The sequence below is a fragment of the Thiovibrio sp. JS02 genome (genome assembly GCF_053485635.1).
Genome location: NZ_CM130715.1, coordinates 2909652 through 3024994 on the forward strand (window position 1 = coordinate 2909652; position 115343 = coordinate 3024994).

Here is a 115343-nt window from a genome sequence, read left to right on the forward strand (position 1 = left end):
TTGATATCGCGCCAACTAAGGACATAAAAAAGTTCCCGAAAGCGCCAGATATCCTGCCAGTACTGGCGGGCAGGCCTCCGGGCCTCGATGATCAATTCGGATGACTTTGCGCTGTCAGTCGGCATCCGCGCCGTGCCTCCACAAAACAAGCTGCGGCCGCGAGGCCAGCGCCGGCTTGAACCTGCCGTATTCCGCCTCGGAAAGCACCAATGTTCTGATTTTCCGCTCGACATAGCGCTCGGCCTTCCGGGTCAGATCCGCCAGGTTTTCCTGGTTGATATTGCCGACAAGCAGGAGATCGACAAGTCCTGTATCCCTGCCGATGGCGTAATCATCAAGGAGCATGGCGATCCGCACCTCACCCAGTCGCGCGACGATGCTTTCCAGAATATGATCCATGCCCAGGGCCTTCTTCACCATGGATTGCAGCTCGGGAAACAAGGGGTGCTCCTCGTTGGCGCGATAGTTGACCTGGCGCCCGTTTTTGCTGCTGGTGAGCAGGCCGGCGTCGCTCAGTTGCCGCAACTCCTCGCGGACCTGGCTGGGCGCCAGGGTAAGCTCATCGGCAAGCCCGCGCAGGTGGGCCTGCTGGGTTGGGTTGAGAAAAAGGCGCATCAGAATCTGGATGCGGGTCTTGGAGGTGATGAGGCCGGAAAAGAGTGATTTCATACGGGCAATAACGTTCTATTTTTTAGAACATTATTGCTCTGGAAGCAGCCGCCGTCAAGAAAAAAAGAACGCCCCGATCCCCCCAAGGGATGCGGCGGATAATCCCGGTCAGCACCCGGGCGGAAAATCACGCAAGGTTCACGTTTCAAATTTTCTCCTTTTGAGTATAATGCCCTTGCCCCCACGAACGGGGCGGGACCCTGAAGAAATTCCGTTTTCCTTTTCACGCAAGAAACAGCAAAAGACATCCATGCGCGCGCAAAGCATATCCATAAAAACCATCAAAGACGGCCAACCTGTCCAGGGCACCTTTCTGGTCAAAGAGATGAACCGGGGGGAGACCAAGGCGGGCAAGCCCTATCTGAGCCTGGTGCTGATGGATGCCACCGGCGAGATTTCCGGCCGGGTCTGGGACAACGCCGACGAACTCATGGCCGAGGCCCCGGCGGGGGCGGTGGTGGCCGTGAGCGGCCAGGCCCAGGCCTACCGCAATATTCTCCAGCTCAGGCTCGACAACATCAGCCGGGTGCCGGAAAGCGAGGTGGATCTTTCCCGTTTCGTGCCGAGCACGCAGGGCGATGTCAGGCTCATGGCCAAGGAACTCCTCAAACTTGCCGGCAGCGTGGAAAATCCCTTCCTCAAGGAATTGCTGCTCACCATCTTCGGCGACCGCAAGCTCATGGCCGCCTTCAAAAAAGCGCCGGCAGCCAAGATGATGCACCACGCCTGCCTGGGCGGCTTGCTTGAGCATACCCTGGCCGTTGCCCGCCTGGCTGCCCAGATCTGCCCCCTCTATACCAATCTGGACCGCTCCCTGCTCATTGCCGGCGCCCTGCTCCACGACATCGGCAAGCTCAGGGAGTTTGATTTTTCCACTTTCCCCTTTGACTACAGCGACCGCGGCCGCCTGGTGGGCCATATGGTCCTGGGGGTTGAGATGATCCAGGAGAAGATCGCCGAAATCCGCGGCTTTCCCGAAGCGCTTGCCGTGCAGCTCAAGCATCTCGTCCTGAGCCACCATGGCCGTCACGAATTCGGGGCACCTGCCCTGCCCATGATGACCGAGGCCTTTGTCCTGAACTTTCTGGATGATCTCGACGCGAAGGTGAACTACATGGGCCGCCTGGCGGAACGGCTTGCCGGCGATCAGTACCAGTGGACCGACTACCAGCGCAACCTGGAACGCTTTCTCTTTGTGAAAGGACACGGAGGAGCGGATGCAGGCCCTTCCGGACCGGCGCAGGACGCCGGCAAGGATCCCCGTCAGCGGAATCTCTTCGATTTTGGCGAATAAGGCCGGACAACTCCCCAAGGGGCAGTACCCACTGCCTGCGGCCGGACCCGCCATGGGCCGACATTCCCCGCCCTATCCAGACAGCTCCTCATCGGGCGGCGCGCCTTCGAGCAGGGGCAGCAGGACGGTAAAGATGGCGCCCTGCCCGGGCTCGCTTTCCACCCGGATCTCGCCGCCATGGCCGGAAACGATGCCGTGGGCGACGGAAAGCCCCAGGCCGGCTCCCTGCCCCACCTCCCTGGTGGTGAAAAAGGGATCAAAGATCCGCTCCTGAATCTCCCTGGCCATGCCGCGGCCGGTATCACGCACCGCGAGCTTGAGATAGCCACCCGGCGCAACCTTGCTGCCCGCCTGTCCCGGCGCGATTTCCGTTTTTTCCACAAGGACATCGATGCGGCCCTGGCCATCCATGGCCTGCACCGCGTTCCGGCAGAGGTTCACCAGCACTTGCTGGATCTGGCCGCCATTTGCCAGCACCAGAGCATGCTCCACCCCGATTCTCTCCCTGATCTCCACCGCCGGCGACACCGAGTTTTTAAATATCTGCAAGGCCTCCCTGATAAAGGGAATGACGTCCACGGGCAACCGCCTCTGCTCCATGTGCCGGCTGAAGGAGAGAAGCTGCAGCACCAGCTCCTTGGCCCTGGCCGCCGCTTTGACAATTTCATCGATATCCGGCTGCAGCGCCGTCCCTTGCGGCAATTCATGCCGCAGCAACTCGGCATACCCAAGGATCACGGCGAGAATATTGTTGAACTCGTGGGCGACCCCGCCGGCCATGGTGGCAATGGCCTCCATCTTCTGGGCCTCGCGCAGTTCTTTGGCAAGCTTCTCTTTTTCCTCCTGGGCTCGCTGCCGGCTCACGATCTCCTGGTCCAGCCTCTCCACCGTGGCCGCCAGTTCCCGGATGCGCTGCGCCTCCCGCTCCCTTGCCGCCGCCAGACTTTCCGCCATGGTATTGAAGGCGACCGCCAGCCGGCCGACCTCGTCGGCGGCCTGCACCGGAACCCGGGAGGCGAAAGCCCCCTGGGCAATATCGCTGGCGGCAGTCTGCAGGGCAGCCAGCGGCCTGGCGATGGACCGGGAGATGAGGACACCGATGAGCAGGGAGGCCAGGGCGGTGACCAGCGCGATCCCGACAATGGCGGCGATGGCGTTGTCGATGGAAGCGTGCAGCGCTCCTTTCCTGTCCTGCAATACCGCTTCTTCCTGGGCCAGAGCATTTGCGACAACGGCCAGATAACGCTTCTCCTTCTCCTCGAACTCCTCTTTAAGCGCTATGGACTCCTCGTCGCCGCCCCCGCCCCTGATCAGGGCGACAAGCAGATTGCTCGCCGCAACCAACTCCTGACCGGCCCCTTCGATCCCGGCGACCAGCTCCCGCTTTTCCGGATAATACCGGGAAATCAGCATACCCAGCCGCCGCAGGGCCTCTTCATAGGCCGCAATCCCCTCCGCGGTCAGCCGGATCTCCTCCTGGGCCGCCTCTTCGGCCACCTCCCGCGTACCCCCGCCGACGTGGGACTTGATGAAGCTGTACTCCATGGTCGAGGAAACAATCCGCAACCCGGCGTGCTTCATCTCTTCAAGCGCTTCAATGAGCGGGATCTCCTGATCAACGGTTCTGGCATAATGCTCCCTGAGAAAGGAGGAGACATACACGCCAATGGCGCCGGCGGTTATGGAGACCGTGGTGATCAGCATAAAGCCGGCGATGATTTTCTGGCCGATTTTCATGAAGGATTGTGGCCGCCCAGCCCTCAAGGCAAAGATTGTTATTCCGCATATTCGGGCCGCGGCGCCGGGAAAAAGCGTTTTCTTTCCCATCGCCCGTCGCGCGATTCCATTTAAAGTGTAGCCAAAATCTCCAGGCTACAAAAGCCAAGAGCGCGGGCAGGACAAAAAACCGCAGCCCAATTTATCATCCCGCCGCAAGGGAGGTTCACCAGAGGGGAATATTCATCCCGCGGACATCCAGCCACGAAAAGCTCAGGGGGAGAGCTGATGGAGCTTCATCTTCTCCCAGAGATTCTTGCGGCTGATACCAAGGAGATCCGCCGCCTCGGTCTTCTTGCCCCCGGTTTTCCGAAGCGCCCGCAGGATACAGGCGCGCTCCGCCTGGGAAACCGCCTCGGCAAGCGACAGGCATTCCGAAGATCCGCCGGCGGCCTCGCCGCTGATATCCGGAGGCAGATTCCAGGACTCCACCACATCGGAGGGGTTGAGCACCAGCAACCGCTCGATGATGTTGCGCAGCTCCCGGATGTTGCCGGGATACCGGTAGGACATGAGCAGGGCCATGGCATCCTCGGAAATACTCAAGGGCCGGCCCCGCTCCTGGCCAAGCTCGTTCAGGAAATGCGCGCACAGCGCCGGGATATCCTCCCTGCGTTCCCGCAGCGGCGGCACGACGATGGGGATCACCTGCAACCGGTAGAAAAGGTCTTCCCGGAAGCTGCCCTTCCTCACCTCCTCGCTCAAGTTTTTCGCGGTGGCGCAGAGAATGCGGACATCGACCCGGATGCTCTTGGCCCCGCCCACCCGCTCGATTTCCCGTTCCTGCAAAACCCGCAGCAGTTTGGCCTGCAGATGGAGAGGCAATTCGCCCACTTCGTCCAGGAGCAGGGTGCCGCCGTCCGCCATTTCAAAACGGCCGATCTTTCTGGCCTCGGCCCCGGTGAAGGCCCCCTTTTCATGGCCAAAAAGCTCGGATTCGATCAGGCCTTCGGGGATGGCCGCGCAGTTGATCCGCACATACGGGCCGTTGGCCCGGCCGCTGCCGTAATGGATGGCCGAGGCCACCAACTCCTTGCCGGTGCCCGACTCGCCGGTGATCAGAACCGTGGCATCCGATTTAGCCACCTGCCCGATCATGGCGAGAAGATCCTGCATCACCCTGCTGCCGCCGACGATGGGCATCCGAAAACGCCGGCAGCAGTCCTCCATGGAGATATAGCGGGCCTTGAGGGTTCTTGCCTTGGCAAGGCGCCTGACCCTGATGATCAGGTCATCCATGTCAAAGGGCTTGAGCAGGTAGTCGGTGGCCCCCTTTTTCAGGCAGGCCACCGCATCCTCGACGCTGCCGTAGGCGGTCATGAAGATGATGTCGGTGTTGGGCGCCTGCTGAAGACGTTCCTCCAGCAGTTCCAGGCCGCTGACATGGGGCATGCGGATGTCTGAAATCACCAGATGGTAGCGGTTGGCCCGCATTTTTTGCAGGGCGATCCTGCCGTCCTCCGCCTCATCGACCTGCCAGCCGTTTTTGGCCAGCCGGTCCGAAAGGGTCACCCGCATTATCTCGTCATCCTCGGCAAGAAGAATCCTCATGGCATCCATATGAAGTTCCGATGTGAGTTGGTTATCAGGCAAGGTCGGCCGGTGGGTGCTTTTGCCTACCGCGGGCAGTGCGGCCTTTCCGGGACAACCCATTCTATTCCGTCCCGTTATTTACCTGCACCGGCAGCTCCACCCGGAAACAGCTGCCTTGCCCTTTCTTGCTGGTCACGGAAATATGTCCATGCAGTCCCTGCACCAGGGCATAGGTCACAGAAAGCCCCAGGCCGGTACCTTCACCCACATCCTTGGTGGTGAAGAAGGGGTCGAAAATCTGGGAAAGATGCTCTTCGCTGATGCCCTGGCCGGTGTCGGCAAAACTCAAGACAACCCGGCCCCCCTCTTCCCGGGTTTTCACGGTGAAACTCCCCCCATCCTTCATGGCCTGAATGGCATTGAGGGAAATGTTGACGATGATCTGCTGCAGGGCCGCCGTGTCCACCGGGTATTGCCGGCTCAGACCCAGATCAAGGTTCAATTCGATTTTTTTCAGGGCATAGCCGAGGAGCACAAACGACTCTCTGATCAACTCGTCGATGGAGGCCTGCCGATACTTGAGGGGTTCGCGCCGGCCGAAGTTGAGAAGCTGCTGGACAATGTTGCCGATGCGCTTGAGCCCTTTTTCGATCAGCTCCAGATAGCGCTGATGCATGCCCAGGTCGTCCGGCGCCTCCCGCATGCTTTTCACGCAGTTCAGCATCCCGCCCAGGGGATTGTTCACCTCATGGGCGACGCCCGCGGCCAGACGGCCAAGGGCGGCCAGCTTCTCCGTCTGGAATACCTGCTGGCGGGTACGATCCAATTCCTCCTGGGAAAAGGCGAGCCGCCGGCAGAGATCCTGGAATTTCCCGGCCAGGCGGCCGATTTCATCGTTGCCCGCGGGCAGCTCGGCCGGAGAAGGCGATTTTTCCGGGAACTGATCCATGGCCCTAGCAAGAAAGGAAAGGCGGCGAACCACCAGACCGTCAATCATCAAATAGATTGTGATCCCCACGAGCAGGATGGTCACAACCCCAATGAAGAGCAGCATCCGGTTGTTTTTGCCGATGTTGGCAAAGGCCCAGTCAATGGGGATGCTTACACTGAGGCCGCCGCGGATGTCCCCGACCTTATAGCCCTGGTGGGCGTGGCACTCCAGACAGGACTCCTCCACCAGCAGGGGCGCGATGTAGCGCAGATAGTGCACATCCCCTTCCCGGGTGATATCGAGCACCTCCGGCACCCCCTGTTCAAACTTGAGCAGGCTGCTGCGCTCCCAGGGGTCGGGGTCGTTGGCCGGATTGATCGCCTTGAGGGTTGTGACCCGGTACCGGCAAAAACCCTCCTCTGCCGCATACTCGGAAAGCTCCCTGGTCACCATGGCCGGATTACGCTTGACGTAGCGGCGACCAGCGGCATCGACCACTTCAGCCTCCGCCAGCCAGGGATTCGGTTCCACCCCGGGCTGGCGGAGGAAGAAAAGCCCATTGTGCTCAGCCACCCACTTCCTGGTCATCAGCACCTGTTTATGGAGCATTCTCGCCTGGCGGGCCGCCTGCTCCAGAACCAGTTCATGCTGAAACTGAGACGTGCGGTAAAAGGTGATGCCGTAGGAGATGACGACCACCAGACCGATGAGGATGATAAACTTGCTTCTGAGATTCATAGCCGCTCCAGGTTGCTCTCGGAAAAGACCCTGCATCGCGCCCGGCCACCCCACCTTGCGCTTCTGTTTTTCCGATGCACGATCCATTCCCGCCAACCCTCCCTGACAACATCCTGTATCTGCGCTGTTTTTTCTTTCCTCTCCAGCCATGGCCCATCATACTGTTACCATACGGTAGCGGTCAAGCCGTTCCGAACGTTACCATGCGGTAGCAGCCTCGGACAAAAAAAGGGCGCCCGCTGGGCGCCCTTGGTTGATGAGAAAATGACCGCGGTCAATCCTCAATCGTGGCCATGTCCTTTCCGCTTGCGATGCCCGCGGTGCAGGCCGTTGTCATGGTGCTCATCCTCATGGACATACACCACCTTTTCCTTCACATGAACAACTTCCGGCTCTTTTTTGTCCGAGGTGGCCACGGCAACGCCTGTGACACCGCCCAAACCGGCGCCGATCATGGCGCCCTCCTTGCCGCCGATGGCGGAACCAATCGCGGCGCCCGCCGCGCCGCCAACCGCGCCGCCGAGCACGGCCTTACCATCAATATCGCCGGCCATTGCCGGAGCGGAAAACGAGGAAATCACGCAAAACGCCAAAATTCCCATTCTCTTCATCATCTTTTTTTCTCTTCACAATAGGATTACAGGAAATCGCCCCGGCACCATGCACAAGACGGCCTTCAATCGCCGGCAACTATACCACCTTGTCAAGGCTCCTGCAATCCTGACGAAGAAGATGATTCGCAACCCATTGTCGCAGCGAAAAAATCTTGCCAGCCCGCCGTCCCAGCCGGCCATTTTTCGCCGGCCTCCGCACATCTTCAGGAACAATGGCCGCTGGAGGGGGATGCATTCAATATACCCAGCGGCCGCCGGTGTATCGGAAAATTTCAGTGACCTTGGTTTCGCCGGTGGCGACGCCGGGATGTTCCCGCATTTCCTGCAGGGTCTTCCCCTCCTTTTCCATCTCCCTCTGCACATAACGGATGATCCCCACATAGGGGGTGGCCTTGGAGCCGGTGCCGCGAACTTCCCGCTCGCAGTCGGGGCCGTAACAGAGATAGCGCCCGCGCAAACGCCCGCTGGCCACCGCCTCCGGTTTCGCAATCAGGCTGTTCCGCCGGGAAACCTGATCGAGCCTGGACATCCAGCTTTTGCTGAACGCCTCGAAGCTGGCCATGATGTCCGGCGGTGGGGATTTTTCTTCGGCGGCGCGGCCCGCTGACGCGCAGAAGAGCGGCGCCAGGAGGAGAAACGCGAAAAAAAGAAGGGGGAGAAGAACCCGCCTTTCCGGAAGCAGATCACAAAAACCTTTCATGCCCGTCTCTCCTTGGCAGAAAACGGAGAGGCCGGGCGGCTCGTGCCGCCCGACCACTTCCTGGCACAGCAATACCTCGGCTCACTGAACGACCTTGAACTCCACCCGCCGGTTCAGCTCGCGGCCGCCTGGCGCCTTGTTGTCCGCCATGGGCTGGGTTTCGCCATGCCCGACGGTGCTGAGGCTGGCGGCATTGACGCCATTTCGCACCAGATAGTCGTAGACGGCGCGGGCCCGGCGTTCGGAAAGCCTCTGGTTGTATGCGTCGGAGCCCAGGTCACAGGTATGTCCCTCGGCCACCACCTTGAGATCGGGACGCCCCTTCAGGATCCCCACGGCCACATCGAGCACCGGCATGAACTCCGGCTTGATCACCGCCTGGTCGAAATCGAAATTAATCCCGCGCAGGATGATGCGCTCCGTGGGAACGGGCTTGGCAACCGGGGCCGGTTTCATCGCCGCGAGCGGAGCTTTTTCCAGGAAGACCTTTTCCAGAAAGCCGGCCAGTTCGGCACCCGAAGCAAGGGAAGAGGCGGTGGTCGCAAAACCGCAGCCGCCGGCCTGGGCGATGGCTTCCATGGTCGCCTTGCCTTTCGGATCATTGCCGATGAGAACGGTATGGATGCAGATCCTTTCGCCATAGGCCTTTTTCAACTCCGCCGCCGCCTGGACCGGATCAGTCGCGCTGGTGCTGAGGCCGTCGCTGAGCACAATCACGGCGATCCGGCCCTTGCTGTCCCGCAGGGCCTCGACGCTGTCGTTCAGCGCCCTGGACATGGGGGTGAGTCCACCCAGGCCAACGGCGGCGGCAGCCGCGGCGAATTCCGAGGAATCATAGGGCTTGACTCCGTAGATCAGCTCGCTGCCCCGCGGGCCGAACACCTGGAGGCCGGCGTCAAGCTTGAGACCGGCAATGGCTGCGTTCATCCGCAAAAGAAGATTTTTGGCGGCGCTGAATTTCTGAACCCCCTCATGGTCGTCAAACATGGAAGAAGAAGCGTCCAGGACAAAGAAGGCGGTGTCCACCTTCTGGACATACCCCTGTCCGAGCTTGGCGGAAAGATCGCCGCCGTCAAAGGGCAGATCCGCGTGTTTCGTTCCACAGGCCGCGAGCAGGCCGATACAGAGCAGACACAACAGTATTTTCCATTTTCCCATGGTTTTCCCCCTGCGTTGTTTGAGGTTCAGATGAAAATCGAACGGCAGGAGGCCGAAAACATCTGTTTTTCGACCTCCTGCCCGTACCCACTGGTTCAGCAGGATAACGGACTTGCGGCAGTGGCGAAAAATCACCACGGCCGACGCTTGACAGGCTTCTTTCCGTAATCCTCCCTTGGCCGCGATCTCAACAAAATCGCCCGGCCATGAAACGGAACGGATATTACATTATCGTCAGTCGGCCATGGAAAAGACAAGCGAAAAAAAATTCCGGCGTCCCGCCTCTTTTCCGCCCTATTTCATGCACCAATCATGGGCATTCTGGAACATCCGCAGCCAGGGCGAAACCGGAAGATCCTGCATCCCGCCGGGCAACCAGTGGCACTGCCAGGGCAGGAAAGCGCGTTCCGGGTGCGGCATCATGGCCAGATGCCTGCCGTCCGGCGAACAGAGTCCGGTGAGGCCGCCGGGCGAGCCATTGGGGTTGAAGGGATAGGCCTCGGTGGCTTGGCCCTCGTCGTCCACATAGACCAGGGTGGCGAGCCGGTCGGCCCAGACCTGCTCATGGATGGCCTGATCCGGAAAATGGATATACCCTTCGCCGTGGTCCACGTGGATGCCGAAGGTGAGACCCTCCATGCCTTGCAGCATCATCGCCTTGCTCGGCAGGACCTTGACCGTGACCCAGCGCGATTCGAAACGGCCGGAACGGTTGTGGATGAAGCGGGGCTGGCGCTCGGCAGGCAGCCCCTGCCAGGGCACCAGGCCCAGCAGGCCGAAGAGCTGGCAGCCGTTGCAAATGCCCAGGGTGAAGGTGTCGGGCCGATCGTAGAAGGCCTGGAACATCTCCTTGAGGCTGTCGTTGAAGAGGATGGTGGCGGCCCAGCCCTTGGCGGACTCGGGCACATCGGCGTAGGAGAAGCCCCCCACCGCGGCCAGGCCCCGGAAGGAGTCCAGATTGAGGCGGCCGGAGAGCAGGTCGGTCATGGCCACGTCCCACGGCTCAAAACCGGCGGCGTAGAAGGCGGAGGTCATCTCGCGGTCGGAGTTCGAGCCTTCGTCGCGCAGGATGGCGACCCTGGGCTTGCCTTTCGCGGCAAGAATCGCCGGCGCGGTGGCCTGGGGGGTAAAGGGGAGCAGATAGCTGGGCCCCTTGCGGTCGTAAATATTCTTCTTCTCCTCGTCGGCGCAGGCCGGATTCACCTGCAGCCGTTCCAACCGGTAGCTGGTTTCCTCCCACCAGGAGCGGAGAACGCGCATATCCTCGTTCAGCGCTTCGCTGCCGTTTACCCGGATACGGATCTGTTTTTCCGGCACGGTCCTGCCCAGCACCGCGCAAGAAATGCCCTGGCCGGCAAACTTCGCCAGCACCGCCTCCTTCTCTCCTGCCGCGCATTCCAGCACCAGGCCCAGCTCCTCGCTGAAGAGCACTTCCAAAGGAGAGGAGGGGCCTACGATCTCAAGATCGAGGCCGCAGTTGCCGGCAAATGCCATCTCCAGCACGGTGGTGACGAGGCCGCCGTCGCTGCGGTCGTGGCCGGCCAGGATCAGGCCGGCGTCGATCAGTTCCTGCACGGCAAGAAAGCCCTTTTTCATCAGGGCCGGGTCTTCCATGTCCGGCGACTGATCGCCGAGCTGTCCCAGGGTTTGGGCCAGGGCCGAGCCGCCCAGGCGGTTTTTTCCTTGCGCCAGGTCGACAAAGATGAGCACGCTGCCGGGTTCCTTGATGTCCGGGGTCACCACCTTGCCGATCTCCGCCATGGCGCCATAGACCGAGATCACCAGCTCCCGCGGCGACTTGACCGTCTCCCTGCCCACCTTGGTGGCCATGGAGAGGCTGTCCTTGCCGCCATCCACGGCAATGCCAACGCCGAGCATGGCCTCGGCCATGGCTTTGGCCGCGTCGTACATGGCCGCTCCCTCGCCGGGCAATTTGGGCGCCCACATCCAGTTGGCCGAACATTTCACCTGCTCAAGGTCGTCCACCCGGGCCCAGACCAGATTGGTGAGGGCCTCGCCCACCGCCATCCGGGCGCCGGCCGCCGGATCGACCAGCATCTTCACGGGCTGCTCGCCGATGGCGCATGCCACCCCGCTTCTGGAAAAATGGCTCTGGCTGAGCACCGCCACGTCGCTCACCGTGAGCTGCAGGGGTCCGCAACACTGCTGGCGGACGATGAGGCCGGTGACGGCCCGATCCACCTTGTTGGTGAGAAAGCGCTTGGAGCCGACGGAAACCAGGCGCAGCACGTTGTGCAGGGCCGCCTTCACCGTGAGGCCGGAGAGCGCCAGGGGCGCGAGCTTTTTGCTCTGCCGGCTGTCGGCGAAGGTCTTGATGGGCACGTTGCCCAAAAGCTCGTTGAGCTCGATATCCACCGGGGTGGAATCGTCCTGATTGTCATGCACCACGAACCTCAGATCGCCGGTCACCTCGCCCAGCACCTCGCAGGCCACCTTTTCCCGCGCGCAGATGGCCTTGAATTTCTCGATATTCTCCTGCCTGATCAGAAAGCCGTTGCGCTCCTGGTACTCGGCCACGTAGATCTCCAGCACGCTCATGGTGGGGTCGCCCACCCGGATGTTGCGGATCTCGATCTTGCCGCCTGATTTTTCCACCAGCTCTTTGAGCACGTTGGCCGGCCCGCCCGCGCCCTGGTCATGGATCACCTCGATGAGGGTCTTGTCGCCCATCTCGTTGCAGGCCCGGATCACCCGGTTCATCTTCTGCTCCATCTCGGCGTCGCCGCGCTGCACCGCGTCGAAATCAAGCTCGCTCACGTTCTCGCCCTGGAGCATGCTGGAGGCCGCCCCGCCGCCAAAGCCGACCCGATAGGCAGGCCCGCCCACCTGGACGATGAGCATGCCTTTTTGGGCCTCCTCCTTCTCGGTGTGCCTGGCGTCGATCTGGCCGACGCCGCCGGTGAACATGATGGGCTTCAGATACCCCCAGCGCTCGCCATCGGGCAGCCGCAGGTCAAAGGAGCGGGTAAACCCCTGGATCAGGGGTTCGCCGAACTTGTTGCCATAGTCGGAGGCGCCGTTGCTCGCCTCGATCTCGATGGTCAGGGCCGAGGCCAGGTTGTCCGGGCACTCGTAGCGGTTCTCCCAGGGCAGCTCGTAGCCCGGGATGTGGAGGCTGGCCACGCAGTAGCCGGCGGTGCCGGCCATGACAAAGCCGCCCTTGCCGGTGCCCTGCACGTCGCGGATCCGGCCGCCGGTGCCGGTTTCCGCCCCGGGGAACGGGGCGACCCCGGTGGGGAAGTTATGGGTCTCGGCGGTGAGCAGCACATGGTAGACCGCCTCCCGGCTGGCAAGGGGCGAAGGTGCGCCAGGCTCCTCAGGGATCAGGGTGGTGATTCTGTGGCCGCTCACGGCGCTGGAGTTGTCTTTAAAGGCGATGACGCTGCCCTTTGGGTGGGCGGAGAGGGTGGACTTGACCAGTTCAAAAAGATTCTCCGGCTGCTCCACCCCGTCGATCACCTGCCGGCCCCGGAAAAAGCCGTGGCGGGAATGCTCGGAATTGGCGTTGTTGAGATCCATGATCTCGACGATGGTGGGGTTGCGGCCATGCTTTTTCACGAAGTAGTCGTAGTAGAAGTTGCGGTCCCACTCGTCCATGGAAATACCGGGGATCTCCAGCAGGCCGTCGGGCCCCTTGCTTTTCAGGTCGATTTCATAGACCGGTTCCGGCTTGACGCCGGTCTCGAAGGAGGTCAAGGGGGCCGGGTATGGGCATTCGGTCATCCGGTCATGGTGGCCGGCGACAAAGGCGGCAAGATCCTGGCCGGCCGGGACCAGATGCCGACGGGAGCGCTCCACCCGGGTTACCTTGGTGAGACCGATGGCCCGGCAGATGGAAACCAGATTCGAGGACCAGGCCGTGGCAAAATTGAGCCGCGGCCCCAGCTCCACCACCCGTGCGCCGGCAAGCAGCGGCTCTTCGCTGACCGTTGCGGCGAGAAAGCCGTCCGCCAACAGCAGCTTCAGGTTGTGCAGCTCCGCCCCGGTGAGGGGGGAGGTGGTTTCTATGTTGAAGCAATATTCAAACTGCGCATCAATCTTGCGGTAGAGCTGACGGACTGGGAAGGTCATGATCTTTTCCTGTGGTAAAAAAGTAATTTCAAAAAGCCGCTCCGGCTTTTTTTCAACATCCTGAGAGTCAAAAACAGGTTTTCTTTTATCATTAAAACGCATTTTTTTCCGCAGGAAATTTGCCGCTCCCGCAAAAGCCTCTGGAACACAGGGGCCGCGCCGCCGAATTTTCTGGAAACGCGAAACGCCAGCCCGCCGGGGAGAAAAGCGGAAAAGCCCGGCAAGCACGGGGCAGGCGGTCGAAAAGCCTGGAAAAATCCCTGGCAATTTTCACAAATCAGGGTAATGTACGTTTTGGTTTTTTGAATCATGGCGCACCGGCAACCTCGTCATTTTGCCCGCGCCCCGTTTGCAACGCTTTCCTGAAACAGGAGTGCAATTCCCCTTTCCGAAGGCCATCCCGCACCTCCGCCTTCGGACCAAAGAGGTTTCCCGATGCATTTCCCCTTCAGCAGAAGATCGTTTCTCAAGGCCTCCCTGCTCGGCTCCCTTGCCCTCTGCGTCTCGAACCCCGCCTGGGCAAGCCTCGCCGAAGAATTCGCCGCCCCTGGCCGCCTCAACCTTTACAACACCCATACCGGCGAAAAACTGCGGCTGACCTTCCGCGACTACTCCGGCCACTATGACGAACAGGCCCTTGAGGCCCTCAACTGGTTCTTCCGCTGCCACTACACCAACCGGCAGTGCGACATGGATGTCGACACCCTGGAATACCTGAATCTGGTCGACCAGCGCCTGGGCCGAGGCAACGAAATCCATATCATTTCCGCCTACCGCTCGCCGGAGTATAATAAATTTCTCCTGAACCAGGGCAGGCGGGTGGCCAAAAAAAGCCTGCACCTTGAAGGACGGGCCCTGGATATCCGCATCCCGAAGATTCCGACCTCCGACATCCGCCAGGCCGCCCTGCGCCTCCAACTGGGCGGGGTCGGCTATTATCCCGGCAGCGACTTTGTCCACATCGACTCCGGCGACTTCCGCACCTGGTAAGCTGCCTTCCCCATGACCGCCCAGCCCCGGCTTTTTCTCGCGCTGCGCTGCGCCGTTCTCCTTTTCGCCCTGACCTTACCCTGGGCGGCAACGGCTGAAGAGCTTCCGGCCGCGGGGGATCTCTGTATCCTCCCCGCCTTGCAGGACGCCCTCGCCCACCATCGAAAACTGGCCGAAACCGGCGGCTGGCCGGCTGTTCCACCCGGCTCCGCCCTGCGGGAAGGAATGAGGGACGAGCGTATCCCCCTGCTCCGGAGCCGGCTTGCCGCCAGCGCCGATCTCGCCCCGGACGCGCCAACGGCGGATGCGCTCTTCGACTCCGTGCTCGCCGAGGCGGTGCGGCGATTCCAGAAGCGGCACGGCCTCCACGACGATGGCGTCGTCGGAGTCAAGACCCTGGCCGCCCTCAACGTTCCGATCAGCGAACGGCTCCGGCAGCTGACCGTCAATCTGCAACGCTGCCAGCCACTGCCGGAGCGGCTCGCCCAGCGCCATCTCCTGGTGAACATCGCCGATTTCACCCTCACCCTTTATGAAAACGGGAACCCCATCCTCGACATGCCGGTGATTGTCGGCAGAACCTACCGGCAAACCCCGGTGTTCAACGGGGTGATCTCCTCCCTGGTCCTCAACCCGGCCTGGGAGGTGCCGCACAGCATCGCCATAAAGGATATTTTGCCGAAAGCGCGGAAAAATCCCGCCTACCTCCCTCAGCACAATTTCCAGATTTTTCAGGGCTGGGACCGCAAGGCGCCGGAGATCGACCCGGCCACCATCGACTGGAGCCGCCTCGGGCCGGGCAATTTCCCTTACCGTCTCCGCCAGCGCCCAGGGCCGGACAACGCCCTCGGCCGGCTGAAATTTCTTTTTCCCAACAAATACGATGTCTATCTGCACGACACCCCGGCCCGGGAGCTGTTCCGCAAGGAAGCACGCACCTTCAGCTCCGGCTGCATCCGGGTCGCCGATCCCCTCGCCCTGGCGGTCGCCCTGCTGCGCGATTCCCCCCTGGCCGGCCCGGAGGCCCTCAACGAGGCGCTCGCCACCGGCAAGACACGGCAGATCAGCCTGCCCCATCCCATTGACGTGCATATCGTCTACATGACCGCCTGGGTGGACCGCGGCGGCATTCTCCAGTTCCGGAGCGACATCTATCATCGGGACATGATGCCGGACAACGAAACGGGCATCCCCGCCGCCGCATTGCCGCGGGCCAACCCCCCTGGCCAACCCGTTCAACCGGACGCCGCCGCGCGCAGCGACAAGTAAACTCGCCTTGGAGGTGGGCCTGCCCCGCGGGCAGACTTGCCTTTCTCCTCGATTCCTGCTACATCTGGCCTGAAAAAGAAACCGCTTTCCCGCACCTCCGACAAGGACCCTGCCCATGCACTGGCTCACCGACCCGCAGGCCTGGCTTGCCCTGGCCACCCTCACCGCCCTGGAGATCGTCCTCGGCATCGACAACATCATCTTCATCACCATCCTCACCGGCCGGCTGCCGGAACAGCAGCGGGGCAGGGGACGATCCCTGGGCCTTGCCCTGGCGATGCTGACCAGAATCGGCCTCCTGCTTTCCCTGGCCTGGGTCATGAATCTTACCGAACCCCTCCTCACTCTCCTTGGCAAGGAGATTTCCGGCCGCGACCTTATCCTGCTGGGCGGCGGTCTCTTTCTTCTGGCCAAGAGCACCCATGAAATCCACACCAGCCTGGAAGGCGTGGAGGAAGTCCAGCAGGCCCGGCCCCTGGCCAGCTTTGCCGGAGTCCTCATCCAGATCGCCCTCATCGATATCATTTTTTCGCTGGATTCGGTGATCACCGCGGTGGGCCTGGCCCGGCACCTGCCGGTCATGATCCTGGCCATTGTCATCTCGGTGGGGGTGATGCTGTTTGCCGCCGGGCCAGTGGGCGATTTCGTGGAAAAACATCCGACTCTGAAGATGCTCGCCCTGAGCTTTCTCCTGCTGATCGGCTTCACCCTCATGGGCGAAGGATTCGGCCTGCATATTCCCAAGGGCTACATCTATTTCGCCATGGCCTTTTCCGTGGGCGTGGAAATGCTGAACCTCAAGATGCGGACCAAAGCAGCCCGACCGATCAGGTTGCACGGGCCCTCCTGATGGCCTTGCCATGGCGACGATCTCCTGCAAATCGGTGCGGCTGGCCCATCTTTTCATCGACGACTGGCAGGTCGAGCCTGGCGAATTCTGGTGCGTCCTGGGGAGCAACGGCAGCGGCAAAAGCCTGCTGGCCCGGCTGCTAAGCGCCCTTCAGGAGCCGGAGGCCGCCGAGACCTTCACCATCCCCGCCCCAACCGTCTGGCTTTCCTTTGAGACCCAGCAGGCCCTGTATGAACAGGAGCTTTACGAGGACGACACCAACTTCCTGGATCAGCTCGACTTTGGCCACACCGGTCTGGAGCTGCTCTTGCAGACGGGCGCCGATCGCAAAAGCTGCCGGAACATCGCCGGGCACTTCGGGATTGAAGGGCTGCTTGGCCGGGGCTGTCGGCAGTTTTCCAGCGGCGAAACCCGAAAAATCATGCTGGCCCGGGCGCTTCTTCAAAAACCGCGGTGCCTGATCCTGGATGAACCATACGACGGCCTCGATTCCGCCTCTGCCCGGGAGCTCGACAGACTCATCGGCCAGCTCAGCCGTTCCGACCTGCAGCTCATCGTAATGGTCAACCAGCTGCAGGATGTGCATGGGAAGGCGGATCGCCTCCTGCTCCTCCATGGGGGAAAGGTGCTTTGCAAAGGGCCTGCGGCCACGGTTATCACCCGGCCGGAAATCAGAACGCTTTTTCAATTTGACGAAAAGCAGCTGCCCGCCCTGCCGCCCCCTGTTCGTGAATCTGGGCAATTTCCCGTTCTGGTGGAATTTGCGCACAGCCAAGTCCGCTACGAGGACACCCTGCTTTTCCACGACCTCTCCTGGCAGGTCAAACCGGGTGAGCACTGGTATATTTCCGGCCCCAACGGCGCGGGCAAATCGACCCTGCTCGCCCTGATCAGCGGCGACCATCCGCAGTGCTTTCAAAACGGGGTCACGGTGTTCGGCCACAAACGGGGCTCAGGGGAAAGCGTCTGGGAGATCAAGCGAAACCTGGGCATTGTTTCTTCCGCCCTGCACCGCGACCATCGGGTGGACGGCAGCGCCCTCGGCGTGGTGGCCTCGGGCCTTTACGACAGCATCGGCATTTACCGGCAGGTGGGCAGAGAGGAAAAAGAACTGGCTTTGCGGTGGCTTGCCATCGTCGGCATGGCGCCATTCTCCGGCCAGGCATTTCGGGCCCTGAGCTGGGGCCAGCAGCGCCTGGTGCTCATCGCCAGGGCACTGATCAAACAGCCGCCCCTCATCATCCTCGATGAACCCACCCAGGGGCTGGACGACCTGAACAGGCATCTGGTCCTTGCCTGCATGGAACGCATGGCGAGGCTCAAGGTATCCACCCTGCTCTTTGTCAGCCACCGGGAAGACGAACGGCTGCCACTCTTTCGGCACCACCTGCGCTTTGAGAAAAACCAGGACGGGCCCGCGCTCTTCCGGGCCGTGATCCGCTGAAGGCCGGCAAGCAGGCTCAGACGGGCCGCCTTGCCGCCAGAGATTCACGAACCTTCATGGCAAGCAGGCGCTGCGAGACCGGCTTGTGCAGAAACGAAACATCCTGTTTGCCCAGATCCGCATCCAGGAGAATCTTGTCCGAAGAGCCGGACATGAGAATAACCGGCAGGCCTGGTTTGGCTTCCCGCAGGCTTTGGGCCAGCTCCCAGCCGTTCGTTCCCGGCATGAGAAGATCGGTAAGGAGCAAGGAAAAATCCTCCCGCCCAGCCACCTTCTTCGCCGCTTCGCCGGATTCGGCCAGCAGGACCCGATAGCCCGTTTCTTCGAGAAACTCCTTGAGCAGGTCGCGCATCGGGGCGTCGTCATCCACGACCAGCAGGGTCTCGCGGCCCACGGGCAGAGCACCTCCCGGCGGCGGCGCCTCTTTTTCCTCTTTTCCCGCCAGCAAGGGGAAAAAGACCTTGAACGTCGTCCCTTTGCCCGGCTCGCTGAAAACGAAAATATGGCCATTGTGCTGTTTGACGATGCCGTGCACGGTGGCAAGCCCGAGGCCTGTGCCCTTGCCCAGTTCCTTGGTGGTGAAAAACGGCTCGAACATCCTTTGCCGGGCCTCCGGCGGAATGCCCATGCCGGTATCGCCGACAAGCAGCATGGCATACCGGCCCGGCTTCACCTCTGCCTGCTCCTTGACAAAAGCATCATCCAGGTCCACGCAGCCGGTTTCGATGAGGAGGGTGCCTCCCTCGGGCATGGCGTCCTTGGCATTGACCACCAGATTCATGAGCACCTGCTCCAGCTGCACCGGATCGCCCATCACCCGGCATTCCCTCTCAGCCCTGTGCACCTTCAGCGTGATGGACTTTTCAAGGACACGCTCCATGATGAGGACCACCGTTTCCACCACTTCCTCCAGACGCACCATCCGCATCTCCAGAACCTGTTTGCGGCTGAAGGCCAGAAGCTGCCCGGTGAGGCCGGAGGCGCTGCTGGCCGCGGCGACCATGGCGTCGAGATAGCGCCGGTTGGGATCCTCGGCCCCGAGCTTCTCCTGAAGAATGTTGCCGTAGCCAAGGATTACCCCGAGATGATTGTTGAAGTCATGGGCAATACCGCCGGCCAGCCTGCCCACCGCTTCCATCTTCTGCGACTGCAGCAGCTGCATTTCCAGGTTTTTCCGTTCGCTCACATCCTTGAAAACGACGACGGCGCCAACGATCTTCCCTTTTTCCCTGACCGGGGTGGCGACGTATTCCACCGGAAAGCTGCTGCCGTCCTTACGCCAGAAAACTTCGTCATTTACCCGGCGCACTTCGCCGGTGGCCATGGCCCGCAGGATGGGACATTCCTCCCTGGGATAATGGGCGCCGCTCTTCCTGCTATGGTGAAAAATATCATGCTGATGCCTGCCGACGATCTCGGCGATGGCAAAGCCGGTCAACCGCTCCACGGCGGGATTTGCATACGTGGTGTTCCCATCGAGATCGACATCATAAATGCCGTCGCCTGCCGCCGCGAGAAGCAGGCCGTAACGATGATGCAGGCTGGCCAGAGCGCTTTCCGCCGTGCGCCGCGCCGTAATATCGCGAAAAATCTCCATGACCGCGGCCGGAGTGCCATCCTCCCCGCGCAGGGCCACGTTGGCGGAACAGTGATAGACCTTGAGGAGCCCGTCATCCGCCCTGATCTGAATTTCCGCCTCGTTGTGCTGCCCGTCCATGAAGGTCCGCCGCGCCGGACACTGAAACCCTTCCCCCCGCTGGTGCTCCATGCAGCCGACCACTTCGAAACAGGGCCTGCCGGTGATCGTCTCCCGGCCGCGGCCCCAGGCCGCGTCATTGGCCCAGACAATTTCATAATCCTGATTCACCATGAGGATATGATCCCCCAGGGACTCCAGCATGGCGCTCAATTTGGCCTCGCTGGCGCGCAGGGCCTCTTCCACCCCCTTGCGCTCAGCGATCTCCCCGGACAATTCGGCAATCAATTCCTCCTGGCGGCTGCGATAGCTGTCCAGGGTGCCGAGAAGCCGGCCAAAGACCAAAAAGAGATACAGAAGGGAGACGACCAGCAGAAATGCGGATAACAGGAGCGACTTGAGGACAAAGTTGCGCTTGCCATGCTCGAGGTCGGAGATGTCCTGGAAGGCGATCAGCCCGCCAAGGTTCTTTTTCTCATAATCCTCCAGGAGATGACTCCGGTGGACGATGTAATGCCTGCCCGCCACGGTTGCGCGCGCTTCCGTCCCGGCCGGATCGAATTGTCGGGGCAACGCCTTAAAGATCGCTTCGCCATCATGGACAAGAACATATTTGCCGAAAACCCGCTGCGACTCCTCGTTGAGAGTCGCCTTTCGCCACCTGTCCCCCCTGAGAACAAGAGCGGCGTCCAGGTGGCCGCCCTTGATGACCTCTTCCACCAGCTGACGGGCTTCAATGCCCACCTCAACCGCGCCCAGATACCTTGCCCCGGCAAAAACCGGCTGGATAACCCGGTAAAAAACCCCGTACCGGCCCACCTCAAAACAGGACATCTGCTTTTTCGTTTCATGAACATGCTGGACGTCAGGCCTGATCTCGCGCAAGTCGTCCCCCCAGAAATCCTTCCTGTGCATGCGCAGATAGGAACGACCATCCGGGGTGTGGAAATGCATGACGAAGAGATGGGGGTTTTCCCGCTTCATGGCCTGATAGACGGGCAGGGCAAGCGCAAAGAGCGCGTCGCGGTCGCGGGCGGCAAAGGCGGCGACAATATCATCGCGCACCTCGACAAAACTGCGCAGGCGCACGCCGTAATAATCCAGCAGTTTCTCCTTGATGGAAATGACGCCATGGTCGAACTGATGCCTTTGCAGGAGGACAAGCCGTTCCATCTCGGCATCGTATTGCCGGATGCCGCTGAAGAGATGAAAGGAGGAGAGAAAAACGATGAGGACGGCCACGACGAGGATTGCTTTCTTTTTGACGCCCATGTTCCCAGCAGCCCCTCATCGGCATCGCCGGAAAAACCCGGCGGCCAGCAAAGAATGCGATCACGCGGAGACGGAAATCAAGATCGAGAACGCTTCATGCCTTTCATGATAGGGATCCGCCTTTTAAAACGCAATCCCCTTTTGCCCCTCCCGCCGGCGAAACGCGTCACCCCCCGATCGCGGAAGCATCCCCGCTGGCCGTCCAGGCCTTAACCTGATTGCGGCCATGCTGCTTGGCGTCATAAAGGGCGGCATCCGCCCTGCTGAGCAATTCTTCCAGGGAACCGCTCCGGCCTGCCGCGCAAGCCAGACCGATACTGATTGTTTTACGCAGGATCAGATCCTCCGCCCCCAGAAAAGAGTGCTGCGCCACCGCCATCCGCAACCGTTCGGCAACCTTGACGCCTGTCTGCTGATCCGTGTCAGGCAAAAAAACCACGAACTCCTCACCGCCATACCGGCATGGGATATCCGCCGTTCGCAGGCTGGTCCGGATCACTTCCGCGACCTGCCTGAGAACCCGGTCCCCTGTCAGGTGACCATGCCGGTCATTGACGTCCTTGAAGTGGTCGATATCAAGCATCAGCAGGCAGAGCCCCGGTCCTTTCTCCTTATCCGCCTTCACCAGCAACTCTTTGGCGACGCTATGCAGATAGCGTTTGGTATAGAGGCCGGTCAATTCGTCGGTGATGGCCATGGTGTAGAGGCGGGCGTTGGCAAAAGAAATGGCGATGTGATGGACAACGGCGGGGAAAAGCTTCTTTTCCGCTCCGGCAAAGGGATGTTCTCCCCCCTTGACGATACAGAGCAGGGCGAAACGCATATCCTGAAGGTGGATGGAAATGAGGGCCTTGCTCTCCCCGGCACCCAGCACAGGCTGGTCAAGCGTCTGCTCCTGCCATGCCGCAAGAGCGGTACGGCTCACGTCCGGATGGGGATCTCCCCCGGCCGACAACTCATATTCGGCCCGATGGTGCCGCCTTGCCCCGCCCTCACCCCAAAAAACCTCATAGCGGCCGACCGCGGAATCAACGGGCAGGATGAGCACGACGGTCTTGGCCTTGAAGATCTCCAGAAGCAGGTCGATGACGATGTGCTTGAGCTTTTGGCCATCAATGGTCTCACTCATCCGCTGCACAATGGTATAGAGAGTCGATATCTCGTCGGATTTACTGGCTATTTCTTTGATATACCGGCCGACGGCCCGGCTCATGATATTGAAGGAATCGGAAATTTCGACGATCTCGTCGCTGCCCTTGACCTCCACCCAATAATCAAAGTCGCCTCCCCCAACCTGCTGAAACCCTTGAACCATGGCCTGCAAGGGATTGGTGACAAATTTTGCGATGAGGAAGGACACCAGCAGGGCAATCACCAGAAAGGTGACAAGGCCCGTGACCACGACCTGGACGGCGGTGCGGTTCAGTGACTCATAGGCGGTGGCCAGGGAAGAATCCACCATCAGAATGCCGCAGAGTTCCTGGGCCGGGTCATGGCACCGATGGCACTCGGCCCGGTTTTCGATCTTGAGAACATTGCGCAGAACCGGTTCGCCGGCCTCGTCCACGACCCGGAAAGCAAGAGGCGGCGTCTCGCCGGAGCGCCTGTGGCATTCGACACAGGCGGCGGCCCGGTTCCGGTCATACACCCGTCCCTGCAGGGCGGCATCGCTGCTCAACTTGACCATGCCACCAAGGTCGAGAACCGAAATGCGGGAAATGTTGCCCGCCTCGGCCATGACGCTGATGGTCTTTTTGATGGCCGAGCGGTCATTCTGGAGCATGGAGACGTGCAACCCGGCCTTGATGGTCAGGCCGGCCTGCATCGCTTCTTCCTGCGCCATGGCGACGACCTTGCTCCGCTGAGCGGTCCACATGCCGAACAGAGCAACGGAGAGAGAAAAAGCAAAGACCAAAAATATGCTGCCCAGGATGCGAAAACGCAGGGTGTGAATCTTGTCGCCGTATTTAGCCAGCATGGAGCCTCGTCAACCGGATGAAGGAAAAAGCCGCCCTGGCATTTTGCAGCCACGGAGTCGCGGAAGTGGAGCCCGTGACTTTCACAATTGCGGGCAGTCACTGACCTGCCGGAATTGACGGGCCATCCACGAATCACACGCAGGCTGCGGAAAACATCTTTTCCATGTTGTCTGCCGCCATCAGTGGTTGTACCAAGCCGCGCTTTCCCATGCAACCTCAACCGTGCCGACCGCCCCAACTTTGCCAGGCCAAAATTTCCGACTCCCCCTTTGCCGAGTTCCTCCGCATCGGGTATTATCATCCTGCCATGCGAACCCCCGTCCCAGACCACACAATTCTTTTTCGAGACATCATCGGCCAGGACAAGGCCAAGGAACTGCTGCGCCGGGCCGTGGGCCAGCGGCGGCTCAGCCACGCTTTTCTTTTCAAGGGGCCGAGCGGGGTGGGCAAGAAAACCCTGGCCCGGATTTTTGCCTCCTATATCAACTGTCGACAGCCAAGGCAGGAGGAGCCCTGCGGCGAATGCCCATCCTGTCGGAAATTCAATTCGGGCAACCATCCCGACTTCATGCTGATCGAACCGGAGGGCGCCGCCATCAAGATCAATCAGGTGCGCGAGCTGAAAAAGGCCCTGACCTTCCCTCCCCTTGAGGCGGATCACCGCACGGTCCTGCTTTCCGAGATCCACACCATGCGGAGGGAGGCGGCAAACAGCCTGCTGAAAATCCTGGAAGAACCGCCGGCGGGCACCATCCTCATCCTCACCGGCGACGAGGCAAGCGGCATCCTGCCCACCATCCTCTCCCGCTGCCAGATCATCCCCTTTTTCCCCCTGCCCAGACAGCGGCTGACAGAGCGCCTCATCCGCGAGACGGGGCTTGGCGAGGAAAACGCCGCCACCCTCGCCTCCGTGGCGGAAGGCAGCCTGGGCAGGGCCAGGCTGCTGCTGAAAAAGGAATTGCTCCCCCTGCGACAGCGGATCATCGAGACCATTCTCCAATCGCCCCCGGATACTCCGGCCACCATCCAGGCCATTGTCGGGTTGGCCGAGACTGCGGCCAAACTCAAGGAAGACCTGCCGGAACTCATCGACCTGCTCAAGACCTGGCTCCATGACCTTCTTCTCGCCAGCTCCGGAGCGCGAACACAGGTGAGCAACCGCGACCTCCTGCCGTTCTTTGCCGCGGCCAGTCAACGCTGGAGCCGGCAGGAACTCGCCGACCGACTGCAACTCCTGACCACCGCGCAAAAACAACTCAACCGCAACTGCAATGCCACCGCGGTGTGTGAAGTACTTTTCTTTGCCCTGCTTTAATGGTATGGTTGCATTTTTAATACAAAGAAGGGCAAGGCCGTTTCCTTGCCAAACCGCGCGAACGCTACCCGTGTCGCCCTTTTTGGGCCGTCGATTGAGATAACGCCATGGAAGAAACCCCGGAAACAACCGCGGACCCCGCTGCCGAACACCCTGCCGATACCCCGGCGCAAAACGCCCCGGAAGAGCTTGACCAGCAGACCGCGGCGGACAGCTGCTACACCATCCAGTTCCGGCCCGGCGAGCAGTTCTATTCCGCGGTGTCGCGCATCCCGAACCTGAAATTTCACGAGATCGTCATGGTCCAGACCGATCACGGCCTGGAGCCGGCCGCCATCCATGCCCGGACCCGGCCCTGCCCGGAACGGACCGAGCCGGAACAGCTGGGCACCTTCCTCATCGTTCGGCGCGGGACCAGGGAAGAGGTTGAAAAGTTCGACCGCCTCATCGAGCGCGAGGAGGAAGCCTTCCGCGTCTGCCAGCAGTTCATCGCCAAACACGCCCTGCCCATGAAGCTTATCCGGGTGGAGCGGTTCATGAACGGCAGCAAGATCATCTTCTTTTTCACCGCGGAAACCCGGGTGGATTTCCGGGAACTGGTCAAGGATCTGGTCCAGGAGTTCCGCACCAGGGTGGAGATCCGCCAGGTCGGAGTGCGGCACGAAACCAAGATGATCGGGGGCCTTGGCTGCTGCGGCCGCGAACTCTGCTGCTCCTCCTACATTAAGAATTTCGCCCCGGTCTCCATCAAGATGGCCAAGGAACAGGGATTGCCCCTTAATCCCGCCAAGATCTCCGGCATCTGCAACCGCCTGCTCTGCTGCCTCACCTACGAGTACGACACCTATCACTCCCTCAGAAAAAAAATGCCAAAACCGGGCAAAACCATTACAGTGGGCGAGAAAACCTACAAGGTCATCAAGGTAAATCCCCTTGAGGAAACCATCGAGGCGAACTGCCTGGATGACCAGGAAAAAAATGTCCTTCTCAAAAAGGAGGAATGGCGTCAGGCCAGACCGCTTCCGAGTCCGGGCCAGGGCCCGGCTCAGCCCCAGGTTGGCGAGGCCGGCGGCAAAAAGAAAAAAAGCAGGAATCCCAAACCCCCGGAAGGGGGGGACGAAGAATGAATTATTACATCACCACGCCAATTTTTTATGTGAACGCGCAACCGCACCTGGGCCACGCTTATACCACGGTGGTGGCGGACGCGGTCGCCCGCTTTCAGCGGCTTGCCGGCAAGGAGGTCCGTTTCCAGACCGGCACCGACGAGCATGGCGACAAGATCGTGCATGCCGCCGAGGACGCCAGGGTTTCCGTCAGGGAGTATGTCGATACGATCAGCGCCCTGTTCCGGAAGGCCTGGCCGCCTCTGGCCATTGAGCCGGACAACTTCATCCGCACCACCGACACCGGCCACATCGCCACGGTGCAGGGGATTCTCCAGAAGGTCTACGAGCAGGGCGACATCTACTTTGCCGACTACACCGGCCTCTACTGCAAGGGCTGTGAGCGCTTCCTCACCGAAAAGGAACTCACGGACGGCAAGTGCCCCGACCACCTCACCGAGCCCGAGCGAATCGCCGAGCAGAACTACTTTTTCAGGATGAGCAAATATCAGGAGTGGCTCACCGAGCATATCAAGGAGAACCCCGAATTCATCCAGCCGGAACGCTACCGTAACGAGGTGCTCTCCTTTCTGAGGGAGCCCCTGGAGGATCTCTGCATCTCCCGGCCGACTTCCCGCCTCACCTGGGGCATCCCCCTGCCCTTTGACGACCGCTTTGTCACCTATGTCTGGTTCGATGCCCTGATCAACTACCTCACCGGCCTCGGCTATCCGGACGGCGACGATTTTTCCCGCTACTGGCCGACCGCCGAGCATGTCATCGCCAAGGACATCCTCAAACCCCACGCCATCTACTGGCCCACCATGCTGAAGGCCATGGGTCTCGCGCCCTACCGGCGTCTGCATGTGCATGGCTACTGGAACATGAACGAAACCAAGATGTCCAAGAGTCTGGGCAACGTGGTGCGGCCCGGCGAGCTGGTGGCCGAGTTCGGCGCGGATACGGTGCGCTATTTCCTGCTCCGGGAGATGGCCTTCGGCGTTGACGCGGGCTTTTCCCTGGAAGCCCTCAAGGCCCGCCGTAATTCTGACCTGGCCAACGACCTGGGCAACCTCTTTTCCCGCTCGCTCACCATGGTGAAAAACTTTGCCGGCAACCGTGTGCCCAAGCCAGGCGCGGCCAGCGAACAGGACCGGGAGCTGGCCGAAGCCGCGGTGGCCATGCTGGGCCGCTATTGCGAGCAGATGGAGCACTTCGCCTTCCACCGGGCCTTGAGCGAAATCTGGGAGGTGATCAGCCGGGCCAACAAATACATCGTCAGCAACGCCCCCTGGGAACTGGCCAAGGATCCGGGTCAGGCCGACCGTCTGGCCACGGTCCTCTATTATCTCCTCGAAACGCTGCGGCTCATCGCCCTGACCCTGCGGCCGATCATGCCGGAGACGGCGGCGAAAATGGCGCTGGCCCTGGGCGTGGACGCCACCCCGATCCTGGCCGAGCGCGGCGGGTGGGGGCTGCTGCCGCCGGGCACCGCCATCAGCCAGGGGGCGCAGCTTTTCCCCAGGCTGGAGAAGGAAGAAAAAGCACAGCCACCGCTGGCAAAAAAAGAACTTCGGAAAGAGGACCGAAAAATGGCAAACCAGGAAGCGGCTGTCGGCGAAGAAGGCCTCATCACCTTTGCCGACTTTCAGAAACTGGAACTGCGGGTGGCCGAAATCATCGGCGCGGAAAAAATCGCCAAGTCCGACCGCCTCCTGAAATTGACGGTCAATGCCCCGGAAGAGCGCACCATCGTCGCGGGCATCGCCCAGCATTACCAGCCGGAAGAACTCGTCGGCCGCCAGGTGATCATTGTCGCCAACCTTAAACCCGCCAAGCTGATGGGCGTCACCTCGCACGGCATGGTGCTGGCGGCAAAGGAAGGGGACCGTCTGGTGCTCTCGGCCGTTGCCGGCGCCATCGCCCCGGGCAGTAAGGTTGCATGACCGCGAAAAGGCCCTTGCCCAACACTGCTTTTTACCCGGAACTTGAGGAACAGGCCCGGCGCTACCCCCTGCACAGCGTCCGCCTGGGCGGCAGCGGGCCGTCGCCCATCGGCCTGCTCTTTGTGGCGGACGGCACGCCCGGCCGGGAACTGGAAGCGGCTCTGAGCGCCCTCAATCTTGGCAACCGCCATTTCAGCAGCCAGCCCGCCTCCGCCCGGTCGGAAGGGGAAGGCGCGCTCCCCGACGCCGCCTGGCTGCGAAAACAACTCCGCGTGGAACTGGACCGGGTGACGCGGACCAGGCTTCCCTGTGCCTTGTTGCTCATGCGCCTTACCGGCAAGGGCCGGGCAAAGGAGCTGGTCGCCCGGGCGACCCTGGCTCTTGAGCCCTGCCTGCATCAGGTCGATCTCCTTGCCAGCTGGCAAGACAACGGCCTGGCCCTGATCCTGCCAGGCACCAACGTGGGCAAGGCCAGGAAACGGGCCGAGGAGATCCGGGACCGGCTGCGGTCCTTTTCCGCGAATCCGGCCCGGCAAGATCCTGCGCCGGGCCTGGCCCTGGGGATTGCGGTCTGCCATGCCTATGATACAATTTCCGCGGAAGAGCTCCTCAATCTTGCCGAGGATGCCTTGCGCCGGGCGGCCAACGGCAACACCCCCGCGATCTGTCATGCGGCCGCCGCCGGCCGGCCGGAGGATTCCTGCCAGGTAACGGTGGAAGAACGCGCGCAACTATTCAGTTTCTTGCAAAAGGAAACCTGTCCATGAGCAAAGCTACCAATCACGCTCCGAAAATCATCTGCATCAGCAGCGGCAAGGGCGGCGTCGGCAAAACCTCGTTTTCCGTGAACGTGGCCACCGCCCTTTCCCAGAAAGGTAAAACCGTGCTGCTCATAGACGGCGACCTGGGCCTGGCAAACGTTGATGTGGTTTTAGGCCTCAATGTCCGCCACACCATCCGGGAAACCATTGAAGAGGGACGAGACCTGGCCAGCAGCCTGGTGGAAATTACCCCGGGTTTTCAAGTGCTGCCGGCCAGCTCCGGCGTACCGGAAATGGCCAATCTCTCCTACGAGGAACAGGCTTTTCTCACCAGCAGCCTGGAGGAGATCATCGACCGCTTCGATTATGTGCTGGTGGACACCGCGGCCGGCATCGGCGATTCGGTGCTCTGGTTCAACACCTGGTCCCAGGAGAACATCGTCATTCTCACCCCGGATCCGACCTCGGTCACCGATGCCTATGCCCTCATCAAGGTGCTCAACGCCCGACACGGGAAAAAGCACTTTCACCTGCTGATAAACAGTGTTAAATCGAAGAAGGAAGGCAAGGAGGTCTTCGATAACATGAGCATGGTGCTGGAACGGTTCCTGCGGATCAAGCCGCTGGCCCTGGGCGCCATGCCGCAGGACATCGCGGTTTCCAAGGCGATCCGCCAGCAGAGGCCCTTCCTCCTCGCCGCGCCGGAGAGCCGCGCCAGTCAGGAAATCATGGCGGTGGCCGAACGCATCATGGCCATGTAACCTTCCGGGTCCACGTCCTTTCCGGGCGCGAGAATCCGGTTCATTTTTGAGTACGCAGCACAAGCGAGGTTTCTCATGTTTGTCATCAGTAACTTTTTAGGCGCGCTGGCCACCCTGCTCGACTTTGCCCTGAGCGCCTACATGTGGATCATCATCGGCCGGGCCATCATCTCCTGGGTGAATGCCGACCCCTACAACCCCATTGTCCGTTTTCTTTACGAGGTCACCGAACCGGTGCTTGCCCGGATCCGCCGGGTGGTGCCGATTTTTGGCGGCGGCCTCGATTTTTCGCCGATGATCCTGATCCTCGCCCTGATTTTCCTGCGGAGCTTTCTGGTGCCGACCCTGCATCAGCTGGCGAGAACAGTGGGCTGATTGCATCCTGACTTTTTTCTCAACGCAGACACAAGGAGCCGAGACATGACACTCTCAGCGCAAGACATCCAGTCCCAACAGTTCCATGTCCGTTTTCGCGGTTTTGATGTCGAAGAGGTCGACGATTTCCTGGAAAAAATAGCCGCCTCTTTTCAGGCCTTGAGCGAGGAGAACCGCCGGCTCAAGGAACGGGCCGAATCCCTGGAAAAGGATCTGGCCACCTTCCAGAACCAGCATAAGGCCTTCCAGAATGCCATCGTCACCGCCCAGAGCATCGCCGACGGCATGAAGGAAAAGAGCAGGGTCGAGGCGGAGGAAATCATCGAGGCCGCCCAGGCGGAAGCGCGCAGGCTGCAAGACGAGGCAAACGGCGAAGTGGTAAGCCTGGAACGGGAGGTGGACCGCCTCACTGCCCTGAAATCTCAGATTCAGGAAGAGCTCCGCCAGCAGCTGAATGGTTATCTGGAAATGATCGACGCCGATTCCTTTTCCACGGCGAAACCCGCGGAAACCGCGCGCAGGGCCGCCATCCTGGCGGAAACCGCCAGGGCGGAGGTCTACGAATGCACGCCGGAACCAAACGAGGAGGAACCGGAAGAAGCTGCGCCGATCTTCGACTTTGCCGGGCAGGGACAGGAAGCGGTCGCGGCGGAAGAAGCGGAGGCGGATCTCGCCGACCTTTACGTCAAGGTCGATCTGCCGGAAGATACCCTGGACCTCAATGTTGCCGAAGAGGGCCGCTTTGCGCCAGAGGATATCGAGCTGCCTCCCCTGACCGAACCCGAGGATCTCCTGGCCATGACCGCGGAAGAGGAAGCGCCCGCCATCCCCGAGCTTGAAGGCGACATGATCTTCAGCCTGGAAGACCCCCTGGACGACCAGGAAGGCCCATCCATCTCCTTTGGGGAGGACGAGGAGAAGAAGAAAAAGAAGAATAAAGACGATTTCGATCCCTACGAATCGCCTCTATGAGTTTTCTGAAGGAGCGGGCGGACGGGACGGTGAGCATTGCTTTTTACGTGCAACCCAAAGCCTCGCGCACCCGCATCTCCGGCCTGCACGCTGATGCGCTCAAGCTCAGCATCACCGCGCCGCCGGTTGACGGCAAGGCCAACGAAGCGGTGATCCGCTTCGTGGCCAAGCTTTTCAAGATCCCGAAGTCCGCGGTGAGCATCGAAAGCGGGGAAACCAGCCGCAGCAAAGTCCTTCGCCTGCGCGGCGTTTCCGCGGCAGAGGCACAACGGCTGCTGCAACCGCTGCTGGCAGACTAGTTTGCCGACGGAGAGCCGGATGCGATTGCCCAAATTTCTTCCAGATGGCAATAGGGAATGGCTTTGGTTCGGCGGCCGCCTCCTCGCTCTGACCCTGCTCCTCGCCGGCTCCATGCTCTACTCGGTTCACATGCCCCTCACCTCCGCCCCCGGCCCCCTGCCGCCCCTCGGCCAGCCCGAGCTGGATCTTGCCCGACGGCTCAGGATCCATGTCCACCAGCTCGCCACCCGCATCGGCCAGCGCAATATCTGGACGCCCGGCAGCATGGAGGCGGCGGCCGCCTATATCCACACCACCCTCGTCCGGGCTGGATATGACCCGGCCCGGCAGGAATTTGTCTCCCATCGGAAAAACATCGCGAACATCGAGGTGGAGATCCCCGGGCGGAAGCGACCCGAAGAAATCATCGTGCTCGGCGCCCATTACGATACGGTGCTGAACAGTCCCGGCGCCAACGACAATGCTTCCGGCCTGGCCGCCCTCCTGGAGCTGGCCCGCCTGCTGCACGGCGCAGAGGTTGAGCGCACCGTCCGCCTGGTCGCCTTTGCCAACGAGGAGGCGCCCTTCTACTACAGCGACGAGATGGGCAGCCGCCACTATGCCCGCCGCTGTACAGAGCGGGGCGAACGGATCAAGGCCATGCTTTCCCTTGAAACCATGGGCTGCTACCGCGATGCGCCGAACAGCCAGCACTACCCCTTTCCCTTAAGCCTCTTTTATCCCGACACCGGCAACTTCCTCGCCTTTGTCGGCAACCTCCCCTCCCGACCGCTGGTCCAGCAAAGCATCAGGGCTTTCCGGCAGCATGCCCATCTGCCTTCAGAGGGCATTGCCGCGCCCGGATTCATCACCGGCATCGGCTGGTCGGACCATTGGTCCTTCTGGCAGGAAGGATACGAGGCCATCATGCTCACCGACACCGCCTTTTTCCGCTCCCCCCACTACCACACCGAAGGGGATACCGAGGAAAAACTCGACTACGAGAGGCTGGCCAGGGCGGTGGCGGGACTGGCGAAAACCGTTCCGGCCCTTGCCGGCCGGAACGACCCGTGAAACACGGGGCAACCAGGAGAGGCGTTCCATGCAGAAAACAGTGCTCCTTTTCGGTCTTTTCCTCGTGATGATCGGCCTGGCCTGGCCCTGGCTCATAAAGCTTCCCTTCGGTCGGCTGCCCGGCGACATCGTCATAGCCCGGCCCGGCTTCAAGCTCTACCTCCCCGTCACCACCATGCTCATCATCAGCGCCGGCTTGAGCCTCATCGCCTGGCTGCTGCGTAAATAAGCCTTGCGCCAATTACGGAACCAGGAGGAATGACTCCCTTGAAAATCGGCATCCTTTCCGACACCCACCTCGCCACCGCCACCGAGACCTTTAAAAAAACAGTGGACCTCTGCTTTCACGACGCGGAGATGATTCTCCATGCCGGTGATCTCACCGACCCTGCCATCCTGCAGGCCTTTGCCGGCAAGGAGGTGCATGCCGTTCATGGCAACATGTGCACCATTGCAGCCTGTCGGGCCCTGCCCACGAAAAAGGAGATCCGGGTCGGGGGATTTACCATCGGCCTCATCCACCGGCTTGGCAACACCTACGATTTTGAGGAACGGTTGATTGAGATCTTTCCGCAAGCCGACTGCATTGTCTACGGCCACACCCACAAACCGGTCTGCCATCGGCTGGGCGGCGTTCTCTACATCAATCCCGGCAGCTTCACCGGCACCGGCTATTACGGGGCCGGAGGCACCTTTGCCATTCTCGAGGTGGGCGAAACACTGCAGGCGCGGATTTATCAGCTGCAGACCCAACGCTGAGCCGGGGTCACCCCTTAATGGAGCGGCCCGCACCGGGTCGGACGAATCATGAAAAATCTCTGGACGCCCTGGCGCATGGAGTACATCACGGGAAAGGCCGGCAGAAAAAAAGAGTGCATCTTCTGCGCGGCGAAAAATCAGCCCCATTCTCTCACAGATCTTATCCTGTACCGCGATGCCGACCTCGCGGTGCTCATGAACCGCTTTCCCTATGCCAACGGCCATCTTCTCGTGGCGCCGGCCCGGCACCTCGCCGACCTCTGCGATCTTACCGCCGCGGAGAATGCGGCCATCGCCGCCATGCTGCCGCGCTGCGCCGCCATCCTGCGCAGGCACCTTCAGCCGGACGGCTTCAACATTGGTTTAAACCTGGGGGAGGTGGCCGGAGCCGGGCTGGCCAGCCACCTGCACTGGCACATTGTGCCGCGCTGGCACGGCGATCACAACTACATGACAGTGCTTGCCGAGGTCCGCGCCATTCCGGAGCACATTGAGGCCACCTTTGCCAGGCTGCTGCCGGCCTTTCAGCAAAGCTGAAAACAGGCCGGCTCCTTCCTTCAGTTAGTCACGCAGACAGATAAGGCCCTTGAGATAGGCGCCCTCCGGAAAGGAGAGGAGGACGGGATGGTCGCCACCCTGGGTCAGGGTTCCGACGATTCGGGCATTGATTCCGGCGTCCAGGGCCGCGCCGGCGACGATCTTTTGGAAAAGGCCGGCATCCACGCCGCCCGAACAGGAAAAGGTGAAGAGAAAGCCGCCCGGCTTGAGCAGTTTGAAGGCAAGCAGATTGATATCCTTGTAGCCCCTGGCCGCCTTCTCCACCTGGGCGGTGGTCGGCGCAAACTTGGGCGGATCGAGGATGATGAGATCAAAGGAGCGACCCTGATCGCGAAACTTGCGCAGCATCTTGAAGACATCGCCCTGGCAGTCCTCAAGCCGCGCAAGCTCCAGGCCGTTCATGGCCGCATTGCTCCGCACCCTGGCCAGGGCCTCGGCGGAAATATCAAGGGCGAGAACGGATTTTGCCCCCCCGGCCAGGGCGTTGACGCTGAAGCCGCCCGTAAAGCAGAAGCAGTCAAGCACCTCGCGGCCATGGGCCAGCTGGCGGACGCGCAGACGGTTATCCCGCTGGTCGAGAAAAAAGCCGGTCTTTTGCCCCCCGGCAACGTCGACCTGAAAGGTCAAGCCATTTTCGCCGGCAAAAAGCTGCGGCGGCAACTCCCCGTGCAGGAGGCCCACGGCGAAAGGCAACCCCTCCAGCTGGCGAACTTCGGCATCGGAGCGCTCATAGATGACGGCAGCGCCGGTTTCCGCCACAAGAAGCTCGACAATAAGACCTTTCCAGTATTCGGCCCCGGTGGTCAGGGCCTGCAGGATCAGGGCCTGACCATAGCGGTCGACGACCAGGCCCGGCAGGCCGTCTGATTCGCCATGGATGAGGCGGCAGGAATCGGTCACCGCCTCCAGGCCCAGGGCGGAACGGGCCGCCAGCGCGGCCCGGATCCGCTTCCGGAAAAAATCAGCATCCACGGCCTCGTCGACCGCAAAGGTCCATACCCTCGCCCGGATCTGGGACTGGGGGCTGTAGGCGGCCCGGGCCAGAAAATCACCACCGGCGGCAACAAGCTCCACCGTTTCCCCGGAGCGGGGAGTTCCCTCAATGCGTTGCACCGCCCCGGAAAAAAGCCAGGGGTGCCTGCGGAGAAGCGATTTCTCCCGTCCTTTTTTAAGTATTATCGATGCCATCGACATATCTTACCCACGCAAGAGGGAAAAATCCCTTTCTTTTTCTCCGCGGCCGCAACGGTCCTGCCCCGGCAGGGCCAGGCCTTGAATTCATATGCACCCGATTGTCCATGCCCATCCGGCCAAAACGACACAACGTAGCGTATCCACAGGACAATTTCCACCTTCAGCGCCCCGACTCCCGCGTCATCCGGCTTGACAATTGCGCAAAAACCGCCTATCAATGCAGATTACGCTCTAAATCAATGCATTGGAGAGGGGGCCGGCATCGGCGCCGACTCCGGAATCAGCATCCCCGCGCCAAGGCTTCTTCCCCCTTCGCAAAGCCCGGCAATGATCGATCATATCCGCAGGACAAAGCGGCTGAGCGCAGAAAACTTATGAGCACCCCATCGCCCGCCTCCGTAAAGGTCACCCCCATGATGCAGCAGTACCTTGAAATCAAGGCGCGGCATCAGGACGCGATCCTCTTTTACCGTCTGGGCGATTTCTATGAAATGTTCTTCGACGATGCCGTCACCGCCGCAAGGGTCCTGGGCATCACCCTCACCTCCCGCAACAGCAAGGATGACGAAAACAAGGTTCCCCTCTGCGGGGTGCCCTACCATGCCGTAACATCCTACCTGGCCAAGATGATCAAGGCCGGCTTCAAGGTGGCCATCTGCGAGCAGGTGGAAGATCCCAGGGAGGCCAAGGGGGTGGTGAAACGGGAGGTGGTCCGGGTGGTCACTCCCGGCCTGGTCACCGAAGAACAGCTCCTCGACGACAAGGAGAATCGCTACCTGGCCGCCATCTGCCCGAAGGGCAAGGTCTGGGGACTGAGCCTTCTCGACCTTTCCACCGGCGAATTTCTGGTGAGCGAGCTGGAAAGCCTGGCGTCTCTCCTTGACGAACTGGCCCGCCTGAACCCTTCCGAGATCCTGCTCCCGGAAGAACTTATGGAAGATGCGCCCCTCCGCGGCGAGCTCGCCCTCTTTCTTCCTCACGGGTGCCTGACGAAAAGGCCGGCTTCCGGCTTTTACCCCGAGGCCGCCCGCCAGAATCTTCTCGACCATTTCCGGGTAGCCAACCTGGCCGGCTTCGGCTGCGAGGAGTTGAAAGCCGGGGTGGCAGCGGCCGGCAGCCTCCTCGCCTACCTGCAGGAAACCCAGAAGGCGGATCTGAGCCATATCGAGCGCCTCACCCCCATCGAATTCGACAATGTCCTGCTCATGGACGACTCCTCGCGCCGCAACCTGGAACTGACCCAGACCATCATCGGCGGCAAACGGGAGGGTTCCCTCCTCGACACCCTGGACCTCACCGCAACCCCCATGGGCGCGCGGCTGCTGAAAAAAAGCATCCTCTTCCCGCTCCAGGAGGTCGCTGAAATCCGCAACCGGCTGGACACCGTGGAGCAGCTGCTTCTGGCTCCCCGTCTGCGGGAGGATCTGCGCGAGCTGCTCGCCAGGGTTTACGACCTTGAACGCCTGAACGGCAGAGTGGTCCTTGGCTCCGCCAATGCCCGTGACCTCACGGCCCTCAAGGTTTCCCTGGCCCAGCTGCCGCGGATACAGGAAGCCCTTGCTGGTTGCCCGGGCCTGCTTGCCGGAATCCGCGCCGAGCTGGACGCGCTGGCCGACATCCGCGGCCTGCTTGAGACAAGCATCCGGGAGGACGCCCCGGTCACTCTCCGGGAGGGAAATCTGATCAGGGAAGGGTACCATGAGGAACTCGACGAGCTGGTCAGCATCCTGCGCGACGGCAAGGCCCTGATTTTGGGGCTCGAGGCGCGGGAGCGCGAGCGCACCGGCATCGCCAACCTGAAAATCGGCTTCAACAAGGTATTCGGCTACTATCTGGAGGTGAGCCGCGGTCAGCTCGCCCATGTGCCCGAGGATTTCATCCGCAAGCAGACCCTGGTCAATGCCGAGCGCTTCATCACCCCGGAGCTCAAGGAATTCGAAGACAAGGTCAGCGGCGCCCAGGAAAAGCGCCTGGATCTCGAATACCGGCTCTTTGCCGCCATCCGCGCCCAGGTGGCCGGCCAATCCTCCCGTATCCTGAAAACCGCGGCCCACCTTGCCCAGATCGACTTTTTCTGCTGCCTGGCAGAGGCTGCCCAGAAATACCACTACACGAAACCGCTGATCACCTCGGACGAGGCCATCACCATCAGCGAAGGCCGCCACCCCGTGATCGAACGCGCCCTGCCGCCCGGCCGCTTCGTGCCCAACGATGTCCGCCTCGACCAGACCGGCGAGGAGGTGCTCATCATCACCGGTCCCAACATGGCCGGCAAATCCACGGTGCTGCGCCAGACGGCCCTGATCACCCTCATGGCCCAGATGGGCAGCTTCGTGCCGGCAGCCAGCGCCGAGATCGGCGTGGTGGACCGCATCTTCACCCGGGTCGGCGCCATGGATGACCTGAGGCGAGCCCAGTCCACCTTCATGGTGGAGATGAACGAGACCGCCAATATCCTCAACAACGCCACGGAAAAGAGCCTGGTCATCCTCGACGAGATCGGCCGGGGCACCTCCACCTTCGACGGCCTCTCCATCGCCTGGGCCGTGGCCGAAGAGCTGGTCAACAAGAACGGCAAGGGGGTGAAAACCATCTTTGCCACCCATTATCACGAGCTGACCGAGCTTGCCGCCACCAACCCGCGGGTAAAAAACCACCACATCGCCGTGCGCGAGTGGAACGACACCATCATCTTTCTGCACAAGCTGCTGCCCGGCGGCACCAACCGCAGCTACGGCATCCAGGTTGCCGCCCTGGCCGGGGTTCCGGCCCGCGTCGTTGCAAGAGCCAAAGAATTATTGCATAATATCGAGCAAGGGGAGTTCAACAGACAGGGGGAACCGCGGATCGCCACCTCTCCGAAAAAGAGGAAGGCCGATCACCCCAATCAGCTTTGTCTCTTTGGCGGGGAGTTACACCCTGTCCTGAAGAAATTGCAGGAGACCAACCCGGATGCCCTGTCGCCCCGGGAGGCTCTTGATCTCGTCTACGCGCTGAAAGGCCTGAGCGGGGTTGAGTAGCATGCAGGTGCACATTTTGCCAATCAAGAATTTCCGCATTTTCCTGACCCGGACGGCGGCCCGCAACCATACGGCGCGTCTGCTCCTTTCTTTCCTGATCTGCTTTCTGCTCTTCCCCTGCCCAATTTCGGCCAGGGTCGCGGGACAGCCCTCCCAGGATCAGCTCACGAAGCAGTATGCGCAGGCAAAGGCCTATTACCAGGGTCTGCGAAAAGGCGCCAGAAAAGAGAACCGCGAGAACTGGCTCACCTGCGTGACCGCCTTCCGCAGCATCTACAAGGCAGCGCCCGAACACGAAGTGGGGACGAAAAGCCTTTTCATGCTCGGCAAGGTCTACCACGACATGTTCAGACTCGGCAAAAACCCCTTGGATTTAAGCGAAGCCATCGCCTATTACGAGGACATCCCCACCCTCTTTCCCAAACACCGCCTTGCCGACGACGCCCTCTTTGCCCTGGGGATCATCCATGCCACGGACAAGAATGATCCCGGCAAAGCGGGCAAAATCTATGCAAAGATCATCGCCCTCTACCCGGATGGCGACATGGCGGCCGGCGCCAGCCGGCAGCTACAGGAGCTGAAAACCACGGTGGCAGCCCCTCCCCTGCCCGGCGAGGATGGCGGCGAGCCACCCGCCGTGATCACCATCACCCCGCAGGCGGCAAAAACCGTTACAGACCAGGAACAGCCTGAAGCGGCGTCAGAATCCGCGGCGGCGGGCTCGACCGGCAGGATGGCCACGGTGCTGCCGATCCGCCACTGGTCCAACAGCCGTTACACCCGGGTGGTCGTGGAAACCAGTGAGCCGGTCAAGTTCAAACACCAGCTTCTGCCAAGCAATGGGGATGTCCCCGGCCGCCTGTACATTGATCTGCAGGACAGCCGTCTCTGCGCAGACATAGAGAGGAATATCCCCATCCAGGACGGCCTCCTGCGCCAGGTGCGAAACGCCCAGTATGACCCCACCACGGTACGGGTGGTCCTCGATACCCAGACCACCATTTCCGACTACAAGGTGTTCAACCTCTCCGAACCCTCCCGGGTTGTCATCGACGTGATGGGCGGCGAAGAAAAATCGACGCCCAAAAACACGAAGGATGACGCGCTCTCCCTGGTGCGCCAGCTTGGCCTGGGGGTCAAGCGAATCGTCCTCGACCCCGGCCACGGCGGGAAGGATCCGGGCACCACCAGCCCCAGCGGCATGAAGGAAAAGGACATCGTTCTTGACGTGGCCCTCATGGTGGCGAAACGCCTCAGGGAAAGTCTGGGTTGCGAGGTCATCCTCACCCGCGATCGCGATGTCTTCATCCCCCTTGAGGAGCGGACCGCCATCGCCAATGCCAAGGAGGCGGACCTCTTCCTTTCCATCCATGTCAACGCCGCGCCCAGCAAGGAGGCGCACGGCATCGAAACCTATGTCCTCGATCTGGCCACCAACAAGGACGCCATGCGGGTGGCGGCCCTGGAAAACGCCACCTCGGCCCGCCAGGTCAGCGACCTGCAGTCCATCCTCATGGATCTGATGTACAATTCGAAAATAAACGAATCGCTGAAGCTTGCCGAGATTGTCCAGGACGAGATGATCACCGGACTCAACAAGCAATACCGACCAGTCAACAATCTGGGCGTCAAGAAGGCCCCCTTTGTCGTGCTCATCGGCGCCCAGATGCCCTCCATCCTCACGGAAATCGCCTTTTTGAGCAACCCTGTGGAGGAAAAGCGGCTGAAAAGCGGGAAATACCTTGCCAGCGTCGCGGACCACATCTCCTCGGGGATTGGCCAATACGTGCAGAACATGAATCTGGCCAGCAACTACCGCGATTGATCCGCTGTTCTTCAGAGCCCGCTTGCCCCGGCCGTTGACCACCCTTCACCCATAGATGACAAAGCCGGCCGGCGGCACGGTGATTTGCACCGCCGAGCCGTTTTTCGCCGCCACCGCCACGCTGCTCCCCTTTTGCGCCCCGTTCGTGGAGATGAGACAGCGCAGCGTATTTCCCGGCGGGTTGATGGTGCTGTCCACGGTCACCCAGACCGTGAGCACCCTTTCGGCGTCGGTGTTGATGGCGCAGAGGTATTCCGCCTCGGCAAAGATCCGCGACCAGGCAACGACCCAGCGCAGCGCATCGTTGATGGGCCGCGGATAGTGGAAGTCAGCCTCTTCGCCGCTGGCGGAAACCTGCCGCAGGTATTGCCGGCCCCGGCGCAGGGCGATGTGTTGCCGGGCGTTTCGCACCATGCAGAGTTCCTGCATGAAGCGGTAGATCTCGTGGGATTCGTTAAAGAAATGGCGGCCGCTGCTCTGCAGCGAACCGAACGGGCCGCCGAACATGCACTCGCGCAGAAACACATCGCTGTAGTCGGCATCATCGCCGCTACGGCGATCGGCGCCGTCAAAACCCTGTTCGGTTCCGTAATAAATGCAGGGAATGCCGGCGGTGGTCAGGTTGAGGCCAAGAGCAGCCCGCAAAAACCGGTATCCTTCCGCCTGGCCGCAGAAGCGGAACTTGTGTTTGACCCCCACCTGATCGTGGTCATCGAACAGGGTGATGATATGCCTGCCGAACCACTGGTGGGTGTGCTTGCTGTCAATCAGGCTGTTGTGAAAGAGATCGAAGTATCCTTCCTGCTCGTCGGTGCGCGGATCGCCCGGGCTACGCCGGCCCTTGGCGAGAAACTCAAGCTTGTCCGGGATGTCGTTGATGCCCAGGGCGGCGTCGATGCCGGTGGTGTTGACGATGTTCACCGCGTGCGCCCTGCCGCCGGTGATCTCGCCGATCAGGTAGAAGTTCTCCTTGCCCAGGGATTGGGCAAACTCATGGATGACATTGGTAAATACCCTCACTGCGCCCGGATCCATGTGCTTGACCGTGTCAAGCCGGTAGCCGTCAAGGTCGGCATAGGCGATCCAGAATTTATAGACCGCGGCAAGATCGATGAGCGTTCGCGAAGTACGGAACGCATGGATCCGCCGCAGCACATCCCAGGCCAGGGCTGGATCCTTGAGACCCCGGCCGTGATGGAGATCCTTGAGGGAGCAGAAATCCCCATCAAGAAACTCCGGAAAATCGTCCCAGCCGCGGATTTCACCCTGGCGGCTCCAGGCGCTCTCTTCCTGCAATTCGCGTGGCCAGACCGCGCCGGCCGGCCAGACGTCAGGGTGGGCGGCAAGGTCCACCGGCCCGAAGGGCAGGGTGCCGCCGTCCCCGCTGGCAAGCCGAAAACCCGCCACCGGCCACTGGCGCCCGTCGAAATAGTAATAGGGAACATTGCCCTGATAGGCAAAGACATCGCCGGCGTGATTGAGGATGATGTCGAGAATGACGCGGATACCCACCCCATGCGCCTCGGTGACCAGATTTCGCAACTCTTCCCTGCTGCCGAAGTGGGGGTCGATATCGAGAAAGTTCTGGATGCCGTAGCCGTGATAGTCCTGGCTGCCGGCAACCTGCCGGAATACGGGACTGAGCCAGATGGCGGTGACGCCGAGGCGGGAAAGATAGCCGAGCTTGTCCATGATCCCCGCCAGGGTGCCGCCGCACCAGCTCTTGCCCGCGGTAAACCAGGCGTTGCGCTCGGCCCTGCCGCCATCCCTGACGAGATGGAAGGGAGGGGTGGTCCGGCCCGTTGCCGGACCATGCACCGCCCTGTTCCGCCCATCGGCGAAACCCCCGAATTCACGACCGTCGGAGAACCGGTCGACAAGGAGGAAATAAAGTACCTGATCCTCCCAGGCGGACGGCGACGGGTAATAGTCTCGGTCCGCCGTGAGGGAAGAAAAATCGATCTCCTGCACGCTGCGCGCGAACCCGGCATGGGTGCTTTCATCATTGGCCGCCATGGCACACCTCCTTCCCTTTTTTTGGCAATGCCCCGGAAAAAACAGGGCACCTTCCAGGGCAATCCTGCTCCCCTTTCCTGAACCTCCGCGACTTCCCGGCCTTTCCCCAGGGCAGGCGGAGCGCTTTTTGGGTCTATTTTAGGTTAGGACTCAGTCCCATGATCAGCAAAGGCGGAAGGGAATGTCAAGAACTAAAACCGCGGGCGACTGATCGCGGCAGGTGAGGAATTGCGGCTAGCGCACCCGGTACAGCGGAGAGCCGTTGTCGCCGAATTGTTCCTTGATCCTGGCAAATTCAGCCTCCTGACGCAGGAAAGATGCCACCACCATGGGATCGAACTGTTTGCCGGAATTGCGGATGATCTCCTGCTGGGCCTCCCCATGGCTCAAGCCGAAGCTGTAACTCCTTTTGCTGGTCATGGCGTCGTAGGCGTCCGCCAGGGCGACAATCCTCGCGCAGAGCGGAATTTTAGTGCCGGCCAGGCCGTGGGGATAACCATTGCCATCCCAGCGTTCATGATGCAGCAAGGCAATTTCCTGGGCCAGAAACAGGTATTCCGATTCGGTATGGGAATACACTTCCTGGATAAGGCTGCCGCCGACCTTGACGTGATCCTGCAGGCAGCAGACCTCGGCGTGGGACAGCTTCTCCTCCTTGTGCAGCAATTCCACCGAGATGCCGACCTTGCCGAGATCATGGAGCGGGCTCACCCTGGCGATCTCTTCGGCCACCGACATGGTCAGGCCAAGCTCCGGCACGTTGGTCGCCAGATCCTTGGCAAGAAGCCGGGTGAAATGATAGATCCGATCCAAATGGCTGCCTGTTTCCTTGCTCTGCAGAGCCGCGAGCTTGGTGAGAAAGAAGATCAGCTCTTCGAATTTTTCGATCTTCAGCAACCGCGAACCGGTCGCCATGCGCAGGCACAGTTCCACCGGCCGAACCGGTTTGGTGAGAAAATCATCCGCGCCGAGGGACAGCGCCCGGACCAGGGCCTCTTCATCATCCCGTTGGGTCTGGACCAGGATGTAGATATAGTGGATCTGCCGCTTGCGGATCTCGGAAATCAGGGCAAAACCGTCGAGACGGGGCATCATGAGGTCGGTGATGACCAAGCGAATCTCCGGATCGTCCTGCAGCTTTGCCAGGGCCTCCTGGCCGTCCGCCGCCTCAATCACCGTGTAGCCCGCGTCGGTGAGATGCCGACGCAGGAAAAAACGCTGCATCTGCTCGTCTTCGACGATCAATACCTTTTTGCTCTTATTCCATGCAAAGGTGCAAATAACGTTTTCGCTCATCGCCGCCTCAAGTTTTTTTGCCACGGAAATCCACTAAAAAAGTATAGAACAGCTATTCCGATTAAGGCAACCAGTTCCCTTGCCCACTTTTGTTTTTGCCAGACCATGCGCAAAAAAAAAGGCCCGCTCCGGCGGTTGCCGGCTCGGGCCTTTACAGCGACTTCGCGGCTCTTGCAAAAACCGTAGCCTATTCGAGGGAAAACGCCTTCCGGCCTGCCTTGAGGTCCTTGCCCTCCAGGTAACGCCTGATGGACTCCGCGGCCTCCTTGGCCTGGTAAACGGCCTTGGCCACTGTTTGCGGACCGAGCACCGCGTCGCCGGCGGCAAAAATCCAGGGCTCGGATGCCTGCATGGTCATCTCGTCCACCTCGTATGTTCCCCAGCGGCTCAACTTCAGCTCCTGGCCCGCGCCAGGGGTTGTGGCATCCACATCCTGGCTGATCGCCGGAATGATGGCATCCGCATCGATCATGAAGTTGGAACCCTCCTTGGGCACCGGCCGGCACCGGCCAGAGGCGTCGCACTCGCCCAGCTCCATGCGGATGCACTCGATCCTGGCCAGTCTGCCGTTTTCGCCATGCACCTTCACGGGGGCGGCGAGCATCTCGATGCGGACGCCCTCTTCCTCAAGATGATGGATCTCGGCCTGGGACGCAGGCATTTCCGTCTTGGTGCGCCGGTAGAGGATGAAGACATTGTCCGAGCCGGTGCGCAGCGCGGTGCGGGCACAGTCGATGGCCACGTTGCCGCCGCCGACCACCACCACGTTCTTGCCCAGGTTCATCGCTTCGCCCACGTTGACTTTGCGAAGATAGTCGATCCCGTGCACCACGCCCTTAAGTTCTTCACCCTCGACACCGAGCTTTCTGCTCAGGTGGGCGCCGGGGCCGAGGAAAACCGCGGAAAATCCTTCTTTTTTCAGATCCGCCAGGGTCTTGTCCTTGCCGATGGTAACCCCGTTGACCACGGTGACTCCGCAGTTCTTCAGAGCCTCGAATTCGGCAGTGATGATGTCGCGGGGCAGGCGGTAAGCCGGAATGCCCACCGCCAGCATGCCGCCCAGAACAGGCAGGCTTTCAAAGATTGTGCAGTGGTAGCCCTCATGGGCCAGATAGTAGGCCACCGACATTCCGGCAGGCCCGGAGCCGACGATGGCGACCTTTTGGTCCTTGGGCAGGGCGCAGGGGTGCAGGATGTTTTTCTTGTTGGTCACCATCCAGTCGACGATGAAGCGCTCCAGCATGCCGATGGCCACCGCCTCGCCTTTCTTGCCGCGGATGCAATGCCCTTCGCACTGAAACTCATGGGGGCAGACCCGGGAACAGATCGCGGGCAGTGAATTGGTCTCGCGGTCCTTCCAGTATGCCTCCTCGATCCTGCCCTCCCGGAGCAGTTTGATAAAACCGGGGATGTCGTTATGGATGGGGCAGCCTTCGCGGCATTTGGGCTTTTTGCACTGCAGGCAGCGCTCTGCCTCAAGCATGGCGGTCTTCTCATCAAAACCGGAAACGACCTCCTCGAAATTTTTAATCCGCGTGCCCACCGGCAACTCCTTGGCCTGCTGGCGCGGTATCGCCATTCTTTCCTTGGTGTCCATCTCTCCTCCCTTGCGCAAAAGACAGAATCAATCGGTATAAATACTGATATTTTCGTGTGATAATGACCAGTTAGAATTAACCTTTCACTCTAATCTGTTTTGCTTTCCTTTTCATGCATAAATTCTTTTTTTCAGACCCCCGGACGGGAAAAAGAATTGCCGATACCTTTCCGGGCTGCCGGGAATGAACTTGACAATTCCGGCAGGATAACCCAATCTATTACTGTTCATTCAACATTTTCGCACTCACCCGGATCACGGAAATTACTATGAAGGCAGAATTTATAAATCCTTTTTTGCATGCCACCAAGAATGTTCTGGAAACCATGGCGCAAACGCCGGTAACGGCGCAAAAACCCAAGCTGAAGGAAGGAAAGGCTTCTTACGGCGAGGTAACGGGCATCATCGGCATGACCTCCGCCGACATTACCGGTTCCATGATCGTGAGCTTTTCGGAAAAATGCATCCTCAAGGTCGTGGCCAATATGCTGATGGAAGCGCCCAAGGCCAAGATCGACGATGAGGTGGTCGATGCCGTCGGCGAGCTGACCAACATGATCTGCGGCGGGGCCAAGGCCCAGCTTGCCAAGATCGATCACAAATTCGACCTGGCCACCCCCACCATGGTTGTCGGCAAGGGCGTCGAGATCTCCTACTACTCCGACGCCCCCACCATCGTTATCCCCTTTGAAACGGCGGACGGCACCTTCGTGGTCGAGGCAAATCTGGGCGAAAAGCGCTGAGTCTGGCAGCGCCGGCAAGGCCCGGTTTACCGGGCCTTGCGTCACCACAAAGTGCACAAAAAAAACCGCTCAGAAATGAGCGGTTTTTTTTGTGCACTTTGTGAATCCTTGCCAATCAGGAAGGCTTACGTCTTTCCGCGACCTTGAGACGGCTCAAGGCGCGCTGCAGGGCGGCTTCCGCCCTGGCCCGGTCGATCTTTTCTTTCTGGGCCACGGCCTCGGCCAGACGTTTTTCCGCTCTTTCCCTGGCCCGCATGGCGCGATCCACATCAATCTCAGCGCCACGCTCAGCAGACTCGACCAGAAAGGTCAGCTTGTTATTGGATACTTCACAAAAACCGCCACTCACCATCAGGGTTTCCTCCTGGCCGCCAATCTTGTAGGTCAGGACACCGATCTTAATAGTGCTCAGGAACGGAGCATGATTGGCGAGCACGCCGAATTCACCGCCGTAACCGGGAGCAGTGACAATGTCAACTTCCTTGCTCACCACGGCCCCTTTGGGAGTTACCACTTCCAACTTTAATTTTTCAGCCATTGGTAATCCTCTCATCCCTGCCGATCACTGCGATGAGCGACCGGCAGGTCAGTCACAGTTCCTTAAGCAGCAGCCTTCTCTTTGCTCGCCTTCTCGACAGCCTCTTCGATGCTGCCGACCATGTAAAACGCGGTCTCGGGCAGCTCATCGTGCTTGCCTTCGAGAATCTCCTTGAATCCGCGCACCGTGTCGGCAACCTTTACATACTTGCCGGCCATGCCGGTGAAGGTCTCGGCAACGGTGAAGGGCTGGGAAAGAAAACGCTGGACCTTACGGGCGCGGGTAACCAGCACCTGATCCTCTTCGGAAAGCTCGTCCATGCCAAGGATGGCGATGATGTCCTGCAGGTCTTTGTACTTCTGCAGGGTGGTCTGTACGCCGCGAGCCACCAGATAATGCTCCTCGCCCAGGACGTTGGGGTCGAGAATACGGGAGGTGGAGTCAAGGGGGTCAACAGCCGGGTAGATGCCGAGCTCCGCAATCTGCCGGGAAAGTACAACGGTACCGTCAAGATGGGCAAAGGTGGTGGCCGGCGCCGGGTCGGTCAAGTCGTCGGCAGGTACGTATACGCACTGTACCGCGGTGATGGAACCCTTATTGGTGGAGGTGATGCGTTCCTGCAGGGCACCAAGGTCGGTGGCCAGGGTGGGCTGATACCCTACCGCGGAAGGAATACGGCCGAGAAGCGCGGATACCTCGGCACCGGCCTGGGTGAAACGGAAGATGTTATCCACGAAGAAGAGCACGTCCTGTCCCTCTTCATCACGGAAGTACTCGGCGGCGGAAAGGCCGGTCAGCGCAACACGGGAGCGGGCGCCCGGCGGCTCGGTCATCTGGCCGTATACCAGAGCGGCTTTCGGCAGAACGCCGGATTCCTTCATTTCGTGGTAGAGGTCGTTACCCTCACGGGTACGCTCGCCAACGCCGCAGAATACGGAGATACCGCCGTGGTGCATGGCGATGTTGTTAACCATTTCCATCATGATAACGGTCTTGCCGCAACCGGCGCCGCCGAAGAGTCCCATCTTGCCACCGCGGGGGAAGGGAACCAGCAGGTCGATAACTTTGATGCCGGTTTCGAGAACGTGCACCTCGGTGTCCTGCTCGGTGAAGGCGGGAGCCGGACGATGGATGGCGCGCATCTTGTCGGAAGCGATGGGGCCCATGCCGTCAACCGGGCGGCCAACCACATTCATGATCCGACCAAGGGCCGGAGCGCCGCAGGGAATCTCGATGGGCTTGCCGGTATCGGTGCAATCCTGGCCGCGCACCAGACCATCGGTCTGATCCATCGCAACGCAACGGACAACGTTATCGCCAAGATGCTGGGCGACCTCGATGACCAGATTGCCGGCCTCATCGCTGATACCCTTGTTGGATACCATGAGGGCGTTCATGATCTCGGGCAGATTGCCCGCCTCAAACTCAACGTCAACAACAGGCCCGATGACCTGAACGATTTTACCTACTCTTGCTACACTCATTGGAAAGCCTCCTCAGCTTGTACTTACATTAAAAATCTATGTCAGCTGACGCATTCAGCCTCAATTCCGGTTACTTCAATGCCTCGGCGCCGCCGACGATGTCCATCAGCTCGGCGGTGATGCCAGCCTGACGCGCCTTGTTGTAGATGAGGGTCAGGTTGTGGATCATATCCTTACAGGCGTTGGTCGCGTTGTCCATGGCGGTCATTCGGGCCGCATGCTCGCTGGCGGAAACCTCCAGCATCGCATGGTACACCATGACGTTCATGTACAGCGGCAGGAGCACTTCCATGATCTCTTCGGTGCTCGGCTCATAGATGTATGAGCCGCCGGCGGAAGAGGCGCTGGCCGCCGCGGCCTCGGCCGCCGGTTGAATGGGCAGGAAAACCTGCTCGGCCGGACGCTGCACTGCCACGCTCTGGAACTTGCCGTAGACGATGCGCACTTCATCACTGCCGCCGGCCAAAAAGTTGGCGGCGATATCCTGGGCCACGGCCCGCGCATTGAACATCTGGAAGGTGCCCATGATGTCGGCATAACGCTGCCGAACCTTGCCGGTCTTCCGGAAAAAGTTGGCGCCCTTCTTGCCTACGCAGACCAGGGAAACCTTCTTGCCTTCGGCTTCAAAACGGGCCATCATCCTCTCGGTCATCTTCAGGATATGGGCATTGAAACTGCCGCAGAGTCCGCGATCAGAGGTGACCACCAGGATTTCCACGGTTTTGACCTCGCGCTTCTCCATGAGAGGGAAGGCGCCGGAATCCATGGCAGAAGAGAGATTGCCCATGGCCGCATTGAACTTCTCGGCATAAGCCCGGAAATCTTCCATCTTCTGTTGGGCGCCGCGGAGCTTCGCAGCGGCGACCATGTTCATGGCCTTGGTGATCTGTGAAGTTTTCTTCACGCCACCAATTTTCATTTTTACATCTTTTAGGCTAGGCATGAGACCTTACCCCCCTTATTTGAGGCCTTTGGCAGCCTTGAAAGATTCACCGAAAGCCTGCAGCGCACTCTTGATCTTCTCCTCAAGGGCCGCGTCGATGACTTTCTTCTCTTTCAGATCGTCATAGATGCTCGGCTGATTTTTCTCGATATAGGCATAGAGCTGCTGCTCGTAGTCGGCCAGTGTATCGATGGGCAGCTTGTCCAGGTAGCCACGGGTACCTGCATAAAGGATGCAGATCTGCTTTTCCATGGGCAGGGGCTGGTATTGCGGCTGCTTCAGGATCTCAACCAGACGGGCGCCGCGGGTGAGCTGGGCCTGGGTGGCGGCATCAAGATCGGAGCCAAAGCCGGCGAAGGCGGCGAGCTCGCGATACTGGGCAAGGTCGAGGCGCAGGGTGCCGGCAACCTGTTTCATGGCCTTGACCTGAGCGGCACCACCTACGCGGGATACGGAAAGACCGACGTTGATCGCCGGACGAACACCGGCAAAGAAGAGGTTGGGCTCGAGGTATACCTGACCGTCGGTGATGGAGATAACGTTGGTCGGGATGAAGGCGGAAACGTCACCGGCCTGGGTCTCGATGATGGGCAGGGCGGTCAGGGAACCGGCGCCCAGGGCGTCGTTTACCTTACAGGCGCGCTCCAGCAGACGGGAATGGTTGAAGAAGATGTCGCCGGGGAACGCTTCACGTCCGGGAGGACGGCGGAGCAGCAGGGAAAGCTCGCGGTAGGAGACGGCCTGCTTGGAAAGGTCATCATAGATGATCAGGGCATGCTGGCCGTTGTCCCGGAAGTACTCGCCCATGGCGCAGCCGGCAAAGGCGGCGACGTATTGCATGGGCGCCGGGTCGGAGGCGCAGGCCGCCACAACGGTGGTGTACTCCATGGCGCCGTGCTTGCGGAGCGCTTCAACAACCAAGGCCACGGTGGACTTCTTCTGGCCGATGGCCACGTAGATGCAGTGGACGTCGGTGTGTTTCTGGGCGATGATGGCGTCGATGCAGAGCGCGGTCTTGCCAATCTGGCGGTCGCCGATGACCAGTTCGCGCTGGCCGCGGCCAACCGGAGTCATGGCGTCAACCGCCTTGGCGCCGGTGTAGCAGGGCTCATGCACGGACTTTCTGGCGATAACACCGGGGGCGAGCACCTCTATCTTGGAGAAGTGCTTGGCGTTGATCGGGCCCTGGCCGTCAATGGGGTTGCCCACGCCGTCAACGACGCGGCCTTCCATCTCGGGGCCAACCGGCACCTCGGCGATACGACCGGTGCGTTTTACCTGATCGCCTTCCTTGATGTTTCTTACGTCACCGAGAACGGCGCAACCGACGTTGTCTTCTTCGAGGTTCAGGGCGATGCCGAGAATCCCGTGGGGGAATTCCAAAAGCTCCATCGCCATACACTTCTCGACCCCGTGGACACGAGCAATACCGTCACCTACGGAAATTACGCTACCGGTTTCGCTCAGATCAACCTTACTTTCGTAATCCTTGATCTGCCCCTTGATGATTTGACTGATCTCTTCGGCTTTGATCTGCATTTTATTATTCACTCCCCTTAATGGATTCTTTTAAACCGGCAAGTTGTGACTTGATGCTTCCATCCAGAACCAAATCACCGACCTTGGCGACAATCCCGCCGATAATGGAGGGATCAACCTGGGCCGTGAGTACGACCTGCTTGCCAGTTATTTTTTCTAAAGTTTCCTTGACCTTTGCGCTGAGCTCCGGGGTCAGCTCCATGGCTGAAACCACCGTGCCCTGGCACATATTTTTATCCGCGTCAACCATGGCCCTGAAAACTTCGGCCACGTCCGGCAGAATATCCGCGCGTTTTTTCTGAACCAGAAGCTTGAAGAAGTTACCCATAACCTGGGAAACCCCGGCTGAGGCCAGAATGTGCTCCATCACCTTCTCGCGAACTTCAACGGGGTACATGGGGTTGGTAAGGGCATCGCTCACCTCGGGAGTGCTGACAAAGAGCTCAGCCATGGCGCTCAAGCCCTTGCTGTAATCCTCAAAGGCGCCATCTTCCTTGCCGACCGCGAACAGCGCCTTGGCATACCGTTTGGCTAACACTGCGTTTTTCACTGGATACCTCCCACTTTTGCAAGAGAAGCTTCAACCATTTTACTCTGATCAGCAGGCTGAATGGTTTTCTTGAGCAGCTCTTCGGCCAGCAGCACTGCCTGCTCGGCAACCTCCGCCTTCAGCCGTTTTTTCGCCTCGGCAAGTTCAAAGGAAACAGCCATCTCGGCCTGGCGCTTGATATCACCGGCGGCCCGCTCGGCGTCGGCGATGATCTTGTCCTTCTCAACCTCGCCCTGCTTGACCGCCTCGCTGATGATGGCGCTCACTTCCTCATCGAGCTTGGCCAGCTTCGCCTCAGCCTCTTTGTACATCCGCTCGGCATCCGCCTTCCGGGATTCCAGGGCGTCCAACTGGTCCTTGATCCCTTCGCGCCGGCTGCTCAAACCGCTGGCAATGGGTTTGCGGAGAAAATAGACCAGGATGATCACCAGACCCGCGAAGTTCAGAGCCCGGTAGAGGAGATCCCACAACTTCGCGGGGGGAACCCCGCCGCCGCCGTGCGCCGCTTCGGAGGCAGACGCCACCGCGGCCAATGCCAGCAGAGCCAGGGTCGACAGGGATACCCGGCCCAGCGTTGACCAATTCACTTTTTTCATTTACAGAGCCCTCCCCAAAACTTTACTCGCCATCTCACTGGCAAAACCATCTATTTGCCCTTTCAGCTCGGACCGGGCCGCGGCAAATTGTTTCTCGATTTCGGCAAGCTGCCCCGCCTTTTCGGTATCAACCGTTTTGCGGACCCCGGCCAGCTTGTCGTTGCTTACCGCAAGGGCCGCGGCACGGGCGGCTTCATACTCTTTTTTCGCCTTGCCCCGGGCATCTTTGATCTTCTGTTCGAACTCCTCCAGACGCAACCCGGCATTTTTCTTGAACTTGTCGATGCTCTCGTCAAGACCGGTGATTTTTTTCTGGCGCTCCTCCAAAATCGAGCGGATCGGCTTGTACAGGACGGCATTCAGAATGACAATAAGCAAGAGCATATTGACAATCTGAATCAGCATGGTCAGGTCGATGGTAATCATTCCTAGCTCCCGTTTCTCTTGGTGAATATGTTAAAAAGCCTTAATTTTGCACGCGAAATGAATGAGCGTTCATTAACAAAGGAACGGTTCTAATCGATATTTTTGGGCATGTCAATAATTTTATCCCGCACTCTTTTTCACTTTCTTTCCCTGGGTACAAGTACCGATTGAATTGCGTAACAAATTCATTTTTCGCAAAAATATATTATTAAGCAAATCCTTTAGCATCCTGGGCCGCGACAATCCCGGGCACCGCTTTCAGGGCCTCGGGCAATTTGTCGATCATGGTGCCTCCGGCCTGGGCCATGTCCGGCCGCCCGCCGCCGCTGCCGCCCACCAGAGCCGCGACCTCTTTCACGATCCGACCGGCGGGAAAACGCTTCTCCAGATCCTTGCTGACGATGGCCAGCAGGCTGACCTTGCCCTGGAACTCTCCGCCGAGCACGGCGATGCCGCTGCCCATCTTCTCTCGCACCTTGTCGCCCACCTCGCGCATGGTTTTCGGAGAATCAATGACAATGCCGGCGGCAATTACCTTCACCCCGCAAACATCCTCCGCTCCGGCCAGCATGCTGTCCAGGTCATTGACGGAAAGGTCGGCGGCGAGCCGGCTCACCTCACGCTCCAGCTCCTTCTGCCGGGCCAGGATTTTTTCAAGCCTGGCGCCAAGTTCGTCGGGCGTTGTTTTCAGCTTGGCGGCAAGGGCGGCAAGCTGCGCCTCAAGCTGCTGGAAGCGCTCCATGGCGGCAGGACCGGTCAGCGCTTCGATGCGACGGACGCCGGCGGCAACCCCTCCCTCGGAGATAATCTTAAAAAGGCCGATCTCGCCGCTGGCGCCGACATGGGTGCCGCCGCAAAGCTCCTTGCTGAACTCGCCCACCGAGACGACACGGACGCTGGCCTCATACTTTTCGCCGAAAAGGGCGGTGGCCCCTCCCTTGATCGCCTCTTCCCGGTCAAGAACCGCGGTGGCGACCCTGGCATTGGCGCGGATCTCGTCGTTGACGATCTTTTCCACCTTTGCCAGTTCTTCGCGGCTGAGCGGAGAAAAATGGGTGAAATCGAAGCGCAACCGCTCCGGGCTGACCTGCGAGCCGGACTGCTTGACATGTTCACCCAGCACCCTGCGCAGGGCGGCCTGCAGCAGATGGGTGGCCGTATGGTTGTTGGCGGTACGCTGCCGCTTGCCCTCGGCCACCTTGAGCTCCACCTTTTCCCCCAGGCCGAGACTGCCTTCGACGATCTCGGCCTGATGGAGAATGAGGCCGTCCCCCACTGCCACCGTGTTCTCCACCCTGGCCTTGCCGTGGGGGCCGATGACCATGCCCCGGTCGCCGACCTGGCCGCCGGATTCGGCGTAGAAAGGCGTTTCCGGGCAGACCACCGAAACCTTTTCCCCGGTGCCGGCCTGCTCCATGCTGGCGCCGCCGGCGCTCACCAGACCGACGACATCAGCGGTCAGCTGCCGGGTGTCATAGCCGACAAACTTCACCCTGAGCCCCTTGTCCAGCAGGGCACGGATCCCTTCTCCCATCTCGGCAAGCGAGGTGGCCTTCCACGACTTCTTGGACTGCTCGCGCTGCACCTCCATGGCGGCGTTGAACCCAGTCTCATCGGCCAGCATCCCCTTTTCGATGGCGATATCCTTGACGATGTCCACCGGAAAGCCATAGGTGTCGTAGAGCTTGAAGATAAAATCGCCGGGGACCACGGTCTGCCCGGCTTCCGTCAACCGCTTCATCTCCTGGCTCAACATGGCAAGACCATGGTCCAGGGTTTCCAGAAAACGGATCTCTTCGTTATGGACCACCTTGGCCAGCAGTTCCCGCGCCTCGGCGAGATGCGGATAGGCCCCGCGCATCTCGCCGATGACCGCCTCGACCACAGCGGCCAGAAAGGGCTTTTTCAGGCCCAGGCTGCGACCGAAGCGAATGGCCCGCCGCATGATCCTTCTCAGCACATAGCCGCGACCCTCGTTTGAGGGCAGCACCCCGTCGGCGACCAGAAAGGTGGTGGCCCGACTGTGATCGGCAATGACCCGTAAAGCAGTATTCACGGCGGCGTCCTGGCCATATTTGACCCCGGCGCTTTCGGCGATGGCGGTGATGATGGGGGTAAAGAGATCGGAATCGTAGTTGGTGAACTTACCCTGGGTCACCGCCGCTATGCGCTCAAGCCCCATGCCGGTATCGATGCTCGGTTTGGGCAGCCTGGTCATGGTGCCGTTCTCGTCCCGGTAGAACTGCATGAAGACCAGATTCCAGATTTCCAGGAAACGGTCGCAATCGCAGCCAAGCTTGCAGTCAGGCCTGCCGCAGCCGGCGGCCGCGCCCTGGTCGATGTGGATCTCCGAACAGGGGCCGCAGGGACCGGTGTCGCCCATGGCCCAGAAGTTGTCCTTTTCGCCCATGCGGACGATGCGGCCGCAGGGCAGGTCCTCCACCTTCTCCCAGAGGGCAAAGGCCTCGTCGTCGTCATCAAAAACCGTAACCCAGAGCTTTTCCGGGGAAAGCCCCACGACCCTGGTTAAAAAATGCCAGGCATAATGGATGGCATCCTTCTTGAAATAATCGCCAAAGGAGAAGTTGCCCAGCATCTCGAAAAAGGTATGGTGCCGGGCGGTATAGCCGACGTTTTCCAGGTCGTTGTGCTTGCCGCCGGCGCGGACGCAGCGCTGACAGGTGGCGGCGCGCACATAGTCACGCTTGTCCTCGCCCATGAAGACCCTCTTGAACTGGACCATGCCCGCGTTGGTGAAGAGCAGGGTCGGGTCGTCGTGGGGCACCAGGGGGGAGCTCTCCACCACCGTGTGGCCCTTGTCGGCAAAGTATTCCAAAAATTTCTTGCGTATCTCGTTTCCGGTCATTGCAGCCATCCTTATCCTGTAATCAAAAAAAGCCAGGCGCCTGCCGGGGCTGGCCTGCCTTTGCTCTCTGCCCTCAAAACTGCAAAGCGGGATGCATTGCATCCCGCTCCAATAAATCGTGCCTGGCCTGCGGCCTCTTTTGTTATTCGCCGGAGGCCGGCGCCGGCTCCTTCGGTTTTTCGCCGGGCAGTGGCAGTCCATAGCCGAGCCGCACTTTTCTTTCAAGGTCGTCGCACATTTCCGGATGCTCCTTCAGAAAGACCTTGGAATTTTCGCGGCCCTGGCCGATGCGTTCGCCATTGTAGGAATACCAGGCCCCGGACTTCTCGACGATGTTCTGGTTCACGGCCAGATCGAGAAGATCCCCCACCCGGGATGCGCCTTCGCCGTAAATGATGTCGAACTCGGCTTCCTTGAAGGGAGGGGCCACCTTATTTTTAACCACCTTCACCCTGGTGCGGTTGCCCACTGCGTCCTGGCCGTCCTTGATGGCTGCCATCCGCCGGATATCAAGGCGCAGGGAGCTATAGAACTTCAAAGCGTTGCCGCCCGTGGTGGTTTCCGGGTTGCCGAACATGACGCCGATCTTCATGCGGATCTGGTTGATGAAGATGATCGCGGTGTTGGTGCGTTTCAAAACGCCGGTGAGCTTGCGCATGGCCTGGGACATGAGGCGCGCCTGCAGGCCGACGTGGGAATCGCCCACATTGCCGTCGATCTCCGCCTTGGGGACCAGGGCGGCCACCGAGTCGATGACAATGACATCCACCGCGCCGCTGCGGATGAGGATCTCGGCGATCTCCAGGGCCTGCTCGCCGTAGTCGGGCTGAGAAACGAGCAGATCGTCGACATTGACGCCGAGCCGCTCGGCATAGCCGATGTCGAGGGCGTGCTCGGCATCGATGAAGGCGGCGCTGCCCCCGGCTTTCTGCGCCTCGGCGATGATATGCAGGGCCAGGGTGGTTTTACCCGAGGATTCCGGACCGTAAATTTCGGTGATCCGACCGCGAGGAACCCCGCCGACGCCGGTGGCGATGTCCACGCTCAGGGTGCCGGTGGAGATTACCGGCACCGCTTCCCGCTCGTCGGTGCCCAGCCGCATGATCGAGCCCTTGCCGAACTGCTTCTGGATCTGGAAGATTGCGGTATCGAGGGTTTTGCTTTTTGCTTCGGCGATGGCCATGATCGGGCTCCTCAACATGAAGTAACAGGGCGGCAACTGCCTGCCTCCCCGAAAAAATTATCGGTTGCGTTCAGCGCGTTTTACACTGTCCGCGATTCATTATCAAGGCCTAGGAGACGGCGGCGCAAAAGATCAAGGGCGGTCTGGCAGGACTGGGCCTGGATCTGCCAGCGGTCCCCGGAAAAATTGGCGCGGATGGCCGTGGTTCGTTCCGGAGTGGCCAGGCCGAAATAGACGGTTCCCACCGGCTTTTCCTCGCTGCCGCCGGCTGGGCCGGCAATGCCGGTGACGGCAAGAGCATAATCGGCGGCCGTAACCCGGCGGACGCCCTCCGCCATGGCCGTTGCCGTTTCCGGACTCACGGCGCCATGGCGCATCAGGATTTCCCGATTGACTCCCAAAAACCGTTCTTTCAGGGCATCGCTGTAGGCGATTGCCCCGCCGAGAAAATAGGCCGAGCTACCGGCCACCCTGGTGATGGTGTGGCCGATGAGGCCGCCGGTGCAGGATTCCGCCACGGCCAGGGTCTGACCCCGCTCGGAAAGCAGCGTGCCGACCACCCCTTCCAGGGTGTCGCCATCGTAGCCGTAAACATTGCTGCCGAGAATCGCGGCGATCTGGGCGGCAAATTTCGCAAAAACCGCTTCCGCCTCCTGTGCCCGGTTTCCGGTCACGGTAAGGCTCACATGCACCTCGGGAAAAACAGGATAATAACCGATGCGCACCCGCGGGTCGCGGCCCTCCAGGTGGGCGAGCCGGCGGTTGATTTCGGATTCGGCCATCCCGACCACCCTGTACACCTTCTGCCGCACCTGCCGGGCCTCCTCGCCCTCCCAGACCGCGAGGCGGGTGATCACCGTCTCAAGGAGCAGGCTTTTCATTTCATGGGGCACACCGGGCAGAAAAAAAATGGGCTTGCCGTCATGGACCAGAAAATACCCGGCGGTCCTGGCTTCGGTATGCAGGGCATGGGCTCCGGCCGGCAGCCAGGCCAGCTTTTCCAGGGAAAGCCGCTGATTGCCGACGGCCTGTTTCCCGTGGACCTGAATCTTTTTCATGATCTCGGGATAAAAGGTGGCGGGCCGGTCCAGCGCGGTGGCGACAGCCTCATTGGTCAGATCGTCGGAGGTCGGTCCCAGACCGCCGGTGACAATGACGAATTCCGCCCGCGCCAAGGCGCGCTGCAGTGTGTTGCCGATGACCTCGAGATCGTCGCCGATGGTGCTCATGGCGAGAATCTCGTGGCCGGCGGCAAAAAGGTGGCTGGCGGCAAAGTAACTGGTGGTATTCAGGATGCTGCCGGAGATGAGTTCATCGCCGATCGCTATGATTTCGCCAAGCATGGTGGGTACGACAACTCTCGGGTTATTTTTCGACAATCCTGCCCAGAACCCCGCCGGCAGTGAGTTCAAGCAGGCGAACCGTGACCAGCTGATTCACCAGATTTCCGCTCCCTTCGCAAAAAACCGGTATATAATTGCCGGTAAATCCGCGCAATCGGTTGCCGTGTTTGCGGCCCTCGACAAGAATCTGCCGCTCCGAGCCGAGATGCCGGCGGTAAAACGCTGTTCGTTTTTTATGATCCAATTCCCTGAGAAGTGCAACTCTTTCTTCCTTTTCCGGCCCTGCCACCTGCCCGGCCATGGTTGCCGCCGGCGTCCCCGGACGTTTTGAATAGGGGAAAACATGCAGATAGGCAACGGGCAGGGAATCGATCAGATGGTAAGTGTTCCGGAACGCCGCCTCATCCTCGCCGGGAAAGCCCACCAGCACATCGACGCCGATGGCGACCCCGGGCAGGTGGGCGATGCTGTTTTTCACCACGGCGGCAAAAGTGGCCGCGGAGTAACGCCGGTTCATCTTCTTCAGGATTGCATCATCGCCGCTCTGCAGGGGAATGTGCAGGTAAGGCATGATCGCCTCGGAGGAAGCCATCAGGGCGAGAAGCTCCTCTCCGATCTCGGTGGGTTCGAGCGAGCTGAGCCGGTAACGGCCCGGAAACTTCCTGGCCAGAAGCAGGCTCAGCAGCTCCCGCAGATTGGTCTTCGGGGTGAGATCGTGGCCATAGTGGCCGAGATGGATGCCGGTGAGCACCTGCTCCTTGTAATCCTGGGCCGCGAAAATGGCGGCCTGGGCCAGCACCTTTTCGGGCTCCAGGCTGCGGCTGCGCCCCCTGCTGTAAGGGACGATGCAGTAAGAGCAGAAGCTGTTGCAGCCATCCTGCACCTTGAGGCAGGCCCGGGTCCGATCACCGAAACTGGTGACGGTAAGCGGACAGATCTCCCGCTTGCTGCCGATTTCCCCCATGTGCATCTCAAGGTCGCAATGCTGGTCGGAAAGGGCGATATCCACCAGCCTGTGCTTGTAGCCGTTGCCCACGATGCAGATGGGGCTGTCGGCGATCTCCAGGATATCCTGGGCCGCTATCTGCGCATAACAGCCGGTCACCACCAAGCGCGCTTCGGGGTTTACGCGCAGGGCGCGCCGGATCACCTGCCGGGACTGAGCTCCGGCCCTGGCGGTTACCGCGCAGGTATTGATGATGTAAATGTCCGCCTCATGGGCAAAGGGGACCAGCTCCACCTCGCGCCCGGACAGAGCGGAAAGAAAGGCGGCGGATTCAAACTGATTGACCTTGCAGCCGAGGGTGGTCAAGGCCACCCTGGTTTTTCTCTTTTTTTTCCCTGCCATCACTGCGTTGCCACCCCTCTGACATTCCCTCTTCAGCCCGGCGTTGCCGGCGGCCAGGCCAGCCTGACGGCAACCGCGATACGATCGGGGTTGCCCTGTTGCATTCCATAGCGGGTTCGCCGCCTCTTTGCAAGATCCATTTCCTCAGGCAGGGGCAACAATCTCCCCTGCGCCGACCACTTCGTCCCCTTGGTAAAAAACCGCGAACTGACCCGGGGTAATGGCCCGTTGCGGCTCGGTAAAAAGCACTTGCACCCCGCCGCCGATTCGCCGGGAAACCTCGGCCAGTGCCCCCTGATGCCGATAGCGGATCTTCACCGCATAGGTCTTAGGCAGTTGCGGCGGAGAACCGGCCAGCCAGGAAACTTCCCGCAGGAAGAGCCGGTCGGCCCAGAGATCGGCATCCTTGCCGACAATCACCCGGTTTCGGGCATGGTCAAGAGCGATGACATAATAGGGGGTTTGGTCGGGAATCCCCAGACCCCGCCGCTGGCCGACGGTGTAATATTGAATCCCCCGATGCCGGCCAAGCACCCGGCCCGCGACCGAGACGATCTCGCCCGGCCTTGACGGCGACGAAAGAAAACCGGCCAGAAAATCGCCCACTGGAATATCCTTTAAAAAGCAGACGTCCTGGCTCTCTTCCCCGGGCTGGAAAACAAAGCCGTGCTGGGCCGCCAGATTATACACCTCCGTCTTCTCATGGCCGCCCAGCGGGAAGATGAGCTGGCCCAGCTGCTCCTGACTCAGGCAGGCAAGGAAATAGGATTGATCCTTTTTGGCATCCACCCCTTTCTTGAGGTGAAACCCGGTGGCCGGCCGACCGCAGATGCGGGCGTAATGGCCGGTGGCAAGGAGATCCGCGCCCAGGCCGAGACGTGCATGGGCAAGAAGCCTGCCGAACTTGACGGTCCGATTGCAGACCACGCACGGATTCGGGGTTTTGCCGGCAAAATAGCTGTCGGCAAAGTATGCGAGCACCTCCCGGCGAAAGGTCTCGGCCAGGTCGAGCACGGCAAGGGGAATGCCGAGAAAATCAGCCACCGCCCGCACCCGGGCAATCTGGGCGACAAGGTCCGGCTGGGAGAGCGCCATGAAAACCCCCTGCACCTCGGCACCCTGCTCCATGAGCAGCGCGGCCGTCAGCGAGGAGTCAACCCCGCCGCTCATGGCAACGGCGATCTTCCTGCCGGCCAAATCTTCCCTTGGCAGACACTCCTCTGTCGGCATGGGCGCTCTCACCGGTCCGTGGCCTTGGGCCGGGTGCCGATGATCTTGTTGGTAACCGGCGCCGGCTTCGGCTCCTCGACGGGCTCGGCAGTGGTTCTCGGCTTGGTGGTGAGGCGCACCCGCACACCTTCCTGTGGCTTGCCCGGCAGCGGGGCCGTCACGGTTTTGCTTTTCCCGGGCGTCGCTACCCTGGGCTTGCTGGCGGGAGACTCCGTTACGGTTTTTTCCGGGACCACGGGCGCAGTGGCCGCGCTTTCACCGCTCTCCTCCTTGACCACAGGCTTTGCGGGCGCGGCCGGCACCTGCGGAGCAGCCATCTGCGGCATCACTTCCTGCCGGGATGAAGGAGCTCTCAACAACAGCCAGACAAGGCCCAGGCCAAGTATGATGATAACCGCGACCAGGGGAAGAAGCAGCCTCTTTCCCTGCAATATGTCCCCAGAAAAGGCAAATCCCCTCCCCTCTGAAGGTCTCCCCCCTTCCCGCACGGTCTCATCGCCGACAACCACGGCAGGCTCCCGTACGGTTGCCTCCCCGCCTCCGCTTGCGGCAGGGGCAGGGGCTGCCGCCATATCCCCGCCCTTGGCAGCCGCCTTCAGGGCGGCAAAAAACTCCTCTGCGCTCTGGAAGCGATCTTCCGGCTTTTTCGCCAGGGCCTTCAGCACGCAACGGTCCAGGGGGATGGGCAGCTTCAGGTTGAGCCTGGAGGGCTCAAGGGGATCAACGTTGATCACCCGGTGCATGATGGTGGTCATGCTCTCGCCGGGAAAGGGCTTTTCGCCGGTGAGAAGCTGATAGAAGATGACTCCCGCGGAAAAGAGATCCGAACGCTTGTCCACCGTATCGCCCATGCACTGCTCCGGCGACATGCAGGAGGGAGTGCCGAGCACCTCGCCGAACTGGGTGAGGTTGGAGTTTTCCAGATGGGCGATGCCGAAATCCGTAACCTTGATCCGGCCGGTGGGCAGGACAATGATGTTGGCGGGCTTGATATCGCGGTGTACCACTCCCTGCCGGTGGGAGTAGCCCAAGGCGTCGAGGAGCTGCGCCATGGTTTGCAGGGCGGCCCGCACCGTGAACCGCTCGCCGGCGGCGAAAATTTCCTTCAGGGTCCGCCCTTCCACATACTCCATGGCAATAAACGCCGTGCCTTCGTCTTCCCCGTATTCAAAAACAGTGACAATATTGGCATGGTTCAGGCGCCCGGCGGCCTGCGCCTCCCTCTTGAAACGGGCCAGCAGGGCCTGGGCCGTCTCCGGATCAAGGCGGTCCTTGCGGATCGTCTTCAAGGCCACGATGCGCTCGATGTGCGGGTCAAAACCCTTGTAGACCACGCCCATGGCTCCGCGGCCCAGAACCTCGTGGATCATATACTTGCCGAGCTTCTGCGGATCAGTCATGCCAGGCTCCCCCTCCCGGAAAACCGTTTGATAATTCTGCCGGGAAAATACTATCATGAATACGTGCGGCGGGCAATGCGGGACCTTGCCGAAAACCGCCGATTCTTCGGAGGCCGGAAGGCCATTCGCGAAAACGGAGTGACCCCCTTGGAAAAGAAAAAAATGCTTCCCTGTGACTTTGTCATGTTCGGCGCCCATGGCGATCTCGCCCACCGCAAACTGATCCCCTCCCTCTACCAGCTCGACAAGGCCGGGCTGCTCGACCCGGCCATGCAGATCATCGGCGTGGCCCGCCGGGAGATGGACCAGGCGGCCTATCTCGCCACGGCCAGGGAAAATCTGACCACCTTCATGAAGGAACCGATTGCCGAAGAGATCTGGCAGGGCTTCGCCAGCCGGCTGCGTTATATCAAAATAGACCTGACCAGCCACGAGCAGTACCGCAGCCTCTCCTCCCTGGTGGACCCGCGGCAGCGGGTGCTGGTCAACTACTTTGCCGCGCCGCCTTCGGTGTACGGCGACATCTGCGCAGGCCTGGCCCGCGCCGGGCTGGTCACGGAAAAGACCAGGGTGGTGCTGGAAAAGCCCATCGGCAGCGATCTCGCCTCCTCCCGCGCCATCAACGATGCGGTGGCCAGACATTTCGACGAAGAACAGATCTTCAGGATCGATCATTATCTCGGCAAGGAGACGGTCCTGAACCTCCTGGCCCTGCGTTTTGCCAACTCCATCTTCACCACCAACTGGGATCACAACACCATCGACCATGTGCAGATCACCGTGGCTGAAGAGGTGGGTATCGAGGGCCGCTGGGGCTACTTCGACAAGTCTGGCCAGCTGCGCGACATGGTCCAGAACCATCTCCTGCAGATCCTCAGCCTGGTGGCCATGGAGCCGCCGGTTACCCTGGGCAGCGAAAACATCCGCAACGAAAAGCTCAAGGTCCTGAAAGCCCTGCGCCCCATCACCCGGGACAACGTGGAGGAAAAAACGGTGCGCGGCCAGTATACGGCCGGCTTTCTCGCCGGCCAGCAGGTGCCTGGCTACCATGAAGAGGAGGGCGGCGATCCGGAAAGCAGCACGGAAACCTTTGTCGCCCTCAGGGTGGACATCGACAACTGGCGCTGGGCCGAGGTTCCCTTCTATCTGCGCACCGGCAAGCGCATGGCCAGAAAGCTCACCGAGGTGGTGATCTACTTCAAGCGGCTGCCCCACAACATCTTCCACGAAAGCTACAAAAAACTGCCGCGCAACAAGCTGATCATAAGGCTGCAGCCTGACGAGGGCGTGGAAATCGAGATGCTGAACAAGGTGCCTGGCCTGGCCAAGGGCATCAAGCTGCAGCGCACCATGCTCGACTTGAGTTTCTCGGAGGCCTTCAAGGCCGAGCACATCGCCGACGCCTACGAGCGGTTGCTTCTTGAGGCCCTCTACGGCAACCAGTCCCTCTTCATCCGCCGGGACGAAGTGGAACAGGCCTGGACCTGGATCGACTCCATCCAGGACGCCTGGCGAGCCGGCAATGAGCCGCCCAAGCCCTACGCGGCGGGCTCCTGGGGACCGGTTGCCGCGGTCTCCCTCATGGCCAGGGATGGCCGGGAATGGGATGAATAGGGAGAACCGACAACGATGAATCGCACAGTGCACGAAGTGACGGCGCGCATCATCAGCCGCAGCGCCAAACACCGCGACAGATACCTGGAAAACATGGAGGCCGCAAAGAGCAGCGGTCCCTTCCGGCACCGGCTTGCCTGCAGCAACCTGGCCCATGGCCTGGCGGTCTGTGCCGGCGCCGAATGCAGCGCCCTGCGCGCGCCGGACACCCCCAATATCGCCATCATCACCGCCTACAACGACATGCTTTCCGCCCATCACACCTACGAGCACTATCCGCGGCTCATCAAGGAGGCAGTGGCGGCGGCCGGCGGCAGCGCCCAGGTGGCGGCCGGGGTGCCGGCCATGTGCGACGGGATAACGCAGGGCGAGGCGGGCATGGACTTGAGCCTGATCAGCCGGGACGTCATCGCCATGGCCACGGTGATCGGCCTTTCCCACAACGTCTTTGACGGCGCCCTGCTTCTGGGCATCTGCGACAAGATCCTGCCGGGAATGCTGATGGGCGCTTTGCAGTTCGGCCACCTGCCCGTCCTCTTCATTCCGGGCGGCCCCATGCGCACCGGCCTCGGCAACAGGGAAAAAGCCAAAGCGCGGGAACTCTTCGCCCAGGGCATGCTCAGCCGCGAGGAGCTGCTGGCGGTGGAATGCAAGGCCTACAGCGGCGACGGCACCTGCACCTTTTACGGCACCGCCAACAGCAATCAGCTCATCGCCGAGCTGTTGGGTCTGCACCTGCCAGGCGCCTCCTTCATCAACCCCGATGATCCCCTGCGCCGGGAATTGACCGTGGCCGCGGCAACCCGCGTCACCAAGCTCAGCCATCTCGGCGCGGATTATACCCCCATCGGCCAGGTGGTCAGCGAAAAGGCAGTGGTCAACGCCATGGTCGGCCTGCTCGCCACCGGCGGTTCCACCAACCAGACCCTGCATCTGGTCGCCATCGCCCGGGCCGCAGGCATCCGCATCAACTGGGACGACTTTTCCAATCTTTCCGACGCGGTGCCGCTCCTGGTGCGCGTCTACCCGAACGGCCCCGGCGACATCAACGATTTCCAGCAGGCTGGCGGCATGGCGGTACTGATCCGCGAGCTGCTGGCCGCAGGCCTTGTCCACGAAGAGGTGCAAACCGTGGCCGGCCCGGGCCTTGCCCGCTACACCACGGCCCCGCAACTGCGCAACGGGGTCCTGCGCTGGGAGGACGGCCCGGCCCGCTCCCTGGCCCCGGAAGTGATCGCCTCCCAGGCTGCGCCCTTTGCCGAAACCGGCGGCCTCAAGGTCTTAAGCGGCAACCTCGGCCGCGCGGTCATCAAGGTTTCCGCCCTGCCCGCGGGCGCGAAAACCCGCATCACCGCCCCGGCCCTGGTCTTTCACACCCAGGCCGAGCTGGAAGGGGCCTTTCGTGAAAACCGGCTCGACCGCGATTTCATCGCGGTAATCCGCTTCCAGGGTCCGCAGGCCAACGGCATGCCCGAGCTGCACAAACTGGTGACCCCCCTCACTGTTCTCATGGAACGAGGCTTTACGGTGGGCATGGTCACGGATGGCCGTCTTTCCGGGGCCTCCGGCCGGGTGCCCGCCGCGATCCATGTCACGCCCGAGGCGCTTTGCGGCGGCCTGCTCGCCAAGGTGCGGGATGGGGATCTGATTCGCATCGATGCGGCAGAGGGCAGCCTTGAGTTGCTGGCGAGCAAGGAGGAGCTCAAGGAACGGGAGTATGCGGAGGCAACCCATCTGAAAGAGCAGCGCTACGGGGTGGGCCGGCAGGTCTTCGCTCCCCTGCGCCGGGATCTGCTGGGGGCCGAAGAGGGAGCAAGTTCGCTTTTCACCTATGTTTACGAAAAATGCAATGTCAACATTCCCCGGGACGACGACTGATCCCGCTTTTTTTGCCAAGGACCTGCCAATGACGCATCGCACATGGAAAACAGCGCCGGCCGAGATCTTTCACCTTGGGCCGGTCATCCCGGTCATGGTCATCGAAAAGGAAACAGAGGCGGTGCCCCTGGCCCGGGCCCTGGTGGCCGGCGGCATCCGGGTGCTTGAGATCACCCTGCGCACCGAAGCGGCTCTCGCCGCCATCCGGGCGATCAGCCGCGAAGTGAAAGACGCCCTGGTCGGCGCCGGCACCGTCACCGATCCCGCGGAGCTTGCCGCGGTCAGCAATGCCGGCGCCCGCTTTGCCATCAGCCCGGGGCTGACCCCGGCGCTGCTTGAGGCGGCCAACCGCGGCCCCATCCCGCTGATCCCCGGCATCGCCACGGTTTCCGAGCTGATGACGGGCTTAGGCTACGGCTACACGCATTTCAAGTTCTTCCCGGCCGAGGCGGCGGGCGGCATCAAGATGCTCAAGGCCATTGCCGGCCCTTTTCCCAAGGTGGTCTTCTGCCCCACCGGCGGCATCTCGCCGAAAAATTACCGCGACTACCTGGCGCTCGGCAATGTCGCCTGCATCGGCGGCTCCTGGCTGGCGCCGGCCGAGACGATGGCGCAAGGCGACTGGCAGCGGATCACCGCCCTGGCGAAAGCCGCGGTTGACCGCGCCTGCAAAGCGGAACCGGCTTCAGTGCCGCGTTAATTTTCCCGGGGAGCGTTGGCGGCCCGTTCCTTTTTGCGAAACCGGCGGTTTCGTGTATAGTGCCCTTTCCTTGCCCTGTACAATCTCATCAATGGACCGACCATGAAACTACCAGAGCTGTTGGCGCCGGCCGGCAATTTCGAAAAAATGCGGGCCGCCATCCACTACGGCGCGGATGCCGTTTATCTCGGCGGCAGGAAATTCAGCCTCCGCGCGCACGCCACCAATTTCGGCGAGGAGGAAATCGCCGTGGCCAGCGCCTATGCCCATGCGCACGGGGTCAAGGTCTATGTCACCCTGAACATCTTTGCCCACAACGACGATCTGGCCGAGCTGCCCGCCTATCTGCAAAGCCTTAAGACGGCAAAGGTCGACGGCCTGATCATTTCCGACCCCGGCATCCTGGCCGTGGCCCGGCAGGAAGTCCCCGGGCTTGCCATCCATCTGAGCACCCAGGCCAATGTCACCAACCGGGAAAGCGTCCGCTTCTGGGAAAGCCAGGGCGTAACCCGCCTCAACCTGGCCAGGGAACTTTCCCTCGCCGAAATTTCGGAAATCCGGCAGGCGGCCGCGGCGGAGCTGGAAGTCTTTGTGCACGGGGCGCTCTGCATCTCCTACTCGGGCCGCTGCCTGCTCAGCCTCTACCTCACCGGCCGTGACGCCAACCAGGGCGACTGCGCCCATCCCTGCCGGTACAGTTACCGGCTGGAGGAGGAAAAAAGACCGGGCCAATTTTTCCCGGTGGAGGAAGATGGCCGCGGCACCTACATATTCAACGCCAAGGATCTCTGCCTGTTGAACCGCCTGCCGGAGCTGATCCGGGCCGGGGCCGACAGCCTGAAAATCGAAGGCCGGATGAAAAGCGTCTACTATGTGGGGGCCGTTGTCCGCCTCTACCGGGCAGCCCTCGATTACTGGGGCCGTCACGGCCTGCCCGCGGGCTCAGGGTCTCTGCCGCCGGAATTCGGGGAGGAGCTGCGAAAAATCGGCTCCCGCGGCCATACGGAAAATTTTTTCCGCGAGCCGCCCAAGGCTGCGGAAATGCTCTATGCCGGCCCGAAACTGATCTACGATTACGCGCCGGTGGGCATTGTTCGCGAAAAGGGTGCGCAGCCGCTGCTCGAATGCCGCAACCGCTTCAGGGTGGGGGACTTGCTGGAATACCTGGGACGCGGCCTAACCAACAGCAGCCACCGCGTCGTCGCCATCATCGGCGAAGATGGTGTTTCCCTTGAAAAGGCAAATCCCAACAGCCTGCTCTTTCTCGTCCTTGAGCCGCCGCCGGCCGGCTGTGAAATCAACGGCCTTTTTCGGAAAAAAATAGACTCCTGAGTCAGGAATAATTACTATGGCTTAATCCATGCCTTCGCAGCCCGTTGAAAAACGGACGGGAACTGATTGACTTTTTTCTGAAACGCAGGGGCTTTCCCTCCATGCAGCACATCATCGGCATTGCAATGATCCTGGCCGGCGCGCTGATAATGCTCTTCAGCATTTTCGAAACCAGGAATCTGCTGGTCCTTACCCCCTTTCTCCCGAGACAGGGCAAGGAAGGAATCCTTCGTTCCCTGCGGCTGCACCGCTGCCTGATGATCTTTTTCCTCCTGGCCTATCTTGCCGTGGCCACCGCCTTTTTCTATAACATCAACCAGTTTGGCGAACTCTTTGTCGGCATCGTCTTTCTTTTCGGGGCAATCTTCGTCCTGACCGGCATCCGCATTCAGATCAGGATGCTGCTCGAAACAAAAAACAGCCTGCACGGCCTGCTGCCCATCTGCTCCTCCTGCAAAAAAATCAGGAATCCCGATGCCGATCCCCATGACCCCGCCTCCTGGACCAGCGTGGAAAAATTCATTTCCGCAAAAACCTCTGCCGACTTTACCCACAGCGTCTGCCCGGACTGCCTGAAAAAGCTCTATCCGGAATTGTACAAATAAAAACCCATAAACCTCCGCGCCGTTGCCTCGCACCCTTCTTCCGCGCCGGGCAAGACGCGCATTTCACCCGGGAAGGAGAAATAAAGTGACAAAAAAGACCGTCCTGCTCACCGGAGGCAATAAAGGCATCGGCCTGGCCCTGGCCAGAAAATTCGTCAAGGCCGGCGGCTGCCGGCTTGTGGTCGTGGCCAGAAATTTCAAGAACTTCACCCTGGGCATGATCCAGGATGTGGAAAGCATCGCCTTTGATCTCACCGAGATTGCCGCGATCCCGGCACTGATCGACCGCATCGGGACGGTGGATATCCTGATCAACAATGCCGGGGTCATGCACGCCCTGCCCTACAACGATTATCCGGAGGAAAAACGGGAGCAGATCATGCGGCTCAACCTGGAAGCGCCGCTGGCCCTGATTCGGGAGGTGGCGCCGGGCATGATCGCCCGGGGCCATGGACGCATCGTCAACAACGCCTCCATCGCCGGACAGATCGGCCACCCCGATGTCTGGTACGGCATCAGCAAGGCAGGACTCATCAACCTGACCAAGAGCTTTGCCAAGATCCTCGGCCCCCATGGGATCATGGTCAACGCCGTGGCTGCGGGGCCTGTGGAAACGGAAATGCTCGCCGTCATTCCCGAGGCGCGGAAAAAGGCGATTCTGGAGGCGGTCCACACCGGCCGCTTCGCCAAGCCGGAGGAGATCGCCGAGGCCATGTTCTGGCTGGCCACGGATTGTCCGGAATACATCAACGGGACCTGTATCGACATCAACAACGGCGCCTTTCCCCGCTAGGAGAAAAATCATGCCCGTTTTCCTGCGCCTCCTGCCGATCATCATCAGCATGCTGCTGCTTTCGGCCCACTTTCATCGGGCCGGCCACCCCATCCTCGCCGCCGGCGCCATCCTCGCTCTTTTTCTGCTCCTCCTCCGCCGGCCGAGAACGGTCTGGCTTCTCCAGTGTCTTCTGGTCGCGGGTGCAGCCGAATGGCTGCGCACCGCGGCCCAGTTCATCAGCGACCGGCAAACCCATGGCCTGCCGTGGCTGCGCCTGGCCATCATCCTCGGCCTGGTGGCCCTCTTCACCCTGGCCGCGGGCCTGGTCTTCCGCACGGAAGCCCTTGGCGAGCATTACCGGATCGGCCGCCGGGAACGGAAGCGAAAATAAAAAAAGCCTGCCCGGGGCACCCCGGGGCAGGCTTATCACTTCAGCCGTACGCACGATACGGCATTTTCTCAACCTCAGCTCTTGCCGCCAATGGAGCAGGCGGCGCCGCCTTTGTCTCCGCCCTCGGCAGCCGCGGCCGAACCCAGGATATACTGGCGGGAAACCTTGATTTTCACATTGTCGGCAATCTCCAGGGTGGCAACCCTGTCGGTGAGGCCGGTGACCTTGCCATGGATGCCGCCGCTGGTCACAACCTCGTCACCCTTTTTCAGGTTGGCGATAAAGTCCTGATGCTCCTTGGCCTTTTTCTGTTGGGGCCGGATGAGGAGAAAATAGAAAACGACAAAAATCAGAATAAGCGGCAAAAAGCCCATCAGGCCACCCTGGCCCGCTGCTCCTGCCGCGCCGTCTGCTGCAAAGGCTACATCAACCATACGTTCCTCCAGTTTTTTTCAGATGAGCACTCACTGCCCTGTGCACCGGAAAAATCGCGAAAACACCTTCGCTCCGCGCTTCTCCCGGCGGATAACCATGCTACGTTTCGTCGTTACGCTTGGCATAAAACTCTTTACGGAACCGGCCGAATCTCTCTTCTTCGATGGCCTGGCGCATCTGCGCCATGAGATCCACATAGTAATGCAGGTTGTGGATGGTGTTCAGGTGGGAGGAAAGAATCTCCCGCGCCATGAAGAGGTGCCTGAGATATGCCCGGGAATAGTGTCGGCAGGTATAACAGGTACACGCCTCATCAATGGGCCGCTGATCTTCCTGGTAACGTGCGTTTTTTATAACAAGCCTGCCGCTTGATGTAAAGAGCATTCCGTTTCTCGCGTTGCGGGTGGGCATGACGCAATCGAACATGTCGATGCCGCGGGCAACCGCTTCCACCAGATTCTCCGGGGTGCCCACCCCCATGAGGTAGCGGGGATAATCAGCCGGCATGATGGCGGCCGTCTGCTCGGCGATATCCATCATCAGCTCGGCAGGCTCGCCAACGCTCAACCCGCCCAGGGCATAACCGTCAAAGCCGATCTCCACCAGCTCCGCAACCGCCTTTGCCCGCAGGGCCGGATACATGCCGCCCTGGATGATGCCGAAGAGGAGCTGCCCCTTTGCCTGCTGGGCTGCCCGCGACCGCCTGGCCCAGCGGCCGGTGAGGGCCGTCGCCTCGGCCGCCTCTTTTTCCGTGGCCGGGTATGGAATGCAGGTGTCCAGACACATCATGATGTCGGAGCCGAGGGCCTCCTGAACAGCCACCGCCTCTTCCGGGCTTAAAAAGAGGTTGCTGCCGTCCAGATGCGATCTGAAACGGGCCCCCTCCTCGGTGATCCTGGTGAGTTCCTTGAGGCTGAAGATCTGAAAGCCTCCGCTGTCGGTGAGAATGGGCCCCTGCCAGTTCATGAAGTTATGCAGCCCGCCGAAACGGCGGATCAATTCATGACCGGGCCGGATATATAGATGGTAGGTGTTGCCGAGGATGATCTGCGCGCCAAGCTCCTTGAGATTTTCCGGGGTTACCCCCTTGACCGTGGCCTGGGTGCCCACCGGCATGAAGACGGGCGTCTGCACGATGCCGTGCAGGGTGCGGAATTCGCCGCGGCGGGCAGCGCAGTCGCTTGCCTTTTTATGCAGGGTATAGGGGGATGTGTTCACGATTGTTTCCAGAGGCTGAAAAGTTCATCAATTCCTTTTTGCGCCAGGGCCGCCATTGCCGAGAACTGCTCGGGACCGAAGGGGTTGCCCTCGGCCGTGCACTGGGCCTCGACCCAGCGACCGTCCCCGGTCATGACGAAATTGGCATCCACTTCGGCCCGGGAGTCTTCCGCGTAGTCAAGATCAAGCAGAACCACGCCATCGACAATGCCGACGCTCACCGCCGCCACCGGCAGAATTGCCGGCACCGCGGCCAGGATACCTTCGCGGTGCAAACGCAGGACCGCATCCCGCAAGGCAAGGGCCGCGCCGGTGATGGCGGCGGTGCGGGTGCCGCCGTCGGCCTTGAGCACGTCGCAGTCCACCCGCAGGGTTACTTCGCCAAGCGTGCCAAGATCCAGCATGGTCCGGAGAGAACGCCCGATCAGGCGCTGGATTTCATAGGTACGGCCGGATCTGCCTTTCGCCGCTTCCCGCGGCATGCGGTTGTTGGTCGAACAAGGCAGCATGCCGTATTCCGCGGTGATCCACCCCTGGCCGCTCCCCTTTAAAAAGGGCGGCGGCGTATTTTCAAAGGTCACCGCACAGGACACCTGGGTGCCGCCCATGGTGATGAGCACCGAGGCATAGGCATGGGGCTGAAACCCCTTTTCCATGCTTACCTGCCGCAACCCGTCCCAAGCCCGTTGTCCGTTTCGCATGCAACATCCTTATTTCCGCACTGGGGCCGCGGCGATTGTAAAAAACACGATTGCAACGACCAGTGCTCCGTAGCTCTTTGAGCCGTCGCCTCGGGCCGCTGCATTTCAAAGGCTTTTGCGAGGCCGTCAATTTTTCCGGGGCATCAGAGCGCCATAACATACCAGGAGCCGGCCCTTTTGGGAAGGGCACCCAGCGATTTCCCCCGGGAAATCAAGCCAAGCCCAACCCTCCTTCCTTTTTCTGCCGCACTTTTTCATTGACACGGTTTTTCGCTTTCATATAGCATCGATTCTATAGGAGGCATTATGAAAAAATCACTTTTTTTCGCCGGGTTATTCCTGTTTCTTCTTGCCGGTTTCGCCCTGGCCCAGACCGGAGTCAAAAAAAGAAGGCCTCTCCCCTACGAGTATGGTCGCGTCGAGCTGAACAATTTTTCCCAGCCGGCGGGCCGCGCCCCTGTTGTCTTTGACCATTGGCTGCATCGCGCCAAATTTACCTGCCGCTTGTGCCATGTGGATATCGGCTTTGCCATGAAAGCCGGCACCACGGGCATCAAGGCGGTAGACAACATGCAGGGCTACTACTGTGGCTCCTGCCATAACGGCAAAAGCGCCTTTGCTGCCTGCACCACCGATCCCGCCCAGCAGGATCCCGCCAGGTGCGACCGTTGCCATTCCCTGGGAAAGAAGGTGGTGAAACAGTATGATTTCCGCACCTTCACGGAAGGTTTCCCCAAGGGCCGCTTCGGCAACGGCGTTGACTGGGAACTGGCGGAAGAACAGGGAAAGATCACGCCCGTCGATTTTCTGGCCGGGGTTTCCATCCACCGCGATTCCCTGGCCGTGCAAAAGGATTTTGATCTTTCCGCCAAGGTGGAGGGAATGCCGGACATCATCTTTTCCCATAAAAAGCACACGGTGTGGAACGGCTGCGAGGTCTGCCACCCGGAGATCTTTATCGGCGTCAAAAAGGGCAAGACCCAATACTCCATGGCAGAGATCTACGAAGGCAAATACTGCGGCATCTGCCACGTCAACGTGGCCTTCCCGCTCCTTGACTGCCAGCGCTGCCACGTAAAACCGGTGCAGTAGACGCCATGTACGCACTCACTTCGCGGCGACTATCTTCATTTTTACTTGGCCTGCACCTTGCTTGCGCCGTTGCGTTTACCGGCAATGTCGGCCTCTCCCTTGCCGCCGATGACTGGAAGACGGAATTCAACGCCATCTGCGGCCAAACGCAAAATGCGCTCGGCTTTTCCGTCGATGAACTCGACAGCCTCATTGGCCGCTGCGATGCGCTGAAGCCCCGTATCGAAGGGCTGGCCGACTCCCAGGCCTCGGAACGGAAGGTATTTCTGCAACGGCTGAAAATGTGCAGAGAATTCTACGCCTTTGCCCTGAGTTCAAAGGCGGCAAAGGATCCCTGATGGCCAAAAAAGCTCTTTTTCTCCTCTGGTTTCTCTGCATCCCTGGGTTTCTCCAGGCGGCCGGCAATATTCCCGAACCGCAGAACCTGGGGCTCGTCATCCTCAACAACTACTCCCAGCGGGCCGGTCTTGCCTCGGTGGTCTTTGACCATTGGCTGCACCGATCTCTGTTCACCTGCCGCCTCTGCCATATGGATGTCGGCTTTGCCATGGAGGCCGGAGAGACCAGGGTCAGGGCCGACCTCAACATCCAGGGCTTCTATTGTGGCGCCTGCCATGACGGCAAAAAAAGCATTGAAGGGAACACCATTTTCGCCGCCTGCGCGGAACAGTTCAGCGAGGAAGAAGGCAAGCGCTGCGCACGCTGCCACTCCCTCGGCAAACTTGAGGCGCGCAAGATTACCTTTAACACCTATAGCGAGAGGCTGCCGCGCACCGCCGGCCACTCCATCGACTGGGAAAAGGCGGAAGAAGATGGCACCATCAAGCCGGTCGATTTCCTGGAAGGCCTCTCCGTGAAACGCGACGCCCTGAAGGTCCAGGAGGATTTTTCCATCGAATCCCAGGCCTCCTGGGCGTCTGATGTCATCTTTTCCCATAAGAAGCATGCCAGCTGGAACGGCTGCGCCCTCTGCCATCCCGGCATCTATGCCAGCACCAAGGCGGGGACGGTCAAATACTCCATGTTCCAGATCTATGAAGGCGAATCGTGCGGGGTGTGCCATGGCAAGGTGGCGTTCTCCCTCTTTCTCTGCGAAAAATGCCACACAAAGCCGGTGCGCTGAGGCGTTGCCGCGGGCATCCCTCTCCTCTTGCCGGCCGGCACAACACGCGTTGCCAGACTCTCTTTCCCCTCCACGCCGCCCGGCCCGAAGGAGCATTCTGGCCGCGGCCGAAAAACCCCTTGTCCTTTTCCGGCCGGGACGATTAAAAATCCCTGGCGGTTCTTCCCGTCAATTCCATAACAAAAGGAGCAATGGAGAATGCCTTACCCAAAAGCCGCTTTCACAATTTTTGCCCTCGCCTGTCTTTTTCTGACCACGGCATGCTCTTCCTCGCCGCAAGGGCCTGATATCGACGAGGGGAACTGGGAAATCAGCACGAAATTGGAAATGGCCGACATGCCCTTTGCCATTCCGCCGGTTACCTATACCATGTGCCTGGGCAAGAAAGACCTGATCCCCCAACAGGAGGTCCAGACCCAGGAGAACAACTGCGCGGTGACAAGCCAAACCGTCCAGGGCGACAGCGTCAGCTGGACGGTTGTCTGCGATACCCCGGAGGGAAAATCGACCAGCACGGGAACGATCACTTACAAAGGGGACAGTTTTGACGGAACCATGAAGGTTGAGGCCGGCGGCATGCCCACCATGACCCAGAGCATGAACGGCCGCCGCCTGGGGCCTTGCGGCAGGCAGGTTGACTGAGGGCGGAAGAAAGGCGGAACGGCAAGGGCATCGCCTCAGAGATCGAGAAAAGTGCTGTCCTGATTGAGAAGGCGGCAGCCCTTCTCTTCGATGACCGCCATATTCTCCAGGCGGATGCCGCCCCAATCCGGGATATAAACCCCCGGCTCCACGGTCACCACCATGCCGGCGGCCAGCGGTTTCCGGTTCCGGTAGTTGAGGGAGGGCCCCTCATGTACGTTGAGGCCGACTCCATGGCCAAGGCCGTGGCCGAAACGCTCACCAAGGCCTGCCCGCTCGATGACGCTCCGGGCGATCTTGTCCACCGCCTGGCCGGTGATGCCGGCCCGCAGGCTGCGCAACCCCGCCAGTTGGGCCTTGCGCACCAGGCGGAACAGCGCGACCGTTTTGGCATCCGGTGTGCCCAGGACCACGGTCCGGGTCATGTCGGAACAGTAGCCGTCCAAAATCAGCCCCATGTCGATGACGATGGTTTCCCCTTCCCGCAGCGCCCGTTGCCCGGGAACGGCATGGGGGAGAGCGGCATTGGGCCCCGAAGCCACGATGGTATCAAAGCTGGGACCGCTGGCGCCGAGAAGGCGCATGGCGGTTTCGATCTTGCCGGCCACCTCCTTTTCGGTCTGACCAGGCCGGAGGGTCTTGTACACTTCCTGAAAAACCTTTTCGTTGAGGCGCACCGCGCTCTCGATTTTGGCCAGTTCCCCGGCATCCTTGACCAGGCGCAGCTCCTCGACAAGACCGGTGAGCGGCACCAGCTCCACCTGTATCTTTTCCGCCAGGGAACCAAGGGTCTGTGAGGAGGAGTGGAGAAAATAATGGCTCTCAAAGGCGAGCCGCCTGACTTTGCAGCGCCTGAGGAGGGATCGGAGCAAGGGAAAGAGGCCGCGGGGGTAAAGCTTGACCACGAAGCCTTCGGCTTCGCGCTCGGCCTGCAGAAAAAACCGGGAGTCGGTGAGAAGAAAGGGATCCCCCCCGCAGGGGATCAGCAGGACCCCGGAGCTTTCATTGATCGAATGATCCGTGGCGGTGTAACCGCTCAGATAACGGCGGTTCTCCGGCTGGGTTATAAGAACGGCGTCCAGCTTGCGACGCTTGAGGCCATGGCGGATCCGGGCAAGGGCTTCACGCACGGGAATCGCCTATCAATGCATGAAGTGGACGAAGATCTTCACGCCAAAACGGTACAGCTTTCCGTGCAATTCCTGGATCGCCTTGCTGAAATCCGCCTGCCCGAAGTCGACCTGATAGCGAAAGGGTTTGTCCAGCACCGAGAGAAAGCCGAGGCAGGGCTTGTTGTAACGCGCCTCCGAGCCGGCCCGGTACCAATCATGAAAACGTTTTTCAATCTCAGGCAGATCCTTGGGATCTGCCTCTTCCACGTCAAGCCAGATTTCCGCTTCCACAGTGCATTCTCCTTCGCGCAGAACCGGGAAAAGCCCCTCCTCCGGGAGAGACGTTTCCGCAATCTGTCCGCCGCCGAACTCAGCGGGTCAGATGTTGTTCGACAAGGGCCTTGAGCTGCTGCAAGGCCCGACCATACTGCTCGTCAAGCTGGGACTGGATCCGGCCCCACTCTTCCTGAAACTTGGGATGCTGCGCCGGCTGCAGCTTCATGGCAACCCCGGTCTGCTTGGCCAGATTCTTTTCCATCATCTCCATCTGCTGGGCAAACTGCGCCTCCAGCTGCTGCTTGAGCTGCTCCCCGTGCTGGCGGTAGCCGTCGAGAATCTTCTTCATTTCGGAAAAAACCTGGAGCAACTGCCCGTCACCCCGCCCCAGTTCGACCAAGCCGTGCATGGCCTTTTCCGCGGTTCCCTGCTTTTCCGCCTCCCTGGCCAGGAAAATATTGCGCAGCAACGACTCCACCGCCCCCTTCTGCACATGCGGCAAGTCTCCGGGTGCCATGGAACCGAGTCTTTCCGTAAGGCTTTGCACCTCGTCGCGCATAAAGGCGGCTGCCAAGCGCATTCCCTCCTTGCCCTTTTCTTCGGCGGCAAAATCGGCGTCTCCCGCCTGAGCGGCCATCTGCGCCGCCCTCTCCATAACCATCTCCATGGTGCTCTTGATTTCCGCCATGGGAAACAACCTCCTCTCTATCGCAGCATGCCGCGGTCCGCGGCCTGAGCTGATCCTGGGGAAAATTCTCAATTTCGCCGAACAATACACCAATGATCCCGCCTTTTCTAGCAAAGAGTCGCTGGCGGGAAAAAGCTCCGGACATGGCCGCGCCCCTTAGCGCGGAAAAGCCTCCATGATTCCGCCGTCAACGGGCAGGGTGGCCCCGGTGGTGGGCGTTTGCTCGCTGGCGAAAAAAACCACCGCATTGCCGACATGATCGGCATGCACCGTGGTCTTCAACAAATTCCGTTGCCGGTAATACTCTTTCAACCCATCCGGATCAAGGTTGCGGGAGCGCATGCGGTCCGGCCCCACCACATCCCAGAGCCCCGAGGAAACCCCGGCGTCGGAAAAAATCGCATCGGCATTGATCATATTCACCCGCACGCCAAGTTCGGCAAGCTCCAGGGCGGCAATCTTGCCAAGCTGATGCGCGCCGGCCTTGGATGCGCTGTAGGCGCCAAAGGAGGCGCCGGGCGCAAAAACATTTTTCGAACTGTTGATGACAATGCTGCCTCCGGTTTCCTGCCTGCGGAAGACCGGAATCGCCGCCTTGATCACCTGGAACACCCCCAGGCAATTCACCTCCAGGACCTGTCGGAAAGTGCTGTCGGAGAGGTCTTCGAGCTTGGCCACATGGGCGATGCCGGCATTGGGCACCAGGATATCCAGGCCACCGGCGAGGGAAATCAGGGTTTCCATTCCCGTAGCCACCGAGGCCTCGTCGGTCACGTTCATGACCAGCGGGGAAACCATGCGCTTGCCGAAGGAATCCGCCAGCTTCTCGCACACAACCTGGAGCCTCTCCTGATCGATATCGGTCATGAAAACCCTTGCCCCAGCGGCAAGAAGCTGGCGACCGATCCCCATGGCAATTGCGCCTCCCCCGCCGGTGACCAGGGCGATCCGGCCCTCAAGGGGTTTGGGCTTGGCCTTGCCGAGCTTGGCCTGCTCCAGAGACCAGTATTCCATATCGAAGATAAAATCCCGGGACAGCTCGTGATAGGGGCCAAGAGCGGCGCCCCGCAGCTTCGCGGCGATGGTGTGCTCGGCAATATCCGCGGCGATTGCCGCCTCCTTGGGGGTGAACCCCGCCGCGACAATGCCCAGACCCGGGATGAGAATCACCCGTGGCCTGTTGTCGAGCTTGCTGCGACGCACCCCCTTTGCCGCCACCTGCTCGGAAAAATAGCGGTCATACTCCTCCTGATACCCGGCAAGCCCCTTGCCGACGGCAGCCTTGATCCCGTCCTCCGCCAGACCAGCCACCTCAAGCCAGAGGGGATAATTCTTGGTCCGGATCACATGATCCGGAGTGAGGACGCCGGTGGTGAATATTTCCTTGGCCTTGGCGCCGGCCAGGGCGGCGAGGATATTTCCATTCGTGCGGAGATGCAGATGAAAGGTCCGCCTGCGGCCAGTTTCCTCCACATAGCTTAAGGCTCCGCGCAGAAGAGGCAGCGCAAGGGCGGCTGACGGTGCCTTACCGGGACGCACGGGCTTCCCCTTTTGTTCCGCCTGCCTCTTGGCGAGATAGGCCTCGGCGCGGCTGACGCAGTCGATCATCCGCCCATAGGCGGTTCTGGCGTCTTCGCCAAAGGTGAAGATGCCGTGATTGCGCAAAATGATGCAGTCCACTCCTGGGTTTGCCTCATAGAGGTCTGCCATGGCCTTGGCCAGGGGAAATCCCGGCATGATGAAGGGCAGAACGGCGATATTTTCCCCCATGGCCGCCTGAAGATGCAGCTCGGCATCCGTCAGGTTGGTCAGGGTGACGATGGCGTCGGCATGGGTATGATCGATGAACTTCGGCGGCAGAAAGGCATGCACCAGGGTTTCGATGGAGGGGTTGGGAGAGGAGGCATCCAGCAGATGGGTGCGGAACTGATTCACCATCTCCTCGTCGTCGAGGGAGGAAAGAACGCGGAGCTTGCGCAGGTAGGCAAGGTCAAGGGCGGGAAACCCCTGGGGCTCGATGCTGCCCAGATCCCAGCCGCTGCCCTTGACATAGAGAACCTCCTGCTCCTCCCCGAGCAGATTTTTCACCACGCTCTTCACCGAGGTATTGCCGCCCCCATGCAGGACCAGCTCATCCTCCGCGCCGATGAGCCGGGAGGTATAGACCCTGAGCGCCAGTTCCGCCGGCCAGCCGCCAAAAGCCTTTCCCGCGGCATTTGCTTCCTGCTCGTTATAACGGTTCTTCATGCAATCGGTTCTCCACAAGAAAGGCGGCAGGATTCCGGCGCCTTATTTTTTGCGCTTGTCACCCCAACAGACACAGATACCCCCCATACCCCAGAAGCAGTCCCAATCCGTGCCAGCGCCTGATCCCGTGCCAATGGGCGCAGATGGGCCACAACACCGCGGAGAAGATTATCATCACCGGCAAATCCCTTGCCAGCAAACTTGAGGGAAGGGCAAAAGGAGTGAGCGCCGCCGTGGCGCCCATGACCATGAGCAGGTTGAAGAGATTGCTGCCCACCACGTTGCCCACGAGAATCTCGGTTTCCCGCTGCCGCACCGCCGCAATGCTTGAGGCAAGTTCCGGCAGCGAGGTGCCCACGGCTGCCAGCGTCAGCCCGATTACCAACTCGGAAACCTTGAAGTAGAGGGCAATGTCCACGGCCCCGTCGATGAAGAGGTCGGAGCCGATGACCAAAAAAATCAGGCCCAGGAGGATGAGGGCCACTATCCGCCCCAGGGAAACGGACCCGTCCCCGATCGTACCATTTTCCCGTTTATTTCTGGCCTCCCGTCGATAGGAGAGAACGGTATAGAGCAGCAGGACGGTCATGAAAACCAACCCTTCCAGACGAGTAAAATGACCGCTCCAGCTGAAGGCGGCCACGGCAAAGCTGGCCGCCAGCAGGAGATAGAGATCCTTCGCCAGCAGGGAGAACCGCACTTGCAGAGGGAGAAGCAGCGCGGAAATACCCAGGATCAACCCCACATTGGCAATGTTGCTGCCCACCACGTTGCCGATCATGATATCGGGATGCTGCCGCAGGGTGGCGGCCAGACTGACGAACATCTCCGGCATGGACGTGCCGAAGGCCACCACGGTCAACCCGATGAGCAGCGAGCTCATCCCCAATCGCCGAGCCAACCGTTTCGCCCCGGCAACCAGCAACTCGCCGCCGCAGACCAGGAGGGCCAGCCCCCCGGCCAGGGACAAGAAAGCAAACCAGATGGATGAAAAATTCTGAGTCATTTTTACAATCTACACAAAAATCCTGGATCCTGCCTGTCCATTTTCAAAACGCCGCCTTCCCTCGGCGATGCCCACGGCGCGCGGAATACTGGCGATCCTGCCGGCGGGTGGGTGGCAGGCGGTTCAGGAAGATCGTGAAAATTTTCAGGAAATCCGGATCGCTCTTTTCATTCTGCCCTAGGATTTTTCCAGGCCGAAATGCTCGGTGCGCCGCATATAGGCCTCGTAGGCCAAATTTTTAAGGGGACGGCGGATACGCCGCAGGGGCAGGAGGGGCGGCACAATGGGCAATGATTTTTCTATGGGTGCCGGAGGATGCACCCGCATCCTTTCCTCCAGATCCCCGACAGAGCTTAAACCGAGGCCTCCGTCAAGGGAGTTGCCGCCGACAGAGGCCGGGGCATCCAGCGACCGTAAAAAGGTCATGATATTTCCCAGATCATGCTTGCGGTAAAAAAGCTTGATCTCCTCCTCGATGGTTTCCCGCTCTTCCTGCAAGTCGCCGAATTTTTCCCGATAGACGGTCACATGACGCACCAGGGTTTCGTAACTGTTCAGGATGAGATTTTTAAACCTGGCCCGCATGGTGAAACCGGCGGCCCTTACCCCGGCAAAGACACGCTTGCGGATGGTGGGAGACTCAAGAAGATAGGGATCATAGAAGATTTTTTCCGTAAGCCCGGCCAGCTTAAGAAAATCCCGGATCAGATCTTCGTCGCGCAGGAGGATATAAATCCGTACCAGATCGAGACAAATCTGCTGCTCCACGGTAAATGACTGCTCCCGGATCTGCCGGTCCAGTTCTTCCTTGTTTTCCTCAATGACCTTCCGGAAACCGAAATAGCGATCCGCCAATTCCTTTTTGACCTCATAGGCAAGAACCTTTGCTATATCAGTTTCCACAGAGAAACCCCAATAGATGGAAATTTAAGGAAATTTTCGCGAATCCCCGGTTTGCCCGTCCTCAATTCCCCACCGCGAAGCCGGCAATGGTTTAATTATTTAATAAAATTTTAAGGCAAAACGCGCTAAAAACTTGACTTTTCAACATTTTTTCCTTGACACAAGCCGGAAATGGATTAGAGATACAATCAAGCCTGTATTATAACCTAGTCAAGGATGGTTCCGCACCTTCCTTTTGCAGAGGAGTTTTTGATCGGTATGGCTGTATATCAAACCGAAGATACAGTCCAAATCATCAAAGAAACCGCTGATATCGCGGAAGTCATCGGTGAACACGTCAACCTCCGGCGGGCAGGCACCAACTTGAAGGGCCTGTGCCCGTTTCACTCGGAAAAAACCCCCTCCTTCACCGTCAATCCCGACCGGAAAACCTATCATTGCTTCGGCTGCGGCGAGGGCGGCGACGTCATCACCTTCATGATGAATTTTCACCGTTTCAGCTTTGCCGAAGCACTGAAAGAGTTGGCCCGCAAGTACAACATCGCCTTGCCGGAAAAGCCCCTCAATCCTCAGGAACTGGACAAAGCCCGCAAACGCGAAGCACTGCATGCGGCCAACGAAAAGGCTGCCGAGATCTTCCACCGGCATCTCCTCTCCGAGCCGGGGGCGCAGATAGCCCGTGACTATTTGCAAAAAAGAGGTATTCCCAGGGAGATCACCGAGGAGTTCCGCCTTGGCTTCGCCCCGGACAGCTGGAATTTTTTGGGCAACGCCCTGGCCAAGGAAAAAATCCCCCCTGACACCGCAAAGGACGCCGGGCTTCTGGTCCCCAAGGAAAAAGGCGGCTTCTACGACCGCTTCCGCAATCGAGTGATGTTTCCCATTTATGGGCCCACCGGCCGACCCATCGGTTTTGGCGGCAGAATTCTGGATGATGGCCAGCCCAAATACATGAACTCACCCGAGTCCGTGATTTTTGACAAAGGCAGAACGCTTTTCGGAATGTATCAGAACCGGGAGCATATCCGTCAGGCCAGGATCTGTATCGTGGTGGAAGGCAACTTCGACCTGCTTTCCCTGGTGGTGCACGGCGTCCGTAATGTTGTCGCTCCCCTGGGCACGGCCCTGACCCAGGCCCATGTCCGCGCCCTGAAAGGTTACAGCGATGAGGCCATCCTCCTTTTTGACGGCGACCAGGCCGGGGTCAAGGCCGCCATGCGCGCGGTGCCGCTCTTCTTGACCGAGCAGGTGACCGCCAAAATCGCCATCCTGCCTCAAACCCACGATCCGGACACCTATATCAGAAAATTCGGCAAGGATGGCCTTTTGAGCCTTCTCGCCTCCGCCATGCCCCTGCCTGAATTCCTGTTCGACAAGCTTGTTGATGAACATGGCCTGACCGTGGCCGGCAAGGCAAAAATCGTCGCCGAATTGCGGGAGGTTATCAAGTCCATTGGCGATCAGCAGCTGCAGCGCACCCTTTTTGTCTCTCATTTCAGCAAAAAACTTGGCCTCACCACCCAGCAACTGCTGGACGGGGTCGTCTCCGCGCCGCCCCCCCCCAGTCAGCCAAAAGCGTTTTCGCCTCAGGGGGCCGCCAGGACTGAGGCCTTACCCATGAAACAACGTCAGCTGCTGGAGTTCATCACTGTGTATCCGGAGTATCTCCTCGCCTTTCTGGCAGCGGGAATTGAAGAGATTGTGGTCACCGAGTTCGGCCTCAATATTCTTGCCCTGCTTAAAAAACTGCCGGATCTCCAGGGCGGCCCGGAACAGCTGCTCGACCTGGCCTCCGGTCCCGAGCGGGCTTTTATTTCCAAGCTGCTCATTGCCACGCCCTCGCATTCTGATGACATGAAAGAGAATATGGCCAGGGAAATGCTCAACTGGCTTAAACAGAGCAGTCTCAAAGCAAAAAAAGAACGCCTTATCAAACAAATCAATGAGGCCCATCAGACACACAATGAACAGCTCTGGATGGAGCTGATGACCCAAAAAAAACAAATGGATGAAGCGATGCATTCGTGACGTCCTGTCAGTGAATCGGGAGTTTTGTTAAGTTAAACGTTGGGGACGCATTAACTTAAAAACCGAAGGAGCTCGGTGGGGATGAAAAAGGCTATGGTGAGACAGGGAAAGGGTGGCAAAAAACTGAAGTTGAGCGCCAAGGAAATGGCAAAAGCCCTGGTGGAGGAGGACGCCCTCCTCGAAGCCGAAGGAGGAGAAGAACAAACCAGCTGGGCAGGCGCGCAGCCCAATGATGACCTGGCGGATTTCTTTGATCTGGACCTCAACAGTGACGACGAACAGGAAGAAGGCGTGGCGCCGGCCATTGAGGACGATGGCGGCGCCGGCGAAGGACTGATCTCAAAGGGTCGTGACCTCTCCGGAAGTCAGCTGGATCCGGTAAAGGTTTACCTGCAGGAGATGGGATCCGTGGCTCTGCTTTCCTCCGACAAGGAAACCGAGATCGCCAAAAATATTGAGGAAGGGGAAAAACTCATCCAGGACACCCTGCTCGTTACCCCCCAGGCCATCGATTACCTCCGGGAGGTTTCGGACAAGATTCTCACCGGCAAACGGACCATTGCCGACGTTCTCCGCGGCCTGGACGAAGCCAATGCCCAGGCCACCGAAGAACGGAAAGAACGCTTTCTCTGGCAGGTTGGCGAAGCGCACCGCTTAAACGAGGAAATCTCGGCCTTCCGCCTCGACCTCTTCGCCCCGTCAACAACAAAAACAGAGGCCCAGAAGATCAAGATCCGCATCAAACGAAACAGCAAGGCCATTGCCAAGCTTTTTGAAGAGGATCGCTTCAGCGCCAAACATCTGTCCGCCATAATCAGGCGGCTGCGCAAGCTCGCCGCAAAACTGGAACCGCCCGCCCAGATCAAGAACGACCCGGGCAAGTATCCGCTCTTCATGCAGGGGTGCATCAGGGCGCATGGCATTGATCACGAATCGCTTGTCGCCCTGCTCAACGAAATAAACTCCGGCGAAAAGGTCAGCCGCGAGTCGAAAAATGCCTTGGTGCAGGCCAACCTCCGCCTTGTGGTCAGCGTGGCGAAGAAATACGCCAACCGCGGCCTGCAGTTGCTCGACCTGATCCAGGAAGGCAATATCGGCCTGATGAAGGCCGTGGAAAAATTCGAATACCGCCGGGGCTACAAATTCAGCACCTATGCAACCTGGTGGATCAGGCAGGCAATCACCCGGGCCATTGCCGACCAGGGTCGCACCATCCGCATTCCTGTGCATATGATCGATACCATCAATCGCCTCCTCAAGGGTGCGAAAGATTTTCTGCGGGAAACCGGCCGCGAGCCGACCCCGGAAGAGATGTCGGAACGGCTCGACATCGACCTGGCCAAGGTGAAAAATATTCTCAAGATCGCCAAGGAGCCGCTCTCTCTCGATACCCCCATCGGCAGCAGCGAAGACAGCTATCTGGCCGACTTCATCGAAGATGTCGATTCCATCTCCCCGGACGAGGCAACCATCATGGAAAGCCTGCGGGAGAGCCTGCGCAACGTGCTCAGCACCCTTTCCCCCCGGGAAGAACTTGTTTTACGCATGCGTTTCGGCATCGACACCTCCGTTGATCTGACCCTGGAGGAGGTTGGCGAAAACTTTTCCGTGACCAGGGAGCGGATCCGGCAGATCGAAGCCAAGGCGCTGAAAAAACTGAAACATCCAACGCGGCGCAACCTGCTTTTCGCCTTTTACAACGACTGAGTCACCATCCACGGACAATAAAAAAAGGCCTCTCCGAAAGGGAGGCCTTTTTTTATTCAGCGCCTACTGTGAATAAGGAGATCGGCCCCCGAACAGAGGAAAATAATTGACAGGCAGGCCATGAACCTATACCCTTGTGCCAAAATTCCTGCTTGCCAAACAGCCACATAGTTACCGTTTTTTTGCGCGCCCCTATGGACACACGACACTTATGGCTCACCCTTGCCCTTACCCCGGGCCTGGGTCCTGCCACCATCAAAAAGCTTCTCCACAGATTCGGCACGGTTTCCCAGGTTTTTTCGGCGGGATACGAGGCGCTTACTGCCTGTTCCTTTCTCCGCAAGGAGAGCGTCCCCTATCTGTCCGGCCAAAAAAACGCTCTGGCCGCGGGGGTGGCAAAAGAGCTTTTTCTGGCCGAAAAGACCGGCATCACCATTCTCGGCTGGGATGACCCCCTGTTTCCCCCCCTGCTCAAAGAGATTCCCGACCCGCCAGTGGTTCTCTATGTCAAGGGCAGCCCTCAGGCCCTGGGCAGCCGGGGGGTTGCCATTGTCGGAGCCCGAGCCGCCTCGTCTTATGGTCTGCAGGTTGCGGAAAAGCTCGCGTCCGATCTGGTTAAAAACGGACTTGCCATCACCAGCGGTCTTGCCCTGGGGATAGACGGCGCCGCCCATCGAGGCGCACTTGCCGCCGGCGGGATCACCATTGCGGTCATGGGTTGCGGCCTGGATGTCGTCTACCCTGTCCAGAACAAAAAACTGCACGACCAGATCGCGGAAACAGGAGCCGTGATCAGCGAATACCCATTTGCCACCATGCCGGAAAATTTCCGTTTCCCGGCCCGGAACAGGATCATCAGCGGACTCTCCCTGGGCGTGGTTGTCGTGGAGGCGGCCCGCCGCTCCGGAACCCTGATCACGGCCCACCAGGCCCTCGAACAGGGGCGGGAAGTTTTCACCGTTCCCGGTCGCATCGACTCGCCGAAAAGCGAAGGCTGCCACCGCCTGGCCCAGGAAGGAGCGAAGCTCATCCACTCCGCCGGCGATATTCTCGATGAATTGTCGATGCCGCTCCCTCAACTCCGGCCGCCAAGAAATACGAAGCCGGCGGAGAGCCTGACCCCGGAAGAGGCGACAATCTTTGCCGCCCTGGAAGTCTACCCGAAAACCATCGAGCAGATAATCAGCGCCGCGCGACTTCCGGCGCAGAGGGTGGACGCCATCCTGCTGACCCTTGAATTACGCGGGCTGGCAGCCTCTTTGCCGGGAAAACAGTACCAAAGGCTTGCGTAACCATCTTCGTCCAGTGTATAAGGGGCCTAACCAAATGGGCGCAGATGCGCCATTTTACAAATACAGCGAAGGCACCCCCGAAACATGGCAAAATCACTCATTATTGTTGAGTCTCCGGCCAAGGCGCGGACCCTGCAGAAATATCTCGGCAAAGCCTTTACCGTCAAGGCCTCGGTGGGCCATATCCGCGATCTGCCCGTAAAGACCCTGGGTGTTGACATTGAGGATGACTTTGCGCCCAAGTATGTCACCATCCGGGGCAAGGGCAAGATCATCAGCGACCTGAAAAACGCCGCGCAAAAGGCCGATGAGATATATCTGGCTCCGGACCCTGACCGCGAAGGGGAAGCCATCGCCCACCATATCGCGGAAATTTTAAAACCTGCCCAGAAGCCGATTCACCGCGTCCTTTTCCACGAACTGACCAAAAAGGCCATTCTTGCCGCCATCGAACAGGCAACCGAGGTGAACCAGAACCGCTTCGAAGCGCAGCAGGCACGGCGCATCCTGGACCGGCTGGTGGGTTACCAGATTTCCCCCCTCCTCTGGGACAAAGTCCGCCGGGGCTTAAGCGCCGGCCGCGTCCAGTCGGTGGCCGTCCGCATGGTCTGTGAGCGCGAGCAGGCCATCGAAGCCTTTGTGAGCGAGGAGTACTGGAGCATCCATGCCGCCCTTGCCGGCAAGGTGCCCCCTCCTTTTGCCGCGCAACTTGAAAAGGCCTACGGCAAAAAAATCGACAACAAAAAAAATAAGATCGCAACCGCGGCGGAAGCGCAGAAGATTGTCGAGGCTCTGGGAAATGCCTCTTTTCAGGTTGCGGACATTGAAAAGAAAAAGAAAAAAAGAAACCCGAGCCCCCCGTTCATCACCAGTACCATGCAGATGGACGCCAACCGCAAGCTGCGCTTTTCCGCCAAGAAAACCATGACCCTGGCCCAGCGGCTTTACGAGGGCATCGAACTTGGCGCTGAAGGCCCCACAGGTCTGATCACCTACATGCGAACCGACTCGACCCGGATCAATAACGAGGCATTGGCAGAGGTTCGGGATTATATCAAGAACGCCTTCGGGGCGGAATTTCTTCCCGATTCGCCCACCATCTTCAAAACCAGCAAGTCCGCCCAGGACGCGCATGAGGCCATCCGCCCCACCGACGTGAGCAAGACGCCCGAGTCCCTGGCGCCGTATCTGGAAAAAGACATGCTGGCCCTTTACAGCCTGGTCTGGAAACGTTTTGTCGCCTGCCAGATGGCGTCGGCAGAGTATGACCAGACCACCATCACCCTGGAAACCGCCGATTTCACCTTCAAAACCGTCGGCTCCATCATGCGCTTTCAGGGATTCATGACTCTCTACGAAGAATCGGTGGATGAAAGCAGCGCCCCGGAACCGGCCGCCGAAAATGCCACCCTGCCGGATCTGAAAAAGGGCGACACCGTTCAAGCCACCGCCATTGATCCCAAACAGCACTTCACCCAGCCGCCCCCGCGATATACGGAGGCCACCCTGGTAAAGGCCCTGGAGGAAAACGGCGTGGGCCGTCCCAGCACCTACGCATCCATCCTCTCCACCATCCAGGAAAAAGAATATGTGCTGCTTGAGCAGCGGAAATTCATGCCCACCGACCTCGGCAAACTGGTCAACGAACTGCTGGTCGCCCATTTCCCCGATGTCCTGGATATCGAATTCACCGCCTCCATGGAAGAAAAGCTGGATGAAGTCGAAGCCGGCAAAAGCCAATGGCTCGCGATTCTCAGGGATTTCTACGGCCCCTTCAGCAAGACCCTGGACAAGGCCAAGGAGGAAATGAAATCGGTCAAGAAAACCGCCATCCCCACGGATCTCTCCTGCCTCCTCTGCGAGGGAAAAATGGTGATAAAATGGGGGAGAAACGGCGAATTCCTTGCCTGCGAAAACTATCCCCAGTGCAAACATACTCAGGATTTCACCAAGAGCGAAAACGGCAAAATCGTGCCGGTTGCCAAGGAGCAACCCGAAGAGTCGAGCGAGGTTTGCGAAAAATGCGGTAAACCCATGGTCTTTAAGCATGGCCGCTTCGGAAAATTCCTTGCCTGCTCCGGTTACCCGAAATGCAAAAACATCCGGGCCACCGGAACCGGGGTCAAATGCCCGGAAGAGGGCTGCGATGGGGAGATCATCCAAAAGATCTCGAAGCGCGGCAAGGTATTTTACAGCTGCTCCCGCTACCCCAAGTGCACCTTTGCCCTCTGGGATCGACCGGTCAACGAGCAGTGCCCGGAATGCGGCTCTCCTTATCTTTTAGAGCGGGAAACGAAAAAAGAGGGCCCGCACCTGAAGTGCCCGAACAAAGCATGCGGGTACAGCAAAAAATTGCACGAAGAAGAGTAGGCTAGAGCTTGCCCAGGAACGCATAGGAGGCATACCCGACCAGCTCGTAAAGCATGAGATAGGTATCCTCCAGCCCGTCGGAGGAAGGCACAAAGCTCTCCCAGGTGATGGGACTCATGTCCCGGGAGACGGACAACAGAGCCGGCTCAAGGCCTTGCTTGCGAAAAAAGGCGGCGGCCCGCCGCATGTGGTTCGCGGAGGTGATGAGGATAATCTTCTTCAGGCCATGCTGGGCAACGTATTCCTTGACATTCTTTGCCTCGGCAAGGGTGTTGCTCGGCCGGCCGTGCACCACGATTTTCTCGTCCTCCACGCCCTGCTTGTGGAGGAAATCGACCAACAGTTTCGTTTCATGCACCCCGCGCACCGTTACATCGCTGAGAAGCAGGATCGGCGCCAATCCTTTTTTGACAACCGCCCCCCCCATGAGGATCCGGTCGGCGCTCTCGCCAAAGTGATGATAACAGGAAAGCTGATCGAGCATCATCCGGTCCGCGCTGTTGGCATGCCGCACGTACCACTTATAATCGACAATCCCGCCCAGAACCACCGCAGCCTCGTACTGTTTCCCGTAATCAACGGTATCCGGAACCCACCAGCGGTCCATGACCATTTTGGAGGTGACCGGCACACTGACGATGTAGAGATAAACAAGGAGGACAAGCATCCCGAAGCGGGTGCGCTGACGTTTCAGAAAAAAAACCAGCAGGAGAAAAAAAGCAGGGAATAATGGGTTCAGGAGAAATTGTGCTGCAGCTTGTGGGGTAGAGGGCATATTCACACCTTATAAAAAAACACCTGGCCAAAAACAGCTCTACCATACACCATGCGCCGGCCATCTGTATACCGGCAAAATTGTTCTCCATGGCCCAGGAAAAAAAATTTAAGTTGCCCGCCGAGAATGCCGATAGGTACAATAAGGCGAATATTGCGCCTCCCAAACATCCGGCGCAACGGAGGACCACCATGATATCCGGCATACACTCAGCGCTTTCCGGCCTTCTTGCCATCCAGAAAAAAGTCGACTCAAGCGCCAACAACGTGGCCAACGTGAACACGGACGGCTACAAAAAAACCCGCGTCACGCTGCACGAACAGGACCCGCAGGGCGTCAAGGCAGAAGTGCAGCAGATAACCACCCCTGGCCCCATGGTATACGAGCAAACTCCGGAAGGAGAAACCCTGGTTGAAAAATCAAATGTTGAATTGAGCGAGGAACTGCCCAGCATGATGCTCAGTCGACGCCTTTTCCAGGCAAATTTGAAAACCGTGCAAATCGAAGATGAGATGCTTGGCAGTTTGCTTGATATAAAAAGCTGAACTCTCTGATCCGCCCAGCACCCAAAGCCCCTTGCCAACGGGCTTGACTTTCGCGGCTCCCTCCCCGCCTTCACTTCTCCAGATCAGCGTAGGCAACTCTGCCGCCAAGAATGGTCAAAACCGCCTTTCCCTGCAGCTCCCAGCCGAGAAAGGGGGAATTGCAGCTCTTGGAACACACCGTGTCCGCGCTATAAACAAACTTTTTCGCCGGATCGATAACCGTTACATCCGCAACACCGCCGACGGAAAGCGTTCCCCCGGCCACGCCCAAAATTCTGGCGGGATTTGCAGACAGCAGCGCAACCATCCTCCCCGCATCCAGGATCTTGTCCCGGACCAATTGCAAGGTGAGCGGCACCGCCGTTTCCAGGCCGATAATCCCATTGGCCGCCAGATCAAACTCCACGTCCTTATCCAGCGCGCTGTGCGGAGCATGATCCGTGGCAATGGCGTCCAGGGTGCCATCGCGCAGCCCCTCCCGAATGGCGTCAACATCGGTCGGCGTGCGCAGGGGGGGATTCATTTTTGCCCTGGTGTTGTAATTGTCCACCGCCGCCTCGGTCAGGGTGAAATAGTGCGGCGCGGTTTCCGCGGTTACGGCCACCCCCTGCCCCTTGGCCCTTCTGATCAGATCCACGGATTCCCTGGTGCTGACGTGCGCGATATGGATCGAGCGCCTGGTATACGCGGCCAGGGCCAGATCACGATAGACCATGATCTCCTCGGCAACGTGGGGGATGCCCCGCAAACCGAGGCGGGTGGCCAGCGGCCCGTCATTCATGGCGCCGTTTGCGCTGAGCGACATCTCTTCGGCATGGGAAATCACCAGCAGATCATGGTTGCCGGCGTACTCAAGAGCCCGACGCATAAGCTGACTGTTAGCCACCGGCAACCCATCATCGGTGACCGCAACCACCCCGGCCTGTTTCATTTCTCCATACTCGGCAAGGGCTTCGCCCTTGCTGCCGCTGCTGATGGCTCCCACCGGGTAAACACGGGCAAACCCCTTTGCCGCGGCCTTTGTCAGGATGAGAGAGGTAACAGCCTCATTATCGTTGACCGGCTTGGTATTCGGCATGCAGGCCACGGCGGTAAAGCCGCCGGCCGCGGCTGCCCGGGTGCCGGTTTCAATGGTTTCCTTGTGCTCCTGTCCGGGTTCCCGCAGATGCACATGCATGTCGATCAAACCGGGAACCACCCATTTGCCGGCCAAGTCATAGATAACGGCATCCGCCGGCCCGCTCAGGGTATCGGGAGCGGCGATCTCCTGGATTTTGCCATCCACCAGCAAAACATCACGGATCGCATCAAGGCCGTTGACAGGATCAATCACCCTCCCGTTTTTCAATACAAGCGGGGCAGACATGTTAATCGCCTCCCATTATCAGATAAATCAAGGCCATCCGCACAGCCACCCCGTTGGTAACCTGATCGAGAATGACGGAGCGACTGCCATCCGCAACCTTCGGATCCAATTCCACCCCACGATTGATGGGGCCGGGATGCATGATGATGGCATCGGGTTTGGCCGCACCAAGAACCTTTTGGGAGATCCCGAAAAAATTCGCGTATTCCCGCAAGGACGGGAAAAGGGGATCCTGCTGGCGTTCCTTTTGGATCCTGAGCGCCATTACGACATCAGCTCCGTCCACGGCCCCACAGACCGTCTTGCACACCGTGGCTCCCATCTCCTCCACTCCTGGGGGAATAAGGGTTGCCGGACCGCCGACCGCGACGGTGGCCCCCATCTTTGAAAAACCGATGATATTGGAGTGCGCCACCCGACTATGGGCAATATCCCCGATTATGGCGATTTTGATGCCGTTGATGGTGCCTTTCGCCTCTTTGACCGTCATCAGATCGAGCAACCCCTGGCTCGGATGCTCATGGGTGCCGTCACCGGCATTGATGACAGAAGCATCGATATGATCTGCCAGCAGACGCGGCGAACCGGAACGGGAATGACGGATGACAATGCAGTCCGGGTTCATGGCATCCAGATTTCGCGCCGTGTCGATGAGGGTTTCGCCCTTCACGGTGCTGCTGCCGGAACTGGAGATATTGAAGGTGTCCGCGCTCATCCGCTTTGCCGCCACCTCAAAGGAAAGACGCGTTCGTGTGCTTGGCTCGAAAAAAAGATTGATGACGGTCTTGCCACGCAGCGTCGGCACTTTTTTAATGGCGCGCGCGGAAATCTCCTTGAACGACTCCGCGGTCTGCAGGATGAGGCCTATATCCTCGGCGGACAGATCTGCCAGACCAAGGATATGTTTGTGAGTGAATTGATGCTCGGAGTGCATAAGGGTCGTCCGTAAAGTAGCAGCACCTTGGCCGGAGTTTGACGTTACACGGGGGCCTTATGGCCGTTTCTGTCAGAATAAAAAAAGGGGGGGAAAAAGGTCCAGCACTTTTTAATGAATCAATTTCCCGAGCCGGCTCCAGCGCACCGCCAAATTATCACGATCCCACGACCAGTAAAGAATAAAGGCCTTGCCCTTGATGGCATTGAGATCAACAAATCCCCAGAAACGGCTGTCGTGGCTGTTGTCCCTATTATCCCCCATCACGAAGACAGAACCAGGCGGCACAAGCACCGGAGGCATGTTATCCCTGACCGAGGGCAGGATATCAGGCTCCAGGGTCACGGCATGGGGCTCCACGAATGGGGCCCCGTTCACGTAAAGCTGCTTCTTGACGATCTCAATCCTATCACCGGCAACACCGACAACTCTTTTGATAAAATCCTGAGACGGGTTAAGGGGATATTTAAAAACGATCACATCGTGCGGCTTCGGACTCCCCGCCGCAAACCACAGATCCCCGTTCAGCGGGTTTCTCACTCCGTAACAGAATTTATTCACCAGGATATGATCGCCCACCAGCAGGGTCGGGATCATGGAACCCGAGGGGATTTTAAATGCCTGGACAACAAAGGTTCTGATAAAAAGAGCGAGCAGTAAGGCGATAAAAATTGCTTCGGCATATTCACGATAAACAGACTTTTGTTTTTGCTCACCAGATTTTTCCGTCAACACTTGTGCTCCTCGCTGAACTTGCAGAACCGCAGGAAATATACGGAGAAAGAGACCTCATCCATCGACAAACGGGATGGTGGCCACAAAATACGCGAATAACAAAATAAATACAAGAGGTGGAATGTGACCGGACTGAACTATGGTAGTTCCAGAGCTTCGGACACGGGTCGCCTCTTTTCAAAAAACCGCCAGCTGCCTAATGCAGAACCACGGGGAAATATAAAGTGTATTCTTTTCATAATATTACAGACAACATATGGTGGCAACGACTTGTCCATACTACAACATTTTGGTATTTATAAATTTTCTTGCAGCAAAATACCTGTTTCCACCTGAGCCAATCTCTTAATTTTTTTGCAAAAGATCGCGGACTAACGGGCATTTTTTCTTGACACCATGTTTTTTTTGTGTCTCTAATGCTATAAAATAGTTAGAAAATTATCATTGCATTGCGCATTCAGAAATTTTTCGCGCATCATACACGTGGCTGTTTCGCTCATAATAGCGATTGTTTATTTCATTACATGATAATCGCCTAATCAGAACCACAGGACAGGTATGGGTAAGTCCAAAAAGAAAAATTTCTCATTGCCGTCTTTAAATTTGCCTTTTCTCAACAAACAAAAATTATCTCTCGGCTTGGATATTGGCTCACACGCCGTAAAAATTTGCGAATTGGCCGAAGCAGGAGGCAACTACAAGCTCCTTGCCCTTGGCAGTGCCAGAATCCCCGCCGAATCCCTTGAGGACGGCGCCCTGCAGGATCCGGAAGCCGTTGGCAAGGTCATCAGTTCCCTCGTCACCAACCTGAAAATCAAGAACAAAAAGGTTGCCATATCCATTTCCGGATATTCCGTCATTGTAAAGAAAATCAACCTGGCGGTAATGACGGAAGAAGAACTGGAAAAGCACATCCATTCCGAAGCGGAACAATATATCCCCTTTGATATTGACGACGTATACCTGGATTTTCAGGATTTAAAGACCAACACCGAAGGCGACGACCGGACGGATGTTATGCTGGTGGCGGCCAAAAAGGAAGTTGTGGATGGCTACCTCAACATGCTGCGGAATGCCGGCCTGCAACCGGTGGTTGTCGATGTGGATGCCTTCGCCCTGGAAAACGCCTTTGAGGCAAATTTCGGCCTTGAAGAGAATGTCGCCCTTGTCGACATTGGCGCTTCCAAAATGAACATCAACATCATTTCCCAGGGGACCTCGATCCTGGCCAGGGACGTCGTCCTTGGCAGCAGACAGCTGACCGAACAAATACAAAACCACTTCGGCCTGAGCTTTGAAGAAGCAGAAGCGTTGAAAATCGGCGAAAGCATTGACCCGGAAAAGCAGGAAGAAATCGAGGGGTTGTTCGTCAACACCTGTACGCAATGGGTAACCGAAGTCAAACGCGCCATTGATTTTTTTTACTCGAACCATCCTGATGAAAAAATTTCCAAAATCGTTCTCAGTGGCGGCGGCGCAAGGATCAAGGGTCTGAACGATTTCTTTGCCAAAGAGACGGATATTCCCGTGGAAATCTTCAATCCTTTCAAGAAAGCACATTTTGACGCAAAAACCATTGATCCAGCCTATCTGGAACGCATTGCCCCGGAAATGACCCTTGCCGCCGGGCTGGCAACACGACCGGTGGAGGTATAACGCCATGATCCGTATCAACCTCCTTCCCGTCAGGCAGCTGAAAAAACGCCAGCGCGTCAAAGCGGAACTTGGCGTTTTCACCTCTTCCCTGCTGGCCATCCTGGCTCTTTTGGCCGTATTCGGCTTTTCCTTGGCCGGCACGATTACCACAATGAAGGACGAGATAGCCTCCCTCGAAAACAAGAAAAAATCATACGAACCGAAACTGAAGGAGATTGCCAAGCTGCAAAAGGATAAGCAGCTTCTTCAGGCAAAACTTGACGCCATAAAAGAATTGCAGTCCAACGCCCAGATCACGGTGCGTGTGCTCGATGAAGTGGCATCCAGAACGCCAACAAACCGGATGTGGCTCACCTCGCTGCAGCAGTCTGCCGGCAAGTTGCAGCTGCAAGGCGTCGCCCTTGACAACGAAACCATTGCCCAATACATGCAACAGCTTGAGGCCTCGCAATATTTTAAAAACACCGACCTCACGAGTTCATCGCAAACAGTTGTTGCCGGGCAGAAACTAAAGTCTTTCTCACTCACAGTGAATGTCATCGTACCGAATACTTAAACACGCACGGTTGGAGAAAAGATGGCGCTTGACATAAAAAAACTCAAAGCTGGCTTTGAAAATTTCCTGGACAGCAAGGTCAGCCGGCTTGAGGGCAAACAAAAGTTGCTTATCTGTGCCGCGGCATGGCTCATCCCATGCGTGGCCTTCTTCTTTCTTGTTTATTCGCCCAAGAACGATGAGATCAAGCAGCTGGAGAAGAAGAAGGCCGGCATTGAGCAGGAAATAGCAAAGGTTGAAGCGGTGGCCAAGCAGCTGGCCAAACACAGAGCGGAAATGCAGGAGGTCGAACTGCAGTTCAAGGCCGCCTCCCTTCTCCTGCCGGAACAGAAAGAAATCCCCTCCCTTCTGACAAATATTTCCGGACTGGGGACTGCATCCGGCCTTGATTTTCTTTCCTTCAAGCCCGCCGGGGAAAGCCCAAAACAATTTTACGCCGAGATTCCGGTCAACATTGCGGTAAACGGGTCATACCACAGCGTGGGCGTTTTTCTGGACAAGATAAGCAAACTTCCCCGCATCGTCACCGTCAACGATGTCAAGATGGGCTCCCCGAAGCAGACCGGCACTGAAATGGTATTAAATACCACATTCAAGCTTGTGACATATCGCTTTATCGAGCCTGTCGCCGAGGATCCGAAAGCAGCCGCAAAAGGCAAAGCCAAAAAGCGGTGACCATCTGCCGTTTATTCGATGAGAACATTCGACTATGAAAAGACCGGCTAATAAAAGTTCATCTTTCTCCATCGGCTTGGCGGCGTATGTGTTGCTCTTCGCCGCGCCGCTGCAGGCACAGCCCGCTCCTCCCGCCCCTGCCGCGGCAGACACCCCTCCCGCGGTCCAGGGAAGTGCAACGGCTAATGCCGCGAACGCCGAGCCATTCGTCTATCTGCGGGAGGGCCGGCCCGACCCCTTTTTCCCCTTCCTCACCCAGGAGATTATGAAGGCCGAGGCAAAGGCCATGGAAGAGCTTACCGGCATGCAAAAATTTGAACCCGGGCAACTCACCCTGGTCGCCATAGTCTTCGCAGGCCGCGAACCTCTGGCAATGGTGCAGGATTCGGCAGGCATCGGGTACGTTCTCCGCAGAGGAACAAAAATCGGGAGAACTGGCGAAGTTGTTGATATTGTGAGCAATAAAGTCCTCATTGAGCAGGTCAAAAGTCTGGACAATGAACAGAAAAAACTCGTGGTTGAAATGACATTAAAAACAGAGGGAGAAAAATAATGTCGCTCCTGAAATGCCTGAAATATATATCTGCCGGGCTGATAACGATTTTTTGCGCCTTGGCTGGGGCTGCCGTCCACGCCCAGGCTCCCGCCCCCGAGGCGGGCACGAACCCGAACTACATCATCTCCACCATCAGCATCGAACAAACCGCTGATGAGTTCCAGCTCATCATCGAAGGCTCCGCGCCCCCGACCTATACGATGTATGAACTTTTTGATCCTCTCCGGGTTGTGCTGGATGTTGCCGATGCATCAATAAGCCACGCCGCCGCGCTTCCGTCCAGCTTTCCGCAGGGACCCGTGCAAAACATCAAGACCATGGCCCTGGCGGATCAGGTACCCGCCATTGCCCGCCTCGAAATCTACCTGGGCGACGACAGGGCCTATACCGTTGAACGGCAGGACAACAACATCGTGGTGAGCTTTGCGAAATCCATGACCGCGCCACGGCAGGTCACGCAGAGCGAACTTTCGGACGCGCAGCCGGAAGTCCCAAAGGAAGCCCCGCTGAAAGCGGAAACGACCGCGCCTGAGACGACAAGTCCGGCCGCGACCGTCCTGCACGACCTTATTGTCGACACCGAAAATCCTTCTGAAACCCGTGTTTATCTGAAAACCGACGGCTTGATCAATGATTTCCAGAAAGCCCATCTCAACAAGGGCAGTGGCCGGCCGGACAGAATGTATATCGATATCCCGGGGATTTCGTTGCCGGGCAAAATGCTGCAGATCAATGTCGGAACCTCGCTTGCAAAGGTTCGGGCCGCCCAGAGAAAGAATGCCGTCCGCGTAGTTTTTGATTCCGGTCTCTCTGAGTTATTTACCTATGAGATAGAAAACACCGCCGAAGGGTTGCTGGTAAAAATACAGGAGACATCGGCGGCCACCCCGATCATTGCCGGGCTGGTCAAAGAAAAGGAAACCCTGGTCGCCGACAATGGCCCGCAGGCGCAAAGTCCGACCCAGGCTGCCGCAGCGCCGAATACCGCAGAACTGATCACCCCAAAAATTTCCAGCGCCCAGGCACGGAAAAAACCGGCGACGCCGAAACCCACTGCGCCCGCAGCGGAAGCAAGCACCAAAAAATCCGCGGCCAAGTCCTCTGTGGATACCTTTGGTTTTGCCGGCTATGAAAAACAGAAAATTACCGTGGATTTCTTCAAAATCGATCTCCACAATGTTTTCCGCCTGTTCGGCGAAATCAGCGGCCAGAACATTGTGGTCGACGAAGCGGTAAAGGGGTCGCTTACCCTGGCACTCAATGAAGTTCCCTGGGATTTCGCCCTTGATATCATTTTGAATCTGAAGGACCTCCAGAAGGAAGAACGTTTCAACACCATCGTTATCTCCCCCAAATCCAAACAGTTCGAGTGGCCGAAAACCGCAACGGATGCCATCGCCGTGAAGGCTGACGGCTCCATGGAAAAAGTGGAGAGCATCAGCGTAAAACAGCGCCTCGAAACGCCCAAGGAAGTTGTTGAAGCGAAAAAGCTCCTCAGGCAGGCCGCTGTTGCTGAAAAAAACGGCCAGCATGAAAAGGCTTTGTCGCTTTACGAGGCGGCTTTCACCAACTGGCCGGAAAACGCCCAGCTTGCAAACCGGATCGCCTCTCTCTGTCTTGTTCAGTTGGGAATGAACGCCAAGGCTGCGTATTACGCCAAAGCGACCCTGAATCTTGAACCGGACAATGCCGGCGCTGCCCTCCAGGCGGCAATCGCCTTGGCCAACATGAAAAAGGTGGATTCAGCCAAAGAGTACTTTGACCTTGCCATCAGCGGGCCTGCCCCCTCCAGTGAAGCCTTGATCAGCTACGCTTCCTTTGCCGAGGAGTATCAGAGCTACAACGGCGCCCTGGCCCTGCTGGCGAAACACGAGGAAATCTATGGGGATACCCTGGACAGTCTGGTGACCAAAGCCAGAATTTTCGACAAAGCAGGAAACACCGCCAAGGCCATTGAGGCATATAACGCTGTTCTCCTCTCCGGTTATGAGGTGCCGGAAGATCTGAAACGCTATATTCAGGGAAGGATTGCCGCGGCGAATTAAAAGGCCAAGGCACTGTCGCTTTTTAAGCGAAATTTTTTCACCTTAAAAAAAGAAGACTTTCACCATGGAAAACAAAAAACAAAGTGTCCTTCATCTGCTTGCCTGTGCAGTGATGCTCCTCATCTTTTCCGCTTGCGCGCCTGTTACCGCGCAAGACAAGGGAGCACCAGCGGCCGTTGTCCAAGAAACAGCAAATGTGGCGCCTGTTGTTGCGGTTCAGGAGGAAAAAATTCTTGAGGAAGGGCAGCTTCCGGTCCGTTTCCAGCGGCCCGCCTATCTTCTTAACGAGACCTCTTCACAGGGGCTTGGTCTGGAAACCGATGAAGACATTGTCATCCCGGTTGGCGCTGACATCTCCTCCACGACCGGGCCGGTTTCGCTTCGGGATATCCTGAAAAGGCTCGCTGCTCTCAAGAATATGAATATCAGCTGGGCAAGCGATGTTGACCAGTTTGCCCTCGTTGACGTTGATATCCGCGCCGAGGATGACTTCTTCAGGTCCATCGACAATATCCTGCGGCAGATGGATTATTTTCACGAAGTACAGGGCAACACCATTGTGGTGAAATACCGGGAAACCCGAAAATTTCATGTAGCCATGCCCTTCATGAAATCGACGTACAACACCGGGGTCGGCGGCGATGTCCTTGGCGCCGGCGGTATCGGTGGCGAAGGGGCGGGAAACCTGCAGGGCAATATCCAGCTGACCAGTACGGAAAATGAGTTTGATATCTGGGACAACATCAGAGTCAACCTTGACCAGATCCTGGGGATCTGGGAAGAGACCGTTACCACGCCCGGCGCTGCGGCCGCGGCAGGCACTCCGCCGGCGCAGACAACCACGACCAAACGCAACGTGCAGGCCGGCAAAGGTTATTACACCATTGATAAGCCCATCGGCCTGATTACGGTCACCGCCCCCAGGCCCCTGGTCGAAAAGATCGCCGTCTATTTCGACAACCTGAAAAAAGAACTCTACCGACAGGTAGCAATCGAAGCAAAAATCGTCGAGGTCCTCATCGACAACAGCGAGAAAAAAGGCATCAACTGGGAATCCCTGCTTGACACCTCGCTGAATATCGAGATGTTCGGGCCAAGCGGCATTGTCTATACGCCGGGCACCTCGGAACGCGTCGTCAGCGGGGTGACCGCCCCGGGCAGCCCGTTCAATGTCCTGATCAGCGCCCTGGAAAAGGAAGGTCCGACCAACATTCTTGCCAATCCGAAAATCAGCGTCATGAACGGCCAGCCGGCGTTGATCAGCATCGGCGAAAACGTCCGTTTCATCGAAAAGGTTGAAACCACGGTGAGCGAGGGCACGGTTTCCACCAGCGTCACCACGAACAGCGTCATGTCCGGCCTTGGCATGTCCGTGGTCGCCACCATCATGGAAAATGACGAGATTATCCTGAGCATGACCCCTGTAACCTCGAATCTCACCACCATGGGCGAAAGAAGCTTCTCCGGTCTCACCGTGCAGCTGCCCACGGTCAATGTGCGGGAAATGAACACCCTGGTCCGGGTAAAAAGCGGCGACATGCTGATGATCGGCGGCCTCATCGACAATCTCGAAACCAACGACATCACCAAGGTGCCTATTCTCGGCGACATTCCGGGCCTGAAACGGCTCTTCTCCTATGAAAGCAAAACAACGAAGAAGAAGGAACTCGTCATCCTTCTCCAGCCGAAGATTTTGGAATAATTTTCTCCCGCCTTCGGAATAAAAAAAGCCCGGCATCAGCCGGGCTTTTTTTATTCCGATAACGCTGTACCTTACTGGGCTTCGCCTTGGGCCTTCTGCTTTCTGGAATTTTCATACAGGCCAAGAAAGTTGATCGGCTCCATGAGAAACGGGACAAAACCGCCATCCACCGAGGTCTGGCTGATGATCTGCCGGGTAAAGGGAAAAAGCAGGGCAGCGCATTCCACGGAAAGCACTGCGGGCAAATGCTCCTCAGGGATGTTTTTCAGCAGAAACACGCCCGCGTGCTCAACCTCGATGATAAAGAGGGTTTTTTCGGTCTGGCTGTTCGTCACCTTGGCGGTTATGGCCAGAGCAACCTCGTAATGATCCGCCGTCTCAAGCTTGCGATGCTTCAAGCCCAGGTTCACGTCCACCTTGGGCTCGCCCTTTTCCAGAAACACATCCGGGGCATTGGGGTTTTCAAAGGATAAATCCTTCACATACATCTTCTGCAGGCGAAATACGGGCGGCTGCGGGGTCTGGGCAGTCTCGTTATTCTGTTCCGACATGGGTTCGTCCTTTTTTAAGATTATCTTTCAGCCATCGTGGCAAACAGCGCACCTTCGCTGACTCCATTACACCTCTCTTTATAATGAAATACCCTGAAACGTAAAGAGCCTTTTGGTTAGTTTCTGATTAAAACTCCTGTTCCGCCAGAACCTTTCTCAGAAACTGACCGGTATGGGAGTTCTTTTCCCGCGCCACGGCCTCGGGTGTCCCTTGCGCGACAATGGTCCCTCCCTGATCCCCCCCCTCCGGGCCGAGATCAATGAGGTGATCCGCCGTTTTGATCACATCGAGGTTGTGTTCGATGACCACCACGCTGTTGCCGCCTTCCACCAGGCGATTGAGCACATGGAGAAGATGCTGGATATCGGCGGGATGGAGCCCGGTGGTGGGTTCATCGAGAATGTAGAGGGTTCGGCCGGTGCTCCTCCTGGCAAGCTCCTTGGCAAGTTTTATCCGCTGCGCCTCGCCGCCGGAAAGGGTCACCGAAGACTGGCCGAGGGAAATATAGGGCAGACCCACCTCGGCAAGGGTCTGCAGCTTGCCCTTGATCTGGGGCACCTTGTCGAAAAAGGCCAGAGCCTCCTCGACATTCATGGCCAGCACCTCGGCAATGCTTTTCCCCCGGTAGACGATATCGAGGGTTTCCTCGTTGTAGCGCCTGCCATGGCAGCTCTCGCAGGTGACGTAGATGTCGGCCAGAAAATGCATGGCGATTTTGATCACCCCCTCCCCTTCGCAGGCCTCGCAGCGGCCGCCCTTCAGGTTGAAACTGAAGCGACCCGGCGTGTAGCCGCGGGCCCTCGCTTCCGGCAACCTGGCAAACAGCTCGCGCACCGGGGTCAACACCCCCGTATAGGTGGCGGGATTCGAGCGGGGCGTGCGGCCGATGGGGCTCTGGTCAATATCGATCACCTTGTCGATCTGCTCCAGGCCCTCAAAACTGCAGACGCCGACATGTTCCGGCCCGTGCTGCAGAAAACTCTTCGCCCCCTTGTACAGGGTTTCGATGACCAGGGAACTCTTGCCGGAGCCGGAAACCCCGGTGACACAGGTCATAACCCCCAGGGGAATCCGCACCTCAAGATTGCGGAGGTTGTTGGAACGCGCCTGCCTGATGGTGATCCATGCCTTCTTGCCCGCCGCTTTTCTTCGTTTCTTCGGCACGGGAATAAACAGCCGACCGGAAAGATACCCGCCGGTCACGGATTTCTCTTCCTTAAGCAGGCCTGCGACATCGCCGTTGTATACGACCTCGCCGCCATGCACCCCGGCGCCCGGCCCGATATCGAGCACATGGTCGGCGGCGCGGATCGTGTCCTCATCGTGCTCGACGACCAGCACGGTGTTCCCCAGATCGCGCAACCGGATCAGGGTGTTGATGAGCCGCTCGTTGTCCCGCTGGTGCAGACCGATGCTCGGCTCATCAAGAATATACAAAACCCCGGCCAGCCGGGATCCGATCTGGGAGGCAAGGCGAATTCGCTGCGCCTCGCCGCCGGAAAGGGTCGCGGCCCTGCGCTCCAGAGAAATGTACCCCAACCCCACGTCATGGAGAAAGGTGAGGCGGTCGAGAATCTCCTTGATGATCCGCTCGGCAACGAACAGTTCCTGCGGGGTAAAGGAGAGGGCCGGCAGGTTCTCGAGAAGATGGGCAATGCTCTGCCGCGTCAACTCGTGGATGTTCCAGGGACCGATCCTTACCGCCAGGGCCTCGGGCTTCAGCCTTGCCCCCCGGCAAACCGGGCAGGCCTGCTCATTCATATACTGCTCCAACTCTTCCTGCACCGCGCCGGAGCCTGTTTCCAGATACCGCCGCGCCAGCTGGGGAAGAATGCCCTCAAAGGGCTTGCGGTGCGTGTGCAGGCGATGGAAGCGCACATAGTTGAAAACCACCTCCTGGTTGCCGGTGCCGTGCAGGACAACCTCCCTGGCCTTTGCGGACAGGTCGGCGAAGGGGGTATCAAGATCAAAGCCGTACTGCCTGGCCAGGCCTTCCAGCAACTCCTTGGTATAGGTGGAGGGCGAAGCAGTGTCCCAGGGGGCGATGGCGCCCTTGCGCAGGCTCAATCTCGGGTTGGGCACGACCAGATCAGGGTCGAAAAACTGCTTCACCCCCAGGCCACCGCATTCCGGGCAGGCCCCCTTTGGATTGTTGAAGGAGAAGAGCTGGGTGGTCAGCTCCGGCAGGCTCCTGCCGCAACGGACGCAGGCCGCCCGCTCGCTGTAGAGGATCTCTTTCCCGCTCTCCTGCAGCCGGACAAGCAGGAATCCCTCCGAAACCCGCACCGCCGTGCTCACCGATTCCGAGAGCCTTCTGGCCAGGGTTGGCTTGAGGACCAGCCGGTCGATCACCGCCTCGATGGTATGGCGCTTGTTTTTTTCCAGCGTGATCTCCTCCTCAAGACCCACAATCACCCCATCGATCCGCGCCCGCACATACCCATCCCTGCGAAGCCTGTTGAGGACCGCGACGTGCTCGCCCTTTTTCCCCTCCACCAGCGGAGCAAGGAGGATCAGCTTCGTGCCCTCGGCCATGGCGAGCAGGCTCGCCACCATGTCTTGGATGGACTGGGGCCTGATTTCCTCCCCGCACTCCGGGCAATGCGCCCTTCCGACCCGGGCGAAAAGCAGGCGCAGATGGTCATAGATCTCGGTGATGGTTCCCACGGTGGAACGCGGATTTCGGCTGGTGGTGCGCTGTTCGATGGAAACAGCCGGGGAAAGCCCTTCCAGGGAATCGACGTCCGGCTTTTCCATCTGCCCCAAAAACTGGCGGGCATAGGTGGACAGGGATTCCACATAGCGGCGCTGCCCTTCGGCATAGAGCGTGTCAAAGGCAAGGGATGATTTGCCGGAACCGCTCAGTCCCGTCAGGACAACGAGGCGGTTGCGCGGCAGATCGACATTGATGTTCTTGAGATTGTGCATCCGCGCCCCCCGGATGCTGATATATTTCGGCTCCATGAAATACCTGCCTTTAAAAGCTTATCGCAACGGCGCAAAGGTACAGTTTGTTAACGGATTACAATCCATTGATCACACGATGGATTCCATTTTTGATCAAAACTTCACCAAAATTTATGACAAGCCCGAGTTTCAATCTGCTCACCCTCAGGTAAGTGAGTAATTGAGCCTCAAAAACCGGATGATACTGGTTTGTCGCCTTGCTCTCTACGATTACCAGATCGCCGACAAGCAAATCAATACGCAAGGAACTGCCGAGCGTATTGCCCTTATAATTTACCGGAAGCATTACCTGTCGTTGCACGGCAACTCCCCGCGAACTCAACTCATGCACAAGCGCCTCTTCATAGATGCTTTCGAGCAGCGCCGGGGCCTCCCAAAGTACGATGCGCCTCCAAGGCAGACTCAACAATAACCCTGCTCAATTCGTTTTCTTTATTCATATCGTTGCGCCTTTGCGTTATTTTTTCCTCATTCGCACGGCAAAAAAGCCGTCCAGCCCCTGCTCCGGCGTGGTGCGGAAAAAGCCCGCCTCATCGACCAGGCTCCGGGCGGGGGCTGGAAGATACCCCTGGGCATTGGAGAGTGAAAAATCAGGGTGGTTCCGCAAAAAGCGTGAAATGACCTCCTCGTTTTCAATGGGATCAATGCTGCAGGTGGCATAGACCAGCACCCCTCCCTCGGCAAGCAGGCTCGCGGCAACGGCCAGCAACGCAAGCTGTTTCGCCTGGTTGCCCTTCAAGGCGTCAAGAGACCTCTGCCAGCGGATATCCGGCTGCCGGCGGATTACCCCCAGCCCGGAACAAGGCGCGTCAATGAGGATGGCCTGAAAACGATCCTGACGCACGTCGGCAAACTCCTGCAGGGTGCCGGCAAAAACCTCAACCGGGCCAACCCCGAGGCGCGCCAGGTTTTCCCGCAGCAAGGCGCAGCGTCTTTCGCCTGGTTCCACCGCGACAAGGTTGCTTCCCAGGGGCAGGAGTTGCGCCAGGAGCAGGGTTTTCCCCCCCAGGCCCGCGCAACCGTCAAGATAGGCGCCCTTGCCAAAGGGGCCAAGCAGATGGCAGGCAAGCTGAGGAGCTTCGTCCTGCACCTGGAACAATCCTTCCGTATATCCCGGCAGCTCGTCCACCCTCCCATGAAAATCGCCGAGCAGAACAGCCCCTGGGGCATATCTGCCGCGGGTGGCGTCGATGCGGCGTTTCTCCAGAAGTTCGAGATAGCTTGCCACCGCAATCCGTGCCGTATTCACGCGCAGGGCGAGCAGAGGTTCCCGGTTGTTCGCCGCGCAAATTTTTGCCGCGCGCTCATCGCCGTAGAACTTTTGCCACCGGCGGACAAGCCAGTCCGGATGGCTTTGCCGCGCGGCTGCTTCATCTGCTTGCGGCAAGGTCTCCTTTTGGCGCACGACGGAACGCAAAAGTCCGTTCACAAAGCCGGTCAGCCATTTGGGCTGCTTCAGCCGCCGGAGGGCCTGAACCGTTTCATTGATGGCGGCGGATTCTGGCACCCGGTCCATGAAGAGCAGTTGATAGAGGCCGATGCGCAGGGCGGCCAGGGTGAGAGGTTTCATTTTCTTGAGGGGATGGGAGGAAAATCGGGCAATGATTCCGTCCAGATACCCCTGCCAGCGGATCACCCCATAGACCATGGCCATGACGAAATGGCGGTCGCGCGGATCGCCCGGGACGGCCCTGGCGCACACCCCTTCCAGCACCAGATCCAGGGGCTCCTGCGAGTCCTGCCAGGCGAGGAGAACATCCATGGCGATGGCGCGGGTATTGGTCATAACATTCAGCTTTCAGCCTTCAGTTGTCTGCCTTCAGTTTTTTAATGAAACCCGAACGCATCTTTTTTATTTCAATAAGCTTCCCGAAAAACAGCTCGACATCATACTTTTTCATTAACCCCAAGGGCTGAGCAGGCAAGAGATGGGCCTTTTCCAGGACAGCCAACGCACGGAAATTGTTCATCCATGCTCCAGCAAAACGGTTAACGCTGAACTGCGGCTGAATGCCATGGGCTGCCAGCCAATCCTATCACCGAAGCAAAACGCCCGGTCACCTTTTCCCTGCGATACGAGAAATAGTCCGGGTCGCATTTCGTGCAGATGCCGGCGATCTCGATGTTTTCCGTCCTCAGCCCGGCAGCCGTGAGCTGGGCGCGGCTGATGGCCCAGAAGTCGAAATGGCGTGGCCGCGCCTGATGGGCATGGAAAGCCATGGGCAGTTCCGCCCGCGAATTGGCGAACTCGGCACAGCAGGGGCCGAGGGAAGGACTGATGGCGGCAACAAGGGCCTCCGGGCGTGAGCCGTAAGTCTGTTGCATCACGGTTACCGTGGCTGCGACAATGTTCTGGACGCTGCCCCGCCAACCGGCATGGATATTGGCAATGGCCCGCTGCTCCGGGTCGTAAAGCATGATGGCCTGGCAGTCGGCCTGCTGGATCGCCAGCCCCACCCCGGGCAGATTCGTGACCAACGCGTCAAAGCCGTCAAATTCCGTATCCGCTTCCGGCGGACATGCAACGACTTTCACGCTTTTCCCATGCACCTGCCTTGCGGAGACAAGACGGCGCAGACCAAGGTGTTCCTTGATCCGCCTCCGGTTTTCCCGCACAAGTGCTTCGTTATCGCCCACATGCAACCCGACATTGAGCGAATGATAAGGGTTCGTGCTCACCCCTCCCGTTCTGCCAAAAACAGCATGGCGAAGCGCAAGGTTGCCGAGATTGGCAAATGTTCGTATCCGGAGATCTGCAGTCATGCCTATGACGGATGGGGATCCAAGGAGGTGCGCCCTGCCGGGCGCGCTAAAAAAAAGAGGGAAGAGCCTGCGCCCTTCCCTCTCTGGTTGCTGCTGTACAACTGGTTCTAAGAACGATTTCTTAGAACGCGGCCTCAAAGGTCAGGTATACCTGATCCATGGACTCGATGGGGGTGTAGAACTGCGCATAGAGGGGATCGTTTGCCAGATCCTCGACCTTGTGCGGCGCACCCAGCCAGAAGCCGCTGCCGGTGTAGTCATACTCGTAGTGCTGGTAGCCGAGACGCATCCAGGCCTTGCCGAACTTGGAGATGGCCTCGCCGCCGGGGATGTCGTAGATGCCGTACACCTCCCAAACATCGCCGCGGGTGGCGAGCTTGGACTGGTACAGGTCGTCATGACCCGGGCTCATGGCGATCCAGTACTCGGAACCCCAGTTGTACTCCAGGCCGAGCTTCAGGCCGTAGTCGTCCAGGTCGTAGCGCACACCGGCATGGAAATGGTAGCCGTCGCGGTTGGTCGGATCTTCCCACCACTCGCCGAGCAGGCTGGTGCCAAGTTCGTCCATACCCTGGGCATTGGTCTTGCTCCAGGCCGCGCCGACAAAGTAGTTCAGCTTGTCGTACTTGTCCATGTAGACGCCGGAGGTGTGGTAGATGTCACCCAGGTTTGCCCGGTTCAGGAGCAGGTCCTGGGAGGGATCCAAGGGGTCATAGAGATCGTTGTTGACTTCCCATGCCGCATACTCCAGCGGGTTGGCGAAGTTTACGTTGTCCGGCACGTTGAAGACGTTGAAGGCGCCGAAGGACTGCAGGTAGAAGAAGCGGTTGCCCTTCTTGTAAATATCCCAGCTCACGCCGGCGAAATCCACGTCATTGAGGGTCCGGTTGCTGTCGCTGTCCGGACCGGACTCAAAGCCGCGGCCGTAGCAGACGCGAACCCGGCCCGGCATGTCTTCCTGGCCGAAAAGGTCGTTGTAGGCGTAGCCCACGGAGATACCGTCAAAGGGCCAGTCCATGACCGCGGTGGGGGTGGCCATGCGCTCGTCGCTGCCCAGCTTCAGGTTGGCGGGCGGGCCGTCGGTGGTGGGCCTGCGGCCGATGGAGAACCAGACCGGAGAGTCGGCGATGTTGTTCCAGTTCACAAAGGCGCGATCCACCCGGAGGATGGAGTCGCTGGGGTTTCTGGTGGTGGCGCCGTCAAAGGCGGTCATGTAGCCGCCCAGGGCAAAGGGTCCGCCGCCCATGCCGTTGTTGTAGGAGTAGTCAACCGGGTTGTTCTGCATGCCCCAGGCCTTGTACATGGCCACCCGGCCCTTGAACTCGACGTTCTCCAGGGCCTTGACCCGCATGTCCATGCGGAAGCGGTTGGTCCAGATGGTGTCGTTGTCATAATCCTGCGCAGCGGTGGGGTCATAGGCTCCCGACATCGAGCTAAAAATTGCCGCGCGGGCTGCGGGAGAAAGGTTTTTCATAAAACCGACCAGCGATTGTGCACTTCCGAAATAGCTCGTTACGTCACCAACAGTCGTTCCTGCTGGCATTGCGCCAAGCATGGTCCCAACTTCGGAATGATAAAAAATTGCAGCAAGGTCATTAGCATATTGGGCAGCTTCAGCGGCAGTGCTGCCATTGGCCTGAAATGCAGCATCGGCAGCAGCAATAAAATTCGCCACCGGTGTCACTTGCAATGCCCCCGCAAAAACTGTCAAGTCGGTTGCGGTTGTCATAGCAAAGGCTCCAAGCAAGGCATCAACATTGCTTGAAGACCCAGCCAACAACACATCGTTTACACCACGGGCAACATTCAACGCCTCGTAATGGGCCGGGGTGTCGGCGGTGACATAGTCCATCCGGGCGCGGAAGTCGCCGGAAAACTGGATCCGGGAGGACAGGTCCCAGGCCTCGGAGCGGTCTTCAAGAGCCTCCACCCGCTCGCTCAGATCGCCGGCCGGCGCTGCGGCCGGAGCTGTCTTCATGTTCGCCATCTGAGCCTTCAGCTGCTCGAGCTGCTTGGTCAGCGCATCGATCTGGCTCTGCATATCAGAGGTGCTCCCCGCACCTGCAGATGCCATGGCCGGCAGGGCAAGCAAGCCGGCCAGTGCCAACGTAGAAATTTTTTTCACCATCCCACTTTCTCCTTAAGAAAATATTGGTAAACCGGGCTGCGCAGGGCAGCCCCACTTACGATGCGGCATGCAACGTCAACATGCCGCCAAATAACAAGCAACCCCCCGGAACAGGGGAATTGCAAGATCAAGAACAATGTTATGCAATGACCAGCGTTCCGCCGACAGTGGCCGCCCAGCCTTGGCTCATGAGGCGCCAAGCCAGCAACATTGCGGAATTATAAGTTGGTACCGCAGTTTGCGCCCATTGTCAAAGCAAAAATGCGCCAAACCTGAATACTCCCTCATTTTTTGCCACCATTTCCAGGCTCCCGCATCAAGCCCAAACCTGCCGACAGGGAACTTAAAAAAACATTGCCAGCACGGCCCCCTTTATATTAAAGGATGAGTGATTTTAAAAATTGCCAAAACCAACGCAAACGCGCAAAATTTGCCCATGCCCGGGTCAACCCCTTTCGCCTGAAACGGGCGCGCTTACGGCCAGGGAAAAGGGCACCACCCTTGCCCTCTTCGCGCCTTTGCGCTGTATCGTTTCCTTCCCTTTGAACAAGGACACCCCATGTACTTTCAGGATATCATCCTCGACTTGAGCAGATTCTGGACCGAACAGGGCTGCGCCCTCCAACAGCCCTATGACATGGAGGTCGGCGCCGGCACCTTCCATCCCGCCACCCTCCTGCGCGCCCTTGGGCCCGAACCATGGAAAACCGCCTATGTCCAGCCCTCCCGTCGCCCCACCGACGGCCGCTACGGCGAAAACCCCAACCGCCTCCAGCATTACTACCAGTACCAGGTCATCATCAAGCCTTCTCCCCCCAATATCCAGGATCTCTACATCGAAAGCCTCAAACGCTTCGGCCTGGACATGCTTGAGCATGACATCCGCTTTGTCGAGGATGACTGGGAGTCTCCCACCCTGGGCGCCTCGGGCCTGGGCTGGGAAGTGTGGCTGGACGGCATGGAGATCACCCAGTTCACCTATTTTCAGCACGCCGGCAGCCTGGAGCTGCACCCCATCACCGTGGAGGTGACCTACGGTCTTGAGCGCATCGCCATGTACCTGCAGGGGGTGGACAGCGTTTATGACATCGCCTGGAACAGCGAAGTGACCTATGGGGATATCTTTCACCAGGCAGAGGTGGAGTTTTCCACCTTCAACTTCGAACATGCCAATGTTGAAGCGCTGCTGGGCTTTTTTGACACCTTTGAGCAGGAGGCGCACCGGCTGCTTGATCTGGGCCTGATCCTGCCGGCCTACGATTACTGCCTCAAGTGCTCGCACAGCTTCAACCTGCTCGATGCCAGAAAAGCGATCAGCGTGGCCGAGCGCACCCGCTACATCGGCAGAATCAGGAACATCGCCCGGAAGGTTGCGGAAAAATACGTGGCCCAGCGGGAGGCAATGGGGTATCCGCTTTTGCAAACGAAGGGGTAGCCCAGGCGCGGAGAACCAGCCAACAAACTGAAGCATGGCGCGCTGGAATGTTCTTTACGCGATTCCAGCGCGTACTTTCCTGCATAAAAAAAGGGTTGGGAGCAGCGCACACTCCCAACCCTTTTTTTTATTTGTGCAACCGATGCTTCTTCGCGCGGTTATGCCTTCTTCCTGCGCAACTTCCGGCCGGCAAGTCCGACGAGGCCGGTGCCGAAAAGGAGCATGGTGGCCGGCTCGGGAACTTCGTTATCCGGCGGCTGATAGGTGGTGCCGATGCCGTCCAGGAAGGCGTAGCCGCCATGTCCGCCCCAGCCGCAGTCGGAAACGATCAGCTCGACCAGGACCACGTCGCCCACTGAGAGCGAACCAAGAGACAGGTTCTCTGTACCATGTTTGTAGTAGAGATCGCTTCCCCACCCGGATCCGCCGCCGTCATCGCCGGCCCACACCCAGGAAGGATCACCGTAATGGGCCAGGGCATCCGCCCAGAAGGATGCCACGTCAACCCCATTCACCTTCACATTGATGCTGAAATAGGGCTGCGCGCCGGCGGGATGGGTGTTGTCCGGCTCGATGAGCATGGCGCCCCAGTTGACATAGAGTGTGCTTCCCGCATCAATATCGGCCTGGGTAATGGCATCCTGCTGCCAGAGCTTGGTTGCATGGGAGCCGCCCCAGATGTCGTTGATGCGGGCCATGTAGGTGCCGTTGTAGGGGTCCACGTCAAGAACCTGCCCATACATGGTGCCGGAACTGTTCATGACCGTGGCAAGACCGTTGTCAGCCGCCCCCCAATTGATCGTGGTGGTGTCATCCCAGGCCCGATAGCCATACTCCAGGTTCCAGCCCGTGAAGTCACCGGTCTCAAAGCCGCCGTTGTTAAAGAGCGCCGAGGCCGGTTGGCTCATCATCAACAACGAAGCTGCCGCCAATACACCAATTCCTGTTTTTTTCATGGATTCTCCTCCTTGTGGTAATCCCTCATGCGTATGCAAACACAGATACCCACCCAACACCATTCCCTTGGGAAGAGAAGCAAGATGCACGCCAGACATCCCGGGAAATAAATTTGTCGTTATTCCGAACAGTTCCCCAAACCCGCCACCGAGGAGAAGCATCCGGATTTCCGGAATTCAAGACTGACGTGCGGGAAGCCGCAAAAAACAGCGCAAAACAATTTTTTGACGAGGAAGGGGAAGATCGGCCAAGGCCAAGAAAATTTTCTTGCCTAATAAGGAAAGGACATAGTACTTAAAAAACTCCATACCTGGGGAGTTGCGGAAAAAGATGGCGGAAGTGCATGGGAATCGAACCCACCCACCAGGCTGTTAACCCGGTGCACCGGATTTGAAGTCCGGGAGAGCCACCAGCGCCCTTTCCACTTCCGTCCGTCCAGCTAAGATATAGTTTTGTCGCTTTGGAAACAAGATTTTTCTGTTTTTTTCAAGAAGTGTATGGGAATAGCCGGAAAAATAATGTAAATATGGCTCGACTTCCGGCAAACATGGGGTTTGCCCTTTCTTCAGGTCGATGTTCGGAACCACAACAAGGAGTCTGTCAACAATGGAATGCGAGCGCTTACAAAGGCTTGTCAAATCCTGGTATGCCCAGGTCCAGGAGGAGTCCATGGCGCCCGCCCGCATGGTCTCTTTTATGAATACGCATATTGCCGAGTGCGCCATATGCTTGGCAGATCCGATGGTTCGACAGGAGATCGAAAAAATCACGGCCATTGTCCTGCCGCCTTCCAAAATCCGCAAGACCTCTTCCAGCGAGGAAGAGGAGCTGGAATATGAAGAGGAAGGCGAAGCCGCCAGCGACGATGAAGTCCAGGACGAGGAAGGGGACGAGGATGAGGACGGCGACGACGAGTCCGAGGAAATCGAGGACGAAGAGATTGAGGAAGATGACCTCGACGACGAGGATATCTGATTATTGATCTGCCAGAGAATAGAAAAGAAAAAGCGCTCCCTGGGGAGCGCTTTTTTTTATTGGCAATGGGATGCAGACAACCTCGGCCATCGGCCACAGCGGCAAACGCCGACTGTCCGGCAATCCAACGCGCCGCGATAACCAGATCCTCAACCAGTTCCCTTTCGGCAAAGATATTTTTGATATGCTCATTGATTGTTGACTTTACCTTGCCGAAAAGTTGCGCCATGTGATCCTGGGTCAGCCAGACAGTTTCATTCTCCAGGCGAACATCAAGTTTGATATTTCCATCTGAATCCTGACAGACAAGGAGTTCTGAGTCGTTCATCGTTTCAGGGCCTCGCGGAAGGTGCGGTCCACCTCGACGCTGTCCAGGGTCTCAAGACGGTTGTGGTTCGGGTGATGGGAGCCAACCTTGCGGCCTGTATATCTATAGTTTCGCAGGTATTCATGATGGCGATTTTCAGAAATCCTATTCAATCCGAGAGGTTCAACCCTTCAAGTTCGACCCGTTATACTCCATTGACTTCTTGCTGATGATTTTTCAGCTGCGCCGCCGGAAATATCAATTCCGAGGATAAATCATTTAATTGCCAGTCTGGGCTCAGGTGACACAATTTACAGCAACCAAATCATCCCTTGAAAACCTTCTCTCGATGATAACCGAGATAATGCCGGTGCGGCCACATATCCGCCTTTTGCGGCAGAATCAAGCGCCGGTCTTCGTTTAGAATCCGCAATGCCGTGTCGGGCAAACTCTTTTTTGCGATGAGGATGGAGAAATCGTCATCCACCGAGACCAGGCCTCGGTCGAACATCCAATGAACGGTGGCAGACAGCGCCAGGCCGTTTCTCACGGAATCAGGCCCGTTTTCCGCAACCGGCTGGATGTGGGCTGCTTGGACCTCAGCTCGGCCGCCTCCGTTGATGATCTTAAGCCCGGTCATGGCGCAGGTATCTTGATAAGCATCTTTAACAACCTTCGCAAATGCCGCCTCCCGAAACGGTCTGGCAACCAGGCTTTCGACAATGGAACGCTGATAGGGCACGATTTCCTCGCTCACTTCGCATGCCGCACCTGGCTGCGCCTGCGGCTGGTATCGTGTCTCGCCCAGGATCTTGGTGAAGCCTGCCTGCAGGATGAGATTATATTCATGGTCCGGGATTGCCCGGACCGCCCGGCCGAAGGCCCCTTTATTCGTTTTCCCGTCTTCCTTTTTAAGGATGCTTTCGTAATAATGACTCCCTTCCTTGAAGGGTACGGGATGATCGAATTCAAGGTAATCGGAAACATAGGCGTAATAATGATCCGGGCGGCCAGGGTCATTTTCGATCCTGGACAACCGGGCGGTGCCGAAATATGCCTGCCTGCCGCCGCTGCTCGATAAGTCGCCGGAAGACCGACGCGGTTCATAATAAATGATCCAGTCACCGACCGCCTGCTCCAACTGCCGAAGATAGGTGCGCGGGAAATGATACCGTTCTTCCGGCAGGTCGTCGTAGGTGGGATCGACCTTGGTGGTGAGGATCGCCTTGGTCATGGCAGATCCTTTTCCACCGACAGCCCGATCCGGAATACCTTCCCGCCCTCGTCAGCAAAGACCGAAAACCCCTCGGCCAGGCCGCCGGGGCCGGCAAAGAGATCGATCACCGGTATTCTTTCATGACGATTGTATTTCATAATTCATCCGGCACTATTGGTTGTCTCTCCAAGCGCTCTTCATCCCACATTTCCCGATAAAACCGGACATATTCAGTAGCTGCATGCGGGGCAATGGCCCAGTAGTGACGGCTAAGCGTTTTGAACAGGGTCAGTGCCGTCTCATCGAAAGCAACCTCAAGCAGTTGATCCAGCACACGTTCCATGCGCCGGCTATCATCGATCTTCCTGCTGACGCTCTCTCGCACTTCCGGCTGACACGCGGCAAGGGTCTGTGCAACTGCTACATGTCTCAGCGCCTGAACCTGCCCGGCCAATTGAAAAATGTCCTCGAATTCATTTACCATCACGCCTTCGGCCCATTGGCTTTTGGGGCCTTTCCCTATTCTCTTGATGCTTTTATCCCTGGCCCTCATTTCCGTAAGCAGGTTTTTCACCTTACTCCGTTTCTTTTCGACCGTCAGGCCGGAGGGCAGCATTTCAAAAAGTAATTCTTCCAGCTTGTCTTCGAGATTCTTCAACTATCCTGCGCCACAAACCGTTTCCCTTTTTCCGTAAGCCTGTATTTCTGCAGGCGGCTGTTGGGTTTTTCAGGAATAGTGTATTCAATGAGTAGCTTGTTCAGTAATTCTTTTACCGCCCGGTTTACCGCTCCAGAAACCTTGCCATGGCCAAGTGCTTTTGCAATTTCCGCACGTTGCAGAGGCTGTGTTTCCAAAGCTTTTAATACAGATTGAGCGATTTTTGACTCTAGCCCCGACTCTGGCCCTGACTCTAGCCCCGACTCTGGCCCTGGCAAGGAGGATGGTTTGACTTCGCCACGGCTGAAAATGATCCGGTACCAGTCTGCATCCGCCTCGATACGCGGCGGTGGGCAAGGGTAGGCTTCACACATCTGGCGGATGCGCAGCAGGCCTGAGCCGACCTTCTCCACCAGATTCATGCGGTGCATCATGCCGAAGAGCAAGGGGTTGCGGGGTATGCTCCTGGTCCCCAAAGTTTCCAGGGTAAGACCGCCGACCAAGCCGCCGGGGTTGACGATTTCCACCCGGTCCTGAAAAATGTGGACCTGCAAGTCTCCGGGCCTGCGGTAATCCCGGTGGCCCATGGCGTTGAGCAGGGCCTCCCGGAGGGCGCCTTCCGGCAGTTCCAGACGTTCCTTACGTTCAAAGCCGATTTCATAGGCGGTATTGAGATGGGCCAGCAGGTAATTGACCGCCGCCTGGTAATTGCTTAAGAAATCGGCGTTATAGACCTTCTGGTCAAGGATGCGGGTGGTTGTCTTCCCCTGAAACAGGCAGCAGTTGACGGCGGAACCCGGCACCACCAGGGAGGATGTTGAGCAGAGGAGCAGAGAGCCAGCACAGGTCATCCGTCGCTGTTTGAGCAGGCCCAGATTTTCAAGCAGCCGCTCAGGATCAAGCGTCGGCGTAATGCCGCAGACCCGGACCATTTCTTCATATGCGGCCTGGTTCAGGTCCGTTGGCCAGTTAAAGCGGTCATTTGTTTTCTCGTCAAAATAGACCAGACCCTCACGATAGAAAAACTCTCGAATTTCATCCCGGTTCATCTGTTGGCAGGTAGCACCTTCACGCAGATAAAATCTGCCTGCGGTGCTGTGTGGTTTGAAACGGCTGGCAGGAACAGAGATGATGAGAACGCCGGCCACCTCTTCACACTCCACCATCAGGGGAGGTTCAAGGTTGCGGGCGATGGACTGCACTTCTGAGCGCAGATTGTTATTGGGCAGTACAGGATGAATTTTGCCGTCGTTATCCACACCGATCAGGATGCGCCCGCCCAAAGAATTGGCAAACGCGCAGATTTCCCGGCCCAGATGGGCTGTCCCGGAACGCTTGAATTCCAGCAACTGTCCCTCGCCGGTGGCAATCAGGGCCTGCAGCTCTTCCAGATTCATCCTTCATCTTTCCTTTTGGTCGCCGAGGTACTTTCCGCCATCCACTGGTCGATGATATCGCGCCGGAACCGCCAGTGCTTGCCCACCTTCTGGCCGGGAACCTCGCCCTTCTGGGCCAGCTTATACAAAGAAGACTTGGAGATTTTCAGATAGACAGCCAGCTCCTCGATGGTGAGTACATTGTCCTGATCTACAGTCATCATACGATCCGCATTAGATTGATTAATAATATCCGTTCTTAGCAGTTAATAGACGAACCGGTCAAGGTACTTTCCCAGGTTCCGGCGAGGGATATGCCGTGGCGCGAGGGATGGCAGAACAAGAAATACGGAAGAAATCATGGCCGGCCGTAAACGCCCTGCGCCACATAGCTGATCCGGCCCTGTTGCCTGAGCCTGCTGGCAATGGCGTAAATTCTGGCGCGCGGAAAGCCGGTCGCCTCTTCCAGCATGGCCACGGTGGCGCCGTTGGGGTGCTGCCCGACAATCTCCTCGATCAAGGCGGTGGCGGGGCGGTCCTTTGTTGCCGCAGCGGTTCGTCGGGCAGCCGGGGCCTTTTTCCCCCGCGGTGGCGGCTCAGGCTTTTCGCCCCTGGCGGTGGCGGCAAAATCCGGTTTTATATCCATATCGATGCCGAAGAGTCCCGAGAGGTCGGCATCGTCGATCACCCTGGAGCTTTTTTTATCCGCCCTGGCCAGCAGGTCGCCCGTTTTTTCCTGAACGGCCCTGGCCACAAGCTCTTCGGTATCAGCCTGCCGCAGGGTGAAGAACAGGAGCGGATCTTCATCAAGCCTGGCGCCGACACCATAGAGGGCGGCCGCCACATGCTTGCACATGGAGGCCCAGTCCGGGCACGTGCATTCGAAGCTGATCTCCCTGGGCGTCGGAAACAACCCCTTGCCTTCGGCCAGGAAGATGTCGCCCAGCTCTTTGGGAAATTTGCCGGCCAGAAGATCCGGCAGGGAACGCAGTTCGCCCTGGCACTGTTTTCTGATCTGGCCCCAGTTGGCCTTTTTCACCGGCGCAATGCGGATAACCACCTCATAGGGTTTGGCGCTGGTGCCCTGGACCAGGGCCGCCACCCGGCCGCCTTCGATCCTGAGGTCGAGAACGGCGCCGTGGCGCACATAGCTCTTGCCCCGGCCGATGCGGTTGCTGTAATCGGCATAGCGCTCAAGGTTTCTGTTCCAGGATTTGCCCCACCAGGTGCGGGCCAGAGTATTGCCTCCGATGACGACCGGCGCGATGCCCGGCATTTTTTTCCTGAGCTGCGCAAGTTTTTTCGCCGCCCTGGCCTTTTTCTCGGCCACAGTCTCGTATTCCGGAAATCCCCAGTAACTCATGCCCATTGATCCTTATATTTTCAGCGTAACACCCCCCCCGGGGTATACGTGCCTCAACAGTAGAAGTAACATCTTTATTTCAACATGCTTTTTCCTGTTTCCTGTTTGTCATGGCTGGAATCCAGCACTGAGGCACTAAACAGTTCGAACAGTTCCTCGTTGCTCATCTCGGTGAGCCAGTTTTCACCGGAGGCGGCAACCACTTCATCTGAAAGTTTCGCCTTCGCGGCCAGCATCCGGTCGATCTTTTCCTCAATGGTGCCCCTGGTCAGAAATTTATGAACCATGACATTTTTCTGCTGGCCGATGCGGAAGGCCCGGTCGGTGGCCTGGTTCTCCACCGCCGGATTCCACCAGCGGTCGAAATGGATGACATGGCTGGCCGCCGTCAGATTCAATCCGACGCCGCCCGCCTTGAGGGACAATACAAAAAATGGCACATACTCGCGACCTTGAAACGTCTCGACCAGCTCTTTCCGTTTGCCGACCGGCACGCTGCCATGCAGAACCAGGCCCTCGCGGTTGAAAATAGATGCCAGAAACCGGGCAAGCGGGCCGGTCATTTCCTTGAATTGGGTGAAAACCAGCACCCGCTCCCGCTTTTCATGGATGGTTTCGCAGATTTCCCGCAGCCGCTGGAATTTGCCGCTCTCCTTTTCGTCGAAATCGGCCAGCCCCAGATACTGCGACGGGTGATTGCAGAGTTGCTTGAACTTGATGAGCGCCGACAGGATGAGCCCCTTGCGCTGTATGCCTTCCGTGTGCTCCAGGGCCGCCCGGAGGCCGGAAACAACCTCGCCGTAGAGGACGGTCTGCTTCTTGCTCATGGCGGCCCAGGTTTTGGCCTCCACCTTGTCGGGGAGGTCGGAGATGATCGATTTGTCTGTTTTCAAACGCCTGAGGATGAACGGCCTGACC

At 59.0% G+C, this 115343-nt stretch carries 102 protein-coding genes and 1 tRNA gene (2 of these 103 cut by a window edge); 44 read left to right on the plus strand and 59 right to left on the minus strand.

What is annotated here, in order from left to right:
* A protein-coding gene (locus ACUUL3_RS13370) for an ABC transporter permease (protein ID WP_448552105.1) crosses the window boundary here: on the minus strand, positions 1-125 show its 5' end (the start). 718 nt of this gene lie to the left of the window's left edge; 125 of the gene's 843 nt are visible here — the first part of the coding sequence; it begins with the start codon at positions 123-125; its stop codon lies beyond the left edge, outside the window.
* Positions 115-669: a winged helix-turn-helix domain-containing protein gene (locus ACUUL3_RS13375; protein WP_448552107.1), complete on the minus strand. Its 555-nt coding sequence runs from the start codon at positions 667-669 to the stop codon at positions 115-117. The genes ACUUL3_RS13370 and ACUUL3_RS13375 overlap by 11 nt, the downstream gene beginning before the upstream one ends.
* Before the next feature lie 250 nt (positions 670-919).
* On the opposite strand from ACUUL3_RS13375, the gene ACUUL3_RS13380 reads away from it, so the two are divergent.
* Positions 920-1963, plus strand: coding sequence for a 3'-5' exoribonuclease YhaM family protein (locus ACUUL3_RS13380; RefSeq protein WP_448552109.1), 1044 nt, complete (start codon positions 920-922; stop codon positions 1961-1963).
* 72 nt (positions 1964-2035) lie between these two features.
* Here the strand turns inward: ACUUL3_RS13380 and ACUUL3_RS13385 are convergent, their stop codons facing one another.
* From ACUUL3_RS13385 to ACUUL3_RS13420, 8 genes are all read right to left on the minus strand, one after another.
* Complete coding sequence (locus ACUUL3_RS13385) at positions 2036-3700, minus strand: sensor histidine kinase (protein ID WP_448552111.1); 1665 nt, start codon at positions 3698-3700, stop codon at positions 2036-2038.
* A 252-nt stretch (positions 3701-3952) separates the two neighbouring features.
* Positions 3953-5290: a sigma-54-dependent transcriptional regulator gene (locus tag ACUUL3_RS13390; RefSeq protein ID WP_448552113.1), complete on the minus strand. Its 1338-nt coding sequence runs from the start codon at positions 5288-5290 to the stop codon at positions 3953-3955.
* A 103-nt stretch (positions 5291-5393) separates the two neighbouring features.
* Positions 5394-6941 carry an ATP-binding protein gene (locus ACUUL3_RS13395; RefSeq protein WP_448552115.1) on the minus strand — a complete coding sequence of 516 codons (1548 nt, stop codon included), beginning with the start codon at positions 6939-6941 and terminating at the stop codon, positions 5394-5396.
* Positions 6942-7222: 281 nt separating this feature from the next.
* The gene (locus ACUUL3_RS13400; protein ID WP_448552117.1) at positions 7223-7555 is read right to left on the minus strand and encodes a hypothetical protein; all 333 of its coding nucleotides are present in this window, start codon (positions 7553-7555) and stop codon (positions 7223-7225) included.
* A gap of 235 nt (positions 7556-7790) precedes the next feature.
* Positions 7791-8255, minus strand: coding sequence for a hypothetical protein (locus ACUUL3_RS13405; protein WP_448552119.1), 465 nt, complete (start codon positions 8253-8255; stop codon positions 7791-7793).
* 81 nt (positions 8256-8336) lie between these two features.
* On the minus strand, positions 8337-9413 hold the full coding sequence (locus tag ACUUL3_RS13410) for an OmpA family protein (protein WP_448552121.1): 1077 nt from the start codon (positions 9411-9413) through the stop codon (positions 8337-8339).
* A 294-nt stretch (positions 9414-9707) separates the two neighbouring features.
* Complete coding sequence (purL, locus tag ACUUL3_RS13415; RefSeq protein WP_448552123.1) at positions 9708-13505, minus strand: phosphoribosylformylglycinamidine synthase; 3798 nt, start codon at positions 13503-13505, stop codon at positions 9708-9710.
* Complete coding sequence (locus ACUUL3_RS13420) at positions 13502-13816, minus strand: hypothetical protein (RefSeq protein WP_448552126.1); 315 nt, start codon at positions 13814-13816, stop codon at positions 13502-13504. The genes purL and ACUUL3_RS13420 overlap by 4 nt, the downstream gene beginning before the upstream one ends.
* Positions 13817-13940: 124 nt before the next feature.
* Here ACUUL3_RS13420 and ACUUL3_RS13425 point away from each other — a divergent pair, with 124 nt between their 5' ends.
* From ACUUL3_RS13425 to ACUUL3_RS13440, 4 genes are all read left to right on the plus strand, one after another.
* Entirely contained in the window at positions 13941-14495 is a 555-nt protein-coding gene (locus tag ACUUL3_RS13425) for a YcbK family protein (RefSeq protein ID WP_448552128.1), read from the plus strand.
* Positions 14496-14507: 12 nt separating this feature from the next.
* Positions 14508-15764 carry a L,D-transpeptidase family protein gene (locus ACUUL3_RS13430; RefSeq protein ID WP_448552130.1) on the plus strand — a complete coding sequence of 419 codons (1257 nt, stop codon included), beginning with the start codon at positions 14508-14510 and terminating at the stop codon, positions 15762-15764.
* A gap of 115 nt (positions 15765-15879) precedes the next feature.
* The gene (locus tag ACUUL3_RS13435) at positions 15880-16614 is read left to right on the plus strand and encodes a TerC family protein (protein WP_448552132.1); all 735 of its coding nucleotides are present in this window, start codon (positions 15880-15882) and stop codon (positions 16612-16614) included.
* Positions 16615-16624: 10 nt separating this feature from the next.
* Positions 16625-18058, plus strand: a complete 1434-nt coding sequence (locus ACUUL3_RS13440) for an ATP-binding cassette domain-containing protein (RefSeq protein ID WP_448552134.1) — start codon at positions 16625-16627, stop codon at positions 18056-18058.
* 16 nt (positions 18059-18074) lie between these two features.
* On the opposite strand, the gene ACUUL3_RS13445 is transcribed toward ACUUL3_RS13440, so the two are convergent.
* The gene (locus tag ACUUL3_RS13445; protein WP_448552136.1) at positions 18075-21026 is read right to left on the minus strand and encodes a PAS domain S-box protein; all 2952 of its coding nucleotides are present in this window, start codon (positions 21024-21026) and stop codon (positions 18075-18077) included.
* Between the two features lie 166 nt (positions 21027-21192).
* On the minus strand, positions 21193-23004 hold the full coding sequence (locus ACUUL3_RS13450; protein ID WP_448552138.1) for a diguanylate cyclase: 1812 nt from the start codon (positions 23002-23004) through the stop codon (positions 21193-21195).
* A gap of 308 nt (positions 23005-23312) precedes the next feature.
* On the opposite strand from ACUUL3_RS13450, the gene holB reads away from it, so the two are divergent.
* From holB to ACUUL3_RS13510, 12 genes are all read left to right on the plus strand, one after another.
* Complete coding sequence (gene holB / locus ACUUL3_RS13455) at positions 23313-24320, plus strand: DNA polymerase III subunit delta' (protein ID WP_448552140.1); 1008 nt, start codon at positions 23313-23315, stop codon at positions 24318-24320.
* Positions 24321-24427: 107 nt separating this feature from the next.
* Positions 24428-25447, plus strand: a complete 1020-nt coding sequence (locus ACUUL3_RS13460; RefSeq protein WP_448552142.1) for a PSP1 domain-containing protein — start codon at positions 24428-24430, stop codon at positions 25445-25447.
* The gene (metG, locus tag ACUUL3_RS13465; RefSeq protein WP_448552144.1) at positions 25444-27372 is read left to right on the plus strand and encodes a methionine--tRNA ligase; all 1929 of its coding nucleotides are present in this window, start codon (positions 25444-25446) and stop codon (positions 27370-27372) included. Before ACUUL3_RS13460 ends, metG begins: the two co-directional genes overlap by 4 nt.
* The gene (locus tag ACUUL3_RS13470; protein ID WP_448552146.1) at positions 27369-28139 is read left to right on the plus strand and encodes a diguanylate cyclase domain-containing protein; all 771 of its coding nucleotides are present in this window, start codon (positions 27369-27371) and stop codon (positions 28137-28139) included. The genes metG and ACUUL3_RS13470 overlap by 4 nt, the downstream gene beginning before the upstream one ends.
* Positions 28136-28894 carry a MinD/ParA family protein gene (locus ACUUL3_RS13475; RefSeq protein ID WP_448552148.1) on the plus strand — a complete coding sequence of 253 codons (759 nt, stop codon included), beginning with the start codon at positions 28136-28138 and terminating at the stop codon, positions 28892-28894. Before ACUUL3_RS13470 ends, ACUUL3_RS13475 begins: the two co-directional genes overlap by 4 nt.
* Positions 28895-28969: 75 nt before the next feature.
* On the plus strand, positions 28970-29269 hold the full coding sequence (locus ACUUL3_RS13480) for a YggT family protein (protein WP_448552150.1): 300 nt from the start codon (positions 28970-28972) through the stop codon (positions 29267-29269).
* Positions 29270-29314: 45 nt separating this feature from the next.
* The gene (locus tag ACUUL3_RS13485; RefSeq protein ID WP_448552152.1) at positions 29315-30241 is read left to right on the plus strand and encodes a DivIVA domain-containing protein; all 927 of its coding nucleotides are present in this window, start codon (positions 29315-29317) and stop codon (positions 30239-30241) included.
* The gene (locus ACUUL3_RS13490) at positions 30238-30540 is read left to right on the plus strand and encodes a DUF167 domain-containing protein (protein WP_448552154.1); all 303 of its coding nucleotides are present in this window, start codon (positions 30238-30240) and stop codon (positions 30538-30540) included. Before ACUUL3_RS13485 ends, ACUUL3_RS13490 begins: the two co-directional genes overlap by 4 nt.
* 19 nt (positions 30541-30559) lie before the next feature.
* Positions 30560-31594, plus strand: coding sequence for a M28 family peptidase (locus ACUUL3_RS13495; RefSeq protein WP_448552156.1), 1035 nt, complete (start codon positions 30560-30562; stop codon positions 31592-31594).
* Positions 31595-31622: 28 nt separating this feature from the next.
* Entirely contained in the window at positions 31623-31823 is a 201-nt protein-coding gene (locus tag ACUUL3_RS13500; protein ID WP_448552157.1) for a DUF2905 domain-containing protein, read from the plus strand.
* Positions 31824-31852: 29 nt separating this feature from the next.
* Entirely contained in the window at positions 31853-32353 is a 501-nt protein-coding gene (locus ACUUL3_RS13505) for a metallophosphoesterase family protein (protein WP_448552159.1), read from the plus strand.
* Between the two features lie 48 nt (positions 32354-32401).
* Positions 32402-32890 (plus strand): HIT family protein, encoded by a 489-nt coding sequence (locus ACUUL3_RS13510; RefSeq protein WP_448552161.1) that lies wholly within the window; start codon positions 32402-32404, stop codon positions 32888-32890.
* Between the two features lie 24 nt (positions 32891-32914).
* On the opposite strand, the gene ACUUL3_RS13515 is transcribed toward ACUUL3_RS13510, so the two are convergent.
* Complete coding sequence (locus tag ACUUL3_RS13515; RefSeq protein WP_448552163.1) at positions 32915-34099, minus strand: class I SAM-dependent rRNA methyltransferase; 1185 nt, start codon at positions 34097-34099, stop codon at positions 32915-32917.
* Between the two features lie 380 nt (positions 34100-34479).
* Between ACUUL3_RS13515 and mutS the strand changes: the two genes are divergently transcribed.
* Together mutS and ACUUL3_RS13525 are read left to right on the plus strand one after the other, a co-directional pair.
* A complete protein-coding gene (mutS, locus tag ACUUL3_RS13520; protein ID WP_448552165.1) occupies positions 34480-37125 on the plus strand; it encodes a DNA mismatch repair protein MutS in 2646 nt (881 codons plus the stop codon).
* Between the two features lie 16 nt (positions 37126-37141).
* Complete coding sequence (locus ACUUL3_RS13525; protein WP_448552167.1) at positions 37142-38950, plus strand: N-acetylmuramoyl-L-alanine amidase; 1809 nt, start codon at positions 37142-37144, stop codon at positions 38948-38950.
* A 45-nt stretch (positions 38951-38995) separates the two neighbouring features.
* Here the strand turns inward: ACUUL3_RS13525 and ACUUL3_RS13530 are convergent, their stop codons facing one another.
* From ACUUL3_RS13530 to ACUUL3_RS13540, 3 genes are all read right to left on the minus strand, one after another.
* Positions 38996-40966: an alpha-amylase family glycosyl hydrolase gene (locus ACUUL3_RS13530; protein WP_448552169.1), complete on the minus strand. Its 1971-nt coding sequence runs from the start codon at positions 40964-40966 to the stop codon at positions 38996-38998.
* 234 nt (positions 40967-41200) lie between these two features.
* The gene (locus ACUUL3_RS13535) at positions 41201-42286 is read right to left on the minus strand and encodes an HD-GYP domain-containing protein (protein ID WP_448552171.1); all 1086 of its coding nucleotides are present in this window, start codon (positions 42284-42286) and stop codon (positions 41201-41203) included.
* Between the two features lie 163 nt (positions 42287-42449).
* Entirely contained in the window at positions 42450-43859 is a 1410-nt protein-coding gene (locus ACUUL3_RS13540) for an FAD-dependent oxidoreductase (RefSeq protein ID WP_448552173.1), read from the minus strand.
* 269 nt (positions 43860-44128) lie between these two features.
* On the opposite strand from ACUUL3_RS13540, the gene ACUUL3_RS13545 reads away from it, so the two are divergent.
* Complete coding sequence (locus ACUUL3_RS13545; protein ID WP_448552175.1) at positions 44129-44602, plus strand: chemotaxis protein CheX; 474 nt, start codon at positions 44129-44131, stop codon at positions 44600-44602.
* 115 nt (positions 44603-44717) lie between these two features.
* Here ACUUL3_RS13545 and ACUUL3_RS13550 read toward each other — a convergent pair whose 3' ends face one another.
* From ACUUL3_RS13550 to ACUUL3_RS13610, 13 genes are all read right to left on the minus strand, one after another.
* Positions 44718-45140: a F0F1 ATP synthase subunit epsilon gene (locus ACUUL3_RS13550; protein ID WP_448552177.1), complete on the minus strand. Its 423-nt coding sequence runs from the start codon at positions 45138-45140 to the stop codon at positions 44718-44720.
* A 62-nt stretch (positions 45141-45202) separates the two neighbouring features.
* Positions 45203-46624 (minus strand): F0F1 ATP synthase subunit beta, encoded by a 1422-nt coding sequence (gene atpD / locus ACUUL3_RS13555; protein WP_448552179.1) that lies wholly within the window; start codon positions 46622-46624, stop codon positions 45203-45205.
* Between the two features lie 70 nt (positions 46625-46694).
* A complete protein-coding gene (atpG, locus tag ACUUL3_RS13560; RefSeq protein WP_448552181.1) occupies positions 46695-47567 on the minus strand; it encodes an ATP synthase F1 subunit gamma in 873 nt (290 codons plus the stop codon).
* A 15-nt stretch (positions 47568-47582) separates the two neighbouring features.
* On the minus strand, positions 47583-49106 hold the full coding sequence (gene atpA, locus ACUUL3_RS13565) for a F0F1 ATP synthase subunit alpha (protein WP_448552182.1): 1524 nt from the start codon (positions 49104-49106) through the stop codon (positions 47583-47585).
* Positions 49107-49110: 4 nt separating this feature from the next.
* Complete coding sequence (locus ACUUL3_RS13570) at positions 49111-49656, minus strand: F0F1 ATP synthase subunit delta (protein ID WP_448552184.1); 546 nt, start codon at positions 49654-49656, stop codon at positions 49111-49113.
* Positions 49653-50252, minus strand: coding sequence for a F0F1 ATP synthase subunit B (gene atpF, locus ACUUL3_RS13575; protein ID WP_448552186.1), 600 nt, complete (start codon positions 50250-50252; stop codon positions 49653-49655). Before atpF ends, ACUUL3_RS13570 begins: the two co-directional genes overlap by 4 nt.
* Positions 50253-50678, minus strand: a complete 426-nt coding sequence (locus ACUUL3_RS13580) for an ATP synthase F0 subunit B (protein WP_448552188.1) — start codon at positions 50676-50678, stop codon at positions 50253-50255.
* Between the two features lie 208 nt (positions 50679-50886).
* Positions 50887-53544, minus strand: coding sequence for an alanine--tRNA ligase (gene alaS / locus ACUUL3_RS13585; protein ID WP_448552190.1), 2658 nt, complete (start codon positions 53542-53544; stop codon positions 50887-50889).
* A gap of 142 nt (positions 53545-53686) precedes the next feature.
* Positions 53687-54721, minus strand: a complete 1035-nt coding sequence (gene recA / locus ACUUL3_RS13590; protein ID WP_448556490.1) for a recombinase RecA — start codon at positions 54719-54721, stop codon at positions 53687-53689.
* A gap of 86 nt (positions 54722-54807) precedes the next feature.
* The gene (locus tag ACUUL3_RS13595; protein WP_448552192.1) at positions 54808-56070 is read right to left on the minus strand and encodes a competence/damage-inducible protein A; all 1263 of its coding nucleotides are present in this window, start codon (positions 56068-56070) and stop codon (positions 54808-54810) included.
* 22 nt (positions 56071-56092) lie between these two features.
* Positions 56093-57418: a tRNA (N(6)-L-threonylcarbamoyladenosine(37)-C(2))-methylthiotransferase MtaB gene (gene mtaB / locus ACUUL3_RS13600; protein WP_448552194.1), complete on the minus strand. Its 1326-nt coding sequence runs from the start codon at positions 57416-57418 to the stop codon at positions 56093-56095.
* A 144-nt stretch (positions 57419-57562) separates the two neighbouring features.
* A complete protein-coding gene (gene mnmA, locus ACUUL3_RS13605) occupies positions 57563-58648 on the minus strand; it encodes a tRNA 2-thiouridine(34) synthase MnmA (RefSeq protein ID WP_448552196.1) in 1086 nt (361 codons plus the stop codon).
* A gap of 8 nt (positions 58649-58656) precedes the next feature.
* Positions 58657-60048: a protein kinase domain-containing protein gene (locus tag ACUUL3_RS13610; RefSeq protein WP_448552198.1), complete on the minus strand. Its 1392-nt coding sequence runs from the start codon at positions 60046-60048 to the stop codon at positions 58657-58659.
* A gap of 162 nt (positions 60049-60210) precedes the next feature.
* Between ACUUL3_RS13610 and zwf the strand changes: the two genes are divergently transcribed.
* From zwf to ACUUL3_RS13645, 7 genes are all read left to right on the plus strand, one after another.
* Positions 60211-61662, plus strand: a complete 1452-nt coding sequence (gene zwf, locus ACUUL3_RS13615; RefSeq protein ID WP_448556492.1) for a glucose-6-phosphate dehydrogenase — start codon at positions 60211-60213, stop codon at positions 61660-61662.
* A 15-nt stretch (positions 61663-61677) separates the two neighbouring features.
* Entirely contained in the window at positions 61678-63540 is a 1863-nt protein-coding gene (edd, locus tag ACUUL3_RS13620) for a phosphogluconate dehydratase (protein ID WP_448552200.1), read from the plus strand.
* Between the two features lie 28 nt (positions 63541-63568).
* Entirely contained in the window at positions 63569-64240 is a 672-nt protein-coding gene (locus ACUUL3_RS13625; protein ID WP_448552202.1) for a bifunctional 4-hydroxy-2-oxoglutarate aldolase/2-dehydro-3-deoxy-phosphogluconate aldolase, read from the plus strand.
* A gap of 102 nt (positions 64241-64342) precedes the next feature.
* Positions 64343-65572 (plus strand): peptidase U32 family protein, encoded by a 1230-nt coding sequence (locus ACUUL3_RS13630; RefSeq protein WP_448552204.1) that lies wholly within the window; start codon positions 64343-64345, stop codon positions 65570-65572.
* A 101-nt stretch (positions 65573-65673) separates the two neighbouring features.
* Complete coding sequence (locus ACUUL3_RS13635) at positions 65674-66177, plus strand: hypothetical protein (RefSeq protein WP_448552206.1); 504 nt, start codon at positions 65674-65676, stop codon at positions 66175-66177.
* A gap of 85 nt (positions 66178-66262) precedes the next feature.
* A complete protein-coding gene (locus ACUUL3_RS13640) occupies positions 66263-66970 on the plus strand; it encodes an SDR family NAD(P)-dependent oxidoreductase (protein ID WP_448552208.1) in 708 nt (235 codons plus the stop codon).
* Between the two features lie 10 nt (positions 66971-66980).
* Positions 66981-67343, plus strand: a complete 363-nt coding sequence (locus ACUUL3_RS13645; RefSeq protein ID WP_448552210.1) for a hypothetical protein — start codon at positions 66981-66983, stop codon at positions 67341-67343.
* Between the two features lie 74 nt (positions 67344-67417).
* Here the strand turns inward: ACUUL3_RS13645 and yajC are convergent, their stop codons facing one another.
* The 3 genes from yajC to rph form a co-directional block, all read right to left on the minus strand.
* Positions 67418-67777: a preprotein translocase subunit YajC gene (gene yajC, locus ACUUL3_RS13650; RefSeq protein WP_448552212.1), complete on the minus strand. Its 360-nt coding sequence runs from the start codon at positions 67775-67777 to the stop codon at positions 67418-67420.
* 100 nt (positions 67778-67877) lie between these two features.
* Positions 67878-68996 carry a tRNA guanosine(34) transglycosylase Tgt gene (gene tgt / locus ACUUL3_RS13655; RefSeq protein ID WP_448552214.1) on the minus strand — a complete coding sequence of 373 codons (1119 nt, stop codon included), beginning with the start codon at positions 68994-68996 and terminating at the stop codon, positions 67878-67880.
* Positions 68993-69697, minus strand: a complete 705-nt coding sequence (rph, locus tag ACUUL3_RS13660) for a ribonuclease PH (RefSeq protein WP_448552216.1) — start codon at positions 69695-69697, stop codon at positions 68993-68995. The genes tgt and rph overlap by 4 nt, the downstream gene beginning before the upstream one ends.
* A 306-nt stretch (positions 69698-70003) precedes the next feature.
* Here rph and ACUUL3_RS13665 point away from each other — a divergent pair, with 306 nt between their 5' ends.
* From ACUUL3_RS13665 to ACUUL3_RS13680, 4 genes are all read left to right on the plus strand, one after another.
* Positions 70004-70789 carry a c(7)-type cytochrome triheme domain-containing protein gene (locus tag ACUUL3_RS13665; RefSeq protein ID WP_448552217.1) on the plus strand — a complete coding sequence of 262 codons (786 nt, stop codon included), beginning with the start codon at positions 70004-70006 and terminating at the stop codon, positions 70787-70789.
* Between the two features lie 5 nt (positions 70790-70794).
* Entirely contained in the window at positions 70795-71127 is a 333-nt protein-coding gene (locus ACUUL3_RS13670) for a hypothetical protein (RefSeq protein ID WP_448552219.1), read from the plus strand.
* On the plus strand, positions 71127-71912 hold the full coding sequence (locus ACUUL3_RS13675; protein ID WP_448552221.1) for a c(7)-type cytochrome triheme domain-containing protein: 786 nt from the start codon (positions 71127-71129) through the stop codon (positions 71910-71912). The genes ACUUL3_RS13670 and ACUUL3_RS13675 overlap by 1 nt, the downstream gene beginning before the upstream one ends.
* A gap of 198 nt (positions 71913-72110) precedes the next feature.
* Positions 72111-72554 (plus strand): DUF3617 domain-containing protein, encoded by a 444-nt coding sequence (locus ACUUL3_RS13680; RefSeq protein ID WP_448552223.1) that lies wholly within the window; start codon positions 72111-72113, stop codon positions 72552-72554.
* 35 nt (positions 72555-72589) lie between these two features.
* Here ACUUL3_RS13680 and ACUUL3_RS13685 read toward each other — a convergent pair whose 3' ends face one another.
* The 6 genes from ACUUL3_RS13685 to ACUUL3_RS13710 form a co-directional block, all read right to left on the minus strand.
* Positions 72590-73684, minus strand: coding sequence for a M24 family metallopeptidase (locus ACUUL3_RS13685; RefSeq protein ID WP_448552226.1), 1095 nt, complete (start codon positions 73682-73684; stop codon positions 72590-72592).
* A 12-nt stretch (positions 73685-73696) separates the two neighbouring features.
* Positions 73697-73957, minus strand: coding sequence for a hypothetical protein (locus ACUUL3_RS13690; protein ID WP_448552228.1), 261 nt, complete (start codon positions 73955-73957; stop codon positions 73697-73699).
* 79 nt (positions 73958-74036) lie between these two features.
* Positions 74037-74630, minus strand: coding sequence for a DUF6657 family protein (locus ACUUL3_RS13695; RefSeq protein ID WP_448552229.1), 594 nt, complete (start codon positions 74628-74630; stop codon positions 74037-74039).
* Between the two features lie 156 nt (positions 74631-74786).
* Entirely contained in the window at positions 74787-76877 is a 2091-nt protein-coding gene (locus ACUUL3_RS13700; RefSeq protein ID WP_448552231.1) for a bifunctional aldolase/short-chain dehydrogenase, read from the minus strand.
* Positions 76878-76935: 58 nt separating this feature from the next.
* On the minus strand, positions 76936-77883 hold the full coding sequence (locus ACUUL3_RS13705) for a calcium/sodium antiporter (RefSeq protein ID WP_448552233.1): 948 nt from the start codon (positions 77881-77883) through the stop codon (positions 76936-76938).
* Between the two features lie 177 nt (positions 77884-78060).
* Positions 78061-78786: a hypothetical protein gene (locus ACUUL3_RS13710; RefSeq protein WP_448552235.1), complete on the minus strand. Its 726-nt coding sequence runs from the start codon at positions 78784-78786 to the stop codon at positions 78061-78063.
* A gap of 258 nt (positions 78787-79044) precedes the next feature.
* Here ACUUL3_RS13710 and dnaG point away from each other — a divergent pair, with 258 nt between their 5' ends.
* From dnaG to topA, 4 genes are all read left to right on the plus strand, one after another.
* Entirely contained in the window at positions 79045-80814 is a 1770-nt protein-coding gene (dnaG, locus tag ACUUL3_RS13715) for a DNA primase (RefSeq protein WP_448552237.1), read from the plus strand.
* 81 nt (positions 80815-80895) lie between these two features.
* The gene (rpoD, locus tag ACUUL3_RS13720; protein ID WP_448552239.1) at positions 80896-82521 is read left to right on the plus strand and encodes an RNA polymerase sigma factor RpoD; all 1626 of its coding nucleotides are present in this window, start codon (positions 80896-80898) and stop codon (positions 82519-82521) included.
* A 194-nt stretch (positions 82522-82715) separates the two neighbouring features.
* Positions 82716-83813 (plus strand): DNA-processing protein DprA, encoded by a 1098-nt coding sequence (dprA, locus tag ACUUL3_RS13725; RefSeq protein ID WP_448552241.1) that lies wholly within the window; start codon positions 82716-82718, stop codon positions 83811-83813.
* A gap of 84 nt (positions 83814-83897) precedes the next feature.
* Positions 83898-86183 carry a type I DNA topoisomerase gene (topA, locus tag ACUUL3_RS13730; RefSeq protein ID WP_448552243.1) on the plus strand — a complete coding sequence of 762 codons (2286 nt, stop codon included), beginning with the start codon at positions 83898-83900 and terminating at the stop codon, positions 86181-86183.
* 1 nt (position 86184) lies between these two features.
* Here the strand turns inward: topA and ACUUL3_RS13735 are convergent, their stop codons facing one another.
* Entirely contained in the window at positions 86185-86958 is a 774-nt protein-coding gene (locus ACUUL3_RS13735; protein WP_448552245.1) for a YdcF family protein, read from the minus strand.
* 191 nt (positions 86959-87149) lie between these two features.
* Between ACUUL3_RS13735 and ACUUL3_RS13740 the strand changes: the two genes are divergently transcribed.
* Positions 87150-87503, plus strand: coding sequence for a flagellar basal body rod protein FlgC (locus tag ACUUL3_RS13740; RefSeq protein WP_448552246.1), 354 nt, complete (start codon positions 87150-87152; stop codon positions 87501-87503).
* Between the two features lie 70 nt (positions 87504-87573).
* Here the strand turns inward: ACUUL3_RS13740 and ACUUL3_RS13745 are convergent, their stop codons facing one another.
* The 3 genes from ACUUL3_RS13745 to lepB all read right to left on the minus strand — a co-directional run bounded on the left by ACUUL3_RS13745 (position 87574) and on the right by lepB (position 90535).
* Positions 87574-88869, minus strand: a complete 1296-nt coding sequence (locus tag ACUUL3_RS13745; RefSeq protein WP_448552248.1) for a dihydroorotase — start codon at positions 88867-88869, stop codon at positions 87574-87576.
* A gap of 1 nt (position 88870) precedes the next feature.
* A complete protein-coding gene (locus ACUUL3_RS13750) occupies positions 88871-89803 on the minus strand; it encodes an aspartate carbamoyltransferase catalytic subunit (RefSeq protein ID WP_448552250.1) in 933 nt (310 codons plus the stop codon).
* 111 nt (positions 89804-89914) lie between these two features.
* Positions 89915-90535 carry a signal peptidase I gene (gene lepB, locus ACUUL3_RS13755; RefSeq protein ID WP_448556494.1) on the minus strand — a complete coding sequence of 207 codons (621 nt, stop codon included), beginning with the start codon at positions 90533-90535 and terminating at the stop codon, positions 89915-89917.
* 561 nt (positions 90536-91096) lie between these two features.
* Here lepB and pilM point away from each other — a divergent pair.
* From pilM to ACUUL3_RS13785, 6 genes are all read left to right on the plus strand, one after another.
* On the plus strand, positions 91097-92194 hold the full coding sequence (pilM, locus tag ACUUL3_RS13760; RefSeq protein ID WP_448552252.1) for a type IV pilus biogenesis protein PilM: 1098 nt from the start codon (positions 91097-91099) through the stop codon (positions 92192-92194).
* Between the two features lie 4 nt (positions 92195-92198).
* Positions 92199-92750 carry a PilN domain-containing protein gene (locus tag ACUUL3_RS13765; protein WP_448552254.1) on the plus strand — a complete coding sequence of 184 codons (552 nt, stop codon included), beginning with the start codon at positions 92199-92201 and terminating at the stop codon, positions 92748-92750.
* Between the two features lie 21 nt (positions 92751-92771).
* Positions 92772-93425, plus strand: coding sequence for a type 4a pilus biogenesis protein PilO (locus ACUUL3_RS13770; RefSeq protein ID WP_448552256.1), 654 nt, complete (start codon positions 92772-92774; stop codon positions 93423-93425).
* A 265-nt stretch (positions 93426-93690) separates the two neighbouring features.
* The gene (locus ACUUL3_RS13775; protein ID WP_448552258.1) at positions 93691-93978 is read left to right on the plus strand and encodes a hypothetical protein; all 288 of its coding nucleotides are present in this window, start codon (positions 93691-93693) and stop codon (positions 93976-93978) included.
* The gene (locus ACUUL3_RS13780; protein WP_448552259.1) at positions 93978-96026 is read left to right on the plus strand and encodes an AMIN domain-containing protein; all 2049 of its coding nucleotides are present in this window, start codon (positions 93978-93980) and stop codon (positions 96024-96026) included. The genes ACUUL3_RS13775 and ACUUL3_RS13780 overlap by 1 nt, the downstream gene beginning before the upstream one ends.
* Positions 96027-96222: 196 nt before the next feature.
* Positions 96223-97728: a type II secretion system protein GspD gene (locus ACUUL3_RS13785; RefSeq protein ID WP_448552261.1), complete on the plus strand. Its 1506-nt coding sequence runs from the start codon at positions 96223-96225 to the stop codon at positions 97726-97728.
* A gap of 71 nt (positions 97729-97799) precedes the next feature.
* On the opposite strand, the gene secB is transcribed toward ACUUL3_RS13785, so the two are convergent.
* From secB to ACUUL3_RS13820, 7 genes are all read right to left on the minus strand, one after another.
* A complete protein-coding gene (secB, locus tag ACUUL3_RS13790; protein WP_448552263.1) occupies positions 97800-98279 on the minus strand; it encodes a protein-export chaperone SecB in 480 nt (159 codons plus the stop codon).
* 127 nt (positions 98280-98406) lie between these two features.
* Positions 98407-101244: an excinuclease ABC subunit UvrA gene (uvrA, locus tag ACUUL3_RS13795; protein WP_448552265.1), complete on the minus strand. Its 2838-nt coding sequence runs from the start codon at positions 101242-101244 to the stop codon at positions 98407-98409.
* Positions 101245-101302: 58 nt separating this feature from the next.
* Positions 101303-101656, minus strand: a complete 354-nt coding sequence (locus ACUUL3_RS13800; protein ID WP_448552267.1) for a GxxExxY protein — start codon at positions 101654-101656, stop codon at positions 101303-101305.
* Between the two features lie 48 nt (positions 101657-101704).
* The gene (gene rsmB / locus ACUUL3_RS13805; protein ID WP_448552268.1) at positions 101705-103033 is read right to left on the minus strand and encodes a 16S rRNA (cytosine(967)-C(5))-methyltransferase RsmB; all 1329 of its coding nucleotides are present in this window, start codon (positions 103031-103033) and stop codon (positions 101705-101707) included.
* Between the two features lie 19 nt (positions 103034-103052).
* On the minus strand, positions 103053-103217 hold the full coding sequence (locus ACUUL3_RS13810; protein WP_448552270.1) for a hypothetical protein: 165 nt from the start codon (positions 103215-103217) through the stop codon (positions 103053-103055).
* Positions 103218-103236: 19 nt separating this feature from the next.
* Positions 103237-104010: a peptidoglycan editing factor PgeF gene (gene pgeF / locus ACUUL3_RS13815; protein WP_448552271.1), complete on the minus strand. Its 774-nt coding sequence runs from the start codon at positions 104008-104010 to the stop codon at positions 103237-103239.
* 121 nt (positions 104011-104131) lie between these two features.
* A complete protein-coding gene (locus tag ACUUL3_RS13820) occupies positions 104132-106138 on the minus strand; it encodes a DUF3373 family protein (protein WP_448552273.1) in 2007 nt (668 codons plus the stop codon).
* A 559-nt stretch (positions 106139-106697) separates the two neighbouring features.
* On the opposite strand from ACUUL3_RS13820, the gene glyQ reads away from it, so the two are divergent.
* Entirely contained in the window at positions 106698-107573 is an 876-nt protein-coding gene (gene glyQ, locus ACUUL3_RS13825) for a glycine--tRNA ligase subunit alpha (protein WP_448552275.1), read from the plus strand.
* Positions 107574-107731: 158 nt separating this feature from the next.
* Here the strand turns inward: glyQ and ACUUL3_RS13830 are convergent, their stop codons facing one another.
* Positions 107732-108529, minus strand: coding sequence for a PEP-CTERM sorting domain-containing protein (locus tag ACUUL3_RS13830; protein WP_448552277.1), 798 nt, complete (start codon positions 108527-108529; stop codon positions 107732-107734).
* 332 nt (positions 108530-108861) lie between these two features.
* A tRNA-Sec gene (locus ACUUL3_RS13835) sits at positions 108862-108959 on the minus strand.
* A 312-nt stretch (positions 108960-109271) separates the two neighbouring features.
* On the opposite strand from ACUUL3_RS13835, the gene ACUUL3_RS13840 reads away from it, so the two are divergent.
* Complete coding sequence (locus ACUUL3_RS13840) at positions 109272-109505, plus strand: hypothetical protein (protein ID WP_448552279.1); 234 nt, start codon at positions 109272-109274, stop codon at positions 109503-109505.
* A 324-nt stretch (positions 109506-109829) separates the two neighbouring features.
* Here the strand turns inward: ACUUL3_RS13840 and ACUUL3_RS13845 are convergent, their stop codons facing one another.
* The 8 genes from ACUUL3_RS13845 to ACUUL3_RS13880 all read right to left on the minus strand — a co-directional run.
* On the minus strand, positions 109830-109985 hold the full coding sequence (locus ACUUL3_RS13845; protein ID WP_448552281.1) for a hypothetical protein: 156 nt from the start codon (positions 109983-109985) through the stop codon (positions 109830-109832).
* 152 nt (positions 109986-110137) lie between these two features.
* Complete coding sequence (locus ACUUL3_RS13850; RefSeq protein WP_448552283.1) at positions 110138-111046, minus strand: HNH endonuclease; 909 nt, start codon at positions 111044-111046, stop codon at positions 110138-110140.
* Positions 111043-111186 (minus strand): hypothetical protein, encoded by a 144-nt coding sequence (locus ACUUL3_RS13855; protein ID WP_448552285.1) that lies wholly within the window; start codon positions 111184-111186, stop codon positions 111043-111045. The genes ACUUL3_RS13850 and ACUUL3_RS13855 overlap by 4 nt, the downstream gene beginning before the upstream one ends.
* The gene (locus tag ACUUL3_RS13860; protein ID WP_448552287.1) at positions 111183-111686 is read right to left on the minus strand and encodes a hypothetical protein; all 504 of its coding nucleotides are present in this window, start codon (positions 111684-111686) and stop codon (positions 111183-111185) included. Before ACUUL3_RS13860 ends, ACUUL3_RS13855 begins: the two co-directional genes overlap by 4 nt.
* Complete coding sequence (locus ACUUL3_RS13865) at positions 111683-113083, minus strand: ATP-binding protein (RefSeq protein WP_448552289.1); 1401 nt, start codon at positions 113081-113083, stop codon at positions 111683-111685. Before ACUUL3_RS13865 ends, ACUUL3_RS13860 begins: the two co-directional genes overlap by 4 nt.
* Positions 113080-113286, minus strand: coding sequence for a helix-turn-helix domain-containing protein (locus tag ACUUL3_RS13870; protein ID WP_448552291.1), 207 nt, complete (start codon positions 113284-113286; stop codon positions 113080-113082). Before ACUUL3_RS13870 ends, ACUUL3_RS13865 begins: the two co-directional genes overlap by 4 nt.
* Positions 113287-113420: 134 nt before the next feature.
* Positions 113421-114425 carry an SWIM zinc finger family protein gene (locus ACUUL3_RS13875; protein ID WP_448552293.1) on the minus strand — a complete coding sequence of 335 codons (1005 nt, stop codon included), beginning with the start codon at positions 114423-114425 and terminating at the stop codon, positions 113421-113423.
* Between the two features lie 74 nt (positions 114426-114499).
* Positions 114500-115343, minus strand: partial view of a DEAD/DEAH box helicase gene (locus ACUUL3_RS13880; RefSeq protein WP_448552295.1) — the end only. Its footprint extends 1883 nt past the window's final position; only the last 844 of its 2727 coding nucleotides appear in the window; its start codon lies beyond the right edge, outside the window; its stop codon occupies positions 114500-114502.

What these genes read in the sequence shown, in the direction of transcription:
- ACUUL3_RS13375 (WP_448552107.1), bottom strand. Translation starts at nt 669, where the DNA reads ATGAAATCACTCTTTTCCGGCCTCATCACCTCCAAGACCCGCATCCAG.
- ACUUL3_RS13380 (WP_448552109.1), top strand. Translation starts at nt 920, where the DNA reads ATGCGCGCGCAAAGCATATCCATAAAAACCATCAAAGACGGCCAACCT.
- ACUUL3_RS13385 (WP_448552111.1), bottom strand. Translation starts at nt 3,700, where the DNA reads ATGAAAATCGGCCAGAAAATCATCGCCGGCTTTATGCTGATCACCACG.
- ACUUL3_RS13390 (WP_448552113.1), bottom strand. Translation starts at nt 5,290, where the DNA reads ATGAGGATTCTTCTTGCCGAGGATGACGAGATAATGCGGGTGACCCTT.
- ACUUL3_RS13395 (WP_448552115.1), bottom strand. Translation starts at nt 6,941, where the DNA reads ATGAATCTCAGAAGCAAGTTTATCATCCTCATCGGTCTGGTGGTCGTC.
- ACUUL3_RS13400 (WP_448552117.1), bottom strand. Translation starts at nt 7,555, where the DNA reads ATGATGAAGAGAATGGGAATTTTGGCGTTTTGCGTGATTTCCTCGTTT.
- ACUUL3_RS13405 (WP_448552119.1), bottom strand. Translation starts at nt 8,255, where the DNA reads ATGAAAGGTTTTTGTGATCTGCTTCCGGAAAGGCGGGTTCTTCTCCCC.
- ACUUL3_RS13410 (WP_448552121.1), bottom strand. Translation starts at nt 9,413, where the DNA reads ATGGGAAAATGGAAAATACTGTTGTGTCTGCTCTGTATCGGCCTGCTC.
- purL (WP_448552123.1), bottom strand. Translation starts at nt 13,505, where the DNA reads ATGACCTTCCCAGTCCGTCAGCTCTACCGCAAGATTGATGCGCAGTTT.
- ACUUL3_RS13420 (WP_448552126.1), bottom strand. Translation starts at nt 13,816, where the DNA reads ATGATTCAAAAAACCAAAACGTACATTACCCTGATTTGTGAAAATTGC.
- ACUUL3_RS13425 (WP_448552128.1), top strand. Translation starts at nt 13,941, where the DNA reads ATGCATTTCCCCTTCAGCAGAAGATCGTTTCTCAAGGCCTCCCTGCTC.
- ACUUL3_RS13430 (WP_448552130.1), top strand. Translation starts at nt 14,508, where the DNA reads ATGACCGCCCAGCCCCGGCTTTTTCTCGCGCTGCGCTGCGCCGTTCTC.
- ACUUL3_RS13435 (WP_448552132.1), top strand. Translation starts at nt 15,880, where the DNA reads ATGCACTGGCTCACCGACCCGCAGGCCTGGCTTGCCCTGGCCACCCTC.
- ACUUL3_RS13440 (WP_448552134.1), top strand. Translation starts at nt 16,625, where the DNA reads ATGGCGACGATCTCCTGCAAATCGGTGCGGCTGGCCCATCTTTTCATC.
- ACUUL3_RS13445 (WP_448552136.1), bottom strand. Translation starts at nt 21,026, where the DNA reads ATGGGCGTCAAAAAGAAAGCAATCCTCGTCGTGGCCGTCCTCATCGTT.
- ACUUL3_RS13450 (WP_448552138.1), bottom strand. Translation starts at nt 23,004, where the DNA reads ATGCTGGCTAAATACGGCGACAAGATTCACACCCTGCGTTTTCGCATC.
- holB (WP_448552140.1), top strand. Translation starts at nt 23,313, where the DNA reads ATGCGAACCCCCGTCCCAGACCACACAATTCTTTTTCGAGACATCATC.
- ACUUL3_RS13460 (WP_448552142.1), top strand. Translation starts at nt 24,428, where the DNA reads ATGGAAGAAACCCCGGAAACAACCGCGGACCCCGCTGCCGAACACCCT.
- metG (WP_448552144.1), top strand. Translation starts at nt 25,444, where the DNA reads ATGAATTATTACATCACCACGCCAATTTTTTATGTGAACGCGCAACCG.
- ACUUL3_RS13470 (WP_448552146.1), top strand. Translation starts at nt 27,369, where the DNA reads ATGACCGCGAAAAGGCCCTTGCCCAACACTGCTTTTTACCCGGAACTT.
- ACUUL3_RS13475 (WP_448552148.1), top strand. Translation starts at nt 28,136, where the DNA reads ATGAGCAAAGCTACCAATCACGCTCCGAAAATCATCTGCATCAGCAGC.
- ACUUL3_RS13480 (WP_448552150.1), top strand. Translation starts at nt 28,970, where the DNA reads ATGTTTGTCATCAGTAACTTTTTAGGCGCGCTGGCCACCCTGCTCGAC.
- ACUUL3_RS13485 (WP_448552152.1), top strand. Translation starts at nt 29,315, where the DNA reads ATGACACTCTCAGCGCAAGACATCCAGTCCCAACAGTTCCATGTCCGT.
- ACUUL3_RS13490 (WP_448552154.1), top strand. Translation starts at nt 30,238, where the DNA reads ATGAGTTTTCTGAAGGAGCGGGCGGACGGGACGGTGAGCATTGCTTTT.
- ACUUL3_RS13495 (WP_448552156.1), top strand. Translation starts at nt 30,560, where the DNA reads ATGCGATTGCCCAAATTTCTTCCAGATGGCAATAGGGAATGGCTTTGG.
- ACUUL3_RS13500 (WP_448552157.1), top strand. Translation starts at nt 31,623, where the DNA reads ATGCAGAAAACAGTGCTCCTTTTCGGTCTTTTCCTCGTGATGATCGGC.
- ACUUL3_RS13505 (WP_448552159.1), top strand. Translation starts at nt 31,853, where the DNA reads ATGACTCCCTTGAAAATCGGCATCCTTTCCGACACCCACCTCGCCACC.
- ACUUL3_RS13510 (WP_448552161.1), top strand. Translation starts at nt 32,402, where the DNA reads ATGAAAAATCTCTGGACGCCCTGGCGCATGGAGTACATCACGGGAAAG.
- ACUUL3_RS13515 (WP_448552163.1), bottom strand. Translation starts at nt 34,099, where the DNA reads ATGGCATCGATAATACTTAAAAAAGGACGGGAGAAATCGCTTCTCCGC.
- mutS (WP_448552165.1), top strand. Translation starts at nt 34,480, where the DNA reads ATGAGCACCCCATCGCCCGCCTCCGTAAAGGTCACCCCCATGATGCAG.
- ACUUL3_RS13530 (WP_448552169.1), bottom strand. Translation starts at nt 40,966, where the DNA reads ATGGCGGCCAATGATGAAAGCACCCATGCCGGGTTCGCGCGCAGCGTG.
- ACUUL3_RS13540 (WP_448552173.1), bottom strand. Translation starts at nt 43,859, where the DNA reads ATGGACACCAAGGAAAGAATGGCGATACCGCGCCAGCAGGCCAAGGAG.
- ACUUL3_RS13545 (WP_448552175.1), top strand. Translation starts at nt 44,129, where the DNA reads ATGAAGGCAGAATTTATAAATCCTTTTTTGCATGCCACCAAGAATGTT.
- ACUUL3_RS13550 (WP_448552177.1), bottom strand. Translation starts at nt 45,140, where the DNA reads ATGGCTGAAAAATTAAAGTTGGAAGTGGTAACTCCCAAAGGGGCCGTG.
- atpD (WP_448552179.1), bottom strand. Translation starts at nt 46,624, where the DNA reads ATGAGTGTAGCAAGAGTAGGTAAAATCGTTCAGGTCATCGGGCCTGTT.
- atpG (WP_448552181.1), bottom strand. Translation starts at nt 47,567, where the DNA reads ATGCCTAGCCTAAAAGATGTAAAAATGAAAATTGGTGGCGTGAAGAAA.
- atpA (WP_448552182.1), bottom strand. Translation starts at nt 49,106, where the DNA reads ATGCAGATCAAAGCCGAAGAGATCAGTCAAATCATCAAGGGGCAGATC.
- atpF (WP_448552186.1), bottom strand. Translation starts at nt 50,252, where the DNA reads ATGAAAAAAGTGAATTGGTCAACGCTGGGCCGGGTATCCCTGTCGACC.
- ACUUL3_RS13580 (WP_448552188.1), bottom strand. Translation starts at nt 50,678, where the DNA reads ATGATTACCATCGACCTGACCATGCTGATTCAGATTGTCAATATGCTC.
- alaS (WP_448552190.1), bottom strand. Translation starts at nt 53,544, where the DNA reads ATGACCGGAAACGAGATACGCAAGAAATTTTTGGAATACTTTGCCGAC.
- ACUUL3_RS13595 (WP_448552192.1), bottom strand. Translation starts at nt 56,070, where the DNA reads ATGCTTGGCGAAATCATAGCGATCGGCGATGAACTCATCTCCGGCAGC.
- mtaB (WP_448552194.1), bottom strand. Translation starts at nt 57,418, where the DNA reads ATGGCAGGGAAAAAAAAGAGAAAAACCAGGGTGGCCTTGACCACCCTC.
- mnmA (WP_448552196.1), bottom strand. Translation starts at nt 58,648, where the DNA reads ATGCCGACAGAGGAGTGTCTGCCAAGGGAAGATTTGGCCGGCAGGAAG.
- ACUUL3_RS13610 (WP_448552198.1), bottom strand. Translation starts at nt 60,048, where the DNA reads ATGACTGATCCGCAGAAGCTCGGCAAGTATATGATCCACGAGGTTCTG.
- zwf (WP_448556492.1), top strand. Translation starts at nt 60,211, where the DNA reads ATGCTTCCCTGTGACTTTGTCATGTTCGGCGCCCATGGCGATCTCGCC.
- edd (WP_448552200.1), top strand. Translation starts at nt 61,678, where the DNA reads ATGAATCGCACAGTGCACGAAGTGACGGCGCGCATCATCAGCCGCAGC.
- ACUUL3_RS13625 (WP_448552202.1), top strand. Translation starts at nt 63,569, where the DNA reads ATGACGCATCGCACATGGAAAACAGCGCCGGCCGAGATCTTTCACCTT.
- ACUUL3_RS13630 (WP_448552204.1), top strand. Translation starts at nt 64,343, where the DNA reads ATGAAACTACCAGAGCTGTTGGCGCCGGCCGGCAATTTCGAAAAAATG.
- ACUUL3_RS13635 (WP_448552206.1), top strand. Translation starts at nt 65,674, where the DNA reads ATGCAGCACATCATCGGCATTGCAATGATCCTGGCCGGCGCGCTGATA.
- ACUUL3_RS13645 (WP_448552210.1), top strand. Translation starts at nt 66,981, where the DNA reads ATGCCCGTTTTCCTGCGCCTCCTGCCGATCATCATCAGCATGCTGCTG.
- yajC (WP_448552212.1), bottom strand. Translation starts at nt 67,777, where the DNA reads ATGGTTGATGTAGCCTTTGCAGCAGACGGCGCGGCAGGAGCAGCGGGC.
- rph (WP_448552216.1), bottom strand. Translation starts at nt 69,697, where the DNA reads ATGCGAAACGGACAACGGGCTTGGGACGGGTTGCGGCAGGTAAGCATG.
- ACUUL3_RS13665 (WP_448552217.1), top strand. Translation starts at nt 70,004, where the DNA reads ATGAAAAAATCACTTTTTTTCGCCGGGTTATTCCTGTTTCTTCTTGCC.
- ACUUL3_RS13670 (WP_448552219.1), top strand. Translation starts at nt 70,795, where the DNA reads ATGTACGCACTCACTTCGCGGCGACTATCTTCATTTTTACTTGGCCTG.
- ACUUL3_RS13675 (WP_448552221.1), top strand. Translation starts at nt 71,127, where the DNA reads ATGGCCAAAAAAGCTCTTTTTCTCCTCTGGTTTCTCTGCATCCCTGGG.
- ACUUL3_RS13680 (WP_448552223.1), top strand. Translation starts at nt 72,111, where the DNA reads ATGCCTTACCCAAAAGCCGCTTTCACAATTTTTGCCCTCGCCTGTCTT.
- ACUUL3_RS13695 (WP_448552229.1), bottom strand. Translation starts at nt 74,630, where the DNA reads ATGGCGGAAATCAAGAGCACCATGGAGATGGTTATGGAGAGGGCGGCG.
- ACUUL3_RS13700 (WP_448552231.1), bottom strand. Translation starts at nt 76,877, where the DNA reads ATGAAGAACCGTTATAACGAGCAGGAAGCAAATGCCGCGGGAAAGGCT.
- ACUUL3_RS13705 (WP_448552233.1), bottom strand. Translation starts at nt 77,883, where the DNA reads ATGACTCAGAATTTTTCATCCATCTGGTTTGCTTTCTTGTCCCTGGCC.
- dnaG (WP_448552237.1), top strand. Translation starts at nt 79,045, where the DNA reads ATGGCTGTATATCAAACCGAAGATACAGTCCAAATCATCAAAGAAACC.
- rpoD (WP_448552239.1), top strand. Translation starts at nt 80,896, where the DNA reads ATGAAAAAGGCTATGGTGAGACAGGGAAAGGGTGGCAAAAAACTGAAG.
- dprA (WP_448552241.1), top strand. Translation starts at nt 82,716, where the DNA reads ATGGACACACGACACTTATGGCTCACCCTTGCCCTTACCCCGGGCCTG.
- topA (WP_448552243.1), top strand. Translation starts at nt 83,898, where the DNA reads ATGGCAAAATCACTCATTATTGTTGAGTCTCCGGCCAAGGCGCGGACC.
- ACUUL3_RS13735 (WP_448552245.1), bottom strand. Translation starts at nt 86,958, where the DNA reads ATGCCCTCTACCCCACAAGCTGCAGCACAATTTCTCCTGAACCCATTA.
- ACUUL3_RS13740 (WP_448552246.1), top strand. Translation starts at nt 87,150, where the DNA reads ATGATATCCGGCATACACTCAGCGCTTTCCGGCCTTCTTGCCATCCAG.
- ACUUL3_RS13745 (WP_448552248.1), bottom strand. Translation starts at nt 88,869, where the DNA reads ATGTCTGCCCCGCTTGTATTGAAAAACGGGAGGGTGATTGATCCTGTC.
- ACUUL3_RS13750 (WP_448552250.1), bottom strand. Translation starts at nt 89,803, where the DNA reads ATGCACTCCGAGCATCAATTCACTCACAAACATATCCTTGGTCTGGCA.
- pilM (WP_448552252.1), top strand. Translation starts at nt 91,097, where the DNA reads ATGGGTAAGTCCAAAAAGAAAAATTTCTCATTGCCGTCTTTAAATTTG.
- ACUUL3_RS13765 (WP_448552254.1), top strand. Translation starts at nt 92,199, where the DNA reads ATGATCCGTATCAACCTCCTTCCCGTCAGGCAGCTGAAAAAACGCCAG.
- ACUUL3_RS13770 (WP_448552256.1), top strand. Translation starts at nt 92,772, where the DNA reads ATGGCGCTTGACATAAAAAAACTCAAAGCTGGCTTTGAAAATTTCCTG.
- ACUUL3_RS13775 (WP_448552258.1), top strand. Translation starts at nt 93,691, where the DNA reads ATGAAGGCCGAGGCAAAGGCCATGGAAGAGCTTACCGGCATGCAAAAA.
- ACUUL3_RS13780 (WP_448552259.1), top strand. Translation starts at nt 93,978, where the DNA reads ATGTCGCTCCTGAAATGCCTGAAATATATATCTGCCGGGCTGATAACG.
- secB (WP_448552263.1), bottom strand. Translation starts at nt 98,279, where the DNA reads ATGTCGGAACAGAATAACGAGACTGCCCAGACCCCGCAGCCGCCCGTA.
- uvrA (WP_448552265.1), bottom strand. Translation starts at nt 101,244, where the DNA reads ATGGAGCCGAAATATATCAGCATCCGGGGGGCGCGGATGCACAATCTC.
- rsmB (WP_448552268.1), bottom strand. Translation starts at nt 103,033, where the DNA reads ATGACCAATACCCGCGCCATCGCCATGGATGTTCTCCTCGCCTGGCAG.
- ACUUL3_RS13810 (WP_448552270.1), bottom strand. Translation starts at nt 103,217, where the DNA reads ATGAACAATTTCCGTGCGTTGGCTGTCCTGGAAAAGGCCCATCTCTTG.
- pgeF (WP_448552271.1), bottom strand. Translation starts at nt 104,010, where the DNA reads ATGACTGCAGATCTCCGGATACGAACATTTGCCAATCTCGGCAACCTT.
- ACUUL3_RS13820 (WP_448552273.1), bottom strand. Translation starts at nt 106,138, where the DNA reads ATGGTGAAAAAAATTTCTACGTTGGCACTGGCCGGCTTGCTTGCCCTG.
- glyQ (WP_448552275.1), top strand. Translation starts at nt 106,698, where the DNA reads ATGTACTTTCAGGATATCATCCTCGACTTGAGCAGATTCTGGACCGAA.
- ACUUL3_RS13830 (WP_448552277.1), bottom strand. Translation starts at nt 108,529, where the DNA reads ATGAAAAAAACAGGAATTGGTGTATTGGCGGCAGCTTCGTTGTTGATG.
- ACUUL3_RS13840 (WP_448552279.1), top strand. Translation starts at nt 109,272, where the DNA reads ATGGTTCGACAGGAGATCGAAAAAATCACGGCCATTGTCCTGCCGCCT.
- ACUUL3_RS13850 (WP_448552283.1), bottom strand. Translation starts at nt 111,046, where the DNA reads ATGACCAAGGCGATCCTCACCACCAAGGTCGATCCCACCTACGACGAC.
- ACUUL3_RS13855 (WP_448552285.1), bottom strand. Translation starts at nt 111,186, where the DNA reads ATGAAATACAATCGTCATGAAAGAATACCGGTGATCGATCTCTTTGCC.
- ACUUL3_RS13865 (WP_448552289.1), bottom strand. Translation starts at nt 113,083, where the DNA reads ATGAATCTGGAAGAGCTGCAGGCCCTGATTGCCACCGGCGAGGGACAG.
- ACUUL3_RS13870 (WP_448552291.1), bottom strand. Translation starts at nt 113,286, where the DNA reads ATGATGACTGTAGATCAGGACAATGTACTCACCATCGAGGAGCTGGCT.
- ACUUL3_RS13875 (WP_448552293.1), bottom strand. Translation starts at nt 114,425, where the DNA reads ATGAGTTACTGGGGATTTCCGGAATACGAGACTGTGGCCGAGAAAAAG.